Source organism: Corynebacterium sp. MSK071 (assembly GCF_030232125.1).
Lineage (GTDB): Bacteria > Actinomycetota > Actinomycetes > Mycobacteriales > Mycobacteriaceae > Corynebacterium > Corynebacterium kefirresidentii.
Map to the genome: position 1 here is coordinate 1 of NZ_JASPJA010000001.1, position 115,343 is coordinate 115,343.

General features: G+C 57.9%; 98 protein-coding genes, 1 tRNA gene and 1 pseudogene (1 of these 100 running past the window's edge). 53 read left to right on the forward strand and 47 right to left on the reverse strand.

The features are described 5' to 3' along the window. Positions 1-397 precede the first annotated feature (397 nt). A complete protein-coding gene (locus QP990_RS00005; RefSeq protein WP_084278933.1) occupies positions 398-1,408 on the reverse strand; it encodes a pseudouridine synthase in 1,011 nt (336 codons plus the stop codon). Between QP990_RS00005 and QP990_RS00010 the strand changes: the two genes are divergently transcribed. From QP990_RS00010 to QP990_RS00025, 4 genes are all read left to right on the forward strand, one after another. Then, positions 1,389-1,532 (forward strand): hypothetical protein, encoded by a 144-nt coding sequence (locus tag QP990_RS00010; RefSeq protein ID WP_023020120.1) that lies wholly within the window; start codon positions 1,389-1,391, stop codon positions 1,530-1,532. The two genes, QP990_RS00005 and QP990_RS00010, sit on opposite strands and share 20 nt — an antisense overlap. A 41-nt stretch (positions 1,533-1,573) precedes the next feature. Further along, the gene (locus tag QP990_RS00015; protein WP_023020119.1) at positions 1,574-2,473 is read left to right on the forward strand and encodes a universal stress protein; all 900 of its coding nucleotides are present in this window, start codon (positions 1,574-1,576) and stop codon (positions 2,471-2,473) included. Positions 2,474-2,592: 119 nt separating this feature from the next. Continuing rightward, on the forward strand, positions 2,593-2,841 hold the full coding sequence (locus QP990_RS00020) for a GlsB/YeaQ/YmgE family stress response membrane protein (protein WP_005325340.1): 249 nt from the start codon (positions 2,593-2,595) through the stop codon (positions 2,839-2,841). A gap of 78 nt (positions 2,842-2,919) precedes the next feature. Then, entirely contained in the window at positions 2,920-3,528 is a 609-nt protein-coding gene (locus tag QP990_RS00025; RefSeq protein ID WP_023020118.1) for a TetR/AcrR family transcriptional regulator, read from the forward strand. On the opposite strand, the gene yidC is transcribed toward QP990_RS00025, so the two are convergent. Then, positions 3,485-4,429 carry a membrane protein insertase YidC gene (gene yidC, locus QP990_RS00030; RefSeq protein WP_023020117.1) on the reverse strand — a complete coding sequence of 315 codons (945 nt, stop codon included), beginning with the start codon at positions 4,427-4,429 and terminating at the stop codon, positions 3,485-3,487. The genes QP990_RS00025 and yidC overlap by 44 nt on opposite strands. Positions 4,430-4,462: 33 nt before the next feature. Here yidC and QP990_RS00035 point away from each other — a divergent pair, with 33 nt between their 5' ends. Next, complete coding sequence (locus tag QP990_RS00035; protein ID WP_023031188.1) at positions 4,463-5,125, forward strand: class E sortase; 663 nt, start codon at positions 4,463-4,465, stop codon at positions 5,123-5,125. After that, entirely contained in the window at positions 5,125-5,277 is a 153-nt protein-coding gene (locus QP990_RS00040; protein WP_023020115.1) for a hypothetical protein, read from the forward strand. The genes QP990_RS00035 and QP990_RS00040 overlap by 1 nt, the downstream gene beginning before the upstream one ends. Here QP990_RS00040 and QP990_RS00045 read toward each other — a convergent pair. Further along, positions 5,274-5,810, reverse strand: coding sequence for a DUF2020 domain-containing protein (locus QP990_RS00045; protein ID WP_034655585.1), 537 nt, complete (start codon positions 5,808-5,810; stop codon positions 5,274-5,276). The two genes, QP990_RS00040 and QP990_RS00045, sit on opposite strands and share 4 nt — an antisense overlap. On the opposite strand from QP990_RS00045, the gene QP990_RS00050 reads away from it, so the two are divergent. After that, positions 5,809-6,972 (forward strand): sensor histidine kinase, encoded by a 1,164-nt coding sequence (locus QP990_RS00050; RefSeq protein ID WP_284797936.1) that lies wholly within the window; start codon positions 5,809-5,811, stop codon positions 6,970-6,972. The genes QP990_RS00045 and QP990_RS00050 overlap by 2 nt on opposite strands. A 37-nt stretch (positions 6,973-7,009) precedes the next feature. Continuing rightward, positions 7,010-7,648 (forward strand): response regulator transcription factor, encoded by a 639-nt coding sequence (locus QP990_RS00055; RefSeq protein WP_023020112.1) that lies wholly within the window; start codon positions 7,010-7,012, stop codon positions 7,646-7,648. Here QP990_RS00055 and QP990_RS00060 read toward each other — a convergent pair. Both QP990_RS00060 and QP990_RS00065 read right to left on the reverse strand, forming a co-directional pair. Next, the gene (locus tag QP990_RS00060) at positions 7,645-7,956 is read right to left on the reverse strand and encodes an Lsr2 family protein (protein ID WP_023020111.1); all 312 of its coding nucleotides are present in this window, start codon (positions 7,954-7,956) and stop codon (positions 7,645-7,647) included. The genes QP990_RS00055 and QP990_RS00060 overlap by 4 nt on opposite strands. 187 nt (positions 7,957-8,143) lie before the next feature. Then, complete coding sequence (locus QP990_RS00065; protein WP_023020110.1) at positions 8,144-8,776, reverse strand: DUF6474 family protein; 633 nt, start codon at positions 8,774-8,776, stop codon at positions 8,144-8,146. A 69-nt stretch (positions 8,777-8,845) separates the two neighbouring features. On the opposite strand from QP990_RS00065, the gene QP990_RS00070 reads away from it, so the two are divergent. Then, positions 8,846-10,279, forward strand: coding sequence for a TM0106 family RecB-like putative nuclease (locus tag QP990_RS00070; RefSeq protein ID WP_023020109.1), 1,434 nt, complete (start codon positions 8,846-8,848; stop codon positions 10,277-10,279). On the opposite strand, the gene QP990_RS00075 is transcribed toward QP990_RS00070, so the two are convergent. Continuing rightward, on the reverse strand, positions 10,266-11,564 hold the full coding sequence (locus QP990_RS00075) for a copper oxidase (protein ID WP_284797937.1): 1,299 nt from the start codon (positions 11,562-11,564) through the stop codon (positions 10,266-10,268). The two genes, QP990_RS00070 and QP990_RS00075, sit on opposite strands and share 14 nt — an antisense overlap. A 10-nt stretch (positions 11,565-11,574) precedes the next feature. Beyond that, positions 11,575-12,726 (reverse strand): MFS transporter, encoded by a 1,152-nt coding sequence (locus QP990_RS00080; protein WP_023020107.1) that lies wholly within the window; start codon positions 12,724-12,726, stop codon positions 11,575-11,577. 71 nt (positions 12,727-12,797) lie between these two features. Here QP990_RS00080 and QP990_RS00085 point away from each other — a divergent pair, with 71 nt between their 5' ends. Beyond that, a complete protein-coding gene (locus QP990_RS00085; protein WP_023020106.1) occupies positions 12,798-13,652 on the forward strand; it encodes a LysR family transcriptional regulator in 855 nt (284 codons plus the stop codon). A gap of 43 nt (positions 13,653-13,695) precedes the next feature. On the opposite strand, the gene QP990_RS00090 is transcribed toward QP990_RS00085, so the two are convergent. After that, positions 13,696-14,298 (reverse strand): superoxide dismutase, encoded by a 603-nt coding sequence (locus QP990_RS00090; RefSeq protein ID WP_005325362.1) that lies wholly within the window; start codon positions 14,296-14,298, stop codon positions 13,696-13,698. 164 nt (positions 14,299-14,462) lie between these two features. On the opposite strand from QP990_RS00090, the gene msrA reads away from it, so the two are divergent. After that, entirely contained in the window at positions 14,463-15,110 is a 648-nt protein-coding gene (msrA, locus tag QP990_RS00095; protein WP_023020105.1) for a peptide-methionine (S)-S-oxide reductase MsrA, read from the forward strand. Here msrA and QP990_RS00100 read toward each other — a convergent pair. Beyond that, the gene (locus QP990_RS00100) at positions 15,107-16,849 is read right to left on the reverse strand and encodes an alpha/beta-hydrolase family protein (RefSeq protein ID WP_023020104.1); all 1,743 of its coding nucleotides are present in this window, start codon (positions 16,847-16,849) and stop codon (positions 15,107-15,109) included. The two genes, msrA and QP990_RS00100, sit on opposite strands and share 4 nt — an antisense overlap. Before the next feature lie 87 nt (positions 16,850-16,936). Here QP990_RS00100 and QP990_RS00105 point away from each other — a divergent pair, with 87 nt between their 5' ends. From QP990_RS00105 to QP990_RS00115, 3 genes are read left to right on the forward strand one after another with little or no spacing between them, the layout of a single operon-like run. Beyond that, complete coding sequence (locus QP990_RS00105; RefSeq protein ID WP_023027783.1) at positions 16,937-17,884, forward strand: L-lactate dehydrogenase; 948 nt, start codon at positions 16,937-16,939, stop codon at positions 17,882-17,884. Next, a complete protein-coding gene (locus QP990_RS00110; protein WP_023020102.1) occupies positions 17,884-18,588 on the forward strand; it encodes a glycerophosphodiester phosphodiesterase family protein in 705 nt (234 codons plus the stop codon). Before QP990_RS00105 ends, QP990_RS00110 begins: the two co-directional genes overlap by 1 nt. A gap of 20 nt (positions 18,589-18,608) precedes the next feature. Next, complete coding sequence (locus tag QP990_RS00115; protein WP_023020101.1) at positions 18,609-19,529, forward strand: DUF5926 family protein; 921 nt, start codon at positions 18,609-18,611, stop codon at positions 19,527-19,529. Between the two features lie 49 nt (positions 19,530-19,578). Here QP990_RS00115 and QP990_RS00120 read toward each other — a convergent pair whose 3' ends face one another. The 3 genes from QP990_RS00120 to QP990_RS00130 all read right to left on the reverse strand — a co-directional run bounded on the left by QP990_RS00120 (position 19,579) and on the right by QP990_RS00130 (position 22,718). Continuing rightward, on the reverse strand, positions 19,579-20,823 hold the full coding sequence (locus tag QP990_RS00120; protein WP_023020100.1) for an LCP family protein: 1,245 nt from the start codon (positions 20,821-20,823) through the stop codon (positions 19,579-19,581). Positions 20,824-20,886: 63 nt separating this feature from the next. After that, entirely contained in the window at positions 20,887-21,585 is a 699-nt protein-coding gene (locus tag QP990_RS00125; protein WP_023020099.1) for a CPBP family intramembrane glutamic endopeptidase, read from the reverse strand. Then, positions 21,582-22,718, reverse strand: coding sequence for an amidase (locus tag QP990_RS00130; protein ID WP_023020098.1), 1,137 nt, complete (start codon positions 22,716-22,718; stop codon positions 21,582-21,584). The genes QP990_RS00125 and QP990_RS00130 overlap by 4 nt, the downstream gene beginning before the upstream one ends. A gap of 33 nt (positions 22,719-22,751) precedes the next feature. On the opposite strand from QP990_RS00130, the gene pheA reads away from it, so the two are divergent. Next, positions 22,752-23,648 carry a prephenate dehydratase gene (pheA, locus tag QP990_RS00135; protein ID WP_023020097.1) on the forward strand — a complete coding sequence of 299 codons (897 nt, stop codon included), beginning with the start codon at positions 22,752-22,754 and terminating at the stop codon, positions 23,646-23,648. A gap of 9 nt (positions 23,649-23,657) precedes the next feature. Beyond that, a complete protein-coding gene (locus QP990_RS00140) occupies positions 23,658-24,311 on the forward strand; it encodes a histidine phosphatase family protein (protein WP_023020096.1) in 654 nt (217 codons plus the stop codon). Here QP990_RS00140 and QP990_RS00145 read toward each other — a convergent pair. Genes QP990_RS00145 through QP990_RS00155 form a run of 3 tightly spaced genes read right to left on the reverse strand, consistent with a single transcriptional unit; the run spans position 24,308 to position 26,514 of the window. After that, the gene (locus tag QP990_RS00145; RefSeq protein ID WP_023020095.1) at positions 24,308-24,655 is read right to left on the reverse strand and encodes a metallopeptidase family protein; all 348 of its coding nucleotides are present in this window, start codon (positions 24,653-24,655) and stop codon (positions 24,308-24,310) included. The genes QP990_RS00140 and QP990_RS00145 overlap by 4 nt on opposite strands. After that, entirely contained in the window at positions 24,655-25,728 is a 1,074-nt protein-coding gene (locus tag QP990_RS00150) for a septum formation family protein (RefSeq protein WP_023020094.1), read from the reverse strand. The genes QP990_RS00145 and QP990_RS00150 overlap by 1 nt, the downstream gene beginning before the upstream one ends. A 36-nt stretch (positions 25,729-25,764) precedes the next feature. After that, complete coding sequence (locus QP990_RS00155) at positions 25,765-26,514, reverse strand: GntR family transcriptional regulator (protein WP_023020093.1); 750 nt, start codon at positions 26,512-26,514, stop codon at positions 25,765-25,767. 65 nt (positions 26,515-26,579) lie between these two features. Between QP990_RS00155 and serS the strand changes: the two genes are divergently transcribed. The 6 genes from serS to QP990_RS00185 all read left to right on the forward strand — a co-directional run bounded on the left by serS (position 26,580) and on the right by QP990_RS00185 (position 34,664). Then, positions 26,580-27,836 carry a serine--tRNA ligase gene (gene serS, locus QP990_RS00160; RefSeq protein WP_023020092.1) on the forward strand — a complete coding sequence of 419 codons (1,257 nt, stop codon included), beginning with the start codon at positions 26,580-26,582 and terminating at the stop codon, positions 27,834-27,836. 101 nt (positions 27,837-27,937) lie between these two features. Beyond that, positions 27,938-29,473 carry a 1-acyl-sn-glycerol-3-phosphate acyltransferase gene (locus QP990_RS00165; protein WP_232212563.1) on the forward strand — a complete coding sequence of 512 codons (1,536 nt, stop codon included), beginning with the start codon at positions 27,938-27,940 and terminating at the stop codon, positions 29,471-29,473. 296 nt (positions 29,474-29,769) lie between these two features. After that, complete coding sequence (locus tag QP990_RS00170) at positions 29,770-31,494, forward strand: glycerol-3-phosphate dehydrogenase/oxidase (RefSeq protein WP_034655573.1); 1,725 nt, start codon at positions 29,770-29,772, stop codon at positions 31,492-31,494. Between the two features lie 3 nt (positions 31,495-31,497). Then, positions 31,498-32,235 carry an MIP/aquaporin family protein gene (locus QP990_RS00175; RefSeq protein WP_023020089.1) on the forward strand — a complete coding sequence of 246 codons (738 nt, stop codon included), beginning with the start codon at positions 31,498-31,500 and terminating at the stop codon, positions 32,233-32,235. Between the two features lie 28 nt (positions 32,236-32,263). After that, positions 32,264-33,811, forward strand: coding sequence for a glycerol kinase GlpK (glpK, locus tag QP990_RS00180; protein ID WP_023020088.1), 1,548 nt, complete (start codon positions 32,264-32,266; stop codon positions 33,809-33,811). A 22-nt stretch (positions 33,812-33,833) separates the two neighbouring features. Beyond that, a complete protein-coding gene (locus QP990_RS00185; protein ID WP_023020087.1) occupies positions 33,834-34,664 on the forward strand; it encodes a Cof-type HAD-IIB family hydrolase in 831 nt (276 codons plus the stop codon). Here QP990_RS00185 and QP990_RS00190 read toward each other — a convergent pair. After that, positions 34,661-36,559, reverse strand: coding sequence for an N-acetylmuramoyl-L-alanine amidase (locus tag QP990_RS00190; RefSeq protein WP_023020086.1), 1,899 nt, complete (start codon positions 36,557-36,559; stop codon positions 34,661-34,663). The genes QP990_RS00185 and QP990_RS00190 overlap by 4 nt on opposite strands. A gap of 146 nt (positions 36,560-36,705) precedes the next feature. Here QP990_RS00190 and glf point away from each other — a divergent pair, with 146 nt between their 5' ends. The 3 genes from glf to QP990_RS00205 all read left to right on the forward strand — a co-directional run bounded on the left by glf (position 36,706) and on the right by QP990_RS00205 (position 38,789). Beyond that, positions 36,706-37,902 (forward strand): UDP-galactopyranose mutase, encoded by a 1,197-nt coding sequence (glf, locus tag QP990_RS00195; RefSeq protein WP_023020085.1) that lies wholly within the window; start codon positions 36,706-36,708, stop codon positions 37,900-37,902. A gap of 33 nt (positions 37,903-37,935) precedes the next feature. Further along, positions 37,936-38,136 (forward strand): hypothetical protein, encoded by a 201-nt coding sequence (locus tag QP990_RS00200; protein ID WP_023020084.1) that lies wholly within the window; start codon positions 37,936-37,938, stop codon positions 38,134-38,136. A 65-nt stretch (positions 38,137-38,201) separates the two neighbouring features. After that, entirely contained in the window at positions 38,202-38,789 is a 588-nt protein-coding gene (locus tag QP990_RS00205; protein ID WP_023020083.1) for a three-helix bundle dimerization domain-containing protein, read from the forward strand. Here QP990_RS00205 and QP990_RS00210 read toward each other — a convergent pair. After that, complete coding sequence (locus tag QP990_RS00210; RefSeq protein WP_023020082.1) at positions 38,786-40,048, reverse strand: hypothetical protein; 1,263 nt, start codon at positions 40,046-40,048, stop codon at positions 38,786-38,788. The genes QP990_RS00205 and QP990_RS00210 overlap by 4 nt on opposite strands. Positions 40,049-40,154: 106 nt before the next feature. Here QP990_RS00210 and QP990_RS00215 point away from each other — a divergent pair, with 106 nt between their 5' ends. The 5 genes from QP990_RS00215 to QP990_RS00235 all read left to right on the forward strand — a co-directional run bounded on the left by QP990_RS00215 (position 40,155) and on the right by QP990_RS00235 (position 46,484). Continuing rightward, positions 40,155-42,107 (forward strand): glycosyltransferase, encoded by a 1,953-nt coding sequence (locus QP990_RS00215; protein WP_023020081.1) that lies wholly within the window; start codon positions 40,155-40,157, stop codon positions 42,105-42,107. Continuing rightward, positions 42,097-42,612, forward strand: a complete 516-nt coding sequence (locus tag QP990_RS00220) for a phosphatase PAP2 family protein (protein WP_023020080.1) — start codon at positions 42,097-42,099, stop codon at positions 42,610-42,612. Before QP990_RS00215 ends, QP990_RS00220 begins: the two co-directional genes overlap by 11 nt. Beyond that, complete coding sequence (locus QP990_RS00225) at positions 42,605-43,585, forward strand: decaprenyl-phosphate phosphoribosyltransferase (RefSeq protein WP_023020079.1); 981 nt, start codon at positions 42,605-42,607, stop codon at positions 43,583-43,585. Before QP990_RS00220 ends, QP990_RS00225 begins: the two co-directional genes overlap by 8 nt. Before the next feature lie 53 nt (positions 43,586-43,638). After that, on the forward strand, positions 43,639-45,333 hold the full coding sequence (locus tag QP990_RS00230; RefSeq protein WP_023020078.1) for a hypothetical protein: 1,695 nt from the start codon (positions 43,639-43,641) through the stop codon (positions 45,331-45,333). 137 nt (positions 45,334-45,470) lie between these two features. Next, positions 45,471-46,484 (forward strand): alpha/beta hydrolase family protein, encoded by a 1,014-nt coding sequence (locus tag QP990_RS00235; RefSeq protein ID WP_023020077.1) that lies wholly within the window; start codon positions 45,471-45,473, stop codon positions 46,482-46,484. 329 nt (positions 46,485-46,813) lie between these two features. Here the strand turns inward: QP990_RS00235 and QP990_RS00240 are convergent. Beyond that, a pseudogene (locus QP990_RS00240) lies at positions 46,814-48,006 on the reverse strand (IS1249 family transposase). 858 nt (positions 48,007-48,864) lie between these two features. On the opposite strand from QP990_RS00240, the gene QP990_RS00245 reads away from it, so the two are divergent. From QP990_RS00245 to QP990_RS00255, 3 genes are all read left to right on the forward strand, one after another. Continuing rightward, positions 48,865-49,674, forward strand: coding sequence for a GDSL-type esterase/lipase family protein (locus QP990_RS00245; RefSeq protein ID WP_198010439.1), 810 nt, complete (start codon positions 48,865-48,867; stop codon positions 49,672-49,674). A 378-nt stretch (positions 49,675-50,052) separates the two neighbouring features. Beyond that, complete coding sequence (locus QP990_RS00250; protein ID WP_023020073.1) at positions 50,053-53,322, forward strand: cytochrome P450; 3,270 nt, start codon at positions 50,053-50,055, stop codon at positions 53,320-53,322. 38 nt (positions 53,323-53,360) lie between these two features. After that, a complete protein-coding gene (locus QP990_RS00255; protein WP_023020072.1) occupies positions 53,361-55,046 on the forward strand; it encodes an AMP-binding protein in 1,686 nt (561 codons plus the stop codon). Positions 55,047-55,149: 103 nt separating this feature from the next. On the opposite strand, the gene QP990_RS00260 is transcribed toward QP990_RS00255, so the two are convergent. From QP990_RS00260 to QP990_RS00275, 5 genes are all read right to left on the reverse strand, one after another. Further along, positions 55,150-55,305: an IS3 family transposase gene (locus tag QP990_RS00260; RefSeq protein ID WP_023020071.1), complete on the reverse strand. Its 156-nt coding sequence runs from the start codon at positions 55,303-55,305 to the stop codon at positions 55,150-55,152. Positions 55,306-56,696: 1,391 nt separating this feature from the next. Beyond that, positions 56,697-57,755, reverse strand: a complete 1,059-nt coding sequence (locus QP990_RS12290) for an SGNH/GDSL hydrolase family protein (RefSeq protein ID WP_084278981.1) — start codon at positions 57,753-57,755, stop codon at positions 56,697-56,699. Beyond that, positions 57,638-58,438: a GDSL-type esterase/lipase family protein gene (locus QP990_RS00265; RefSeq protein ID WP_232212561.1), complete on the reverse strand. Its 801-nt coding sequence runs from the start codon at positions 58,436-58,438 to the stop codon at positions 57,638-57,640. Before QP990_RS00265 ends, QP990_RS12290 begins: the two co-directional genes overlap by 118 nt. 48 nt (positions 58,439-58,486) lie before the next feature. Next, on the reverse strand, positions 58,487-59,317 hold the full coding sequence (locus tag QP990_RS00270; protein WP_198010438.1) for a GDSL-type esterase/lipase family protein: 831 nt from the start codon (positions 59,315-59,317) through the stop codon (positions 58,487-58,489). Between the two features lie 812 nt (positions 59,318-60,129). Further along, the gene (locus QP990_RS00275; protein WP_023020065.1) at positions 60,130-60,441 is read right to left on the reverse strand and encodes a hypothetical protein; all 312 of its coding nucleotides are present in this window, start codon (positions 60,439-60,441) and stop codon (positions 60,130-60,132) included. Between the two features lie 342 nt (positions 60,442-60,783). Between QP990_RS00275 and QP990_RS00280 the strand changes: the two genes are divergently transcribed. The 7 genes from QP990_RS00280 (at position 60,784) to QP990_RS00310 (ending at position 73,724) form a co-directional block, all read left to right on the forward strand. Continuing rightward, the gene (locus QP990_RS00280; RefSeq protein WP_023020064.1) at positions 60,784-62,184 is read left to right on the forward strand and encodes an NAD-dependent succinate-semialdehyde dehydrogenase; all 1,401 of its coding nucleotides are present in this window, start codon (positions 60,784-60,786) and stop codon (positions 62,182-62,184) included. Positions 62,185-62,321: 137 nt separating this feature from the next. After that, positions 62,322-64,268, forward strand: a complete 1,947-nt coding sequence (locus QP990_RS00285) for an alpha/beta hydrolase-fold protein (protein WP_023027781.1) — start codon at positions 62,322-62,324, stop codon at positions 64,266-64,268. A 2-nt stretch (positions 64,269-64,270) separates the two neighbouring features. After that, positions 64,271-64,702, forward strand: a complete 432-nt coding sequence (locus QP990_RS00290; protein ID WP_023020062.1) for a hypothetical protein — start codon at positions 64,271-64,273, stop codon at positions 64,700-64,702. A gap of 22 nt (positions 64,703-64,724) precedes the next feature. Further along, positions 64,725-65,639, forward strand: a complete 915-nt coding sequence (locus QP990_RS00295; RefSeq protein ID WP_023020061.1) for a cutinase family protein — start codon at positions 64,725-64,727, stop codon at positions 65,637-65,639. Positions 65,640-65,698: 59 nt separating this feature from the next. Next, entirely contained in the window at positions 65,699-67,411 is a 1,713-nt protein-coding gene (locus QP990_RS00300; RefSeq protein WP_023020060.1) for an AMP-binding protein, read from the forward strand. Between the two features lie 78 nt (positions 67,412-67,489). Beyond that, on the forward strand, positions 67,490-72,193 hold the full coding sequence (locus tag QP990_RS00305; RefSeq protein ID WP_284797949.1) for a type I polyketide synthase: 4,704 nt from the start codon (positions 67,490-67,492) through the stop codon (positions 72,191-72,193). Then, positions 72,168-73,724 carry an acyl-CoA carboxylase subunit beta gene (locus QP990_RS00310; protein ID WP_023020058.1) on the forward strand — a complete coding sequence of 519 codons (1,557 nt, stop codon included), beginning with the start codon at positions 72,168-72,170 and terminating at the stop codon, positions 73,722-73,724. Before QP990_RS00305 ends, QP990_RS00310 begins: the two co-directional genes overlap by 26 nt. Positions 73,725-73,920: 196 nt before the next feature. Here QP990_RS00310 and QP990_RS00315 read toward each other — a convergent pair whose 3' ends face one another. The 5 genes from QP990_RS00315 to trmB are packed head-to-tail and all read right to left on the reverse strand — an operon-like array spanning position 73,921 to position 78,800. Then, positions 73,921-74,250 carry a DUF3054 domain-containing protein gene (locus tag QP990_RS00315; RefSeq protein ID WP_023020056.1) on the reverse strand — a complete coding sequence of 110 codons (330 nt, stop codon included), beginning with the start codon at positions 74,248-74,250 and terminating at the stop codon, positions 73,921-73,923. Beyond that, positions 74,247-75,263 (reverse strand): YbhN family protein, encoded by a 1,017-nt coding sequence (locus QP990_RS00320; protein WP_023020055.1) that lies wholly within the window; start codon positions 75,261-75,263, stop codon positions 74,247-74,249. Before QP990_RS00320 ends, QP990_RS00315 begins: the two co-directional genes overlap by 4 nt. Beyond that, positions 75,264-77,417, reverse strand: coding sequence for an MMPL family transporter (locus QP990_RS00325; RefSeq protein WP_023020054.1), 2,154 nt, complete (start codon positions 77,415-77,417; stop codon positions 75,264-75,266). It abuts the gene before it with no gap. A gap of 12 nt (positions 77,418-77,429) precedes the next feature. After that, positions 77,430-78,023: an NYN domain-containing protein gene (locus QP990_RS00330; RefSeq protein ID WP_023020053.1), complete on the reverse strand. Its 594-nt coding sequence runs from the start codon at positions 78,021-78,023 to the stop codon at positions 77,430-77,432. After that, positions 78,024-78,800 carry a tRNA (guanosine(46)-N7)-methyltransferase TrmB gene (trmB, locus tag QP990_RS00335; RefSeq protein ID WP_023020052.1) on the reverse strand — a complete coding sequence of 259 codons (777 nt, stop codon included), beginning with the start codon at positions 78,798-78,800 and terminating at the stop codon, positions 78,024-78,026. It lies immediately after the preceding gene. Positions 78,801-79,147: 347 nt separating this feature from the next. Between trmB and QP990_RS00340 the strand changes: the two genes are divergently transcribed. After that, on the forward strand, positions 79,148-80,971 hold the full coding sequence (locus tag QP990_RS00340) for a phosphoenolpyruvate carboxykinase (GTP) (RefSeq protein ID WP_023020051.1): 1,824 nt from the start codon (positions 79,148-79,150) through the stop codon (positions 80,969-80,971). 44 nt (positions 80,972-81,015) lie between these two features. On the opposite strand, the gene QP990_RS00345 is transcribed toward QP990_RS00340, so the two are convergent. Further along, positions 81,016-81,759 (reverse strand): class I SAM-dependent methyltransferase, encoded by a 744-nt coding sequence (locus tag QP990_RS00345; protein ID WP_023020050.1) that lies wholly within the window; start codon positions 81,757-81,759, stop codon positions 81,016-81,018. A gap of 24 nt (positions 81,760-81,783) precedes the next feature. Between QP990_RS00345 and QP990_RS00350 the strand changes: the two genes are divergently transcribed. After that, on the forward strand, positions 81,784-82,893 hold the full coding sequence (locus tag QP990_RS00350; protein WP_023020049.1) for a glycosyltransferase family 4 protein: 1,110 nt from the start codon (positions 81,784-81,786) through the stop codon (positions 82,891-82,893). On the opposite strand, the gene QP990_RS00355 is transcribed toward QP990_RS00350, so the two are convergent. After that, positions 82,808-84,226, reverse strand: coding sequence for a hypothetical protein (locus QP990_RS00355; protein WP_239208209.1), 1,419 nt, complete (start codon positions 84,224-84,226; stop codon positions 82,808-82,810). The genes QP990_RS00350 and QP990_RS00355 overlap by 86 nt on opposite strands. Beyond that, a complete protein-coding gene (locus QP990_RS00360; protein ID WP_023020047.1) occupies positions 84,216-85,373 on the reverse strand; it encodes a DUF3068 domain-containing protein in 1,158 nt (385 codons plus the stop codon). The genes QP990_RS00355 and QP990_RS00360 overlap by 11 nt, the downstream gene beginning before the upstream one ends. 9 nt (positions 85,374-85,382) lie before the next feature. Between QP990_RS00360 and QP990_RS00365 the strand changes: the two genes are divergently transcribed. Continuing rightward, a complete protein-coding gene (locus QP990_RS00365; protein WP_051138308.1) occupies positions 85,383-86,543 on the forward strand; it encodes an acyltransferase in 1,161 nt (386 codons plus the stop codon). On the opposite strand, the gene QP990_RS00370 is transcribed toward QP990_RS00365, so the two are convergent. The 3 genes from QP990_RS00370 to QP990_RS00380 are packed head-to-tail and all read right to left on the reverse strand — an operon-like array spanning position 86,464 to position 90,261. Further along, on the reverse strand, positions 86,464-89,532 hold the full coding sequence (locus QP990_RS00370; RefSeq protein WP_239208210.1) for an alpha-(1->3)-arabinofuranosyltransferase family protein: 3,069 nt from the start codon (positions 89,530-89,532) through the stop codon (positions 86,464-86,466). The two genes, QP990_RS00365 and QP990_RS00370, sit on opposite strands and share 80 nt — an antisense overlap. 2 nt (positions 89,533-89,534) lie before the next feature. Beyond that, complete coding sequence (locus tag QP990_RS00375) at positions 89,535-89,732, reverse strand: DUF2613 domain-containing protein (protein ID WP_005325448.1); 198 nt, start codon at positions 89,730-89,732, stop codon at positions 89,535-89,537. A gap of 22 nt (positions 89,733-89,754) precedes the next feature. Beyond that, positions 89,755-90,261, reverse strand: coding sequence for a universal stress protein (locus QP990_RS00380; RefSeq protein ID WP_034655562.1), 507 nt, complete (start codon positions 90,259-90,261; stop codon positions 89,755-89,757). Positions 90,262-90,319: 58 nt separating this feature from the next. On the opposite strand from QP990_RS00380, the gene QP990_RS00385 reads away from it, so the two are divergent. The 3 genes from QP990_RS00385 to QP990_RS00395 are packed head-to-tail and all read left to right on the forward strand — an operon-like array spanning position 90,320 to position 93,516. Further along, positions 90,320-91,480, forward strand: coding sequence for a glycoside hydrolase family 3 N-terminal domain-containing protein (locus QP990_RS00385; protein WP_034656046.1), 1,161 nt, complete (start codon positions 90,320-90,322; stop codon positions 91,478-91,480). A 34-nt stretch (positions 91,481-91,514) separates the two neighbouring features. Further along, positions 91,515-93,203, forward strand: a complete 1,689-nt coding sequence (locus tag QP990_RS00390) for a VanW family protein (protein ID WP_239208211.1) — start codon at positions 91,515-91,517, stop codon at positions 93,201-93,203. 13 nt (positions 93,204-93,216) lie between these two features. Continuing rightward, complete coding sequence (locus QP990_RS00395) at positions 93,217-93,516, forward strand: hypothetical protein (RefSeq protein WP_023020041.1); 300 nt, start codon at positions 93,217-93,219, stop codon at positions 93,514-93,516. Positions 93,517-93,538: 22 nt separating this feature from the next. Here the strand turns inward: QP990_RS00395 and QP990_RS00400 are convergent. Further along, positions 93,539-93,612, reverse strand: a tRNA-Gly gene (locus QP990_RS00400). Between the two features lie 65 nt (positions 93,613-93,677). Here QP990_RS00400 and dcd point away from each other — a divergent pair. Both dcd and QP990_RS00410 read left to right on the forward strand, forming a co-directional pair. Beyond that, complete coding sequence (gene dcd / locus QP990_RS00405; protein WP_034656041.1) at positions 93,678-94,241, forward strand: dCTP deaminase; 564 nt, start codon at positions 93,678-93,680, stop codon at positions 94,239-94,241. A 42-nt stretch (positions 94,242-94,283) separates the two neighbouring features. Then, positions 94,284-95,612, forward strand: coding sequence for a UDP-glucose/GDP-mannose dehydrogenase family protein (locus tag QP990_RS00410; RefSeq protein ID WP_034655559.1), 1,329 nt, complete (start codon positions 94,284-94,286; stop codon positions 95,610-95,612). Positions 95,613-95,677: 65 nt separating this feature from the next. Here the strand turns inward: QP990_RS00410 and QP990_RS00415 are convergent, their stop codons facing one another. The 9 genes from QP990_RS00415 to QP990_RS00455 form a co-directional block, all read right to left on the reverse strand. After that, the gene (locus tag QP990_RS00415; protein WP_156900709.1) at positions 95,678-96,841 is read right to left on the reverse strand and encodes a YibE/F family protein; all 1,164 of its coding nucleotides are present in this window, start codon (positions 96,839-96,841) and stop codon (positions 95,678-95,680) included. A gap of 149 nt (positions 96,842-96,990) precedes the next feature. Beyond that, positions 96,991-98,220, reverse strand: a complete 1,230-nt coding sequence (locus tag QP990_RS00420) for a pyridoxal phosphate-dependent aminotransferase (RefSeq protein ID WP_023020037.1) — start codon at positions 98,218-98,220, stop codon at positions 96,991-96,993. Positions 98,221-98,275: 55 nt separating this feature from the next. Next, complete coding sequence (locus tag QP990_RS00425; RefSeq protein WP_034656035.1) at positions 98,276-98,878, reverse strand: DUF1707 domain-containing protein; 603 nt, start codon at positions 98,876-98,878, stop codon at positions 98,276-98,278. Positions 98,879-98,974: 96 nt separating this feature from the next. After that, positions 98,975-100,249: a cation:proton antiporter gene (locus QP990_RS00430; protein ID WP_023020035.1), complete on the reverse strand. Its 1,275-nt coding sequence runs from the start codon at positions 100,247-100,249 to the stop codon at positions 98,975-98,977. Between the two features lie 34 nt (positions 100,250-100,283). Further along, positions 100,284-103,067: a (Fe-S)-binding protein gene (locus tag QP990_RS00435; protein WP_239227008.1), complete on the reverse strand. Its 2,784-nt coding sequence runs from the start codon at positions 103,065-103,067 to the stop codon at positions 100,284-100,286. 106 nt (positions 103,068-103,173) lie between these two features. Continuing rightward, a complete protein-coding gene (locus QP990_RS00440) occupies positions 103,174-104,073 on the reverse strand; it encodes an oxygenase MpaB family protein (RefSeq protein WP_200288563.1) in 900 nt (299 codons plus the stop codon). Next, entirely contained in the window at positions 104,073-104,879 is an 807-nt protein-coding gene (locus QP990_RS00445; protein ID WP_200288564.1) for an NAD(P)-binding protein, read from the reverse strand. Before QP990_RS00445 ends, QP990_RS00440 begins: the two co-directional genes overlap by 1 nt. A gap of 166 nt (positions 104,880-105,045) precedes the next feature. Next, entirely contained in the window at positions 105,046-106,632 is a 1,587-nt protein-coding gene (locus QP990_RS00450; protein WP_284797956.1) for a succinic semialdehyde dehydrogenase, read from the reverse strand. Between the two features lie 78 nt (positions 106,633-106,710). Next, the gene (locus tag QP990_RS00455; RefSeq protein ID WP_200288566.1) at positions 106,711-107,787 is read right to left on the reverse strand and encodes an oxygenase MpaB family protein; all 1,077 of its coding nucleotides are present in this window, start codon (positions 107,785-107,787) and stop codon (positions 106,711-106,713) included. 409 nt (positions 107,788-108,196) lie between these two features. Here QP990_RS00455 and QP990_RS00460 point away from each other — a divergent pair, with 409 nt between their 5' ends. From QP990_RS00460 to QP990_RS00470, 3 genes are read left to right on the forward strand one after another with little or no spacing between them, the layout of a single operon-like run. Continuing rightward, on the forward strand, positions 108,197-108,775 hold the full coding sequence (locus QP990_RS00460) for a DUF6230 family protein (RefSeq protein WP_200288567.1): 579 nt from the start codon (positions 108,197-108,199) through the stop codon (positions 108,773-108,775). Continuing rightward, positions 108,765-109,532, forward strand: coding sequence for a DUF6114 domain-containing protein (locus tag QP990_RS00465; RefSeq protein WP_200288568.1), 768 nt, complete (start codon positions 108,765-108,767; stop codon positions 109,530-109,532). The genes QP990_RS00460 and QP990_RS00465 overlap by 11 nt, the downstream gene beginning before the upstream one ends. 59 nt (positions 109,533-109,591) lie before the next feature. Then, positions 109,592-110,158: a hypothetical protein gene (locus QP990_RS00470; RefSeq protein WP_238801341.1), complete on the forward strand. Its 567-nt coding sequence runs from the start codon at positions 109,592-109,594 to the stop codon at positions 110,156-110,158. Positions 110,159-110,176: 18 nt separating this feature from the next. Here the strand turns inward: QP990_RS00470 and QP990_RS00475 are convergent, their stop codons facing one another. The 3 genes from QP990_RS00475 to QP990_RS00485 form a co-directional block, all read right to left on the reverse strand. Next, the gene (locus QP990_RS00475; protein WP_284698435.1) at positions 110,177-112,114 is read right to left on the reverse strand and encodes an ABC transporter ATP-binding protein; all 1,938 of its coding nucleotides are present in this window, start codon (positions 112,112-112,114) and stop codon (positions 110,177-110,179) included. Continuing rightward, positions 112,114-113,856 (reverse strand): ABC transporter ATP-binding protein, encoded by a 1,743-nt coding sequence (locus QP990_RS00480; RefSeq protein WP_239208688.1) that lies wholly within the window; start codon positions 113,854-113,856, stop codon positions 112,114-112,116. The genes QP990_RS00475 and QP990_RS00480 overlap by 1 nt, the downstream gene beginning before the upstream one ends. 85 nt (positions 113,857-113,941) lie before the next feature. Beyond that, a complete protein-coding gene (locus QP990_RS00485; RefSeq protein WP_239208686.1) occupies positions 113,942-114,361 on the reverse strand; it encodes a methylenetetrahydrofolate--tRNA-(uracil-5-)-methyltransferase in 420 nt (139 codons plus the stop codon). Between the two features lie 173 nt (positions 114,362-114,534). Between QP990_RS00485 and QP990_RS00490 the strand changes: the two genes are divergently transcribed. Beyond that, positions 114,535-115,320: a phosphoadenylyl-sulfate reductase gene (locus QP990_RS00490; RefSeq protein ID WP_200288572.1), complete on the forward strand. Its 786-nt coding sequence runs from the start codon at positions 114,535-114,537 to the stop codon at positions 115,318-115,320. Next, positions 115,320-115,343, forward strand: the start of a protein-coding gene (cysD, locus tag QP990_RS00495; RefSeq protein WP_086588811.1) for a sulfate adenylyltransferase subunit CysD. The gene runs 876 nt beyond the window's last position; only the first 24 of its 900 coding nucleotides appear in the window; its start codon is at positions 115,320-115,322; its stop codon lies off the right edge, out of view. Before QP990_RS00490 ends, cysD begins: the two co-directional genes overlap by 1 nt.

Consider the following 115,343-nt stretch of genomic DNA (forward strand, 5'->3'; position numbering starts at 1 on the left):
CTAAGCCTGCACACGCTGATGGTACTGCAACCGGGAGGTTGTGGGAGAGTAAGTCACCGCCGACACCAAACAACAAACACAACAAAATACAACAAAGAAGAAGAGGACGGTATACCACCGCCCTCTTCTTTTTGCGTTTTACCAGCCCTCCCGGCCGGTGGAAGGCCTCATCTGCAAAGCCAAGAGTACGGCTGAAGGCTATGGAGGGGAGAGTCTGGGCGGACTCACATCTTGTCACCGGCCCACAACGTGGCAAGGGTGCCCCGAGCTGTCTATGCAGTCTCGGGCTATTGAGCTATTTTTACTACCACCACACTGCCTATCCTGTAGCAGCCATCGGTTTCAACATAGGCCATCGAGAAGCCGCTAGCACGAGGCTCGGCGTACCGGGCTTGTGCTACTGAAAATCGATGAGACGGTGTGTGTATAGCGGCAGGGCGGACTCAAACTCGCGCGGCTTTTCACTCAGGGGATCAGTAAATTCGATGCGCGTGGCCGTTAGGTGCATGGGGATACGCATATCCTCTGCTTCTTCGGGAAAGATTTCTGGATAGACTGGGTCACCCAGGATAGGTACGCCTGCTTGCCACATATGGAGACGCAATTGATGGGTCTTACCCGTGGTGGGGTTTAATGAGTAAATTCCTAATTCTGGCAGGTGGCCGTGTAGTTTTTCATAAGGGGCATTGTCTATGCGGTCGACTGAAGCGAGGGTAGTGAACGCATTAGGGGGACCGTCGCCAATTCGGCCCTGGATTTCGCCGGGGGTCTTGGTGAGGTGCGAGGACCATTGGAGGGGCGTCGGAAAGCGCCGGTATTTGGCGATCGCTTGATAGGTTTTTGCGACTTTCTTTTCAGCGAAAAGGGTTTGGTAGGCACCGCGCACCTCACGGTGTTTGGTAAATAGCAAGATTCCGGATGTAAGTCTGTCTAGACGGTGTGCTGGTGCTAGTTCGCTATTTCCGGTCATTCGCCGCAGCTGGACTGTAGCGGTCTGTACGATATGTCGCGCCCGTGGCATGGTGGCCATGAACGGTGGCTTATCGGCGATGAGAATGTGTTCATCTTCATAGAGAACGGGGATGTCATAAGGCACCGGTATCTCGGGTGCCGGCATGCGGTAGAAAAAGACGTCCTCATCTTGGCGCAAGACGGATTCCGGTCGGAGCTGGGTTTGGTCGCGTAGGACCACCTCGCCGGAGTCAAAGCGCGCTTGGAGCGCGGCGGCGTCATCGTGAGGATGCCGGTGGCGTTGTGCCGAGATTACTGCACTAAGAAAATCCCAGGCGGTTATGTTTGCCTCAGGGGTGCGCACGCGGGTTGGGTTTAGGCCGTCTTTAATCGGTAAAGGCGTGAAACCTTTTCTGCGATGTACTAAGGTTTTGTCCATGGATTTTAACTCTCTCATTGAACCGGTTGTTGCCTTTTTCTCTGAAGGTATCGGCGCCGTAATTCGCACCGTCTTGGAATTTGTTTACACCGTTATGTTCCCGTCGAATTCTGAGGCCGCAACCATCAACCCTCAAGCCTAATCCGTACTACAATTAAGGTATAACCACGGAAAGGACACATCATGGCCAAGGAAGACATTGTAGTCGTTGCCGTTGACGGTTCGGAAGCATCCAAGAATGCAGTCCGCTGGGCCGCAAATACGGCTATGAAGCGCGAGATTCCTCTTCGAATTGCATCGAGCTACACCATGCCGCAGTTCTTGTACGCAGAGGGCATGGTTCCGCCGAAGGAACTTTTCGATGACTTGCAGGCCGAGACGCTGGAAAAGATCGAAGAGGCTCGCGCTATCGCTCATGAGGTTGCCCCAGAGCTGAAGATTGGTCATACGGTGGCTGAGGGCTCCCCGATCGATATGCTGCTGGAAATGTCGCATGATGTCACCATGATCGTCATGGGTTCCCGCGGCATGGGTGGCTTGTCTGGCATGGTGATGGGCTCTGTCTCCGCTTCGGTTGTCTCCCACGCTTCTTGCCCAGTGGTTGTCGTTCGCGAAGATAATCACGTTACGGAATCCACCAAGTACGGTCCTGTTGTGGTCGGTGTGGATGGCTCTGAGGTCTCGCAGAAGGCCACTGCTTATGCATTCCGTGAGGCGCAGGCTCGTGGCGCCGCTTTGATTGCGGTTCACACCTGGATGGATATGCAGGTACAGGCTTCCTTGGCTGGTCTTTCGGCCGCCCAGTCTGAGTGGGCTGATATCGAGAAGGAGCAGAGCGAGCTGTTGGCTGAAAACCTCAAGGAGCCGCGCGAGGAGTACCCAGACGTAGAGGTCAAGCAGCTTATCACCCGGGATCGTCCAGTGAGCGCTTTGACCGAAGCCGCAGAAGGTGCGCAGCTTCTGGTTGTGGGCTCCCATGGCCGCGGCGGCTTTAAGGGTATGCTCTTGGGCTCGACCTCTCGCGCATTGCTGCAGTCTGCACCATGCCCGATGATGGTTGTTCGCCCGGATGAGGACAACTAAAAGCTACTGCGTATAAGGTGCTCCGCCCATGTAGGCGGAGCACCTTTGTTGTTGCGTACCCCCCTAGGGCCGGTTCGCTCGTGTACGTTGGAGTGTACCCGTTAATTTAGGAGGATTGCATGAATTTGGGTTTGGGGCTTTTTAGCTCGATTGTTATCGGTATTATTGCTGGCTGGCTGGCAGAAAAGATTATGAAGCGCGACCATGGCTTGTTGACCAACCTTATTGTTGGTGTGCTGGGCGGCATTATCGGCGGAATGATTATCCACTTCCTGAACATTGAGGAAGGCGGATGGATCTTCTCCTTGATTGCTGCTACCGGTGGTGCTTGTATCCTGTTGTGGATCGTGGGGCTCATTAAGAAGTAGCCCGAATCTAATTCGCGTACAAACCGGTTTGTCTATAAGGTATAGATGAACCGGCTTTGTCGTTTTAGAGAGGAAACCATGGCAGAAAAGAAGTCGCGTCGTAATCGGCCCAGCCCGCGTAGTCGGCTGCTGGAATCGGCGACCAAGCTCTTTACTACCGAGGGCATTCGTGTCATCGGAATTGACCGTATCCTGCGTGAGGCGGATGTAGCTAAGGCTTCTTTGTACTCCTTATTTGGTTCCAAGGATGCGCTCGTAATCGCCTATGTGGAAGCTTTGGACGAGAAGTTCCGCCAGGATTGGGAGCAGCGCACTGCGGAGATGACGGATCCGGATCAAAAGATCCTGGCCTTTTTTGATAAAGCGATTGAGGAAGAACCCAAGCAGGATTTCCGCGGATCCCACTTTTTGAATGCGGCCGGAGAATACCCGCGACCAGAAACTGAAGCTGAGCACGGGATCGTGGCCGCATGTATTGAGCACCGTAACTGGGTGCACTCTACCTTGACGGCATTGTTGACTGAGCGCAATGGGTACCCATCCTCTTCGCAGGCGAGCCAGCTTTTGATCTTCTTGGATGGTGGTCGCGCCGGCGCTCGGCTCACCAAGGAGATTGGGCCGCTGCAGACGGCTCGCGAACTGGCTACTCAGATGCTTTCTGCTCCCCCTGCTGATTATTCGATTTAAGGTACTTTCGTGCCTCCATACGTAGCCGGTTGACCCGCTTCTTCTCTTCCTTGGAGAGGGCGGGTTCTTTTTCGCGCTTGCGCCAGCGGCGAATGCTGTCTCGGCGCATAGTATGAACGTCCTCAGTAAGTGGGTAGTCGCGGTGCAAAATGATCTCAAACATGGCGGTTTGGATCAGCGTGAAGAGATACGCGCAGCCCCAGTAGAGAATGATTGCTACCGGGATTGGTCCGGTTTGGGCCAAGTGCCATAGGAAGAATGGGATGACTAAGAGCAAAAAGCCCATGATGATGAAGACGCGACGGTTGACCTTTTGATCAAACTGAGTGGTGCGGAAGCTGCGCACCAGAGAAATAACAGAATTAGCCATGGTAAAGGTAATAGCGGCTATCAAGATGGGGTTGATGAGGTCGCCGTGTTCGCGGGCGAAATCCGTCAACGGGGCGCCGTAGAAGGTAGTTTGGCGGAAGGCCGACACATCGGAGGCATTCAGCATTCCCACGGTGGTGGAGCCGCGCTCGATATTAGACATGCGCAGGAGCACCTGGTAGAGGCCGATGAAGGCCGGGATCATGATGAGTGGGGGAAAACAGCCCGCTGCAGGGTTATAGTTGTAGCTCTTCATGAGGTTCTTTTCCTCTTGCATGAGCTCCACCATTTCCTCGGTAGTGGTGGCGTTGTTCATCTGCTTTTTGATGCGGTTGTTTTCTGGGCGGATGAGTGCGCCGATACGGGCGGAACGTACGGAAATCCAGTTCAGGGGGACAACGACGCCACGCACGGTGATAACGAGCAGAATGATCGAGATCAGCCAAGCCGTGGATTCACTGACGAAGCTGCTGACGATCCAGTGCCAGAATTTCATGATTCCAGAAACCGGGTACATGAAGACTTCGTACATACTTAACCTTTCATGGGCAGTATGGTCTAAGGCATGACTAAAGTTCTTGGGGAACTCATGCTAACCATTGGCGTGGTTCTTTTACTCTTTGCATTCTATGAAGCCTATTGGACAAATGTAGAATCCGGGCAGTTGCAAGAAGAGGCGAGTGCCGATCTTGAAGAGCAATGGAGGAACCCACGCCAGAAGATGGAGCCGGAATTGGGCGAGGCATTCGCCCAGCTCTACATTCCCACCTTTGGTTCTGACTATCACTTCGCCATCATTGAGGGCACCAATGAAGATGATCTGCTCCGCGGTCCTGGTCGCTACGTAGATTCCCAGATGCCGGGGGAGATGGGAAACTTTGCCGTTGCCGGCCACCGCGTGGGCAAGGGGGCTCCCTTTAATGATCTAGGCAAGCTGGAGACCTGCGATGACATCGTGGTGGAGACGCAAACGGAGCGAATCACCTATCGCGTACTGCCCATTGATGGAGAGCAGGTGGATTGCTTTAACGGAATACCGCCGGAGTATTCCCACGTGGTTGGCCGGCATATTACAACGCCTGGCGATGTCTCAGTGACCAACCCAGTACCAGAGTCTGACGCCGCGCCGAATCGCGAGATCCTTACCCTGACCACGTGCCACCCGCAATTTTCCAATGCGGAGCGCATGATTGTGCACGCTATGGAAGTAGAAAAAGAGGAGAAATAATGTATCGCGCTTTATGGAATTTTTTGCCGGGGCCGACACCGGTGAAAGTCATCTTGGCCATCGCCATTGCGGTGGGAGTTTTCTTCCTGCTGATGGAGGTTGTATTCCCGTGGCTGTCGCCAATGATGCCGTATAACGATGTCGCGGTCTAAAGGCCTAAGTTCGCAATCGCCTCGTGGGCGATCTGCTCTGATTTAACCGTTTGTTGCTGGTTGCTCCAGACCAGCACCGCGTGCGTGTCCTTCTGCACGGCGTATACGGCGTGTTCATCGACCACGCCCCGGCCGCCTTCCCAACCGTCAAAAGAGGCGGGTTCGGTGGCGTCGATAGGTGCGGCCCAATCCACTGCGGCGCGAGCGTCTTCGGCCGTGGGCATATCCCGCACGATGACGGTGGCTTGTGGATCGTCCTGATAAGACCAGAATACGCAGGCTGGGGTGGGAAAGCGCGTGTCGATGCCCTGTTTGGTCAGGCGCTGGCCATTGGTTTTTTCTAGCCAGCCGGGGCCGATATAGGGGCAATCGCTCCAGTCATTGACCTCCGCGGTCTGAGAGACGTTAACCTCGGGTGCTTGCGATGATTCTGGGGTTACCGGGGTGTTTGGCGCAGGGGCGGGCGTGGATGAATCGCAGCCGGCGATCCCAAAAGCGGCTAGGGTGAAAAGGGGAAGTAGGCTTTTGCGCATGAACTCCACAATAGACCGGGATACCGATGCACTCCGCACCGGCATCCATATCCTCACCGCTGGCCTGCTGGTGGTCGGCATTTTCACCTCGGCGCGGATGCCGCTTTCCCAAGCGATTATTAACCTGCTGCTCTTGGTGGGTTTTGCGGCGGTATATTTCGCGGGCTCGGTGTACGGGGAGAACTGGGTTAGGCCGGTGCGCTACCTATGGCTATGCATCCTATCGGTGCTGTGGATAGCGGACCTTTCTGTGGCTCCAGCGGCAATCTATTTGGTCTTCGCGATGTTCTTCCTGTACCTCACGGTGCTGGATATGGCGGCGGGCATAGTCTGCGTTATTGGAGCCTCAATCATCACCGTGGCGGTGCAGATACCGCAGGGGCTGACCTTTGGCGGGGTGATGGGACCGGCAGTTTCGGCGCTGGTGACGATAGCGATTACCTACGCTTTCCGTACGCTGTCACGGATGAATAAGGAGCTGATAGAAACTCGTTCGCAGCTAGCGGCCACGGAGCGCGATGCTGGCATGGTGGCCGAGCGTCAGCGCATTGCGCACGAGATTCATGACACCCTTGCCCAAGGGCTGTCTTCTATTCAAATGCTTTTGCATTCGGCGGACCGCGATTTGGATAAGCAGGACGTGGACAAGGCGCGAGAGCGCATCGAATTGGCCCGAAGGACGGCCGCGGATAATCTACACGAGGCTCGGGCGATGATTGCGGCCTTGCAGCCGCCAACGCTCAATGAGGCTTCCCTTGAGGCGGCGTTGACCCGCATGGCGGAGAACTTTGGTGCTACTGGAGACATCCACGTAGAGGTGGAATCCGAAGGTGAAGTACAACAGTTGCCCATGAAGGTAGAGGCGGCGTTATTGCGGATTGCGCAGGGGGCTGTGGGGAACGTCGTCAAGCATGCAGGGGCGAGCCGCGCCCGGATTACGGTGACCTATGAGGGCGATGAGGTGCGCCTGGACGTGGTGGATAATGGCAAGGGCTTTGATCCGGCCGCGGTGGAGAGTACCCCTGCAGGGCTGGGACATATTGGGCTGGCCGCAATCAGGCGCCGCGCGCAGGAGCTAGGCGGGGAGGTCATTATTGAATCCGCGCCGGGGGAGGGCACTGCTGTGTCAGCTAGTATGCCCTTAAACAGCCGAGTAGATTAAACTTTTGGTTGACAATGACATCGATAGGAGGAATGTCGTGATTCGGGTCCTATTAGCAGATGACCACGAAATCGTCCGGCTAGGCTTGCGCTCCGTGCTGGAGGGCGCAGAAGATATCGACGTCGTAGGGGAGGTCGCTACGGCCGAAGCTGCGGTTTCGGCTGCGCAGGCGGGCGGCATCGATGTCATCTTGATGGACCTGCGCTTTGGCGCCGGCGTGGAAGGGACCCGCGTTATGGGTGGTGCGGAGGCTACCGCGCAGATTCGATCCGCCATGGCCACCCCGCCCAAGGTTCTGGTGGTCACTAACTATGACACCGATGCGGATATTCTCGGCGCGATTGAGGCCGGCGCCGTGGGCTATCTCCTCAAGGATGCACCACCGCAGGAGTTGCTCGCGGCGGTACGCTCGACTGCGGAGGGCGATTCGGCGCTTTCTCCTATCGTGGCCGATAGGCTAATGACTCGCGTACGCACGCCGCGTACTTCCCTTACACCGCGCGAGTTAGAAGTATTGCAGCTGGTGGCAGCCGGTGCTTCAAACCGCCAGATTGGACAAGATCTTATGTTGTCTGAGGCCACCGTGAAGTCCCACCTTGTGCACATTTATGACAAGTTGGGTGTGCGTTCGCGCACCTCCGCCGTGGCGGCTGCGCGCGAGCAGGGCGTGCTCTAGTTGGCAGCGTTGTAGGCCTCGATGACGTCCTGCGGGATCTTGCCCCGGTGCGCCACTGGCAGCCCTTGGGTGCGTGCCCATGCGCGGATCTGACTCGGATTGGCGCGCTGTGCATTGATGTCCGGGGCAACGCGGGCGGCATCCACGTAGGGGGCGAGAAGATTATGGAAGCGACGCGCGTTATCCGTGGAGAGATCGATAAGGTAGTTTTGACCGTTCACGCTGAAGTGAATGACTTCTAGCTGGTCTTCGGGAATTAGGGTGTGGTCCAAGTCGTCGTAAAATTGGGTCACTTCACGGCGGGACATTTTGCCTCCAATTTTCTAAATGCACACCAAGCAAAGAGAGCATTAATGGTGTTTCAGGGATAGGGCGATTAGAAGATTATCCGCATCTTTTTCTGGCTGAAAAGACTTTCCCCGAAAAATTCCGGAACTTTATGGAAAATAAATATATGCCACCACCGCCCCCTATTCGGTGGTGGCATAAATGATTTTACTGGGCCAGACGCTGCTGGATTTCCGCAGTAATGGAGTCAATCTCCGAGCTAATGGTCTTGTGTGCGCGGCGGCGCTGCTGCTTAGTCATAAACTCAGCATTGTCGATGGCGGAGTCTACTTCCTGGAGGCGGTCGCGCACATCGCGCTTGAATCCGGCCGGGATATCCGTGTTATCGAGGGAATTGCGGATACCTGCGGTGCGGGCCTTGAGCGGGGCACCGTAGCCGGAAAAGGAAGCCATCTGGTCTGAAGTTACGCCGGCTTTGGCGGCCTTTCGCTTTTCGCCTTCGGTTTTCAAGCCTACGTAGCCGCGGTAGAGAAGTGGCAGCAGCAGGGGAGCGGCGGTGCGCAGTGCACCGGCGTAGCGCTTGACGTTATCGGAATTAAAACGGCCGGCCTTGAGCTTGGCCAGTTCATTCTTGGCCATCTTCTCCTCGTGCTTGCGGCGCTTCTTTAGCCCCTTTTCCTCAGACTTGATGAGGTGCTTTTCCTGCTTGGCCAGGAGCTTTTGCTGGCGACGGCGGTCTTTAGACTGGGCCTTTACCTCTGCCTTAGCGCGGGTCTTGGCAGCCTTTGCCTGTGCGCGTGCTTCTTGGCGGGCCTTTTTAATTTTCTTCAGAATGCTCATTTAATTTCCCTCACGTTTGATCGAGTCTGGATTCAACTTTACCTTGCCATTCTATTAAGCTCACCCGGTGTGGAGGATGTGGTTGTTGCTTCGGACCTTGTGGGATGCCGTTACCGCTTAGTGCAGCGGCGTGCGCACCCCGAGATGCCGCGTACCCATGCCTCGATTGCCCGGGCGGAGCGCCACGCCGCCGCCGTGGAGGCGGTCATGCAGATGCTTCCGCGCAGGGGTTCCGGTCGTTTCCGCCGCATCGATTTAGAAGGCGATGAGTGGGAGCGCTCCATGCGCACCCTTGAGGCTGTGGTTTCCGGATATACGCACATCACCAATGCGGTCTTTGCTACCGAGGAGTGGATGGTGCACGTGGATGTGCTGCTGCGTGAGGGCGATAAATACACCCCGATCATCGTCTCCAATCATCGTGTGGCCCGCAAGAATGACACGAAGACGACGCTGGCGGTGCCCACCCACAGGTTGGGGCTGAGCGAGCCGCTCGAAGCCCCGTATAAGCTGCGCCACCATGCGGTGGATGGCTACCGCTTAGCTTTTGCCGCTCGTGCTTTGCAGGATCTAGGGCTTGATTCGGGCCGGGGCGGAGCCATTGGACAGGATCGCACGCGAGCATTTTTTACTGACACGGCCAGGTTTGATCTGGAACGCGCGTGGAATCAGCCGCTGCCTACTGCGCCGGTACGGGTTAAAGAGTGCGCTAGCTGCCGCTTCTGGTCTTTGTGTGAACCAGAGTTGGTGGCGGCGGATGATATTTCGCTCTTTTTATCCGGCGACCGCGCTAAGCCTTACCGCGAGCGAGGTATTACTTCCGTGCAGGCGCTTATCGACGCCGACCTGGGCGAACCCTCCCGCCTTGCAGCCGCCTGGCGCGCCGGGGAAGTATTGTTGCGCCGCGGTGACGTGAACGTTCCGCGGGCGGACGTGGAAGTAGACGTGGATATGGAAGCCTACCTGGACCAGGGCGCGTATCTATGGGGAGCGTGGTACGACGGCGAGTATGTCCCTTTCGTGACCTGGGAGCCGTTAGGAGGGCGCGCCGAGGCGGAAAATTTTGCGGCCTTCTGGCGCTGGCTGATGGATCTGCGGGCGCAGGCGCATGCGCAGGGTAAAACCTTTGCTGCTTATTGCTACTCTGCCCATGGCGAGAATCACTGGATGCGTATGTCCGCGCGGCGTTTCCACGAGGTGGATGAGCGGGAGGTAGAAGAGTTCATCTCCTCGCCCGAGTGGGTGGATATGTTTGCCCACGTTAAAAGATCCTTCGCCGGCCCCTTTGGCCTGGGCCTGAAGGTTGTTGCGCCTGAGGCTGGGTTTACGTGGCCAGAAGAGGATTTCGACGGCGAAGAATCCGTGAATGCGCGGCGCGAGGCGCTAGCCGGGGACCTCGTGGCGCGGCAGCGTTTGCTGGACTATAACTCCGGCGATGTACAGGCCACCCGCGCGGTACGCGAGTGGATGGATGCCGGAGCACCGGGGGTTAAAGCGCTGTAAATAGGGCGTACACGACCGCGAGGATCGCTATGCCCATATATACCTGGTTCCATTCAGGTCCCGGCTTGGGATCTGGGCCCTCCGCCTTTTTCATTAAGACCTGTTTCTGGGCTTTGACCGCTCGGGCGATGAGCACGGGGTAGACAGCCAGAGAAAGGATGCACAGAAGGGAGGCGGCCACCTTGAGCAGGGAAACATCGGTACCGATCCAGATGAGTAGCCCGCCATTGACGAATGTGGCACGCAATAAGCCGAGTTTGTCTAGCTGCTGTAGGCCCGCTCGGACGGCAGAGGGGCCGCCACCCATGGTGGTGGGCAAGAGGTAACTCATGACGCCGATGAGGAGCTGACCGGCAAACCCCACCAGCAAGGCGAGGGAAGGCAGTGCCGGTTCAGGGGTGAAAAAGTGCTGGACGGTGTAATACGCCAAAGACAGCACCAGCCATAACGAGGCCATAAGGACGGAGACCGAGGCGAAAGTAATGCGATCGCGCGGGTCTTTAGCCACTGTGAGCACGTTGTCGAGCCACTGCTGCAGACTCAGTACCCAACCGCAGCAGTACATGATTAGGCCCAACTGGGGGAATCCGAGGAAGGCCCCAATGATGGTGGCGGCCACGCCGACGGCGAGCAGGGCAAAGGAGGAACGCATGTGGCGATTGATACCTTGGGTGCGCCAAATGGAGGGGAAAAGGATGGTGAGGGAGCCGGCCGCTGCCAAGCCGATGAAACCGCCGATATTGGCGGCGATATGGGCGAGCAGCAGCGTAGGGTGGCCGGGGTGGACCGCTAGCAGTGCGCCAAACATGGCGCCTACCGGCAGGCAGAGGGCGGAAAGTGCATAGGCGCCCACCACCGGCCGGAAGCGCTTTTCTTTGGCGCCGCGCCATTGCCGGAAGAGCGATGCCGCATGCCAAAGCATCATGAGAGTAATGAGCGTGGCTCCCACCTGGGTGACTATCCAGTGATAGGACCAGAATTCCATAAGGACTTGGCCGAGTAGCGTGATGATGATGCCGGCATTGAGGCCATAGATGCGACCCAATTGGGTGGGCCGGGCGGAATCGGGGAGGCGCTGTTGGGTGAATTTTTCCGTCAGGTGCTGTGACCAGACCATGATGCTATTGCTCACTAGTCCGAGGGTGAACAGGTGAATGAGCACCCATCGGTAGTTCGGCACCAGGGTATGCGTGGCACCCACGAGGATGAAGACCATCATCCACAGAGATACGGGCCGAGAGGCCCTTCGGTGCCACGTCCGCGCCGACCACTTATTCTCAGGCATAAAACCGATATTAGTCGGATTTAATCCTGGTCCAAGTCAGTGCGCTAAGGCTAAGGGCCACCGCGGTGAAGAAGGCAATGAAGAGGGGCCAAGAAAGGGCGTCGAAAAGCATGCCTGCACACGCTCCCACCACAGAAGAGCCGAAATAATAGCAGAATACGTACATCGAGGACGCCTCCGCACGGTCATGGGTGGCAATCTGGCCTACCCACCCGGAGGCAGTGGAGTGGACGGCGAAAAAGCCCACGGTAAAGGCGATCATGCCCAGGAGCGTCATGGGAAGGTTACCGGCGCATAATGCGATGCCAAGGGTAAAAAGTGCGGCTGAAGCACAGAGGGTTTTCCCATGCCCGATCCGTGCCACGAGAGAGCCCGCCCGCGCAGAGGACCACGTGCCGGAAAGATAGAAGAGGAAGGCCAAACCGGCGAGTGAAGGGGCCAACCCAAAATCATCGATGAGCCGGAAGGTCAGGAAGTTGTACATGGAGACAAATGTGCCCATAGAGAGGAACGCGGTGAGAAAGAGCAATGCCAAATCCCGGTTAGCCCAGTGGCCGAAAAGCGCCCGACTTTCGCTGGTGAGATGGATGGATTTCGGCCGGAAATTGCGTTGCGCGGGAAGCAGGAGCCACGACGTGATGGCAAAGGCGAGCGAAACTAGCGCCGAACCAAAAAGGGCCCAGCGCCACGTGGAAATCTCTACCAGCCCGGTAGGAATGAGACGGCCGGTAAGGCCGCCGACGGAGGTGCCTGCAATGTAGAGCCCCATGGCGCGCGGCAGCGCTTTATCATCGAGTTCTTCAGAAAGCCATGCCATCGCGGTAGCAGGTGCACCGGAGAGGAGAGCGCCCTGCAGGCCGCGCAGCAAAATAAGATGCCATCCTTCGGCAGCGAGCGGCACAATGAGCCCCACGCTGGTGGCGGAAACGGCCGAAATAAGCAGGATACGGCCGCGGCCGAAGCGTTCGGAGAGGATGGAAGCGGGGACGACGCACAGGGCCAGCGCGCCCGTAGCGGCCGATACGGTCATGGCCGCCTCGGTGGAGGAAAGACCCATGTTTTGTACCAGCGTGGGAAGAATAGCTTGGGTGGAATAAAGGCTGGAGAAGATGGCCAAGCCCACTAGGAGCATGGCTACCGTTGCACGCCGCGTTCTAGTCATGTCATTTAGCCTGCCTTGTGGCACTGCATGTGTAAAATGTGGAAAATTACAAAAAGCGATGCGGAGCATGCATGAATGTTGAAGATATCCGCGGCTTCCTCGCCGTGGTGGATTACGGTCGGGTTGGCGCTGCGGCCGATGAGCTGGGGATTTCCCAATCTGCACTGACCCGCCGCGTACAGCGCGTAGAAGCAAGCCTCGGTGCCCGTCTTTTTGAGCGCACTGGGCACACCCTGCATGTAAACTCGCGCGGAACCGTCTTCGCTGCGACAGGACGGGAAATGCTCCGCGCCTATGAGTCAGGCCGGGACGATGTAGCCCGCCTCATGGACCCCGAACGAGGTACCGTGCGCCTTGATTTCATGCACTCGCTCGGCACCTGGCTGGTTCCGGATCTGATCAAAAGTTATCGCGAGCTGCACCCCCACGTGGATATTCGCCTGCACCAAGGGGCGGCGCAAGAGCTGGTGAGCAGAGTAGAAAATGGCGAATCCGACCTCGCGCTGGTAGGCCCGCGGCCGAATGCCGCATTGGGCTGGCACCAGATAAAGGTGCAGCGCCTAGGTCTTGCGGTACCGGAAGGCCACTGGGCAGCACACCGGCAAGAGGTAGATCTTGCGGAATGTGCGGCCGAGCCGTTCATCGGCATGCTTCCCGGCTATGGCACGCGCATGCTCCTTGATGCCCTGGCGGAAGATGCCGGCTTTAGTCCCCACCTTGTTTTCGAATCGATGGAGCTTACCACCGTTGCGGGGCTGGTAGCGGCCGGCCTTGGGGTGGCGCTCTTGCCGCTGGATGATCCTTATCTACAGGTGGGAAGCCTAGTTCCCCTTACGCCGCCGGCGTACCGCGAACTCGGTTTGGTGTGGCGCGCCGGGGACGATGCGCCTCCGGTGCAGCAATTCCGGGAGTTTATCCGGGCATAGAAAAGGCCGCCCCAGAGGGGGCGGCCTGTGTAACTAAAAGGAGTTACTTGGTGGCTGCAGCGAAGCGCTCAGCAACGTCATCCCAGTTGAAGACGTTCCATACGGCCTTTACGTAATCAGCCTTAACGTTCTTGTACTGCAGGTAGAAAGCGTGCTCCCACATATCCAGCATCAGCAGCGGGGTGAAGTTGATGGAGGTATTACCCTGCTGGTCAGTCAGCTGCTCGATGATCAGGCGGCCAGCAATGTGGTCGTAGCCCAGAACTGCCCAGCCAGAGCCCTGCAGGGAGGTAGCGGCAGCGGAGAAGTGAGCCTTGAACTTCTCAAAGGAGCCGAAGTCGCGGTTGATAGCTTCTGCCAGCTCGCCGGTTGGCTCGCCGCCACCATTCGGGGATAGGTTCTTCCAGAAGATGGAGTGGTTGGTGTGGCCACCCAGGTTAAATGCCAAGTTCTTGGACAGGGCACGGATACGATCCGGGTTAGCCTCGCCGTTGCGCTCTTCCTCGAGCGCCTCGAGTGCAGCGTTAGCGCCAGCAACGTAGGTTGCGTGGTGCTTATCGTGGTGGAGCTCCATGATCTCTGCGGAGATGTGTGGCTCCAGTGCGTCGAATGCGTATGGGAGGTCAGGAAGTTCGTAAACAGCCATTAATTTAATCCTTTCTTCGGGTACGTGTCCCGATGATAGGCACGGTTGAAAGATTTCGCCATGATTAATTCGAATTGTGGAACCAGCGCGAAAATTAACTGGCTGTGGAATAGCTTTTCGCAGTACAACGTTGGGAAGAAGGAATAAGGAAGGAGCTATGCCTCATGTGGATGTTTAAACCAGAGCCCAAGCTCGTTGCCGCAGACCAAGCCCTGTCAGGGCGAGCCGAACCGATTCTGGCCCCTGCCCCGCATGCTGTTTTAGGAACGCCGATTACCGGACCGTGGAAAGAAGGGCAGCGCTCCATCCTCATTGCACTGGGATGTTTCTGGGGTGCGGAGAAGATGTTCTGGGAGACAGAAGGAGTGGAGTCCACCTCGGTGGGCTATGCGGGTGGCACTACCCCGAATCCTACGTATTACGAGGTATGCCGCGGACTGACCAACCATGCCGAGGTGGTTCAGGTGGTTTATGACCCGCAACGCATCAGCCTGCGTGATCTTGTGGTGCAGGCCCTTGAGGCGCATGATCCCACCCAGGGCTTCCGTCAGGGCAATGATGTAGGCACGCAATATCGCTCTGCCTTCTATCCACGCACGGAGGATGAGCGGGCAGAAATCCAGGACATCGTGGATTCCTATGCAAACAAGCTCAAGGAATTCGGATTCGGAGATACCACCACGGAGGTTAAACTTCTCTCCGATACAGATTCCGGGGAGTACTACCTAGCTGAGGACGAGCATCAGCAGTATTTACATAAGGTGCCCAATGGATACTGCCCGCACCACAGCACCGGGGTGAAGTGCGATTAAGCGTCGCGCCGGATGAAGCGGGCAATCTTCTTAGCCAACTTTGGGGTGAGCGATTGGCGCGATTGGGATCCTAAAACCTCGTCCCAATACCAGAGCATTTCCTCAAAATAGTTGTGTCCGTGCCCGCCGGGGACGTTGAGGGAATTGATTTGGTCCAAGCCAATTTGCCACCAGGTAATAAATGGCACCCAGTGCAGCTGCCGGAAGGTATCCGCGTGCAGGGCCTCCGGCTGCGGTTCATGGATCCATGTGGGCCTGCGCACAAGGAGATTCAGGTCCCACCACACGATGGCGTCGGAAGCGTGTTGGGCAATGAGCATGCGGGGCCGGCGCCAGGTATGGGCGAAGTCGTTGCCAAAGGCGTCGTGCAGCGTGTGGTCCGGGGCCGCTGCGTAGCGCACATGTTTACCGCCATCGATAACGGGCAGACGTTCCAAAGAGCCAATGTCTCGGCGCAAACGCTGGGTAAAATGCGTCATGCGTGGAGGGCCGGAAAAGACGGCGCCATTGCAGGCAGAAAGTAGGTCCTCCACATTATGGTAGTTATCCATAATGGCGTAGGCTCCAAGCGATTCACCTGCAAAATAGAGCCGAGGGCGGTTTTCCTCCGGTAGCTTATCTATTTCTTCTTGTATCACCCGAATCAATTCGCGGGCTGCCTGCTTCGGGGCGTTTTTATCTACAAGGTAAGCAAAGACCGAAGGCAGATAGGAATATTGCATGGTGACGGTGACGCAATCACCGCCGGTTAAAAACTCATAGGAGCACGCGCCCCAATTATTTATCCATCCCGAACCCGCAGGCATCTGGATAACAATAGTTTCGCGCCTTAGGGCACCAGTGCGCTCGAGTTCGGCGCGAACTTTCTCTGCGGATTGCCGGAAGGAACGCCCCGGAATGTATCCGGCATAGATGCGGATGGGCTCTTTCGCATTGATTCCCGTTGCCATGCGGATATCGCGGGCGCGGGGGCCATTAGAAACAAAGCGGCGCCCCTGCTGCCCCAGCGCCGACCACGGCTCGAGCGACCACGGGCTACCGGACCGCTCCGGCTCCCAAGGCATGGAGGTGCCGGGGAAAATTTGCTTATTGATTCTTTGCGCTTGGTGCGAAAGTGAGCGCAACCAGCGCCGAAAAACCACGCGATCAGAAAGGGCAAAGGCCGTTAGGCTCAGTCCTGCGGTAACAACCGGCCAAGCGATAAGCGCCGGAACCCAGCGTCCCAACTGGCGCGATAATTTAGTAACGGCCAGCTGTGTGGCTTCCCCGATAAGCAGTAGTGTGCCATAGCCTGCGGTGCCAGCGGCCAAGCCGATCGCCGCCGTAACGGGCCCGCGCACGAGCTGTTTATTTACTAACTCCGCCTGCTTTTTCTGGTTGCGCAACGAAAGTACGGCATTAAAGGCGGTGCCGGCGCCGATAGCAAGGTGCAGGATCTGTCGATGTTGTGGCCCCAGGCGGTCCTGGGGGCGCTTACCAATGCTGTTGAGTAGGAAGCTTGTCGAAGCCGCCCCCAAATGTCCGATGCCCTGGCCAATGGCTACATTGGCGGCAGTCACCCACCACGGGCGAGGGAGGAGAGAGGGTGAAATTGCTGCCCACGTGGCTAATTCCGCACCCAAAATTCCAGCCGACATATTGGGCGGTAAGGTTTGCCGGCTGGTCATACGGACGATGGGCGTGAGATCCGCGGCTACGCCAAGAGCGATTAGTGCAGCGCGGCGGAGAGCGCGTTTCATAATGCCCGATTGTCCCAGATTTCGGTGGGAATTTCAGGGTGAGATCTAGCCCGTGCAAAACCCCCCAAAAAGTTGCACAATGGGGTCATGGCAAATCATGTAGGAAACAAGGTAGTTCTCATCGGCGCCGGCGACGTGGGAGTCGCCTACGCCTTCGCTCTCATCAACCAAAGCATCGTTGACCACCTGGCAATCATCGACATCGATGAAAAGAAGCTAGAGGGCAACGTCATGGACCTCAATCACGGCGTTGTTTGGGCCCCCACCCGCACTCGCGTCACCAAGGGCACCTACGCCGATTGCGCAGACGCCGATATGGTTGTCATCTGCGCCGGTGCCGCACAGAAGCCGGGCGAAACCCGCCTCGACCTGGTGGGCAAAAACGTCAAGATCATGAACAGCATCGTCTCCGATGTCATGGCCAATGACTTTGACGGCATCTTCCTTGTCGCCTCCAACCCAGTGGACATCCTGACCTACGCCGTATGGAAGGCCTCCGGCCTGGACCACAAGCGAGTCATCGGCTCCGGCACCGTGCTGGACTCCGCTCGCTTCCGCTACATGTTGGGTGAGCTAGAAGGCGTTGCCCCGAAGTCCGTTCACGCCTACATCGTGGGCGAGCACGGCGATTCCGAGCTGCCGGCCGTCTCTACTGCCAATATCGCTGGTGTTCCGTTGTCCAAGAAGTTCGACACGGATCCGGAGTACGCTGAGCGCATCGAGAAGATCTTCGAAGATACCCGCGATGCTGCCTACTCCATCATTGATGCCAAGGGTTCTACCTCTTTCGGCATCGGCATGGGCCTAGCCCGCATTACCGCCGCCGTCATCCAGAACCAGGACGTGGCTCTGCCAGTGTCTGCGTATCTGCAGGGCGAGTACGGCGTAGAAGATCTCTACATCGGCACTGCCGCCATTATCAATCGTTCCGGCATCGTGCGCGCGATTGAGCTGCAGCTCAATGAGCACGAAAAGGAGCGTTTCGATGCTTCTGCGAAGACCCTGAATGACATCAAGGAAGAGTTCTTCGGCTAGTGAAGATTGTCGCCCACAGGGGATACTCCGGAAAATATCCAGAGCTATCCCCTCTAGCTTTTGAGAAGGCTTTAGATTTGCCAATTCATGGCGTCGAGTGCGATGTGCGCTTGACGCGCGATGGAAAGGTAGTGGTCCAACACGATCCCACGTTGGACCGCACTGCGGGGCGCCCCGGCCGCATTTCCAAGCTGGACTGGGAAGAATTGCGCGGCGTGGACATCGGTTCGGGCCAACGCATGATGCTTCTCGATGAACTCTTGGAGCTACTCGAGGGCAAACCGCACCACCTATACATCGAGACCAAGCACCCCTCCGGGCAGGGCGACATCCTGGAGGAGCAAACGGTGCTGCGCCTGCGTTATGCAGGGCTTTTCGACGATCCCCGGATCCACATCATTTCCTTTTCCCACCATGCCATTCGGCGGATGCAAAACTTGGCGCCGCATATGGACCGGATTTATCTCCGCCGCGATTGGGAACGCCACGTCAACCGGCCCGATGTGATGTTGTCCAAGCCCACCGCTCTGGGCGTATCCTTGCTGCGTGCGAAGCTACAGCCAGCAATTATCGGTGCCCAGGGATTGCCTACTTACCTGTGGACCGTAGATAAGCCGGAGGATATGAAGTGGGCGTGGGCCAATGGGGTGGATATGCTCGCTACCAACCAACCCGAAGTGGCCCTGCATGCCATTGAGCTCTAGTAACCAGGTATCTTGGAAGCATGGCCAAGAAGAAAAAGAACAAGGAACAGCTGCCTGATGGCATGTCCCGCCGCCAGGCAAAGCTCGCCGCCCGCGCCAAGGAGCGCGCTGCCCTAGAAAAGGATCCCCGCCCCTACGGTGGACTTGCTGCAGAGGCCAGCCTGGTCGCCATGCAGGAGTTCGTCCCCTCCGCTTTTGCCAAGCTTGAGGTCAAGGGCTGCGACAAGAACGTATATGTAGCCACCGTCTTGCCGGGTGCTTCTGCTGCGCTAATTCGTGATGCCGAATTTGGCGGCGATGCCTTCGTGGGCTTGCAGGTACAGTCGCATACCCATAACCCGGGCCGCGACCTCGCCTTTGCCCTCAACTGGGTGAAGAATAATGAGCCTGGCGCCACCCTGGAATCCACTGCGGCTGATGGCTCGGAGCCGAAGCTGGAAGAGCTTATCGACGCCTCCGCAGCCCTCGACGTGCAGGTGCACCAAGACTTCGAATGGTGGATCCCGGAGGGTGCACAGGTCACCCCGCAGATTGCGCAGTCCCTACGCGCAGCTAATGATTCCGTCATCGAATCCCACGAAGTGGGCGAGAACATCACCGGCGCTGCTTTCTGGGCAAATGCCGGCGGTGGCAAGGCCCATATTCGTTGGGTCCGCCCGAGTGACGATGAATCCGCATTCTTGAATGCGCTGGCACGCGTAGCCGCCCGCGGTGAGCTGAACCTCGGTGAAGATACCAAGTTTGCCGGTGTCTTCCGCACCCACGGCCTTATTGCCCCAGTCTTTGACTTGGATCCAGAGGTTGACCACGCTTCCTATGAGGACCACCTCACCCGCGTGGATAAGGCCCTGGAGGAGGAAATTTCTAATGATGCTCAGCTCAGCGCCGATGAGCGCAAGCAGCTCGAAAACATCAAGTCTCGCCAGGTGACCTTGCGTTAAAGACATAAAAAATGGCACCTCCTGTGGCGGAGGTGCCATTTTTTGATCCCTATTTGAGGGAATCCCACAACCCAGAGGCTGCTTCCTCGTCCCAGAGGACTACGTTGCCTACCTCGGTGTCTTGGAACCCACCGATGGGGACGGTTTCTGTTTCCACACCGGAGCCCATGGCAAGCGCCACGCGGGCAAGATGCCAGACGTGGTCACCGTTGCCCACGATGAACGAGGAAGCGGTGTGGTTGACCAAGGAGTAGGCGCGGAATGGGTTGATAATGGTGGCAGGAGAAGCCACCTTATCCAGCAAAGCGGAGAAGAATTCGCGCTGGCGCTGCACGCGGTCTAGGTCACCCATGGCAGTAGCACGGGTGCGCACGTAGCCCAAGGCATCGCGTCCCTTGAGCTTTTGGCAGCCGTCTTGGAGATCGATGCCGGCGAGCGGGTCATTGATGGGTTCTTTCACGCACACGTCCACACCGCCGACAGAATCGACCACATTGGCCAGGCCACCCATGCCGATTTCGGCATAGTGGTCGATGTGCAGACCGGTTGTCCCTTCAACGGTTTGGGCGAGTAGCTGCGGTCCACCGTAGGTAAAGGCGGCATTGATTTTGTCCATGCCAAAACCGGGGACCTCTACGTAGCTATCGCGCGGAATGGACACGAGCTTGGCCTTGCCGGTGCGGGGAATGTGCAGCAGCATGATGGTATCGGTACGGCCTTCACCTACATCGCCGCCGGTGCCCAGTTCGGCCTGCTGTTCCTCGCTGAGGCCCTGACGAGAATCGGAACCGACGAGCAACCAATTGGTGCCGGCGGTATTAGACACTTGGTCTTCTGGAAGCGCTTCGACACGGGTGAGGCGAGCATCGGTCCAAAACATGAAGACGAGGTTGAATACCAAGAGGACAACAAGCGCCATACCAATACAACCGAGGGCGCGCTTGGCCGGATTGACCTTCTTGCGGCGGCTATGCGGGCGCTGGCGGGGCGCAGGTCGGGGTTCGGTCCGACGGGGTGGGCGTTGCTGCGCTCGGTATTGACTCGGGTAGCGGCTCGGCGTTGGGGGTGGGGTGCGGCGCGGTGGCTGTTGCTGCCGCTGTGGCTGCGGAGCGCGGAAGGATTGCTGTTCCGGTTCGACGCGCCGCGGCGTCGGGCGGGCGGAGGAACGGCGTCGAATGGGGCGGCCGTATCGATCCTTGAGGGGACGCCCATCGGCCCCAAGGACGAATTCAGTGGAGGAACCGTCGCCGGCGCGGCGGGCCTCCCTATGCGGATCTCGTCCTGATTCAGTCATGCGCTATACCTTACAAGGTGCGGGGAGTTTCGCCCGCTTCGCGACGTCCCCCTAAGGGCATTTTCACAGGAAGGAATAACCCACGAAAGCGACGGCGTCGATAAGAAAATGCGCTATGACTAACGGCCATACTCGCCCCGTGCGGTGGTAGTAGTAGCCATAAACGAACCCCATGATGATATTGCCACATCCAGCAGAAACTCCTTGGTAGAGGTGGTAAGAACCGCGCAAGACAGAGCTCGCGGCAAGTATTGTCAGCAGGGACCAACGGGCCTGGCGCAAGCGCGTCATAAACCACATCACCACCACGGTTTCCTCCGCAAAGGCATTAGCCGCTGCCTTAAAAAGGGAAACGGGAATGTGCACCCAAGCATTGGCAAAATCGCCGGGGATAACCTCTTTGCTCCACCCGAAGTGGACTGACGTGAAATATAGGGCGAGTCCCGGAATTCCAATAAGTGCGGCAAGCCCTGCCCCCTCCAGCCAGTCGCGGGCGCGGTAGGCGCGCGGGAAAATATGGTCCTTAGCCAGCAGGAAGAGCGCTAAGGCACCATAGGAGCAGAGTACAGCGGCCGAGCACAGCTGCAGGCCCATATCCACCCAGGCTAAAGAGGACTGGCTGGAGTTGAGCGTGACCGATTGCTCATTGAGCCGCTGCGGTGAGGCGAAGGAATTGATGAGGTTCAACACCGCCCGCACCCCGGAAATACCAAAGGTGAGGGTGAGGACGATGAGCAGTTCGGCGCGTAGAGACTTGGTCATGGGTGCAGGATGTGGGCGAGGCCGAGCAGGGAGGCGTCGGAAAGCGTAATGCCCCCTAGGTGTACTCCCACCGGTGGGTGATTGGGAATGGTCCACGGCACGGAAATGGCGGGAAGTTGGGCCATATTAAACAGCGAACCCCACGGGGACCACTGGGTCTGGGCTGCGAAATTCTCCTCATGGGACAGAGACAGGAAATATCCGGTGCGCGGTGGATCCGTGGTCAGCATCGGGGTGAGGATGGCATCTACGCCCCACTCTTGGGCCAGTAGGTCCGGCAGCTGCCGAACGTGTGCCCGCGCCGCGGCCACCTCAGCAGAGCTGACGCGCCGCCCCTGCTGGGCAATCCACTCGGCGTAGCCTTCTGCTGGGTGAAGCTCCGCTAGGCGGGAGGTAAAAATATTCCGGAAATGCGCAAAGGTAGCCCGAGCCTGAGGGTAGGGGGAAATGGGCACTACCTGAAAGCCGGCTGCCTGTAGGCGCTGGGCGGCCTCGCGGGCGGCGCGGAGGTGGTGCGCAGCGACGCTGGCATCGCAGAACAACGGCTCCAGTAGCAGACCGATGCGGGCGCGCGGGGTGATCATGCGGTGCCCATGCAAAAACGCATTATCTGCCACGGTCCGGGTAATAAAGCCCTGCACGCCCAGCTCCGCACCCGCCGGTTTGAAACCCACGACGCCGCAGGCCGCGGCCGGCACGCGGATGGATCCGCCGCCATCGCTGGCGTGGGCTGCTCGCAGCAATCCTCGTCTGACTTGCACCGCCGCGCCACCCGAAGAACCACCCGGGGTGCAGCCGGGGTAGAGGGGATTATCGGGGTGGGGCAGGCCCACCGGTTCCGTATCTACACGCAGGCCAAGTTCCGGAGCGGAGGACTTGCCGATGATGCGCGCACCCTGCTTTTCCAAGCCCTCTATGAAGGAATCGCTACGCTCAGGGTAGTAGGTACGATCGATGTTTCCCAAGGTAGTGGGCATGCCGCGGACATCGCAGAGATCCTTAGCGGACAGGACCCAGCCGCTTAGCCGGCCGTAGGCGGAAGGCTTGCGGTCCAGATCCACGTAGGTAAAACCATGCTCCTCTGGGGCAAGGCCGCGCAGGTCCGCGCGGAGCTGTTCTACGGAAAAGTCCATGGGGCACCAGTCTAGTGGGCTAAGGTGACGAGCATGACTACCACCATCGCCTTCCTTGGACCGGCCGGAACGTTTACGGAAGCGGCCGTGCACAAGTTTGCCGCGCATATGCCGGAAGTAGAGACCATGCCGGTTGGCTCTCCATCGGAAGCGGTGGCCGCGGTGCGCGCCGAGCAGGCCGAGTATGCCTGCGTAGCTATTGAAAATTCCGTCGATGGCGCGGTAACCACCACCTTTGATGCCCTTGTAGAGGGAGAACCGGTGCAGATTTACCGCGAGGTGGATATCCCCGTGGCCTTTAGCATCATGACCCGGCCGGATGCGGAGGATATTAAACGGCTCAGTACCCACCCGGTGGCTTTCCAACAAATCCGCGGGTGGGTAAAAGAACACCTGCCGGAGGTTGAGTTCGTGCCGGCTAGCTCCAATGCGGCTGCGGCCGAGGCTGTGGCCCGTGGGGACGCTGATGCCGCGGCGGCGCCAGCGCGTGCGGCCGAGATCTTTGGCTTGGAGACCATCGCCCAGGGGGTGGCGGATATAAAGGGCGCGGCAACACGGTTTGTTTTGGTGGGGCGCCCGGGAAAACCAACCGCGCGTACCGGACAGGATCGCACGAGTGTTATCTTCACCCTGCCTAATGAGCCGGGCAGCCTGGTGGGGGCACTGCAGGACTTTGCGCACCGTGGGGTGGACCTTTCCCGGATCGAGTCGCGTCCTAAGCGGGAGGCCTTTGGGGAATACCGTTTCTATGTAGACCTCATTGGGCATATTGAAGACCAACCGGTGGCAGAGGCGCTCCGGGCATTGTGGTTGCGGGCGCAGAACGTGCTCTTCCTTGGTTCTTGGCCGGCGGCAACCCCCGCAGGCAGGCCGCCGCGCGATCTTGCCGCGGCGGATGAATGGGTAGCGCGGGCACGCAGGGGCCAATAATCTAGAGGCATGCCCGGAAGAATCATCCTGCTGCGCCATGGTCAGACCTATTCCAATATTTCTCGTCTTCTTGATACCCGCCCGCCTGGGGCCGAGCTTACTGAGCACGGGCGCGACCAAGCCACGGAGGTTGGCCGTGAGCTAGCGCAGTTGGTGGGCGAGCGCGAGGTGGAATTTAAATGTTCCATTGCCCTGCGCGCTCAGCAGACTGCGATGCTGGCGGCACGCGCCTTTGAACAAGAGCGCGGTATGCCCGAGTTTTCTCAGCGTGTGGACGTGATCTCCGGAGTGCACGAGATTTCTGCCGGCGATTGGGAAATGGACGGCAGCGAGGATGCCCACCGTTCGCACATGGTGGCCCTGCGCGGCTGGTGCGATGGCGAGCAGGACGCCGGCATGGAAGGCGGCGAGACCCTGGAGGATGTGCTGGCGCGCTACCAGCCGGTGCTGGAGGGCATTGCAGGCCAGCTTGCCGACGACCACGATGTCATCCTTGTCAGCCACGGCGCGGCCATCCGCGTGGTCACCAAGCATGCCACGGGGGTTGATGCCGACTTTGCCTATACCGGCTATCTGCCCAATTGCCGCTTCATGGTGATGGAGCCCTGCGGCAAGGATTTTGGGCAGTGGGCATTGACCCGTTGGGCAGATACGGAGCTCTAACCCCAGCCTAGGCGGTGCAGCTCCTCTTCCTCGAGGCCAAAATAGTGGCCGAGCTCGTGAAATACCGTCACCTTGACCTGCTCTGCTAGGTCTTCCTCGCTGCCGGACCAGCGCTGCAGCGTCTTCCGGTAAATGAAGATCGCATCGGGCAAGAAACCGGTGTGGTCGAAGGTGCGGCGGGGCAGTGCCACGCCTTCATAGAGCCCGAGCAGCATCGGGTTATCGGGGTTTTCATCTTCGACCAAGATGACGAGGTTGCGCATGCGACGTACAAATTCCTCGGGGACCTGATCCAGCGCCTCGTTGACCATTTCATCGAAGCGCTCTTCCGAAACCTCCACCATTAGGGTGCTGGGGCTGGTGCAGGGGCGGCGGATTCGGGCGCTGGCTTATTGTCCTTATCCTCGCGCAGCGGATTGCGCTCAGGTCGCTCCTCCGGCGGCTTGCCATCGATAGTCAGGGCCTGACGGCCACCGGTAGCGGAACCGGTGATGGCAGAGAAGCCGCCGCCTGCGCGGGCATGCACGAGGAAGCAATTGACGGACTTGGTGCCACCATTCCATGAGGCCTCGGTGATAGAACCCCAGAACGGTTGCAGCGTGGATTGATAGAGCTGTTCTTCGCCGCCGAGGTAGTCCTCGGTAGCGGCGGTGCAGGTATCGGAAAGGAATTTGTCCATATCCTTGCCATCCGGGTAGCCATCAGGGAACTGCTTGCCCACATCAATGACGGATACGGTTTCCATCTGGTGCGGCTTAGCGCATTCAACGACGTGTGGAACCTGCTTGTCATCGATGGCCAAGCATTCGCCCGGCTTGGTGAGGTTGGCCTGCTCGGAGGCTTCTACGTTGCCGTGATTAAGCTGCGGTACGCCGTGGTCATCGGTGGTTTGCAGGCCACAGAGTAGGGTGCGGTCGCCGCGATCCCAGGCAGACTGCGGCGGGAGAATGGATGCTACGTCGTACTTGCCGTTGGGATCCCACTTGCCGTGCAGGTAGTTCACGGTGGCGGATTCGCACAGCTCATCGCGCAATTGGTGTTGGCGGGTAAGTGCCGGGCGAGTAGCATCTGGTCCGAATTCGCTGGTGGGGTACACACTTAAGTCTTCGGTCTTGGAGACCTCGAAGCGGTGCTGTTCGGAACAAGGTACTTCCTTGAACCCTGTGGCGGAGCCATCTTTCGCGATATCCCACGTCAAGCAGGCACCAGCGGCCGCGGCGGTGAAAGGTTCCGGTTTAGGGGCAGCGGTTTCTGAATTATCCCCGCTATCGTGCTGCTGGGCAGCGGTGGTCTCATCGCTGCCCGATTTCTGGGAGCTGATAACGCCGTAGATGCCCATGAAAACGGCCGCCGCGATTGCCGCAATCAAGACAATCTGGACGGCCACAGCGGAACGCCACGCAGGTGATTTCTTCATAAGGCCCCTAATCTTACCTTTTAACCTGGATGCTGGCTAGAGACTGTTCTCCCTAGCCACCCGGGTAGTCAGGCGATAGCGGTCGGTGCGATAAACTGAGGAGCACCACTCCACCGGCCTATCGCCCGAGCGGGAGTAGCGCACAATGTGGAGCAGCGGGGTGCCCACGGGGACGTCGAGAAGCGGGGCAGTGTCCGCATCGGCCGATATTGCAGAGACCGTCTGATCCGCATCGGTGATGGGGACATCAAAGACAGAATCGAGGATGGCGTAGACCGAGTTGTAGATGTCATTTTCCAAAAGGCTGGGCGCGAACGTGGAGTTATACCAGCCATCGTCGATGGAGTACGGTTCGCCATCGCCCAAGCGCAGGCGGCGCAGGTGAATATGTTCGGCGTTAGCGGGCGTATCAAAAAAGATGGCGGCATCCTCTGGGGCGCTACTGCGGCCGCTAGTAAGGATTTTAGAAGAGGCGGTGACGTCTTGGGCGCCCATCTCATCTGAAAATGAGGCCAGGTGGAGCCGGGAGACTAGGGGATTGGGGGCCACGAAGGTGCCCTTACCGCGGATGCGGCGCAATTTTCCGGCCGCGACGAGATCACCGATGGCGCGGCGTACTGTGATACGTGACACCCCGTAGGTCTCTTCAAGGAGCCTTTCGCCGGGGAGGGTATCGCCGGGTTTGAGGGTCGTGCGGCACAATTCTTCGAGGATATCGTGCAATTGGGCGTGTTTTGGAACGGGGCCGTCCGTAATAGTGCGGGCGGGGAGCTGAACGGCGGACATAACTCCATGGTAATTCGCTGGTTATTACCACCGCAAGGTGTTGTCAATACGCTAAACTTACATTCGTGATTGATCTCAAGCTACTCCGCGAAAACCCTGACGTTGTCCGTGCTTCCCAGGTGAATCGAGGTGAGGATCCCTCCCTCGTAGACCAGCTCTTGGAAGCTGATGAGCAGCGCCGTGCTGCTATTCAAAAGGCCGACGAACTGCGCTCCGAGCAGAAGGCTTTTGGCAAGAAGATCGGCCAGGCCTCCCCGGAAGAGCGCCCGGCTTTGCTAGAGGGCTCCAATGAGCTGAAGGCCAAGGTCAAGGAAGCGGAAGAGGCACAGTCTGCCGCTGAGGCCAAGGTGGAAGAGCTGCAGTACAAGCTGGATAACGTGGTTGAAGGCGCCCCAGCCGGCGGCGAAGATGACTTCGTGGTGATGGAAGAGGTCGGCCAGATTCCTGAGTTCGACTTCGAACCGAAAGATCACCTTGAGCTGGGCGAGTCCCTGGGCCTTATCGATGTCAAGCGTGGCGCTAAGGTAGGTGGAGCTCGCTTCTACTACCTCACTGGTGACGGTGCCTTCCTCCAGTTGGGAATGCTTATGCTTGCAGCACAGAAGGCGCGCGAAGCTGGTTTCAAGCTAATGATTCCGCCAGTTCTAGTTCGCCCAGACATTATGTCCGGCACCGGGTTCCTGGGACAGCACTCCGATGAGGTGTACTACCTCCCAGCCGATGATATGTACCTAGTCGGTACCTCTGAGGTGGCCCTTGCCGGCTACCACAAGGATGAGATTATCGACCTTTCTAACGGTCCGCTGCAGTACGCTGGCTGGTCCTCCTGCTTCCGCCGCGAGGCCGGCTCCCACGGTAAGGACACTCGCGGCATCCTGCGCGTCCACCAATTCGACAAGCTGGAGATGTTCGTTTACTGCAAGCCTGAAGATGCGGAGGAAATGCACCAGCGCCTTCTATCCATGGAAAAGGACATGCTTGAAGCCATGGAGCTGCCCTACCGCACCATCGACATTGCCGGTGGCGATCTCGGTTCTTCGGCGGCCCGCAAGTTCGACAATGAGGCTTGGGTTCCTACCCAAGGCACCTACCGCGAGCTGACTTCCACCTCGAACTGCACCACCTTCCAGGCTCGCCGCCTGTCCACCCGTTACCGTGACGAGAATGGCAAGACCCAGACCGCAGCTACCTTGAACGGCACCCTGGCGACTACTCGCTGGCTAGTTGCTATCTTGGAAAACCACCAGCAGGCCGACGGCTCTGTCGTTGTCCCTGAGGCCCTGCGCCCCTTCGTGGGCAAGGATGTCCTCACCCCGCAGTAAGTCCGCCGTCGTCCTGGAGAGTTATGAACGCTGCGACGAATTTCCTGTATCGCCAGATCACTCACATTGGTAGGGGGGTGACTCTGGCGCAGGGATTAAAAATGCGCCTTTCGGGTGAAGAAAATATCCCCGATGAAGGCGGCGCGGTGTTGGTCTGTAACCACACCGGCTACATGGACTTCCTCTTCGGGGCCTTTTTGGCTTACCGCAAAAAGCGCCTCGTGCGCTTCTTGGCAAAGGCTGGCATCTTTAAAGCCCCACTAGCGGGTCCCTTGCTCAAGGCCATGCACCATGTGCCAGTTGATCGCATCGATGGCAATGCCTCAATGCGGCAGGCGGTTCGGCTCGCTAAAGAGGGCGAACTTGTCGGGGTGTTTTCTGAAGGCACGATTTCCCGCAGCTTCGAAATCCGCAGCATGAAAAGTGGTGCCTCCCGTATCGCCTATGAGGCTGGGGTGCCGGTAATCCCGCAGGTCATCTTCGGCTCCCAGCGCCTGTGGACCAAGGGGCATAAAAAGAATCTGGGACGGACGAAGACTCCAGTCTTTATCACTGCCCTAGAACCGTACTATCCCACTGGTGATGCGGAAGCCGATACCGCGGAGATTAGGCGCCGAATGCAAGAGGCTTTGGAAGGGCTATGGGAACAGTACGAAGCTGAATTTGGCCCCATGCCAGCGGGCGATTATTGGGTGCCCGCCCGCAAGGGCGGCGGCGCTCCCACCCTCGAAGAAGCGGAGGAGCGGGATGCTGAAGTAGAAACTGAGCGCCACCGCGTACGCCGGCTACGTGATGATCTGGTGGGGCTTAAAGAACGCGTATCCGTCACCACGGTTGACCTAGTGCGCAACCGCATGGCCGCCGCCAAGGGGGATGAAGAGGATGCGCCCAAGACTAAGGCGCGCACCGCCCCAGAGACTTTGGATTGGATCAAAGCCAATCTGAACGCCGTGGTGGAAGAGGCAACACGTGGTTTGGATGAAGGCCGCGATAAGGTCGCGGATGTTATGGCGCAACTGAAATCTGATGTGGCGCAAACCCAGGCTTCCATTACCGCCAGCAGCAAAGAGATTTGGGCCGGTTCTAAAGCTGAGCAGGGCCTTTTGGCAGCAGCTACCCAATCCCGGCTTATCGTCTCGCGCCTGCCGCACCGCATGAAGGCTCAATTCTCCTCCATCCCGCGTGTGGTGGTAGCGCACAGTAGTGCGCTGAATTGGGAGGATGGGGCACTGACCCCGCGGTTGCGCAAGGCTTTTGCGGATATCTACCCGGCGGCCGAAGTTCTCATAGTGGTATCGCCCGCGGGCGATGTGGATGTCCCGCAAGCCGTGTGGACCATTGTCATTGATGAGGATGTTGCACAGCCACGCCTCGATGCTGCAGCAATGTCCGTTACTGCCGCCAGTGCGGCACAAGGCGTGGAGCGCATCCTAGAGGATCTGCAGGATGAGCCGGAAGAGACTCTAGTCTTTGCAAATGAGCCGGGGGATGAGGACTTCCTTGAGTGGATGCCGGTGGTGGCTTTGGAAACTGCCCCGATAGAGGTGGTTAAGGGTGCTCAAGCGGTAACCTACTCGGCAGAAAAGGCCGGAATGTCAGAGGTACTCGAGGCGATGGCACGTTTAGCGAAGAAATAGCGACAGTTTTTCGTCCGCTTTACACCCCCGCGAGGGGGTGGTTTTCTTTTTGGAAGTCTAAGTATTTTAAGGAAACTGACTGCTTACGGGCCTGAAACTTACGTGTGAGTAACCACATGTGTAACTCAAGTCGGTGGCCCCTAACATATATTTTAGGAGATGAAGTCTCTGTAGCCCCGGTGCGATACTTTCCACCGAACCCATAATTACCTGCTTTTAGCTGTGCTTATGCCATCTCATTCACGGACCAATGGCCCAGGCACATGCAAGCACCAAGGAAGGAGATGCGGTCAGTAATGATCCAGCAAAGCAATCAATCCTTTAACCCTGAATACTTTGAAAATCTATGGAACGGGTACGCAGATGAGGACTACGACGTAGTCATTATTGGTGGCGGTTCCGTAGGCGCCGGTGCGGCAGCGGATGCCGCCACCCGCGGTCTGAAGACCGCCGTCATTGAGGCACGCGACTTCGCCGCAGGTACCTCTTCCCGCTCCTCCAAGATGTTCCACGGTGGCCTGCGCTACCTGGCAATGTTTGACTTCCGCCTCGTGGCAGAGTCCCTCAAGGAGCGCGAGCTCAACATGTCTACCCTGGCACCTCACCTGGTGAAGCCGTTGAAGTTCATCTTCCCGCTGACCCACCATGTATGGGAGCGCGTCATGATGTTCGGTGGATTTACGCTCTATGACCTCATGGGCGGATCGAAGAGCGTGCCAATGCAGAAGCACTTGACCCGTAAGGGCGTGCTGAAGGTGACCCCGGGCCTGAAGGATGATGCCATTGTGGGCGGCGTGCGCTACTACGACACCCTCGTGGATGACGCCCGCCATACCATGACCGTGCTGCGTACCGCCGCCGAGTATGGTGCCGATGTACGTACCAATACCGAGGTCATTGGCTTTGACAAGGACCGCGGCGGCCGCATCGTAGGCGCGAAGGTTCGCGATACCGCCACCGGCCGCGAGACCACCGTGCGCGGCAAGGTCTTTATCAATGCCACCGGTGTGTGGAATGACAAGATTCAAGAGATGGCCGGCGTGGAGGGCAAGTTCACCGTGCACGCCTCGAAGGGCGTGCACATCGTCGTACCGAAGGATGCGCTCGATGCAGAGGCAGCCCTGTGCTTCGTCACCGAAAAGTCCGTCCTCTTCGTTATCCCGTGGGGCGAGTACTGGATTATCGGTACCACCGATACCGATTGGGAAAAGGGTCTCTCCTTGCCAGATCCGGCACCAACCAAGTCCGATATTGACTACATTCTGGACCAGGTAAACCAGCGCGTACGCCGCCAGATCACCCGCGATGACATCGTGGGTGTCTACTCCGGCCTGCGCCCGCTGCTGTCCGGCAAGTCCGATTCCACCACCAACCTTTCCCGCAACCACGCCGTCGCACGCGTGGCCCCAGGCATGGTCTCTGTCGCCGGCGGTAAGTACACCACGTACCGCGTCATCGGTAAGGATGCCGTGGACCTGGCGGTGAAGGAACTGGGTACCAAGGTCCCAGAGTCCATCACCGAGCAAACCCCGATCCTGGGTGCCGCTGGCTACCATGCTCTAGCTAACCAAGTCCCATCTCTGGCCCGTCGCTACAACCTGAGCGAGAAGTTCATTGAGCACCTGCTCGGCCGCTATGGCTCTTTGCTGGGCGAGGTCCTAGCGCCAGCTACTGAGGACGCCTCCCTGCTCGAGCCAGTGCCAGGTGCAGAGTCCTACCTGTGGGCCGAGGTCCGCTACGCCGTCACCCACGAGGGTGCATTGCACTTGGAGGACATCCTGTCCCGCCGTCTGCGTATCGCCATCGAGTTTGGTGACCGCGGCGTAAATGCCGCCCCGGCCGTTGCTGATTTTGTAGCACCGCTGCTGGGCTGGAGCGACGCCGACAAGGAGCGCGAGGTATCCCAATTCAAGGCCCACACCCAGGCCGAACTTGAAGCAGAAGCTGCGGTAACTGACCGTGAGGCCAATGACATTTTGGTACGCGCAGGATCCGCCCGACCCACCCAAAACGAGGTATAAGTTATGACCGGATTTGATGCATTCCTGTGGGAGTTTATCGGCACTGCGTTGCTGCTCCTTCTAGGAAACGGCGTATGTGCGCTGGTAAACCTGCGCACCTCTGGCGCGCGCGGCTCCGATTGGGTCGTTATCGCCCTGGGTTGGGGTATGGGTGTCTTCGTCGGTGCCAGTGTGGCCGATCCCACGGGCGGGCACCTTAACCCCGCCGTCACCGTAATGTTGGCCGTCAACGGCTCGCTCGAGTGGTCTCTGGTGCCGTACTACTTCCTGGGCCAGATCCTCGGCGCTATCCTCGGTGCCATCCTGGCATGGGCTGCCTTCAAGCAGCTTTTCGACGCCAATAATTACGACGACGCCGGAAACGTCACCGGCGCCAATAAGGACACGAACGGTATCTTCTTTACCAAGCCGGCACATCCTAAGAACGGCTGGAATGCGGTGACGGAGTTCATCGCCACCTGCGTGCTGTTGATGTTCATTGCCTTCGGCCCCACCGGCGGCGAGCTTGGCCCAATGAGCTACTTTGCCGTTGCTTTCGTTGTGGTGGCGATCGGCCTGTCCCTGGGTACCCCTACGGGTTATGCCATCAATCCGGTCCGTGATCTGGGCCCGCGAATTGCTTATGCATTCATCTTGCCCATCCAGGACAAAGGCAGCGCGAACTGGGGCTATGCTTGGGTCCCCATCGTGGCCCCATTGGTCGCGGCCGTAGCCGTTGGCCTGTTGTCCGTTGCGCTCTAATTCCATCTTCGTATAGGAGACTAGACACATGACTAACAAGAAATACGTCGCCGCTATCGACCAGGGAACTACGTCGACGCGCTGCATTATCTTTAACCACGATGGCGAGCAGGTTGCCGTTGGTCAGCTCGAACACGAGCAGATCTTTCCCGAAAAGGGCTGGGTAGAACACGACCCGGAAGAAATCTGGAGCAATACCCGTCGCGCCGTCGGTGAGGCTCTTGCCAATGGCGATATCACTGTGGAAGACATTGACTCGGTAGGTATCACCAATCAGCGAGAGACCACCGTGGTGTGGGATAAGCACACCGGCAAGCCGGTCTACAACGCTATTGTCTGGCAAGATACCCGCACTACCGCCATCTGTAAGGAGCTCTCGGGAGAGGAAGGCCCGGAAAAGTGGCGCCGCCGCACCGGTCTTTTCATTAACTCCTACCCGGCCGGCCCGAAGGTGAAGTGGATCCTCGATAACGTCGAGGGCGCACGCGAGCGCGCCGAGGCCGGCGATCTGCTCTTCGGCACCATTGACAGCTGGCTATTGTGGAACCTCACCGGCGGAGCCGAGGGCGATGCTGGCCGTGAGGCTCTGCACGCTACCGACGTCACCAACGCCTCCCGCACCCTGCTCATGGACATCGAAAAGCTGGAGTGGGATGAGGAACTGTGCAAGGAAATGGGCATCCCAATGTCCATGCTGCCGGAGATTCGCCCATCCCTCGGTGATTTCCGTACCGTGCGTGAGCGCGGTTCGCTCTCCGGTGTTCCTATCCGCGCCATCCTGGGTGACCAGCAGTCTGCGATGTTTGGCCAAGGATGCTTCCGGGCCGGCTCTGCAAAGAATACCTACGGAACCGGACTGTTCCTCCTGCTGAACACGGGCACCACCCCGAAGTTCTCTGAGAATGGCCTACTGACCACCGTGTGCTTCCAGCGTGAGGGCGAACGCCCTGTCTACGCGTTGGAGGGCTCCGTATCCATGGGCGGTTCCCTAGTGCAGTGGCTGCGCGATAACCTGCAGATTATCCCGAATGCTGCATCCATCGAGAACCTGGCGCGGGAAGTTAAAGACAACGGCGGCGTCTACATCGTGCCTGCCTTCTCTGGCCTCTTCGCTCCGTACTGGCGCCCGGATGCTCGTGGCGTCATCGTGGGTCTAACCCGCTTTGCCAACCGTAAGCACCTGGCCCGCGCCGTGCTCGAGTCCACTGCATACCAGACCCGAGACGTGGCCGATGCGATGGTGGCAGACTCCGGTGTGGAGATCACCGAGCTGCGCGTGGACGGCGGCATGACCATGAACGAACTTCTGATGCAGTTCCAAGCGGACATGCTCGGCGTGGAGGTACACCGTCCGAAGAATATCGAGACCACCGCGACCGGCGCGGCCTTCGCGGCAGGTTTGGACAATGGCTTCTGGGATGACCTGAGCGTTTTGGGTAGCCAGACAGGAGACATGAAGGTGTTTAAGCCGAAGCGCGAGAAGGAAGAGGTAGAGGCTCTCTACCGCGACTGGAAGCGCGCTATTAAGCGTTCCTTGGACTGGGAAGATAACGAGGACGAGGATCTGGACTTCTAAGTCCTGAAGTAAACTCGCGGGTATGGAGAATTTCCCTGCCCGCGCTCCTCGCCTCATCGCGAGCGATATTGACGGCACCCTGCTGGACCGCAACCACCGTGTCCCGCGTCGCAATCGTGACGCTGTGGCGCGGGCGGTCCAACAGGGTGCCTATTTTGCGCTTTCCACTGGCCGGCCGTTCCGGTGGATAGCGCCCGTGTTGGAGCAGCTTCCCGTCCGCCCGGTGTGTGTGACTTCGAATGGGGCGGTGCTCTACGATTCCGCGGAGGACCGCGTGATGTCCGCCCACGAGCTTTCACCCGCAGCGTTGGCAGAAGTGGTGGATGTGGCCCAGACGGTGTTGGGTACCGTGGGCTTTGGAGCGGAGCGGGCAGGAGGCTCGCTTGGCGACGCCGTCGAGGACCTCTTCGTAGTCGAACGCCACTACTCCGAAAACGCCCTCTTTGAAGGCTTCGGGGTGGTCAGCATGGGCGAGCTTGTGGGGCAGCCTGCCGTGAAATTTCTTATCCGCAATACGGACTACTCCGCTCCGAAGCTGTATGAGCTCATCGCGCCCCATATCGATCCGGAGCTCGCGCACCTGACGTATTCCATGCAGGAAGGGATTCTGGAGGTTGCCGCGCCCAATGTGACTAAGCGCCGCGGGGTGGAATGGTTGGCTGAGCACACCGGCGTCGCCCAGCAGGAGACGATCGCATTTGGGGATATGCCCAACGATATTGAGATGCTGCGCTGGGCTGGCTGCGGTGTGGCCATGGAAAACGCCCACCCAGAGGTTAAGGCGGCCGCGGATGCGGTCACCGTTGCTAACCACCAGGCGGGCGTGGCAAAGGTGCTAGAGCGCTGGTTCTAGTCGGTGAAGATGTCTACCTTTTCCGTTTCGGTGTTGTAGACAATCTCGCCGCCCTGGAATTTCACGCGGATTTCCTTGCCATTCTTCTCCTCATTGGACGTGGGCAGGCCGAGCTTGGAGGCATTATCGCCCTCGGACCACTTTTTGGCAATCTCACCGGTGAGAGCCTTGGTACCGGACTCCTTAGAGGAGAGCACCACGCCATTCTGGAAGAGCTGGTAGAGGATCTTGCCGCCATCGGTCGTATCCGGGCCGCCAACTGCCAGGCCCAGCACCGGGCCGAAAGCGTTGAGGACGGAGGTCCAGGACTCCTTGAGGCCTTCGTTATTCGAAACCTGTACGACCTTATTGACAATCTCCGGAATATCGCCGGTGGTCAGGTTGCCCGCCACCTTTTGATCGGTATCAGGCTTCTGCAGGCGGTCATTGGCGATGAGCACGCCGAAGACTGCGGCAGCGATTCCAGCGAGGGCGGAGATAGTCGAGACCGGTACCTCGACGTCGCCTAGCGAGGAGGTGATGTCCCCACCCACCTGCTGCGGGCTCTTGGGGGCATTGGGCTGAGGAGCCTTCTGCCAATTCAGATCCGTACTGTTCTTACCGGACTTAATGGCATCCGCTTTGCGCTTGGTGTTCTTACGGATTTCGTCCCAGTGGCGCATGGTGTACTGACCCGGGCAGGCGGTGTTGTGGAAATCATTGTGACCCGCGAATGCCGGCACGGTGGCCATGGTCCCAGCCGGGAACTTGGAGCCGTAGAAGCCGCCGGAGTACAAGCTAGCCTTGCCCATTGGATCGATGTTAGAGATTGCTGCTTTCCAGCCCGCAATCTCGGCCACGGAGTTGAGCATCTCGCGGGAAGGCTCGGTTTCCTCGTAGTTGCCAATCATGGAAATGCCCCAGTTATTGGCATTGAAGCCGCCTACGTGGGCACCCTGTACAGCCTTGTCCAAACCGCCATAGCGGCCCTCATAGATGGTGCCGAACTTATCTACCAGCACGTTGTAGCCGATATCGCACCAGCCCAGGGTCTGTGCATGGTATTCATAAGCGCCGCGAACCTGTGCCGCTGCCTGCGCGCGGGTGTAGTTATTGGTACCCGCGGTGTGGTGCAGGGTCATAGCTTTCAAGCCATCGTCGTAGGTCGGCTGCTGGCAGCGTTTGGACTCGTCGGCGCCCCAGCCAGCGCGGGAGACAACCTTGGGCATACCCGCGGTTTCCGCGGTGGGTTCGATAGCTTCGCCGGCTTGGGCATTGCCGTCGATAAACACGGCGTCGAGATCCGCAACCTGGGTGCGCTCATCGGCCACGGGGGAGATTTCGCCGACGTTGTAGGCAAGCGGTGCCGGGCGATGTGCATCAGCGCCCTTAGCGGCTTTGTCCAGGAGGGAGTCTTCCTTCTTGTCCAGGTTGGATCCGGTCACGAGGTCAACGTTGGCCATAGAGACCTGAACATCGTTGGTATCGCCTACGAAGATGAGCTCGGTGCCGTTCTTGCCCTCGGAGTAGTTCATCGCATCCATGGGCAACCACTCGCTCCAGGAGCCATCCTGCTGCTTGGAGCGCACGAAGGAGTTGATATCGCGCTTGCCCTCCCACGTGACGGCGAACATGTTGAAGGTTTCGTCGCGGTGGAATTGCTTGACCGCGCGGCGGCCTTCGCCGTCGCCCTGCGCGGCTACGGCGGGGTCATCGACGACGATGGATTCGCCATCGCTGAAGCTGGTGGAGGCGTTTTTGACCTCAATGGGGCCGCTATTGTTGGAGTCCTGGGTCTTAAGTACCTGCTGGCCGCCGAATGCGGCGGTCACGGCGAGCGCGATAGAGGTGACTGCCGCAATGACCGGGGTGGACCACTTGGACCTGTTGGGTACTAGTCGACGTCGTTGTTGCACTGTTATCTCCCTGGGGTTGTGCAGCTGTTAAAACGGTTGCCAAAAGTTAAGAATTGATTGTGATGGTACGTTTGTGACTTCTGTGAAACCTGTTGCGACACGCCGTTGCGCCGTGTCGGTTGCCGAAGTGCAATAAACTGGGGGCCATGACTTCTTATGACCTCATCGTTGTTGGCTCTGGATTTTTTGGCCTCACGGTTGCCGAGCGCGCCGCTAGTCAGCTGGATAAGAAGGTGCTCATTGTGGAGCGCCGCAACCACCTCGGCGGCAATGCCTACTCCGAGGCTGAACCCACCACCGGAATCGAGGTGCACAAGTACGGTGCGCACCTCTTCCACACCTCTAATAAGCGCGTGTGGGACTACTGCAATAAGTTCACCGATTTCACCGATTACCAGCACCGCGTCTTTGCTATGCACGATGGCACCGCCTACCAATTCCCGATGGGCCTGGGTCTTATTAACCAGTTCTTCGGCCGCTACTACTCCCCGGATGAGGCCCGCCAGCTCATTAAGGATCAGGCCGGCGAGTTCTCACCGGAAGAAGCGCAAAACCTAGAGGAAAAGGCCATCTCCCTTATCGGTCGCCCGCTGTATGAGGCCTTTATTCGCGATTACACCGCTAAGCAGTGGCAGACGGACCCGAAGGAGCTGCCGGCCGCGAATATCACCCGTCTGCCGGTGCGCTATACCTTCAACAATCGCTACTTCAATGACACCTATGAGGGTCTGCCCGTTGACGGCTACGCGGCATGGCTAGAAAACATGGCTGACCACGACAATATTGAGGTCCGTTTGGATACCGATTGGTTCGAGGTTCGTGAGGAGCTGCGCGCTGAGTCTCCGGATGCGCCCGTGGTCTACACGGGCCCATTGGACCGCTACTTTGATTTTGCCGAGGGCGAGCTGGGCTGGCGCACCCTCGACTTTGATCTGGAGGTGCTGGACACCGGCGATTTCCAGGGCACGCCCGTGATGAACTACAACGATGCGGACGTGGACTACACCCGCATCCATGAATTCCGCCACTTCCACCCGGAGCGTAAGGATAAGTATCCGAAGGACAAGACGGTCATCATGAAGGAGTACTCGCGCTTCGCCGATAAAGGCGATGAGCCGTATTACCCGATTAATACTCCGGAAGACCGCACTAAGCTGGAGGCCTATCGCAAGCTCGCCGCCCAGGAGTCGAAGGACAATAGGGTTCTTTTTGGCGGCCGCTTGGGCACCTACCAGTACCTGGATATGCACATGGCTATCGGTTCTGCGCTGTCCATGTTTGATAATAAGCTCGCGCCATTCTGGAACGAGGGCAAGGCTATCGAACAGGAGCGTGGCCACTAAACTTGATCACCTCTACAGGAAGGAGGTGACGGTATGGCTGATCGCCGCATGTGGAAAATGTCGCCGGAGCGGCTGCAAGAGCATCTAAAACTGCGTAGCCGTGCATCGCGCATTCCCGATAAAAAGAAGGAACAGTCCAAGAAGGCCTGCCGGAACTCCCGGCGGGCCTTCCCGCATTTTCGGCGCAGAAAACTATTGGGTTTAACCCAACCGTTTGACTTAACCCACCGTTAACCTGTAAAGTTAACGTCAGGTTAACACGTAGCAAACGGGACAATAACCCGAGAAAGGGGATAACAATGAACCAGTTTGAAACCCTGCGTCAGGATCTGCACGAAAACTACGGCCATGAGTACACGGCCGCAGAAATCGATGCCAAGCTCGATGAGGTTATTGCCAAGCACACCAAGAAGGCGGAGCTCGAAGAATTCGTGCCGCTATTGGTGGAGCGTGAGGTGCGTGAATACTTCGGCGCTCACCGCCTTCACGTCCGCTTTGCCGCCGGTACCAATAATGCGTTGGCTCAAGCCGCGGCGGAACTGACCCGCAAGCACGCCGGCGAGGCCCTCTATGTGGATACCGCCGTTGCCCACCCGGAAAACGAGGCAGAAGGCCACCTCGCCCACGTTATGAACGAGCGCGGTATGGGTGAGGCTCCAAATAAGTACCTCGATGAGGTACGGACGGTAGCGATGCCGGATTATATCGTGTTCCTAGGCCGTGAGGTCGAACGCGATGAGGCAGGTAAAGACATCAAAATCTGGGATATTCCTACCGCGGATACCGTAGAGCAGGCGCGCGAATTGGCCGATGACCTCGAAGCCCGCGTGCTCTACATGCTCAATAAGCTGGGCATTGATCCGGTCACTGAGCCGGTTAACGCCTAAAAGCGATACGGGTTCGGTAGCTGGGAGGAGACATTGTTGTTGGCCACCCAGAAGCCCGCAAACCTATAGGGCATATAGTGCGTGCCCATGCCGGGGCGCCATTCCGGCGTGCCCAAGAGCGGGGGAGTCTGGCGGTCGCGCTGTGGATATAGCCTTTCTGGCAGCGCGCCCACCATGGGGTGGTAGTCCTCGAGGATGCGAGCGAAGGCGGAGTCGAAGTCTTCCCGCGACAGATCCTGGGACAGCTCATTAATGCGCTGCGTTATCTGGCGGAGGCTGGCGTTGTCGGGTTGACGGGAGAGGGCCGTTTGGGCGTCGTTAAGCAGCCATTGCGTCTCGCCGGCGCGTACCGCAGTATCGCCATCGCAGAATTTTTCCAGGGAATCTATCTGCGCTGCGGCCGTATGGATCTGCTTGAGCGCCTTATAGGACTCCTTGATGGAGGCGGCATGCGAGGAAAAGTCCTGGACGTGTTCTAAGGCCTTGAGCGTCGGCCGCGCATCGGTGTACTGATTGACTAGGAAACGCCACTGGGCCTTGAGGGAATCGCCCGCCAAGGGGGATTGCAGGGCATTAATGCGCGCCTCCGTGCGCTCGATGAGCTCCTCGGCGCTATCGCGAACTCCCGCAATATAGTCAAAGCGCTTGCGCAGGCGGGCGCGGCGGGTGAGCAAGTAAGTAATGAGCCCCACCGCAGCGAGGACCACGATCACTGACGTGGTGGCAATGAACATAGACCACGTGGGCGCCTCCTGCGCAGATTGCCGGCGCACGGTCGGATCCGCGACGGCGCGCGTGGCCAAGATCATGCCGACGGTATAGTCATCGTCCTCCAGCGCCGGCCGCATCTGATCCAGGATGCCGTCCACGCGGCCGGCGTTATAAATCTTGATGTCTCGGCACACTTGGGCGCCACAGCGCACGGCCATGCTATTGGGTTCAAAGCCTACGGCGATAACGAGTACATTCTTCTGCAGCTCACCGTTGCTGATGAATTGTGGGTGCTCGCGCGCCAAGTCATGCAACAGGGTGCGGGAAAAATCCTCGCCCGAATTCGGATACGTGGCGTAGACAACCTCGTGCACGGAATCTGGAAGGTGCATGGACTGCGCTTGTGATTTCACGGCCTCTTCGTCCGAAGAGCTTAGAATCTGGGCGTGGTCCAAAAAATCCACCGCGGGCTTGTCCTCCGCGAGGGCGGCGGGTGCGCTAGCTGCAGCAAAAAGACCTACTACTGCCGCGCAAGGAACCCATCTCATGATGTTCCATCTTACGGGCTCCGCGTGTAAACCGTAGTACTTATGCAAAAGCAACTACGCTAAATCGCTGACTACTGTTTATACCGTTTGGAGAATCGAAGTTATCGTGACTGCCAACAACACCCAGGCCCATGAGCCCCTGCAGCGCATTCTGCTGCCTAAGCGCGGCGAGCCCTTTGATGTGCGGATGCTCTACCTCATCGAGGCCGAGCAAAACCGCGAACGCCTCAGCTGGTTTAACCGCACGTCCGTAACCATCCCGGCCGGCGAGGAAGCCTCTTTTGAAACCTACTTCAACGCCTTCCCGGCCTCCTATTGGCGCCGCTGGTCCCAGCTGCGCTCCGTTATCCTCAGCCTGGACATTGAGGGCCAGGCAAATATTTCCCTCTACCGCTCCAAGCAGGATGGCCAGCGCATTTCCGTGGCCAACCACCTGGTAAGCACCGGCCACCATGAGTTCGAGCTGCCACTCAAAAACTTCGAAGACGGCGGCTGGCTGTGGTTCGATATCACCGCCGAGCAGGACACCACGCTTGCCGACGCCGCCTGGTGCTCCCCCCACGCCCCCGGCCCGCAGGTGCTGCCGGACGGCACCGAGCAGCCGGCCCAAGACAAGCGCGTGGCGGTAGGCATTCCCACTTTCAACCGCCCGACCGATGCCGTAGCAGCCCTTAAGGCATTGGCCGAGGACCCAGTAGTCGATGAGATCATCGACTTCGTCCTCATGCCGGACCAAGGCAACCAGCACCCTGCCGATGAGCCAGGCTATGACGAGGCAGTCGCTCACTTTGGTGAGCGCTTCCGCGAGTTCCGCCAGGGCAACCTAGGCGGCTCCGGTGGCTACTCCCGCATTATGTACGAGGCGCTGGGAAATACCGATTCGCCCTTCATCCTTTATATGGACGATGACATCGCCATCGAACCGGATTCCGTGCTGCGCGCGGTGCAAGCGGCCCGTTACGCTGCCAAGCCGATTATCGTCGGTGGCCAAATGCTTAACCTGCAGGAGCGCTCCCAGCTGCGCACTACCGGCGAGCGCGTCAACCGTGCCGATTTCATGTGGGGTGCGGCACCGCACGCCGTCTACGACCACGACTTTGCCAAGTACCCGCTGCGCGCCATCGGTACCCGCGAAACTCACCTAGATCCCAAGAAGTACGATTCCCGCGCGCTGCACCGCCGCGTTGACGTGGAGTACAACGGCTGGTGGATGTGCCTCTTCCCGCGCATTGTGGCAGAAACCAACGGCCAGCCGCTGCCGCTCTTTATCAAGTGGGACGATACCGAGTATTCCCTGCGCGCGGCGCGCAATGGCTTCCCCACGGTGACCTGGCCAGGTGCCGCCATCTGGCACATGGCTTGGGCCGATAAGGATGATGCCATTGACTGGCAGGCCTATTTCCACCTGCGCAACCGCCTCATCGTTGCCGCGATGTACCACGAGGGACCGGCCAAGGGCATTACCAAGTCCATCTTCAAGTCCACCCTCAAGCACACCATGTGCATGGAATACTCCACCATGGCCATCCAGATTGAAGCTATGCGCGACTTCCTAGCGGGGCCGGACCATCTCTTTGACATCCTGGAGTCCTCGCTGCCGCGCATCGCGGAAATCCGCAAGAACTATTCCGATGCTGTCATTTTGGAATCCGCAGATGAGCTGCCCTCTCCCACCGGCGCGCCGGGTGTGCCTACGCGCAATATCGGCGGCCGCCTAGCCAAGATTAAGAAGATCCCGTGGGCCATCAAGGGCCTCAAGCACCTCGTGAGCAAGGAAGACGCTGCGCACCACGAGGCGCCTCAGCTTAACCTCACTCCGGACGAGGCCCGGTGGTTTACCCTTTCCCGCGTGGACTCTGCCACCGTCTCTACCGCAGGTGGCACCGGTGTGGCCTTCCGTAAGCGCGACCGCGACTTGGCCAAAGACCTCGTATCGCAGACCCGCGAGCTACTGAAGGAGATCGAGGAAAACTTCGATGACCTGCGCACTGAATACCGTGCGGCGCAGCCGGAGCTGACCTCGCGCGAGTCCTGGAAGAAGGTCTTTGATGCCCAATAAACTTTCCGTAGCAGAATCGCGCGTCCTCGAATCCATCCAGGGTGCGGCCTTTGACGTGCCCGGCGTGCTTCCCACCGCCCGCGGGCTGAGCCACTGGGGCGAGCATGCCCTGGGCTGGATGGGCAGCGCTGCGGTAGGGGCGGGCGTCGACAAGCGCCGCCGCGAGGGCTGGATCCGGGTGGGCGCTGCTGCTTTTCTCGCGCACGCCGCTAGCGTGGTGCTCAAGCGCATCGTGCGCCGCAAGCGCCCCGATTATCCGTACGTGCGCGTGGGGGTAAAGACTCCCTCCAAGCTATCTTTTCCCAGTTCGCACGCGACCTCGACTACTGCATTCCTGGTGGCGGCGAGCCGCCTTACCGGCTGCAAGGCGCCGCTTCTCGGCGTGCCAGTCATGATGGCATCGCGTATGGTCCTCGGAGTGCACTACCCAACAGATACGGCAGTGGGTGCGGCCATCGGCGCTGCTACCGCAGAGGTCGTGATGAAAGGAATGAAGCATGAGTGATGATGGAAACCAGCACTTTTTCCATTCGGAACCGCACACCTCTGGCGTAGATACCGGCCGCAAGCGCAAGCCGCCGAAGAATCTTGTCGATGGCATGATTAAGGCCCTGCGTCCCAAGCAGTGGGTCAAAAACGTCCTCGTGCTGGCGGCCCCCGCCGCGGCCGGCGCCGATGCCCTATTTCACGGCCGCGTGCTTGTCGATGTCCTCTTGGCCTTCGTCGTCTTCTGCCTCGGCGCTTCCTCCATCTACTTGATCAATGATGCGAAGGACTGGCGCGAGGATCAGGAGCATCCGACCAAACGCTTCCGCCCGATTGCCTCCGGCGTGCTGCCCATCAAGCTCGCCTATGTCATGGCCGTGGTGCTCATCTGCTTGTCCATCGGGCTATCCTTCCTTGCTACCGCTGGCCCGCAGCTGGCAATTGTGATGGCGATTTATATCGCGTTGCAATTGGGCTATTGCTTCGGTTGGAAGCACATGCCGGTGATTGATATCGCCCTGGTTTCCTCCGGCTTCATGCTGCGCACCATGGCCGGTGGCGTGGCTGCAGGCATCGAGCTTTCGCAGTGGTTCCTGCTGGTGGCGGCCTTTGGCTCGCTATTTATGGCCTCAGGCAAGCGCTACTCGGAGATCCTTCTTGTGGAGCAAACCGGCGCGAAAATCCGCAAGTCCCTGGAAGGTTATACGCCTACCTACCTGCGCTTCGTGTGGACGCTAGCCGCCACCGCGGTGGTTATCTGCTACACCCTCTGGGGCTTCGAGCTTGCTAACGATGCCCAGACCGGTGGCGTGTGGTACCAAGTCTCCATGGTGCCGTTTACCATCGCCATCTTGCGCTATGCGGCCGATGTGGACCGCGGCCAGGGTGGCGCTCCGGATGAGATTGCACTGGAGGACCGCACTTTGCAGGTTCTCGCTTTGGCTTGGCTCGCTTGCATCGCCATGGCGGTGTATATCATGCCGTTGTTCTAGACACAGCTGAATCGATATAGAAATTTTCCTCGGGGCTGATAAACTTTCTTCCCGTGCTTAACACCGACCACAAGAGTATCGCCCGCTGGAGTACCCCGGCGGTCGTTCTTGTGATCGGTGTTTTATCTTTGTGGGGCGGTTTTGCGCGCCGCTGGATTTCCGATGACGGACTCATTGTCCTGCGAACCGTGCGCAACCTCGAAGCCGGAAATGGGCCCGTGTTCAATATGGGCGAACGCGTAGAGGCCAATACCTCCACGCTGTGGCAGTACCTCATTTTCCTGGTGCGCTGGGTGACCCACGCAAACCTAGAAGGCATCGCCATTTACTTGGGGCTCATCCTGGCGGTAGTAGCAATGGTGGTCGGTACGGGGGCGTCGGCAAGCATTCGCTCTGGCGCTGTTCTTCCGGCCGGTGCGCTGGTGTATCTGGCCCTTCCGCCGGCCAGGGACTTCTTCACCTCGGGACTGGAGTGGGGCCTCTGCATTTTCTATCTAGCTGTGCTCTGGTCGCTATTGCTGCGTTGGTCGCGGCCGGCCCGCCATTCCAATAGCAATAGCGACGCCTACTGGCTAGCTTTCTGGGCCGGATTGTCTTGGCTGGTGCGCCCAGAGCTCGCCCTGTACGGCGGTCTGGTGGGAATCATTCTCCTCGTGTCTCATCGATCGTGGAAAGTTATCGCTGTCGCGGTGCCGTTGCCGCTGGCTTATGAGGTCTTCCGCATGGGCTACTACGGCCTGCTGACCCCACACACGGCTGTGGCTAAGTCCGCGGCTGACTCCGAATGGGGCAAGGGGTTTACCTACCTGGCGGATTTTGCCGGCCCATACTGGCTCTTCCTGCCGCTTATCGTGCTCGCCGTGGCAGGTCTATGGAAGGCAAACCTGCGCCCCACCGCGGTGTGCTCTACTGCCACCGCTATTTATCTCTTTGAAGGCGCTGCGCTCATTCACACGCTCTACGTGCTGCGCGTGGGTGGAGATTTCATGCATGGTCGCATGCTTTTGCTCCCACTTTTTGCGGCACTGCTTCCCATTTTTGTGGTGAGCGTTCGAGCATGGATAGCCTCCGTGTTCTGTGCGGTATGGGCGCTAGTTATCGTTCTGCGCGGACATCCGGTGGACCGCAGCATCTACGAGGGCGAGATCTCCATCGTGGATGAGCGCGATTTCTGGACCAACGCGACCCAGCGTGAGGATCCTCCCATGCGGGCCGAAGAATTCCTCGGCGCCAAGTTTATGGAGGACTACCAAGAGGGCATCGACGAGCTGGAGGCTGGCGACGCCATGACCTTCCGCTATATCAAGGGGGAAGATAGGTTCTCGTGGACGGCGGCCCCCGCAGATCCCTCGCGCACCGACCCACCGACCGTTTACCTGCTCAATTTGGGCCTTTCTTCCATGAATGCACCGCTGGATATTCGCGTGCTGGACAATATTGGACTCAGCAATCCTTTGGCGGCGCGCCAGCCACGCATCGTGGGTGGACGCATTGGGCACGACAAGAGCTTGGATATGTCATGGCAGGTGGCAGACTCTGCCGTCGATATTGACGAGGTTCCGGCGTGGATTGATAAGTACGAGGTTGCCAAGGCTCGCGCCGCTCTTGCCGACGCCGATTTTCAGAAACTCTTCGCCACCTACAGGGATCCTTTAACTTGGGACCGTTTCTGGAAAAATATTAAATTCTCCCTGACAGACGGGCGGACCCTAGCCTTCTCCTCGGATCCCTCGGACTACCTGCACTAATTCCTTCAAATGCAGACTTTAGGGCCAACCTAAGTTACACTAACCTGTGACATTGTTATCGATCCGTGACGTTAACGATATACGGGGTTCGGACGATAAAGCTTAGTGACAATCACCGAGTAGTTTGGAGGAGAAAGATGACTGCTTCCATCAAGGGTCGCGTCCTTTCAGTCATCATGGCAGTTGCCGTAGCTTTGGGCTTGGCCGTCGTGGCGGGCTCCCAGCCGGCCGAGGCAGCCAACCGCGACTGGCTGCGCCGTGACGCCACTGGTACGTGTGAGTGGGACAAGGTTGCCTGGTGGGTCCAGCGCTGTGACGTTTGGTCCCAGGCCATGGGCCGCACCATCCCGGTACAGATTCAGCCCGCAAAGCGCGGCGGCAATGCTGCCCTCTATTTGCTTGATGGTCTCCGTGCCACCGATCGCACCAACGCGTGGGTAAACGACGTCAATGCTGCAAGGACCTACGAGCCGCACAACATTACCTTGGCTATGCCGGTTGGCGGTGCCGCTTCCTTCTATGCTGATTGGCAGGGGCCTGCGACCTACGATCTATCAAACCCCGTTAATTATAAATGGGAGACGTTTCTGACCAGCGAACTCCCAGGCTATCTGGAGCGAAACTTCGGCGTTGCACGTAACAATAACTCTATTGCGGGTTTGTCGATGGGCGCTGGTGCCGCGCTAACCCTGGCAGCGAAGCACCCGAATCAATTCCGGCAAGCGCTGTCTTTTTCCGGTTTCTTGACTACCACTGTTCCGGGGGCACAGACGTTCATGCGTCTGGCTATGTTGGATGCTGGTGGCTTCAATATCAATGCAATGTACGGATCGCTGTTTAATCCGAAGCGTTTCCAAAACGATCCGCTGTTGCTGATCCCTCAATTGCGTAACACTAATCTATATATTTCTTCGGCCTCTGGTATTCCTGGTCCTGGGGACAGCCATTATCTGCCAGAGCATCAAGCCGCTGGGGCAGCCTTAGAGGTCGGGTCTAACGTGACTACTCACGTGTGGGAAGGTGCTGCGCGGCTGCAAGGTCTAAATCCGACTGTAAGCTACCCAGCCCAAGGCCTGCACAACTGGGAACAATTTGGTTATCAGCTTAATCGCTCTAAACCTCAAGTTCTGAACGTGATGAACGCGTGGTAGCGCAGTAGTTCATTTACTAGAGTTGGTTGTTTGAACAGTGTCCTTATAACTAAAGGCCGACAGCTAGAGTTGAAGATCGCAGTACAATCATGGTCTCGCTATATTGAATTGGTATGAATCTGAATGGCCCTACGGGGGTCGCCTCTTGCCACATCTGATTGAGTGGACACGGGTGTGGTTCTACGCGACTAGTCCGATTTTGTTTGCGGTCATAGCCATCAAATTGATGGAGCAGTAATAGCACCACGAGTTCCGCCGTTTCGCCTTGTAGCGTGCGTACCAGATAAAAATTTCCTGTGGGATACGAGATGTTTTGAGGAGAACTTGGCTTAAGGGTCAAAATGTGTGTCTGGTTCGGCGTGTCGCTGGGATTGGATTTGGCCTTTTTGGATGCCGATTGAGTGGGTGTACTCGGTGTCGATACCGTTGTCGTAGAGGGCTGGTCGTCCTGTTTCGTGGTCGGCTTGGTTCTCTGTGTGGGTCAGGATGGATACTTTGGCGAGTTGGTCCTGGCCCCAGTGGGACTGCTTGGCGATGCGTAGTGGCTCGTCGGGCAGTTCTGCTTTTAGATAGAGCCGCCACTCGAGCATTCGGCGTTGGCGTTCTCCGCGTCGTCCGCGGTTTGTTCTCGCTAGTAATTTCAACTGGGGGTTGATTCCGCCTTCGAGACTATTGGTGGTGGCTTATATTCGTGAGTATCAACGACTCCTTCAGGCGGGGTGAGGTAGACAAGCAGCAGGTCGCTACGCCAGGCTGTTGTAGGCCTTGCGCACGTTTGCATGGGCCAACGTATGCGTTCAATGGACTGTTTGGGGTCTTTGACGAGGGTCTTTTCCTCTAACCAGGTGCGGTAGACCGAGGCGAATCCATTCAGTTGTGCGCCCCATTGGCTGGCTTAGTCGATAGTGGTAATGCGTGTGAGTTTGGGTGCCAGTTGGTAGATGGGGCGCCCAGCATCAGTACGTGGACGTGAGGTGGTATAGCGGCGTATCACACGCTGAGCATGCACCAGGCAGCGTTGGATGACAGTGGTAGGCCAGCACTGTTTGATGGCGCTAGCAGCTCCTTGCTCGCCGTCAATGACGGCGATTGAAGGCGCTGATATTCGTTCCAATAACTGTGTGTAGGCATGGGTGGTTTCGCGCTTGCACCAGTGGCAGGCAATGACGTGGTCTAGGGTGCCGGCCACGATTAAGCATCTGCTGGCGGTGTAGGTGCCGTCGATAAAGACTTGGTCATAGATCCGCCCGGTATGACCGACGATGAGGTCGAGAACATCTACAAGCCAGCACCAGCTAAAGCGTCGTTTCGTTGTTGAAGCACGGACACCATTTTGTGTAGCCAAAGCTTCCAGTGAAGTTGTGGAGATGCAATGTTCGATGAACTGGCTCAATGCGGCAGCTTTGGTGACATCTGGTCGGCTTTTATTGACTGAAACTCCGCAGGCCTTACACCGCCTTCGGGTAGTTCCTTTGCATTTGGTATCGCCGCCGCAGTGGCAACGTGGTCGATCCTTTGGCATTGGGCCACCAGACCACCGCCTACTACCACGGGTTGGCTACCACATCGTGGATTTCGCATCTGAAGCTCAGATATACGCCCGCGAAGCATATATCCTGCGAAACCCTACAGGTCAGAATCTAAAAATACCTGATCTTAGGCATGCATTGTGACCCTCAACCCCCGTTTTATTCGAACAGCGTAAAGAGAGCGTCAAGGGAATTTTGGTATCAGTGGTAAAGCGCACTAGCAGTCAGTTAGCGCGTGTAGGTGCCATTCCGGTGCATTGAACGAAAAACGGCCCTACTAAGGAGCAGTGCACCGCCAAAGCGATATTCCAATGTGTCAACTCGAATGCATGCTTACAAACTAGACACGCCTTCTGCTCAAAAGACGGAGGAATGTCCGAACGCTGGTCAAGCATTTATGGTTTGCATGTAGTGGAATCCGCGCAAATATAGTGCTCTAATGCGAGGAGATTTAGCAAGTAATGGGGACACATTGGATACAGCGCAGAAAGGGATTTCTAAAAAAGTTACAAGCTATACAGAATATCCCTGAGGAACTTTGAGATGACGTGTAACATTTTAACGAAAGCTGAAGAACTATAAATAGTGCCACTGTGGTACTTTCAAGGATTAGCCAGTCAATTTTAACCTTGAGAAGAGGACCAATGAAGATACGAAAAATTTGCGGTGTAATAGTCGCGCTCGCCATCGGGGTATCAGGGGTGCCAATTGCACAGGCAGCCCCTTCTTTACCATCGTTACCTCAACAAGCGCCGACGCTTCCCCCGTTGCCGCAAATGCCACCGCTTCCCCCGTTGCCGCAAATGCCACCGCTTCCAGCGGCACCAATAAACCTCCAACCAAAGCCTCAAGTGAACCAAAACGTTCGGGAAACCTATCTGAGCTTTGGCGACTCCGTAGCGGCCAACCCTACAGCACTAGACGTGGCGGTATACAAGACTAAAAAGAACGTCCCGAATCTTGAGTGGCCAACCATTCGCAATGGCTCCTGCGCACAGGATCCTAACAACTTTGCAGTTCAGGCTGCGAAGCGTACTGGCCTGCGCCTAGAGGACTATTCTTGTCCGGGAGCGACTGCATACGTCGAACCGCACGGAAATGATGCAATCCCACATGACACAGTTCGTCAGCAGGTTGAGCGAGCAATAGCGGATCGTAAGCTCGATGCGAATACGCGGCTGGTGACTATCAGTGCTGGAGTTAACGACACTTACCAGCCAAATAACTTGCCATCAATGACTACACAGCCCCAACGAATGGCTCGTTACGATGCGGCAATGACAGGTGCTATTAACCGTGTGAAAAGCGTCGCCCCCAACGCAAAAGTAATTCTTCTGGGAATCCCAGATGAAACAGATGGGCACAATCATACGTGTGGCTCCAATCTTCTAGGGGTTACCAGTCACTGGTATTTCCCACTTGTGGCCTATTACCAAGATGAAGTGCGAGAACAGCAACGATTGGCCGCTCTGCATACGGGAAGTGAGTTTCTGGATATGGTCGCCGAGATTTCCGTTCAAAGTGGCAAGAATGGGTGCTCTAATGATCCTGGACGTTATGGTGCCTCGATCTTTGACGATTCACCGCATAAGTTGGCCGGGCATCTCACTGATGCCGGGCACGGATATTATGGTAGGCGTATTGCCGAAACTTATCGCTAAGGCATCCAAATGGGTCAACAGGCAGGTGATGGAAATAGCCACTAATTCCTGTCTATGACTTTTACTAGAAGAGACGGCAATTTCGTCATTGACACAGAAAGAACGACGATATGACTCCTGAGTTTGTATTCACACTGGTCCAGAACTATCCGCTCACGACGCCGCTGGTTCATCTAACCGGTACATTGCGTTTAGACAATTTCTTGGACAGAACCTTGAATGCATGGCCGAGCATTCAACAAGTACTTCAATTATTCTAGAAGTACGCCTTCAAGAGCCATTTAACGTAGCTGTACAAATTCCTATCTGTAAGTCCAACAAGGACTTCAATCCGAGACGTATTACTGCGATGTGAATTCAAAGAAGGAGCTAATCTAGATGACTGGCACTATCACCAACGCCTCGAAAAATGACAATAACTCAACTTGTTTGGCGGAATTGCCAGGACCCAAGGTTTACCCGTTTGTCGGAACTGCATATTCGGTTGACCCTAATAACATTGTACAATCCGCAACTAAGCTTGCTAAAGAACATGGGCGATTTTATCGACAGGTAATCCCTGGGACAGAGCCTTTCTATGTAGTGAGCTCCTTCGCACTGGTGGATGAACTATCGGATGAATCCCGATTCCATAAATTAGTCCACCCTGCTCTGCAAGTAGTGCGTAATTTTGCGGGGAATGGACTGTTTACTTCTGAATATGATGATCCGGAGTGGGGCAAAGCCCACCGTATTCTCATGCCGGCGTTCAACCCGTTAGCGTTGCGGAGTATGTATGGTCAAATGACGGACATTGCGGACCAGTTAATGCTTAAGTGGTCCAGAAATTCTTCAGGAGCGGCAGTTGACGTTGCTAATGATTTCACTCGTTTGACTCTCGATACGATCGCGCTATGCTCGTTCAGCTATCGGTTTAACTCGTTTTACACCGAAGGTTTCCACCCGTTTGTCAATGCAATGGCAAGAGGCCTACATCATGCAGGCCGAAAGGCTCACGCACTTGAAATTCAAAAAAAGCTTGACTTTATTGGTCAACACCGATTCCAGGGGGACATTAAAACCATGGAAAATACGGTGGATGAGTTGATTTCAGAGCGGCGTCGGAATCCCAGCGCTGAGGGTGATGAAGATGTTCTCGACGTGATGATGAATGCTGAAGATCCGTCGACTGGTGAAAAGCTAAGCGATGAGAACCTTCGTTATCAGCTCATTACTTTTCTGATTGCAGGCCACGAGACTACCTCAGGACTTCTAAGTTTTGTGGTGTATGAGTTAATCAAGAATCCGGAAGTCCTTCAGAAAGCTCGAAAATTAACAGACAAGGTTTTGAATGGCCGCTTTCCTAAGTATGAAGATCTTAAAAATCTGGGATACATAGACCAGATCTTACGTGAAGGCTTGCGACTATACCCGACGGCACCAGCATATGCTGTGACACCTTATGAAACCACCACAATCGGCGAAAATGGAGGAACGGCTGGCGACCCTGTAACTGTTAATCCAGGCGACACTCTTCTTGTCCTTTTGGGACACATGCATCGTGATCCGGCTGTGTGGGATAGTCCTGAGGAATTTAGACCGGAGAGGTTTGAATTTGAGAGTGCAAAGAAAATTCCGCACAACGCCTGGAAGCCGTTTGGCAACGGCGAGCGATCCTGCTTAGGCCGTGCATTCGCCATGCAGGAAGCGACAATGGTTCTTGCTTTAATTATCCAACACTTCGATCTTGAATTCGCTGATCCTTCATACGAACTTACCATGTTGGATGGACTCACTTCGAAACCGAAAGATCTATTGGTCAACATCGCTCCGCGAGAAAAGTTCCCGTACCGGGGTCGAGGCGGGGAGTCTGAGACCGAAGCAGGTGGGTCGATTTCCGGCGAGGAAAAGTTTGACAAGGTTGCGGTTGCCGAGCCAAACGGGCATAAGCTGCGGCTATTCGTCGGATCCAATGCTGGGACTTCTCGGAATCATGCGAAAAAACTGGAAGCGTTCGCTAATTCGCAAGGTTTTGAAACGGAGGTGGCTGACCTCGATGATGCAGTTGATGACCTGCACTCTGGAGACGTAGTAATAATTGCTACCAGCTCTTATGAGGGATTGCCGCCGGAGAATGCGAAGTCTTTTTTCAAGTGGCTGACCACTGGGGACTGTCCTGACTTAGGTGAAGTAAGCTTTGCCGTAATTGGTAGTGGTAATTCCGAATGGGCGGAAACGTTCCAACGCGTGCCGTCAGTCATCGATCAGGCTATGGAAGCGGCGGGGGCTAACCGGCTCGTCGATAGGGGAGCTGTAGATGTTCGCGGAGACTACCTCTCGGATTTCGCGGACTGGGAAAAGCAGCTTTGGCAGGCTATTGGAGATCATCTTTCGGTAGAAATTGACAGCCAAGACGAAGCGAATTCTGTTCATATCCAGTACATGAGCGAAGGTCGAGCAGATGCCTTGTCGACCGATTCGGAGAGCGAATTTTTTGAGGCCGTAGTTCAAAGAGTTGTCAGGCTTTCAACCGCCGCAGATGGACCGATCAATGATAAGTACCGGGTGGATATAGAGCTACCTCAAGAAGTTAAGTATTCTACAGGTGACTATCTTGAAGTACTACCGCGAAATCCAGAGGTTTCAGTAAATCGAGTTTTGGATCGATTTAGACTGTCAAGCGAGGCCCGCATAAAGCTGAACGGCAAATCTACGATTCTTCCAGTCGGCCAAGTGATGACTCTTACTGAACTGCTTACTAACTACGTTGAGCTTGCAACTCCAGTTAGTAAACAGCACATCGGCATCCTACAACGCAACTGTGTGTGCCCCCCGGAAAAGAAGGAATTGGAAATGCTCCTTGAACCGGCCACTTATGCTCAGTTGTTGAAGAATAGGACCTCATTGATAGACCTCCTTGAGAAGTATTCATCAATTGATTTGAGCTTTGAAGAGTATTTGTCCCTCCTTGAGCCACTGAAGCCCCGCCGCTACTCTATTTCCTCCTCCTCGTTGGCGTCTACGAATCGGGTGTCCCTTACCTTCTCTAGGCTAGAGTCTCCAGCTTGGTCTGGAAGTGGAGTTTTTTCCGGTGTTGCCTCTAACTATCTAGCTGGACTAAAACCAGGGGCAAAGGTTTGCGTTTCCGTTGTTGGTGGAAACCCCCACTTCCGCGCCGATGAGGTAGACAAACCAGTGGTGATGATCGGTGCGGGTACAGGGATCGCACCTTTGAGGGCGTTCATCGAGGAACGCGCGATTGAATCACGGAATAGTACGCGTGCTGTGGAACCTGTACTACTCTTTTTCGGATGCCACGGACCAGATTCGGATTACTTGTATCGTGAAGAATTGGAAGTCTGGGAGAAAGACGGTCTAGTCGACGTTAGGACAGCCTTTTCTAGGCATCCAGAAATGAATTCTTCCCAAAATGAGGTGAAGTACGTCCAAGACAAAGTATACGAGAATCGTCACGAGGTAATGGACTATATTTCCAGGGGCGCGAGGGTCCTAGTTTGCGGAGATGCGACCAAGGTTGCGCCCTCGGTGCGTGAAGTCATGCGAGCGATTGTTGGGGAACATCTCAACCTAGATGAAAGCGCTGCCGCCGCTGCAGTTGGAAAGATGGAACGAGAATCGTTTACCTATGTCACTGATGCATTTTCATAAAATTGCAACTAAGTCATTTAAGCCGTGAAAGGAAAATAATGTCAAAATATACACTGCAACCGAACACTCAGCATGGTGTTCCTAGGAAGGAAGTTGTTCGTCAGTTCCTTTACTTTCTTAACGTCATTCGGAAAAACAATATCTTTGAGTTCGGTTCGGCACGGGAAGTAAGGTCCGACTTTGAGACTATTCGACGGTTTGGGACGTTGGAGAGTGGCGCATTGGCGAATACCGCACGCCGTCATCCTGAACGTCTGGGCCTAGTTGATGATGACGGCGAGCTAACGTTTGGTGAGTGCTTCGAGCAAGTGACTCGACTAGCAACCGGACTTCTCAAAAACGGGGTGGAGGACGGAAGCAATGTAGCCGTCATGGCGCTAAACGGGCGTGCAGCAATATTCCCGCTTTGCGCACGTCAGATGGCCGGCTACCATATTTTTATGATTAACGCCAATAGCTCTGGCCCCCAGATCGAGCGCGTGCTTGAGTTCCATGAAGTTAAAACACTCGTCGTGGACCAATGCTTCTATGAAAGGCTTACTGAGACTACTAAGAAGACCTGTCAGATCATTATTGGTCACGTGGAGGATAGCTCCTCCCTCCCTGAGGGTGTCCTTACTATGGAGGGAGTCATAGAAGCCGGCAGTCCTAATTTGAACCTCCTGCCCAAAAAGCCTACGAAGTCTCAGCATGTCGTGATGACCTCGGGTACCACAGGAATGCCGAAGGGAGTTGTACGCCGCCAGCTTAAGTCGCCTCAGGGTATTGGACCGATTTTGGGCGCTATCCCATGGCGCCGAGATATGTCTGTCCTTCTTACAGGCGTACTATTTCACTTCTACGGCTGGGGTAATATGCTGTTGTGCTTATTTACCGGTTCGACGATCATTACTCAACGCAATTTCGATTCAGCGAAAGCACTTGAACAAGTGGAACGGTATGGTGTGGATGCGTGGATCAGCTCCGCCTCTCGGCTTCGCGGGATGATAGGTTATTTGGATAAGAACGGTATTGACCGCGTGCCTGGCCTTGAGTTTGTAACGTCCTCGGGTAGCCCCCTCACCCCTTACGAGGTGCAAAAAGTAAATCAAAAGTTCGGCCCCATTTTCCACAATTGCTACGGTTCCACTGAAACTTCTGGTCTTGCGATTTCGGCAGCCGAAGACTTGGCGGCAGACCCAACGTTGACTGGTACTATTCACCCAGGCTCAATGATTGAGATACGAAACGATGACGGTCAAGTGGTTCCCGACGGCGAAGTAGGGGAGATTTTCGCCGGTGCCTACGACATGTTTGCCGGATATACCGATCCATCAATTGATATTAAAACTCAAAATGGGCTACTGCGTATGGGTGATCGCGGCTATAAGAAGGGAAATAAGCTATACGTGGGCGGGCGTGCGGACGACCTAGTAATTACGCAGTATGGTGAGAAGATTTTCCCTTCTGAGCTAGAGGACTTACTGATCCGAGACAGTCGTGTCGCAGAGGTACATGTACACGGCGTTCAAGATCCTGACTTTGGCCAGGCTCTCCGTGCCTACATCATTCGGGAAGACGGCGTGAATTCGGAGGAGCTTACAGAAGATGAAGTTCGCCGGCTAGTCCGCGAGGGCTTGTCCGACGCGCACACTCCTCGCGACGTGTTTTTCGTTACTGATCTTCCTCGCAACCCAATGGGTAAGGTTATACGCCCTGAGCTTCCTGGCAAGTCGACAGCCTAGAGAGTTCAATTCGTCTGTGTAGGATGAGATTTTTCTAAGCCTATTCTCCCCTCTGCTTGCCTTCTGATATGAACTGGTCCCCAAAAGTTGGGCTGGTTTAATTCTAGGTGGTTAAACGTTCAAGGGCTTGATTCCGATAGTGCATCGGGGTCAGGCCCTTTAGTCGTGGTTGGATGGGTTCGGTTTTGTACCACTGGATGTAATCTTCGATAGCATGGGTGAGTTCCTCGACGTTGCTAAAATCTTCTCCGTGGTACATCTCGGTTTTAAGTGTCCGAAAGGTTGACCATTACTGCGTTGTCGTCACAGTTGGCTTTACGCGACACTGACTGAACACCGCCGTTGTCGTGAATCAAAGTACGCCAGGTCGACTGCTGGTATTGGAAGCCTTGGTATAGGTGTGCATCACCCACCCAGGCTTCGGCGCACAAGCCGCAATCGCTTTTGTCAATGAATTTGGCGATAAACTCTATCGACGGTGATGGCGACACGGTGTGAGCGACAATACAGCGGTCGAAGAGATCCATTACCGGTGACAAATACACTTTGCGGCCTGCAACCCTAAACTCGGCAACCGCACGCTTTGAAGGCCTTTCACAAGACATAGCTTGCCATGGAGCAAGACTCGACCAAACAAAACAAGGACTGGATCAACGCGAACACCAACATGTTGAGCTGCAGCCTAGTAACCATAACTCGGGCCGCCAATTCTCCCGCTGCGCCACTGACAACGAACTACGTGCGCGAATACAACTGCTCCCCACTAGAGTAGGTAATTGATTTCTCAGGCGAAGTAATGGGGAGCAGTACAATACGGAAAGGCTGGGGGCTTCAGTTGGGAATACTTCTGAATGCCCGGGTGGTGGAAAATTATATAGTGGGGTCACTCTACATCCAGCTAAAACTACGAGCAATCTAGCAAGTTGCTCAAATTTTTCGAGATGCCGCCAAGATTAACCAGAGCGACTAAACTACACTTCTTCAACATAACTGAGTGGGGACCGTTCCTCGACGGGGGATTCGGTGGATTTCTCTTTCGACTGCTATCCACTGGTTGTTAAATTGAACAATTCATTGCTTAAAGGGGTATTTTTGACCCCGTACTCATATCACTATATGAGAAAGCCTAGAACGCTTGGGGCTAAGCATCAATCAACGCCGATGCAAGCTGCTACTCTGAAAAGCCCTGAAATGCCCGCATCCCCAAACGTTCTATCTTCTTTGCTTTGTGACGAAGTAGGCTGCCGTTTTTGAGAAGAACTCCCTTTTCATGTTTAGCTTAGCTACTTCTTTACGGGGTACGTCAAGTTTGGCGTGCTTGTCAATATCCAGGTCTCGCTAACTTGGCTGTCCATCGCTAGAGGAGGACCTCTGAGACCCGAGTTGGTTGATTGGTGTAGACTTCGTGAAGCTAGGCACCGTAAAATCCTTTCTCGCCTGGCTACACGAATGCCGCGGCCGCATTAACGCGTTTTGTAAACAGTCACCGCAACCAAAGGTCTCCGGCAGACGCATGAACGACCAGATAACCGCGCTCGGTGTTTACAATCTGAGGAAATCACGAGCCTCCGAACTACCTAAGGCTCGAATTGCTCGACTGTCTAGGCCAGTAGCCACTGAAATTTTCAACTGCTCCGCTCGGGCAGGAGGTTAGCGAACCTTGCGGGCGATTTCTTGTGCCATGTGTTGTTGGCCTAATGCGGTGGGATGAGCGATTAGATTGCCCTCGGGAAGCCCGTGGAAGTTGGAGTTTCGTTGATGCGGCGGTTTGCACCAACCTTCATCGTCATTTGGGGGGCTGATGTAAGTCGTGTGTGACTCCAAAGCTGCCTGTTTAAGCGTATAGTTCACCTTAGTGAGAAAGCTTTCAATGTATCGTCGATCGCTTAGGGAGAGAAAGCCACTTTCTGGGCACGTGTGCTCTGGGGTCGCGGCTGTGTAGTAACCTGTGAAGAATATTTGGGCTGCCGGTGCGCGTCTCTTTACATCGTTGGCTATATCGATCAGTCGCTGTTTAAGATTCCTGCCAGTGAAATCGGGGTTGTAGATACTTCCATCTGTTACAGGCTCGGCGAGGGGCGCGCACTCGGGTAGTCCGGGAATTTGAACGTGGGGTGCGCAACTAGCAAAAAGGGCGGCTAGGCCTGCGTCGTTTCCCCCGAGACTAATGGTGACTATTTTTGTGTCGGGGGTGAGATGTTGCTTCTGAGGACTTGGAGCGGTGAGAGGCAGAGCGTGATGTTGAGGGTTGTCATATTGGTAGGTAAACGCCCAAGCGCAGGTGGCATCGTCGAGCTGGAGGTTGAGGAGCTCAGCTAGTCGGTGGGGGTAGTTGTCTCGGTCCCTGACGCAGGCCGGGGTGCTCCCCGGAGCAGGCCGTGTGATTGTGCCCGTGGAGGCGTAGGAGTCCCCGAGTGCTACGTATTTGTCTCCTGGTCGGAGGGCTTGAGCGGAGGGTGCTAGGGCCGTGGTTGTAAGTATTGCGGTTAAAAGTGCGGCAGTGATTCTTTGGGCGTGCAAGAGTCTATCCAATGTACTAGGGAAGAAAAGCCTAGGCCTTTGATTGTTTACTCGGAACTGGCGGCATGGGGCTATTTTGCAATGTTTCGCCCAATGAAACGGCCATATTCGTGTGTGCCGTGGGCATTGAGGTGGAAAGGCAGGTTTCCTGGTGCTGGTGGCATGATGTCGACGAGATTTACCCACCATCGGTCTGGGGAGCAGGCGTCGTGTCCTTGGGACATCGGCCATGCGTCGAGGAAGGTAGCGTTGTTTTGTTGCGTGACTTCACGGAGTGTGTTTTGGAGGCGCTGTTCGGTGCCAGCGGTATTACCGGCTGGGATGGGTAGTGGGTTTGATGACCCCAAGCCACTGTTGTAGCAGGACATGTTATTGAAAGATACATGTGGGTAGCCGACAACAGTGACTTTAGCATTTGGAGCATGGCGATGTGCTACGTTAATGGCGTTACGCAGACCGCTTCGGATTGCGCGTTCCGAAGCAGCAACATCAGACCCGTATGGGTATGTATCGTTGGCGCCTGCGACAATGACTACGTTTTTGGTCTGTGGGTTGAGATCGCCGCGTTGTGCGGCAGTTCGAAGCGTGTCTTCAATGTGTATACCGCCAGTTGCGAAAGAGGCGCCTGCGCATTGGTACTGATCCACGTGGGCGCCCCCAGAAGCGATGGCTATTTCATTGGCAATGGAGCCGTCGGTGACGCAGCCTACTCCGGTATTTGTCTTGACTTTGGCTTTATTTTGCAAGAAATCGGTGAGCGTTGGGTTTGCTACCACGCTGTCTCCGGTGAGGACAGTGTTGCCTGCTACTGCGGCTGTTGCAGTGATATTTCCGGCCATGAGAGCTGCGGCTGCGATGGAAGTTGCAACCATTTTAGTGTGGAGTCGCATTCTTAGGTTCTTCCTGGGATTGTCGTCTGGTTAACGCTTTTGAAGTTCGCTGGTGATGATTCTGGCCATTCCGTCGTGTCCGATATCTGTCGGGTGCATAGGCATGACGGAAGGTGCCGCTTGAGTTTTCAACGCTACAGTCCAACGCTGAGTGGCGTCAGGTTGGCAAGTGTCGTGGGTCTTGGCCTGGTCATAGAGGTTGATGAAGTTGGCTCCTAAAGCTTGTGCTGCGCGTCCGATTTCACGGTTGAATTCGGCTTCCGCATTAGTAGCACCTGGGAAGGAGATAGGCACAACTCTGATGCCATCGTTAATCGCGCACAGCGTGTCATTTACAGTCATTGGCAGGTAGTTGACCATAGTGATCCGCGCTTTGGGGGCAACTCGGCGGATTTTGCCGAACTCTAAGCCAAGCAGCGCTCGATAGTTGGATCCTTTAGGAATGTTTGGGAGGGTGGAGTTGGCTAGGGCATCTATGTGAGTGTCTGGCTGAAGGCCCCCATACATGAAAACGACTTCTTTAGTGTTGAGTCCGATATTGCCGGTACGAATAGCGTCATTTACGTAGGCGTCGACCGAGTAGCTGGTCCCGTTACAGGAATAATCTGCGAGGGTGTAATGGAAGTTATCGGCGGTTTGATGCGCCCAGTTCCGTTTGTCATTAAAGCAGGGGTGGAATTGGATGTAGGGCTTGTAGGGGCTTGTAGATGCGCGGCTACCAGGTGCTCCGCCGTTGGCGGTAATAGAATCACCGAAGGTAACCATTTCCTGCCCTTGGCTTGCGTTGGCAGTTTGGGCGAGGGAGAAACTCGCGGTGAGGGCGATGAAGCCGGCAGCTATCCTGTTTTTTATATTTTTCATGGTCTTAGGGATCGGGAACAATAGGAGTGTGTGAGGTTTGCTCATCACCCCGACAAACGTAGTGCTTATACAGAGAATATCCAACTCTGAGGGGCAGTAATTCCTGTTATGGGGGGTGAAAATTGGTAGCCGTGTGAGCTTAGAGGCTCTTGAATCCGAGTCTGTGAAAGTATCATTTTTCCGTTTGTGACAAGTGCGAGTTTCCCGGCCTAAGTGTTTTGAAACAGTAACGCGTGAATAGGCGCTGATGCACCGGTGTATATTTAACTAGCAGAGGGAATAGGTAGGGAATAGGTGCAACGGGAGTGCGCGAACGCTATGAAATACTGCAACGTCGCGTATAGAAAACCGGTTTTCCGCTGACTTGCAACCGTCGTCCGAAACGATGGCCGTACGGCCACTGACAGCCAGTCAGAGGAGGGGGAATTAAAGAGCGGCTCAAACGCATCGCATTGGGGAGGAGATCGACAGGGAAGACTGTCCGAATGGTGCCTCCCCTCGAAAACGCGATTGTCTAACGACTTGATCCAGTTCGACATGTAGTAGAGTTTTGGAAAAGAAAACTGGTTAAAGTCGACAATCTTCTACGTCCATGCTGTACTAACCGATTGCTTCGCTTTTCATAAGATCTGAAAGAACCTATGGCCTAGCAATAGGCGCCCAACCTGTAGCACGCCAATCAAGAGGACGTTTTCCCTAAAACTAGATGATAAAAGATTGCGGGTGGGAGGCGCATGCCTAAACTAGTGCCGTGCTGCAGGAGCTTTCAATATCACTAGCATGTGGTAAGGTGCCGAGTGTTAAATGGGGGGTTAACCGCCCAAAACACTGCCTAGTGCGCTGAGATCCAGTTCGGAAGACTGAAAGTCGTTCAGTAGCTCGGAAGAGCCAGTCTCGTTGAGGAAATTCGAGGAACCCAAGTCGCCGAAAGAGGAACCGCCAACCTCAAGGTTAACCTCTTCTGGGTAAGTCGGAGACGACATTGGTGGAAGCTCCGGGAGGTTTACTTCCGGCAAAGATATGTTCGGGAGCTTAATTTCTGGGAAGTTTCCTCCAGAAATGTGAACTAGAAGGTCTTTAATGGGACCAGAAACGATTTCGTTGATTTGAAGCAGTACGGCCATAGCCATTCCTTCAATCGTGGGGATAGTACTGGGTGGTACGTTCACAGGTGTTACAAAAGGGTGCAACAGTTACGTCTCATATGTTTTTGCGTCAGTACAGGTTCCGAGAAGCTACGTGGGCTGCTTCTTAGTGGCATTCAAGCCGGACATAGGTGTTGGATCTGGATGGGGGGCATTGGCCTGTCGCTTGGCATCAAATAATCATTAAATAAACGATCCTTAAATTATTCGTTTACTGGGGTTTCGGGGAGTTGTAAATCCTGCGTAACTAGCCCAATCTAGAGCCGAGTTCGTCGCTCCATAAGCTTGCGTGGGTTGTGATCCGCGACTATACAGGGGCCCATGTTCGCTATTGAGAATCCAAGCACAGGCAAGAGTGAAGACAAGTTTGAACGCATCGATGATTCGCAGCGCGATGACATCCTAGACCGTTCCACCGCGGCCTACGATGCATGGCGTAGTACTCGCATCGAGGAGCGTGCCGCGGTTTTGTCCCGCGCTGCAGACCTTTATGAAGAGCGCATCGATGAGTTGGCAGACCACATCGGTCGTGAAATGGGCAAGCTGACCCGTTGGGCGAAGGCTGAAGTGCAGATTGTTGCCGATATCTATCGCTACTATGCCGAGCATGCGCACGAGCTGCTCGCAGATGAGTACCTGCCGGCTCAGAACGCGCACAAGACCGTGGTACGCAAGGAGCCGATTGGCCCATTGTTGGGCATTATGCCGTGGAACTTCCCGTACTACCAGGTAGCCCGCTTCGCAGCTCCTAACCTGCTGCTGGGTAACACCATCGTGCTCAAGCACGCTTCCATCTGTCCGCTGTCTTCCCAGGCATGTCAGGACATCTTGGAAGAAGCTGGTCTGCCGAAGGATGCGTATATTAACATTTATGCTTCCGGTTCCCAGATGGATGCTTTTGTAGCGGATAAGCGCATCAAGGGCGTTTCTTTGACCGGCTCCGAGGGTGCAGGCTCTGCCGTTGCTAAGACCGCTGGTGAAAATTACAAGAAGTCCGTGCTGGAGCTGGGTGGCAATGACCCATTCCTGGTTATCGATGATGAAAATCTGGAGTGGGTACTGGATCAGTTCAACCTGATTCGCATGTACAACACCGGCCAGGCCTGCAATGCACCGAAGCGCCTTATCGTTCTTGAGGACTTCTACGATCGCACCGTTGAGTACCTCGAAAAGAAGATCGGGGACATGAAGGTCGGCACTTATGATGACGAGAATGCCGACATTGGTCCGCTGTCTTCCATCGGCGCCCGCGATGAGATTGTGGAGCGCCTCGAAAAGGCTGCGGCCAACGGCGACGCCAAGATTCGCGTAGGCGGCAAGAAGATCGATCGCGAGGGCGCCTACATGGAGCCTGCCCTGCTTACCGACGTCGACCCATCCGCCGACGTAGGCTGCAACGAGATCTTCGGCCCAGTGGCGATTGTGTACAAGGCCAAGGACGTCGAAGAGGCCATCGAGATTGCCAATAACTCTGAGTACGGTCTGTCTAGCTCCGTGTGGGGCACTGACTTGGATGCTGCGTTTGAAGTAGCCAACCAGCTCAACGATGGCATGACGTTTGTTAACGAGGCGTCGGTAACCGCAGCAGGCCTGCCATTCGGCGGCGTGAATCGCTCCGGCTATGGCCGCGAGTTGGCGCGCTGGGGCGTAGGCGAGTTCGTCAACGAGCACCTGTACCGCGTGAGCGGACAGGATAATCCGGGTAATTCCCCGGCAATGTAGCGGCGTGTCTGTCTAGCGTAAGTCTCAAGTTCAACTTAAACTTGAGTACACGATAGACAGCTCACGCCGTAGGCATCGGTCCGGGGGAGGGGAACCCTCGGAAAGGTACCGCGGCAAATCTTCAAGGACGTTTACCTATGCGCAAAAGCACTTCCCCGAGCAAGGCTCGCAAGGGCCTTGCTGTGGCCGCAGTACCTACCGCCATCGCCGTGGGTTTGGCCCTGCTGCCAAACGCCACCGCACAATCTTCTGTAGGCGATCTCTCTTCCGCAATCGGCGGCGATTCCAGCCTGTCCGATCATTTCGCACCCAAGGATCCACCTGCCCGCACCCCGCTGAACACCGAGTACCCGGATGTTAAGGGTCTGCCGGAGGGCGTGAAGATCAACCGCGTAGAGTACCTAACCAACCGCCACTTGATGGTCTACATCAAGTCCGCGGCGATGCCGGATAAAGAGCAGAAGGTGCAAATCCAGCTCGCCCGTGACTGGTACTCCCACCCAGAAAAGAAGTTCCCAGAGGTATGGGCGCTGGATGGCCTGCGTGCTCGTGATGATGAGTCCGGCTGGACCATTGAAACCAATATTTTGAACCAGTACGCCGACCGCAACGTCAACCTGATCATGCCGGTAGGCGGCGAGTCTTCCTTCTACTCGGACTGGGAGCAAGCAGACCGCGGTAAGCACTATATGTGGGAGACCTTCCTGACCAAGGAATTGATCCCGATCCTGGACAATGAGTACCGCTCCAACCACAAGCGCGCGGTAACCGGCCTGTCCATGGGCGGTACTGCCGCGATGAACCTGGCTGAGCGCAACCCGCACCTGTTTAGCTTCGTGGGTTCTTTCTCCGGCTACCTCGATACCACTACGCGTGGCATGCCGGAAGCCATCATGGCTTCGCAGCGCGATGCCGGCGGTTATGATTCCCGCAAGATGTGGGGCCAGCCGGGCTCCCAAAACTGGATCGACCATGATCCAAAGCTGGGCATTGAAAACCTGAAGGACATGAAGGTATATGTCTCCGCAGGTTCGGGCAAGGATGACTTTGGCAACGCCAACTCCGTGGCTAAGGGCCAGGCAAACCTCGCTGGCATGGGCTTGGAGGTCATCTCCCGTATGTCCACCCAGACCTATGTTGATTATGCGAAGCGCGCCAAGATTGACCCTGTGGTTAAGTTCCGCCCATCCGGCGTGCACAGCTGGGAATACTGGCAGTTTGAGATGCAGCAGGCATGGCCATACATCGCGGATGCATTGCAGATGGACAAGGCCGACCGCGGTGCGGACTGTGAGGCAATCGGAGCCATCGCTAAGGAGACCAAGAGCGGCGTTATTGGCTCTTGCTTGAATAATGAGTACGACGTCGCCAAGAAGGGCAAGGCCCAGGACTTCGAGTCTGGCACCGCTTACTGGTCCCCAGACACCGGTGCGCATGCCCTCTTCGGCCGCATTGGTGCTCGCTACGCCGAAATCGGCGGACCAACCTCCTGGCTTGGCTTCCCGAAGACCGGCGAGTCCAAGACGCCAGATGGCAAGGGCCGCTTCGTGCACTTTGAGCACGGCTCCATCTACTGGTCCCCGGAGACTGGCGCTTGGGAGATTACCGGCGATATGTTCCAGGCTTGGGGCAAGAATGGCTACGAAAAGGGCGACCTGAAGTACCCGACCGGCTCGGTAAAGAAGGTCGGTGAGGGCTACATGCAGGAATTCCAGGACGGAATCCTTACCCGTAACCCGGATGGCTCCAACCAGGTAGTACACGGTGCTATCGGCGCCAAATACAAGGACATGGGCGGCGCGGAGTCTGCGCTCGGCTTCCCGACGTCCGGAGAGAACGCCGTCAATGGCGGCTTCTTCCAGACCTTTGAAAAGGGCAGCATCTACTGGTCCCCGAAGACTGGTGCGCACTACATTCTGAAGAGCAAGATTATGGACCGCTGGGGCCAGGCTGGCTGGGAGCAGGGCGAGTTCGGCTGGCCTACCTCTGACTACTCCGAGATTGCCGCTGGTGGCTTGAGCCAGGAATTCCAGCACGGCAAGATCAGCGAGGTTCTGGGCCAGGTTCGGACCGAGAAGAAGTAGTCATGCGCAAGCTAGTAGTAGTGGGCGCGGCGCTGTGCTTGACCCTTGCGGGGTGCGGTTCTGCCACGGTGGATAGCGAGCCTTCGCAAGAGACCGAGGTCGCGCCCCTCGAGCGGGAGTCGGAGGCCCCTACCTCTGCGGAAGAGACATCCTCTAAGTCGCAGGAAGACCGCGGTGCGCGTGAGATCTCTGAAATTCCCACCGCCGAGCTGCCGGAATCGGAAGCAAAGTACCTAGGCAGGCTAAAAAACGCCGGCGTCAACGTTGATGGCGTAGAAGATCAGCTCCTCGGCGCGGGCAAAGCAGCCTGTGATGAGAATGATGTCACCCTCTCTGCGGTCGCCGGCCAGCTTGTTGAGCAACAGCGCACCACGATGGGCTTTGAAGAGCTTTCTAAGCTGATTACGGATTCCGCACGTACAGGGATTTGCTAGGTTCACCTGGTACAACTAATCCATGAGAAAAACCATTACCGTTGTCGCAGTCCTCGTCGTTTTAGCTGTTATCGGCGTGGGCGCGTCGCGTTACCTCAATAGTGGAACGGATGACTCCCCAGCTCCGCATTCCACGGAGCAGGCTGCGCCACCGCCGCAGCAGCCCGAGTGGTGCCCGCGCGTGGAGTTCATTTCCGCCCCGGGTACGTGGGAATCTGCGGCTGACGACGATCCCCTTAATCCTTCTGCCAATCCGCGCTCGTTCATGCTGTCTATTACGAAGCCATTGCAGGAGGCCTACGGGGAGGACGTGAAGGTATGGACCCTTCCTTATACCGCGCAGTTTAAAAACATCAATGCACAGCATGAAATGAGCTACGACGATTCCCGCAATGAGGGAACCGCCAAGATGAATGATGAGCTGCGCAGTGTGCATGAGAGCTGCCCGGCAACCAAATTCATTGTGAGTGGCTTTTCTCAGGGGGCGGTCATTGCAGGTGACGTTGCCGATGAGATCGGTGGCGGCCAGGGTGCAGTGCCGGCGGAAAGCATTGCAGGTGTGGCCCTTATTGCAGATGGTCGCCGCCAAAATGGCGTTGGCCAAAACCCAGGCCGCAAGGTCGGCGGCGTGGGTGCGGAAATTGCCCTCCAGCCGGTATCCGGTTTAGTTCAGCCCATCGTTCCGGGTGCGTCCATGCGTGGTGCGCGCCCGAATGGGTTCGGTAGCTTGGCGGATCGGACCTTCCAGATTTGTGCGCCCAATGATTCAGTCTGTGATGCCCCGCCAAACGTGTCTAATGCGCTGGAGCGCGCGCAGGGTTTGATTGCCGCGAATGGCGTCCATGCGCAGTACGCCTCCAATAGTGGTGTCATTGATGGCACGACGGCTAACCAGTGGGTAGTGGGCTGGGCCCGACAGCTTATCGACGCCGCGTAACAGCAATTCCCCACCCTCCGATAGTTTTATTAAAGAAACCATTCACTTAAGGAGATTCCATGGATCTGAAAGCGCAGATGGGGCAATTCCTAGCGCCCGAGTTCAGTTTGGCCCAGCTGGCAGAAAGGCTCTACCAGGCGGAGACTGACCCAGACCGTGTGGTTATGCGCCAGTGGATCTACGGTGAGGAAGAAACCTGCCGGGAGCTTAGCCGCGCGCAGGTCAATAAACGCATCAAGGTGGTGGCGGCGCGACTGCAGCAGGTAGCAGATCCGGGCACCCGCGTTGCCATCTTGGCTGGTAATTCACCGGAATACGTCTTTGGCTTCTTGGGTGCACTGTACGCGGGTATGGTGCCGATTCCGCTTTATGACCCCAATGAACCGGGCCACGCGGACCACCTGGAGGCGGTATTCGGTGATTGCGAACCGCCTATCGTGGTGACGAATCGTGTTTCTGCCGCCGCTGTGCGTAAGTACTTCTCTGCCCAGCGTGAGCGCCCGCGGATTATTTCCCTCGACGCTCTTCCTGATTCCTTGGCTGGTTCTTGGACACCCGTGGAGGGAAGCGCGGAGGACACCGCTTTCCTGCAGTACACGTCTGGGTCCACTCGGACCCCGGCCGGCGTGGAGCTCACCAACCGAGCGATTATCACCAATGTTGCGCAGATCTTCCAAGCACTGCAATTGCAGATGCCGGCTCGCATCGTCTCCTGGCTGCCAATGCACCACGATATGGGCATCATTTTGGCCGTACTCGTTACCATTTTGGGCTTGGACTTCGAGATGATGACCCCACGCGATTTCATCCAACACCCAGACCGCTGGATCCGGCGTTTGACCGCCCGGGAGCAAGCTACGTACTCCGCTATCCCCAACTTTGCGCTGGAACTGGCCGCGCGCCATGCCAAGGACGCTGATTTCTCGCACGTAGCAGGCATCATTATCGGCTCCGAGCCAGTAACGGAGGCAGCCGTGGATTCCTTCTTGAATGCCTTCAGTGTGGATCGTTCCGTGCTGCGCCCGTCCTATGGTCTTGCAGAAGCGGCGCTTATTGTATCTACCCCGCAAACCGACAAGCGCCCAGTCATCTCCCACTTCAATCGTGCCGAACTGGCCGCGGGACGCGCCATCATCGAGGATAAGTCCGACGCGACTGTGGCCTATGCGTCCAATGGGCAGTGCGTGCCGCATCAGCACCTTGCCATCGTGGACCCGGAAACGCGCGCTGAGGTCAAGGACGGCGTAATCGGTGAAATCTGGGTGCATGGTCCCAATATGGCTACCGGCTACCTCAATCGGCCTGAGGAAACCGCCGTGACCTTCCGCAATACCTTGGGTGAGCGCCAGCAGGACGGCCTGCCAGAAGACGATTACTGGATGGCAACCGGTGACCTAGCCGCCATCGTGGATGGTGAGCTTTATATCACTGGCCGCCTGAAGGACCTCATCGTCATCGCTGGGCGCAATCACTATCCGCAGGATATTGAAAGCACCGTACAAGCAGCGTCCACGCAGGTGCGACCGGACTCCGTTGCCGCCTTCTCTGTGGAAGGCAAGGATTCTGAATCTCTCGTATTGTTGGTTGAGCGCGCCGATGATGCGCAGCCGGCCGGCGATGCAGAGGCGTCCGCAGTCATCCGCACCGCCGTCACCTCGCATCATGGAATTACGCCAGATGACATCGTGTGGAAGGCCCCAGGGGAAATCAACCGTACTTCTTCCGGCAAGATTGCGCGCCGTGTAGCTAAGAAGAACTATGTAGGGATCTGATTTATCGCTAACAAAGTGACAAAATATAGCGATATACCCTCTTGCCATTTAATAACTTCTCGTAATGAAAGACCTTTTATGACCATCGAGCAACTGCGAGCATGGCTGCGTGACTGGGTCGCCCAGGCCACCGGTGTTTCCCCAGAAGAGATCCTAGATTCCAAGCCCCTGGAAAACTATGGTCTTTCTTCGCGGGATGCTGTAGTGCTATCTGGCGAACTGGAAAATCTACTCGGTACCCGCCTCGATGCCACCGTGGCATACGAGTACCCAACCATCGAATTGCTGGCAAATCGCCTGTTGAACGCTCCAGCGCCTCAGCCTGAGGCGCACTCTCCTCGCATAGCGCATGGAGCCGATGTCGCGGTTATTGGTCTTTCGGGCCGCTTCCCGGGTGCAGAAAATGCCCAGGAATTCTGGTCCATGCTGGCCGAATCCCGCGCCGGAACAGGTCCACTGCCGGTAGGACGTTGGTCCGAGTACTTGGCGGACCCTGTAATGAGCGAGAAGATCGCCCAGCAAAATACCGATGGTGGCTATATCGAGGATATTGCTTCCTTCGACGCTGAATTCTTTGGTCTTTCTCCACTCGAAGCCGCCAATATGGACCCCCAGCAGCGCATCCTGTTGGAGCTGGTGTGGGAAGCGCTAGAAGACGCTGGTGTTCCTGCCAACGAGCTGCGCGGCACGCAGACTGGTGTGTACATGGGCTCGACCAATAATGACTATGGCATGCTCATCGCCGCCGATTCTGCCGAGATGCATCCTTATGCGCTGACCGGTATTTCTTCGGCTGTGGTGGCCAATCGCATTTCCTATGCCCTAGATTTCCGCGGCCCTTCCATCAATGTGGATACGGCCTGCTCCTCCTCCCTCGTAGCCGTCAATCAGGCGGTGAAGGACTTGCGCACGGGAAGCGCGGACGTGGCGCTGGCCGGTGGCATAAATATCCTCGCCGCTCCCCACGCGTCGACGGCGTTTTCTGAATTGGGCGTTACCTCTCCGACGAGTGCCATTCACGCTTTTTCTGACGACGCCGATGGCATCGTGCGCGCCGATGCCGCTGGTGTCCTCGTCCTCAAGCGTTTGGAGGACGCGGAGGCGGACGGCGACGATATCTTGGCTGTCATTAAAGGCTCGGCCGTCAACTCCGATGGGCACTCCAATGGCTTGACCGCCCCGAATCCGGAGGCACAGGAGGATGTTCTCCGCCGAGCTTATGCCGATGCGGGCGTGAATCCGCAGGACGTGGACTATATCGAGGCTCACGGCACCGGCACCATCTTGGGTGATCCGATCGAAGCTTCCGCTTTGGGGCGGGTGCTCGGCGCCGGTCGTGGCGCGGATGCGCCGATTTTGCTGGGATCTGCCAAAACCAATATCGGCCACTCCGAATCCGCTGCGGGCGTGGTGGGCCTTATCAAGGTCATCCAGGCCATGCGCAATGATGTGATTCCGGCGAATATCAATTACTCGGCGCCGAACCGTTATATCGATTTCGAAGCAGAACGCCTGCAAGTAGTCGAGGACCCGCGCGAGTGGCCCGAATACTCCGGCCGCAAGGTCGCTGGCGTATCCGGTTTTGGCTTTGGTGGCACCAATGCGCACGTCGTGCTCACCGATTACCGCGGCACCCCGGCCGAGCGCGAGCCGCAGCTTTCCACCGACACGGTCGCGTTGCCGGTCTCTGGCCTCTTGCCATCGCGCCGGGCACGCGCTGCGGCCCTGTTGGCGGACTTCATTGAGGCGGAAAAGCCCGCGCTTGTCGACGTCGCCCGTACCGTCGCCCGCCGCAATCACTCCCGCTCTCGCGCCGTCGTGGTGGCTAGCTCCGCCGAGGAAGCAGTCAAGCGCCTGCGCCAGGTGGCCGAGGGCAAGGTTTCCGTGGGAATTGCCGCTGCGGATTCCCCGCAGGTGCCGGGTCCGGTATTTGTGTACTCCGGATTTGGCTCTCAGCACCGCAAGATGGCCAAGGACATGATTGCGCTCTCGCCACAGTTCAAGGCCCGCTTGGAAGAGCTAGATAAAATCGTGGACTTTGAGTCCGGGTGGTCCATCATGGACATTGTCAACGATGATGCGCAAACATATGACACCGAGACTGCTCAGGTAGCCATTACTGCTATCCAGATTGCAGTGACGGACTTGCTGGCCTCCTTTGGTGTGCGCCCTGCCGGTGTGATGGGCATGTCCATGGGCGAGATCGCAGCGGCCTATGCCGCGGGCGGTATTTCCGCCGAGGACGCTATGGTAATCGCCTGCCACCGCGCGCGGTTGATGGGTGAAGGTGAGGCGTCGCTAAGCGATGCCGAACAAGGAGCCATGGCCGTAGTTGAGCTCTCTGCCGAGGATATTGCCGCGCTTGATGGAAACATCGAGCCTGCCGTGTACACCGGTCCAGGTATGACCACCGTGGGCGGCCCGCGCCAAGAGGTGCTGGACTTGGTGGAAAAGCTCGATGGCGAAGGCAAATTCGCCCGCGCTCTCAATGTGAAGGCGGCCGGGCACACTTCGGCCGTAGACCCCATCCTGGGAGAGTTGCATGCTGCCATCGCAGGTATGGAAGCCAAGCCGCTGCACACCCCGCTATTTTCCTCCGTCGATAAGGGCACGGTCTATCGTCCTGGAACCACCGTGCATGATGAGGATTACTGGCTGCGCATGACCCGCCACTCGGTCTACCTGCAGGATGCCACCGAGGCAGCCTTCGCTGCCGGGCACAACCAGCTGGTAGAAATCTCGCCAAACCCGGTTGCGCTCATGGGGCTCATGTCCACCGCCTTTGCGGTAGGCAAGGCCGATGCGCAACTGCTGTATGCCCTAAAGCGCAAGGTAGATCCCACCGAGTCTCTCCTCGACTTGCTCAGCAAGCTCTATGTCGCCGGCATGCCGGTGGACTTCGGTGCGGTCTTTGGCTCTGGCGCACGCGTAGAGGCTCCCTATACCCAGTTCAACCGCCAGCGCTTCTGGACCAATGCCCGTCCATCGGCTGGCGTTTCTGGCCTGCCGGGCGCACGCGTTAACCTGCCCGAGGGCAAGGTTGCTTTCTCCACCAATGCGGACCAAGCGCCATCCGCCCTGGCCATCGTCGAGGCTGCGGCCGAGGCCGTCAAGCCAGGAGCACGCATCATCGCCACCGAGGAACACGCCGATTTGCCACCGCACGGCGAGGTCACCACGGTGGTAAATCAGTCCATCGGCGGTATGTCCGTGGCTGTCTACGCTGTTCGTGGTGCACAGACAGAGCCGGTGGCGGAAGGCTTTGCCTCCGCTTTGGATTTGGGGGCGGCGCCTATTCCAGGCGTGGCTGAGGTGCCCGAAAGCGCGCCTGCAGCGACGGAAGAAGTCGATGCCGTGCGCTGGGATCCCACGGAGGAAACCGTGGAGGACCGTCTCGCGCTCATCGTTTCTGAGTCCATGGGCTATGACGTCTCTGACCTGCCGCGAGAGCTGCCGCTCATTGACCTGGGCCTGGATTCCCTGATGGGTATGCGCATTAAGAATCGCGTGGAAAATGACTTCCAGATTCCGCCGCTGCAGGTGCAGGCGCTGCGCGACGCCTCCCTGGCGGACGTCATTGCCATGGTGGAAGAGGCCGTAGCCGGCGGTAACGTAGATACCAGCGAGATTGCTTCCGAGGACACTCCTGCGCCAGAAGAAGATGAGCCGGGCCAGGGCGTGGGTGTTGCCCCGCGCGATGCCTCCGAGCGCATGGTCTTTGGCACGTGGGCTACCTTTACCGGCAAGGCCGCGGCGGGAGTGACCTCTGCACTGCCCAAGATAAGCGACGAGGTTGCTAGCAACATTGCCGAGCGCCTTACCGAACGTGCAGGCATCGAAGTCACTACCCAGCAGGTCCACGAGGCTGAGTCCTTGGAGAGCCTGGCTGACTTGGTCCGTGAGGGACTAGAGACCGAGGTAGAGGGCAATATCCGCGTGCTGCGCGAGGCCGACGGCCCCGCTGTATTCATGTTCCACCCAGCCGGTGGCACCACGGTGGTCTACCAGCCACTGACCCGCCGCCTGCCCGAGGATGTGGCAGTCTACGGAGTCGAGCGCATCGAGGGTTCGCTAGAGGAGCGAGCCAAGGTATATGTCGAGGACATCCTGCACTACGCTCGTGGCCGCAAGGTCGTGCTCGGCGGTTGGTCCTTCGGCGGCGCGCTGGCCTATGAGGTGGCCTACCAGCTGCATCAGCGCACCCAGCGCGGCCAGGATTCGGCGGACGTGGCGTTCATCGCGCTGCTGGATACCACTCAGCCGTCGAACCCGGCTCCGGATACGCCGGAAGAAACCCGTGCCCGGTGGGAGCGCTACGCGGCCTTTGCCAAGAAAACCTACGGACTGGACTTCGAGCCGCCGTACGAGATGCTGGAGACCATGGGCGAGGATGCGCTCATGACCATGTTGGCGGAGTTCCTCGCTACTACCGACGCCTCCGAGCACGGCCTAGCCGCAGGCGTGCTAGAGCACCAGCGTGCCTCTTTCGTGGATAACCAGATTCTGGCCAAGATTGACTTCCACCGCTGGGCCGATGTGACCGTGCCGGTTCTGCTTTTCCGCTCCGAGCGCATGCATGACGGTGCGATTGAGCTGGAGCCGCGCTACGCTGAGATTGACCCCGACGGAGGTTGGGGAGTTATCGTTAAGGATCTAGAAATTGTGCAGCTGCAAGGCGATCACCTTGCAGTACCGGACGAGCCGGCCATCGGCATCGTGGGCAAGCATATGAACGAATGGATCGAGGAGAAGGTACGTGGCGGCCAAGCAGACAACCGCTGAGAAACTCGCTGATCTGCGTGAGCGTCTGGATAAGGCGCAGGACCCAGGAAGTGAGCGCTCGCGCAAGCGCCGCGACGAGGCTGGACGCACCACGCCTCGCCAGCGCATCAATGAACTGCTAGATGAGAGTTCCTTCGTCGAGACTGGTTCTCTGGGTAAGACCCCTGGTGACCCTGAGGCCATCTATTCTGATGGCGTGGTCACCGGCTATGGCCGCATCTCCGGCCGCCCAGTGTGCATCTACGCTCACGATAAGACCGTCTACGGTGGATCTGTCGGCGTGACCTTTGGCAAGAAGGTTACCGAGGTCATGGATATGGCCATCAAGATTGGCTGCCCTGTCATTGGCATTCAGGATTCCGGCGGCGCCCGTATCCAGGATGCGGTGACCTCGCTGGCCATGTACTCCGAGATCGCCCGCCGCCAGCTGCCGCTGTCCGGCCGCAGCCCGCAGATTTCCATCATGATGGGTAAATCCGCCGGTGGCGCTGTCTATGCCCCTGTGACTACGGACTTTGTGATTGCCGTGGACCAGGAAGCGGAAATGTATGTCACTGGCCCCAACGTGATTCGTGAGGTCACCGGTGAGGACATTACCTCCGCCGAGCTGGGTGGAGCTCGCCAGCAGGAGCTCAACGGCAACGTTTCGGCCGTCGTTCCCTCTGAGGAAGACGCCTTCGACATGGTGCGCGATCTCTTGGACCACCTGCCGCTAACGTGCTTTGATGAGGCCCCGGAATTCGCCGCGCCTTCCGACGCCGACGTGGCCGAAGACGAAGACCTCAACTCCTTCATGCCGGATGACACCAATGCCGGCTACGACATGATGGATTTGTTGACCCAATTGGGCGATGACGAGGACATCATTGAAATTCAAGAGAACTTTGCGCCCAATATGATCACCGCCTTTGGGCGCATCGATGGCAAGACGGTGGGATTTGTAGCCAATAATCCCATGCACCTTGCAGGCTGCATTGATGCGGACGCCGCCGATAAGGGCGCACGTTTTATCCGCATCTGCGATGCCTACAACATTCCGTTGGTCTTCGTGGTGGATACTCCGGGCTACCTACCAGGCGTAGAGCAAGAAAAGGTCGGCCTTATCCACCGCGGCGCCAAGTTTGCTTTCGCCGTGGTAGAAGCCACCGTGCCCAAGGTTTCGCTCATCGTGCGCAAGGCCTATGGCGGTGCTTATGCCGTGATGGGGTCGAAGAACCTGACCGGTGATATCAACTTGGCGTGGCCAACCGCACAGATCGCCGTTATGGGTGCCGCAGCCGCCGTGGTGATGATCGCCGGTAAGCAGCTAGACGCCGCCGAGACCCCTGAGCAGCGCGAGATGACCAAGAAGATGTTCATGGACTTCTACGATGAGACCATGACCGCTCCCTATGTTGCGGCTGAGCGCGGCTATTTAGACGCCATGGTTCAGCCGAGTCAATCCCGGTTGGCTCTCCGCCAAGCGCTGCGGCAGCTGGCAACGAAGCAGGAAAGCGACCTGCCGAAGAAGCACACCATTGCCCCGATGTAACGTCATGTGCTTGGATTAGCGATAGGAATATAAAGTCCCAATCCTAGTCAAGGAGTTATTTATGATTCTATCTAGCGCTGTGGATCTCATCAGCGAGATCATTGGTTTCGTAGCCGATATTCTCAATCAAGCAGGCGTACCGGTAAGCTCCAAGTAAAACGAGCAAAAAATAAGGAGGGTTCAACCCTCCTTATTTTTATTTGCGGGCGAAAAGCCGCCAGCCGAAGAAGAATAGCGCGGACATAACGGTTGCCACGATGAGGAAGCTCCAGTGCGGTAGCCGACCATTGACCAGCATCCACAGGGCCATGCCGCCCACGATGGTGCTTAGCCAGACGACGCCGCCTTCCTTCCACTTGCCCTGCACCTTGACGGCCAGGATGATAGCCCAGCCGATGAGCGCGCCGATGGCCCATGGCCAGAAAGCATCAACCCAGGTGGAAAAACTTAGTCCGCCGTGGGCGAGACGGGCGGCCACAGCAAAGAGCATCAAGGCGATGATATCGATGACGGGGGCGATTCTCATGCGTTTTCCTTTCGATTCAAGGCGGCGTAAGTAATGCCCTTGCGAGCATAGTGCCAGAAGTAGATTACCCAGCCAATGATGGTGATAAGGGCAAAGGAAATCAGACGATAAATGATTGCCGCGCCGGTTGCATCTACCGCGGTCATACCGGTGGCAACCAGGGTGGCGATAATGGCGGCTTCCACCGTACCGAGGCCGGCCGGCGTGACCTGAGCAGAGCCAGCCAGCTTAGCGGTGAGATAAGCCAGTGCTACACCGGCCATCGTCGTGGTGTCCTCTCCCGCGTGCAGGGCGGGCAGGTGGCCGGTCACGGCCCACACACAGCCCCACAGCGAGACCATATCGATGAGGCGGTTGGCCAGGGAGTAAAAGGAAACCCAGGCGAATTGGCGGCGGGTGAGGTGAACCTCTTCTAGATTCTTTACCTGGTCCACGATGGCTTCGCGCTTGGAGCCCTTAACGAGTTTCTGGCGGTTGAGCCAGCGAATGATGGTGTCTGGGTGATTGGTCAGCCAGAAAAGGCCGCCGGAAAGCGCCAGCATGAGCACCAGGGTGCCAATGAGGGACCACAATGCCATGTCAGCATTGAGGAAGAGCACGCCGCCCAAGCCGATGAGTACGAGCCACATGGTGGAAATGGCCGAAGACAGCACGAAGAACCACCCACAGAGCATGACGGAAGCACCCCACGTGCGCTGCACGTAGAAGGTGAGGATGGCGGAAAATGCCGGGCCCGCTGGAAGCGTGGTAGACCAAGCATTAGCCGCCAGCGTGAGGGCGGCCGTCTCTGAGGCTGGTACGTGTACGCCCCCGGCGCGAATGAGCAGGCGCATAACCTCGCCCATGGCAAGGACTGCCACGATTGAGGCGATGACCACCAGTGCTACCGCAGCCGGGTCAGAATGAGACAGCCGCGAGAAGCCTTCGCGCAGGAAGTCCAACTCATCGCGGAAGACATAAATCAGGATAAGCAGGACGATGAGCGAGACGATAAGCCGCAGCCAGTTCTTCACTTATTTATCTCCTTCGAGGCGTTGTTTGAGCTCAGAGAAGGGAACAGTCTTGCCGCGGTGTCTAGCGCCACCAGTCAAAGCAGTAGTGGCGTGGCGCAGCCAGCTAGGTGCCCACCAGTTATCCTCGCGCAGCAGGTGCATGACGGCGGGGACAAGGAGCATGCGGACAATGGTGGCGTCGATAAGCAGGGCAAAAATCATGCCATAAGCGATGTATTTCATCATCACGATATCGGAGAAGCCGAAAGCGCCACAGACCACGATCATGATGAGCGCCGCCGCAGTGATGATCCCACCCGTATGCGCGGTGCCGGCCGCAATGGCCTCATCGGTGGTGGAACCACGCCGTCGTGCCTCCACCATGCGGGAGACCAAGAAGACCTCATAGTCGGTGGACAGGCCGTAAACAATGGCGATGATAAGCACCAAAATGGGGCTCATGAGCGGGCCAGGGGTGAAGTTGAGGGCGCCCGAGCCAAGGCCAGCGACGAACATCAGGGTCAAAATGCCCAGCGTTGCCCCCAAGGTCAAAAGCGTCATCACGATCGCCTTGAGCGGGAGCACGAAGGAACCGAAGACCAACGCCATGAGCAGGAACGTGGCTAGCACCACGTAGAGTGCCATCCACGGCAGCTTATGGAAGAGCGCATCAAGGGATTCCACTTCCATGGCAGGCGTGCCTCCCACGTACAGGTTCACGCCCTCGGGTGCCTTTACTTGTTCCAGTTCGTGGACAATCTTCGCGTAATCATCGCGGTCTTTAATGCCGGCGGAAAGAACTGTCGTGCCGTCCTTGGTGGCTGTTGTCGGCGCCATGGGCTCGGTGAGGCCATTGAGGCCACGGACTTGCATGACGACGTCGACAAGCTGCTGGTTAGACGCATTTTCCACGACGAGCTTTACCGGCTCCGTGCGGAAGGTAGGGAATTCCTCATTGAACCTATCCTGCGCCACACGGGTTTCCTGGTTGGGCGGTAAGTAAGACTCGTTGATGCCGCCGAAGGTGATACTCATGATGGGCAGGGTAAGTGCGATAAGCAGGCCGCACACGGCGATGGTCAACCCGCGGGCATGGCGCATTGCCCAAAGCGGCAGCTTGTACCACCAGGTGTCTTCGATGGTGCGCGCCGTCCGAGAGGTGCGGCGCACAGACCAGGTATCGATCTTGGGGCCGAGCATGCCAAAAATTGAGGGCAGGACGGTGACCGAAAGCAGCGCTGCTAGACCCACGGCGGAAATGGAGCCATAAGCCACGGACTTCAGGAAGGCTTGCGGGAAGAGAAAGAGCCCCGAAAGTGCGACGGCGACCATGGCTGCCGAGAAAACCACCGTTTGGCCGGCAGTCGCGGTGGTGGTAGCAACGGCCTCCTCGGTGGAGCGACCCTTATCCAGCTCTTCGCGGAAGCGCGAGACCATAAAGAGACCGTAATCGATGGCTAGGCCGAGGCCCAGCAGCGTGACAACGGCCTGAGCAAAGACATTGACCTGGGAAAATCCCGCCAAGATGGACAGGATTCCCAAAGACCCCAGGATGGAGAGGCCGCCGACGATGAGCGGCATGCAGGCCGCAACGACGGAGCCAAAAACCACCAGCAGGAGGATGCCCACCAAAGGAAGCGCGGCCTTTTCGGCGCGGGAGATATCGTGGGACATGCCATTATCTAGGGCATCAGCAACTGCGGTAGCGCCCGCGATTTCCACTGGGGCGGAGGTATCCGTAAGCGCGCCTTGGATGGTGCGGAAATCCTTGAGTGTTTGCTCATCATCGCCTTTAAGACCGATGGCGGCGAAAGCTAGGGAGTGATCGTCATTGACTAGGTTGGGGTTCTTCGTATCGAAGTAGCTGGTCACCGAATCAATCTGCTCGGGATACTCTGCTTTCAGCTGCGCCAAGTGCTGCTTGGCGGCGTCGAAGTTCTCATCGGGGGAGTGGAAGAGCAAGATGACATCGCCGGAGTTATCGCGGCCGAATGTTTCCTCCTCGATCTGGGCCGCGCTTGTCGACGCCGCATTGGGATCCTCCCAGCCCTCTTGGCTCATGCGATCTTCGAGCTGCAAGCCAAAGCCCACGAAGAGCGCAAGGATGGCAGCGACAACGATGGCGGGGATAAGCCGGCGGTGCGCATAGGAAAAACGTCCCCATTTCTCAAACATTGGGGCAGCCTCCTAGCGGTTATTAAGCAGGGCCGCCAAGGGACGGAATGGCTGCAGCCATGCACCACCCTCGGGCAGGTTATCCAGATTCACGCGCGGTAGCGGTTCGCGGAATACGCCCTCGATGTCTTCTAGATCCACAAAATTGATATCCGCGTGGCCGACGGCCCAAGCGGCGTGCTCGTGGAATCCCAGGACCGTAACCGGAATCCCCGCGGCGATGAGCTCCTCCAAAGGCTCTTGGAAGTTTTGGCCATCGGCGGAGGCGACAATGACACCGGCCAGATCCGCACGAAGATTGTCGATGTGGTCGAGCATATCCGGATCTACGTCATCGTCTTCGTGGATCTTGGGCTTGGCAAAAACACCGAAACCCACGTTGCGGATGGCTTCTACCCATGGGCGAATGACATCTGCGCCGCCGGGGGTCACATTAGTAAAGACATCGGCGCGCGGTTCAGCATCAACGTCTTGAGCAAGATGTACCAGCCAGCGACCGATGGCGTCGAAGCGCGGGCGGTGTGCGGCGGTAGGCCGACCGCCCAGCAGGGAGCCTAGGCCCATGTCCATATTGGGTGCATCCCAGACAAGCAGATAGGTGCTCATTTATTTCTTCTCCCAGAGATACTCCGTAATCACGTGTTCTTTATCTAGGCCCTTGCCCTCAAACTTGGTGATGACCTGACGATCTACCAGCTGCGGGCACTCCGGCCATGGCCAGCCCTTGTAATCCAGGCTTGGTTCTACTTCAACTAGTTCATCGATCCACTCGGCATATCCGGCGTGGTCGGTAGCGACGTGCAGCACACCGCCCTTCTTTAACCGGGAGGCAAAAAGATTTAGGGTGCCCGACTGAATAATGCGGCGCTTGTGATGGCGCGCCTTTGGCCACGGATCCGGGAAGAAGACGCGGATTCCGTCGAGGGATTCCGGTTCAAACATGCGCATCAAGACTTCGATGCCATCGCCGCGGATCATGCGGATATTTTCGATACCCTCACGCTCAATCTGGCCGAGCAGCTTGGCAAGGCCTGGTTTGTAGAGCTCGACGGCGATGATGTTGGTATCGGCTTCTTTCGGTGCCATGGCAGCGGTGGAGGTGCCGGTACCGGAACCGATTTCCACGATCGTCTTGGCGCCGCTGCGGCCGAACCAGGAAGCGAGATCAATGACCTCGTCTTCCAGCACGCGTCCGAGCTCCGGCCAGCGCTTTTCAAAAAGTTCATGCTGGTTTTCGGTCAGCGTGCCGCGGCGGAAAGTGACGTTGCCTAGGCGCGGGTAGTCAAGCTCGTTGTGGAAAACGGCGTTGAAGTCGGTTTGTGGCGGGCGGCCAAGGGGCATTTCCCCAGCGCGGGTGTTTTGAGAATTATCTGTGCTATTCATTGCGGCCTATTTTCCCCTGCTTAGCCCCGCCAAGCAATACGCCGCGCCGAGGGATACATGTGGCGATGACATCCCGGATATAACCAGTGGGCCCAGTTGGGGGTGGTAGAAGATCGTTTCGAGGCGGAAAAGTGGGACAATGAACCCCCGGAAAGGGGGAGTGGAAAAGGCGATTTTTAACACATTACCTTCGTATGCGCTTGGTGAAGTTCTGGTTAACGTGGTGGATATAACCGGTGTGGCAAGTTCTGCGCAAATTATTCGGGCGAGCACGTTAATCTTGAGGTGGAAGGCACAGTTGGGGCTTTTCGCTCCAATTTTCACACCCACCCTCAGGAGAATTACTAATGACCGCCACTATCCCAGGGCTCGTCGGAGAGCTGCCGACTAAAAATGAAAAGCTTATCGGCTGGATTAGCGAAAATGTTGAGCTTTTCCAGCCGGACCAGGTGGTCTTTGTAGACGGCTCCCAGGACGAGGCTGACCGTTTGGCCGGCGAGCTGGTGGAAAAAGGCACGCTTATCAAGTTGAACGAGGAAAAGCGACCTAACTCCTACTTGGCTCGTTCCAACCCTTCCGACGTCGCACGTGTGGAATCCCGCACCTTCATCTGTACCGAGCACGAAGATGGCGCCGGCCCTACCAATAACTGGGCTCCGCCTGCGGCAATGAAGGAAGAGATGACGGAAGCTTTCCGTGGTTCCATGAAGGGTCGCACCATGTACGTGGTTCCCTTCTGTATGGGCCCGATTAGCGATCCGGAGCCGAAGTTGGGCGTGCAGCTGACTGACTCCGCCTATGTTGTGCTCTCCATGCGCATCATGACCCGTATGGGTGCTGAAGCCCTGGAGAAAATCGGTGCTGACGGCAACTTTGTCCACGCCCTGCACTCCGTGGGTGCCCCGCTGGAGCCGGGTGAGGAAGACGTGGCATGGCCATGCAATGACACCAAGTACATCACCCAGTTCCCTGAAACTAAGGAAATTTGGTCCTACGGTTCTGGCTACGGCGGCAACGCCATCCTGGCTAAGAAGTGCTACGCGCTGCGCATCGCTTCCGTTATGGCCAAGGAAGAGGGCTGGATGGCCGAGCACATGCTCATCTTGAAGCTGACCAACCCAGAAGGCAAGAAGTACCACGTTGCAGCCGCCTTCCCTTCGGCTTGTGGCAAGACCAACCTGGCCATGATTACCCCAACCATTCCGGGCTGGAAGGCTGAGGTCGTCGGCGATGACATTGCGTGGCTACACCTGCGCGAAGACGGTCTCTACGCCGTAAACCCGGAAAACGGCTTCTTCGGCGTGGCTCCTGGCACCAACTACGACTCCAACCCGATTGCCATGCGGACCATGGAGCCGGGTAACACCATTTTCACCAACGTTGCGCTTACCGACGACGGCGATGTCTGGTGGGAGGAGATGTCCAAGGAGACACCAGAGCACCTCATCGACTGGACCGGTCAGGACTGGACTCCGTCTTCCTCCACTAAGGCTGCGCACCCGAACTCTCGTTACTGCGTCCCGATTTCCCAGTGCCCGAGCGCCGCTCCGGAGTACGACGATTGGCAGGGCGTGAAGATCGACGCCATCCTCTTCGGCGGCCGCCGCAAGACCACCGTTCCGCTGGTAACCCAGGCCTTTGACTGGAACCACGGCACCATGATCGGTGCCCTGCTGGCTTCCGGCCAGACCGCTGCCGCAGAGGGCAGCGTCGGCACCCTGCGCCACGACCCGATGGCCATGCTTCCGTTCATGGGCTACAACGCCGGCGACTACCTGCAGCACTGGATTGACATGGGTGAAAAGGGCGGCGACCGCATGCCGTCTATCTTCCTAGTTAACTGGTTCCGCCGCGGCGACGACGGCCGCTTCCTGTGGCCGGGCTTCGGCGAGAACTCCCGAGTACTCAAGTGGATCATTGACCGCATCGAGGGCAATGTTGAGGCTGAGGAGACCGTCGTAGGCCACACCGCTCGCGCCGAGGACATCGACCTCGAGGGCATCGACTTTGATATCGAGGATGTGCGCGCTGCTCTCGCCGTCAACCCAGAGGACTGGGAAGGCGATATGCAGGATAACGCCAGCTATCTCAACTTCCTAGGCTCCCGCGTGCCATCTGAGGTGTGGGACCAGTTCCACGCTCTAAAGGAGCGCGTAGAGAACGCCTCTTAAGCTCTAAGTTCAATAGCACCCAGCGACAGCACTGTTGCTGGGTGCTATTTTTGCAGCACCAACGTCAGATTAGAAACCGCGAATTCCCGCACACCTGGCACGCGAGTTAGCCACCAAGCCCAGCTAGGGTGGTAACGGGGGAAGGCGAGTTTGAGCGCGCCGGTGCGCTGTGCCCAGTGGAGGCCGGCGGAACAGGGGACGTCGAAAAGCGAAGTGCCAAAGACATTCTTGGGCGGGTGACCGTGGCGGCGGGTGTAGCGATCGCGGGCAAACTCGCCGCCCACATAGTGCTCCCACAAGCCGGTCTCGTGGCCGCCAAAGGGGCCTAGCCACACCGTATAGCTCAGGATAGTCAGGCCACCCGGGCGGGTCACGCGCAGCATCTCCTCGCCCATATCCCAAGGATTGGGGATGTGCTCAGCCACGTTGGAGGAATAGACCACGTCAAAAGAGTCATCGGCAAAGGGAAGGTTGGTGCCGTCCCCGCGCACCGAGTTGCTCAAGTGGATGCCAGCCGCAGACATTTCGCCGGCATCTGGCTCTAGTCCCACATAGTGGGCCCCGCGCCGGGCAAAAGCATCCGCAAAATAGCCCGGTCCGCCGCCCACATCGAGTACCCTCGCCCCGGGAAGCTGCACGCCCAGGTCGCGGCCGAGGTTATCTACCAGTGCGGCCGTATCTTCCGCTAGCCCACCGTAGAAAATCTCGGGGTGCGTCTGCTCAAAGCGAAAGGAACGCAACAGCTGCAAGGAGCGACGCAGCGTGGCCATCTCACGGGTATGTCTCATAACCCACTAGGCTAATACCTCACAATGAAGATTCTTTTACTATGCTGGCGCGATTCCACCCACCCGCAAGGCGGGGGCTCGGAGCGTTACTTGGAGCGCGTGGGCGAATACCTCGCGGCGCAGGGCCACGAGGTGGTTTTTCGCACCTCCAAGCACATGAATGCCGCGCGCCGGGAGGTGCGCGACGGTGTGCGCTACAGCCGCGGCGGCGCCAAGTTTGGCGTATATCCACGCGCGTGGGCCGCGATGCTGGCCGGCCGTTTGGGGCTGGGTGACCTGCGCGGCGTGGATGCGGTAATCGATACCCAAAACGGCATTCCTTTCTTCGCCCGCTTGGTATCTGGGGCGCCGACGGTGCTGCTTACCCACCATTGCCATCGCGAGCAGTGGCCGGTGGCAGGTCCCCTCCTGGGCCGCCTCGGCTGGTTCCTTGAGTCCCGGGTGGCTCCGCGTGTGTATCGCGGGGCTCCTTATGTCACCGTTTCTGAGGCTTCCCGCGAGGATCTAGAGGCACTGGGAATTAAGGGTGCGCACATCATTGCCAATGGTCTGGACCCGGTTCCGGACCATGTGCCTTCCCTGGAACGAGAGGCCGACGTGCACTTGGTAACGCTCTCGCGCCTGGTGCCGCATAAGCAGATTGAGCATGCCATGGATACTGTGGCGCAGACCCCGGGCGCGGTCCTGGATGTCATAGGCTCCGGTTGGTGGGAGGCTAACCTGCGTGCCTATGCCGAGGAGCATGGTGTCAGCGATCGCGTGCGCTTTCGCGGTCAGGTAACCGAGGACTATAAGCATGCCTTGCTCGCCCGTGCCGATGCCCTGCTTATGCCCTCCCGCAAAGAGGGGTGGGGCTTGGCAGTAATGGAGGCAGCCCAACATGGGGTCCCCACTGTTGGCTATACGTTTGGCCTGCGTGACAGTGTTATTAACGGTGAGACCGGCATCCTGGTAGAGCGCGAGGAAGACTTCGTGGCGGCCACCAAGCAGCTGCTTGCTGACGCCCCCTTACGCCGCACCCTCGGCTCCAACGCGCGCGATTTTGCCGCTAGCTTCTCGTGGGAGAAGACCGGCGAGCAATTCGCGGAATTGCTGCAAGGGCTAGTAGCGGACAAGCCATCCACAACGCCGTAAACGCCCATGGAACCTGTGGCCGTGGTGCGTCCGTCTCCGCGGCTATAGCACCGTCTACGACAACGACGCCGACACCGATCCGGGCCAGCTGCTTCATATCGTGTACCTCCCACGCGCGCAGCGCCGCCCGATACTGCGGCGAAGCCTGATCCACCACGGTCCCGTCCACGCTCAATTCCCCGGATTCCACCATGGCCAGCGCCTTGGAATAGGGATCTACCGCCACACCGCCAGGCACCTCTACAAGGTTGGCGCGCTCTGGAAAGAAAGCCACCCGGCCGTCAATCTCGCGCACCAGCTGCTTATCTACCCCCGTATCCCGCGGCGTGAGCACCCCTAGCCGCCCCGGAACCGGAATCAGCTGCACGGCCGCGGCCACGGTGGCTAGTGCCGCCGGCAGGTTCGGCAGCGCACCCAGCGAGGCCACATAAAGCGGCAATGCCAGCATGGTCAGCTTTCCGCTATCGCGCAGTAGCGCCGCCCCTGGAACGTGATCGATGAACCACACCAACGCGCCGGGAACCAGCCAGAAAAACATCGCCCCGCCAAGACCAATAGCTGCCAGTATGCTCAGCCGAACGGGAACCCGCCACGCCCCGAGCAGGGCGATGATCGCCACGATGACACCGCATATCGCAAACCCGATGGCTGCTTGTGCATTCCAGATGCCGCCCAAGCGCAGCAGCGCGCCCCCGGTGCCGACGTGCTCTTCGGCTCGCGGGGCAAACGCAGCCACCGCCGCAGCGGTATCGCCGGGCGCAGCGGGATAGAACATGCCCGGAATGGCCCACGGCAAGCACAAGACCACGCCGCCAAGTGCTACCCGCTTGCGGCAGGTCACCGCCGCGGTCACCACGGCAAAGAGTCCACCCGTAGGGGTAAATGAAGCACCCCACATAGCCAGCCACGCCACCCAGCTGCGCTGTTTTCCTGCCCACGCGATGACCGGTAGCAGCCACGCGGCCACCGCAAGGGACCACTGACCCTGCAGGAGGCGCTCGATAACGAAAGGATTGGCCACCGCCACCCCCATCGCGCTCACCGCGGAGGCTGTGGAGCGCGCCCAGCGCGCCGCGGTGAGCGCGGAGGACGCGGCGGCGGCAAAAATGAGCACCCGCGCCGCCCACGCGCCGCCTACTACAGCCAAGAAGCCGTCTTGCGGGGCATTGCGGGCAGGCAAACTGCCGCCGCCGAAAGCCGAAGGGGAAAGCGCCGGATGGCCAAGCAGCGCCATATCGCGCCACAGGAACTCACCGGGCAGGGCGAAGGGCCAGCACACCGCGGCAACGAGGATGAAGCCCCAGGCGAGGAGTAAAAGACGCTTAGCCTTCACGGTGGCGGCGCATGTACATATAGGCAGCACAGAGCAATAGGCCGACGCCGATGGCTTTGCCCGCCCAGCCGACGACCATCAAGGCACGAATGGTGCGAATGACCGGACGCACCTCGTCGAGGCGCTCCGCGCGAGTGTCATCGGACCAGCGCATATCGGCAGCGAAGATGGAGCGATCCTCCGTATCGTTATTGGCCACCATGGTGCCGGCTTGCTGTTCGTCGGCAGCGAAGAAAATCTTGATATTTTCCCGCAGATCCACCATGGTGCCGGTGGTGGGTTCCACGGAGATATCCCGGCCGACGGTATAAAAAGGTTCCACCGTGACCCGGTCAGTGGGATCTAGGCCGAGGAGCTTGCGCGAGTCTTCGTCATAGAACCGCTTCGCCGGACCAGAGATGCGGAAGTCCTTAGCGGCCAGCTGCTTTTCGCCGCTGCCGGAATCGACCGCCTCGGTGGTGATGTTTCTGCGCATATCGGCCAGGGAAATGGGCTGAATATCGTGGTGGAAGGAATAGGTAGGGATACCATCTAGCTTTTCCGTAGTGGTGAAGTCCACCGCCGTGGAGGATTGTGAGGCCAGATCGAAAAAGGGATAGGAGCGCTGCTCGGTCCCGGAGGGGAAAAAGTAGTTGATGCCATCTCGTTCGAAATCTGTGCGGGCCATTCCCGTATCCACTGCCGGCAGGAGGAATTCCCATTTATCCTTAGGGGCAGCCACCGGGTAGGTGGATTCTCGGTTCAACACAGAGTGCTCGGTGATTTGGGCGAGCGGAGTCTCTCCGGCGAGCAGGCGCGATAAAGAATCAGAGTGAGCGAGCGCATCGTCTTCTGCCACCTCAGCGGTCGTGGTGTTGCGCTCGATGGTGAGCAGGTCATGGTGCAGGTAGCACCAGATGGGTGCCTTCTTTTCTTGGCACTGCGGATTCTTGCTATCGCCTGTGGCCTTGGCGCCGGCGATAAAGGCGGGCGCATCCATCCACACGCCGGCAGAGGGAGCGGTCACGGTGTTGATGTTTTGGTCGAAGGCGAGGGGCCGAGTCTGATTGTTATATAGCGGTGGCACCACAGTGCCCAGCACTAAGAAAATGACGGCGGCAATGACAACCCACGCCAGTGGCGAGCGTGGCCAAAGGTAGCGTTTCATTGCAGTAATATGTCCAATCAGTTTCAGGTCGATCCGGGGTTAGGAGCAAGCGTGCAGCCGCAGGCATCTGTGAAAAGCGTACCCCAGCATCTGCCGGAGCTAGACGGTCTACGCGCGGTCGCCTCCCTTGGAATCATTGTCACCCACGTGTCTTTTCAGACCGGAACTGGGTGGGGGTTTGCCGGGCGCTTCGATTTTTTCGTCGCCGTTTTCTTTGCACTCAGCGCGTTCCTCTTGTGGCGCCGCCGCGGCTTGCACAGCTTAGCCGGCTATGCGCGCTCGCGCGTGGCACGTCTGTTGCCGGCCTATTATGCCTGCGTGGTGGCGGTGATGCTCCTGCTTCCCGACGCCCACTCACTCACCCTCACCCAATTGCTGAGCAACCTGACTTCCACGCAAATTTATGTGGTCGACGGGTTGGCCCCAGGTCTTACCCATCTGTGGTCGCTGTGCGTGGAGTTCTTCTTTTATCTCTTCTTGCCTGTGCTGGTGTGGCTGCTTGGAACGCTGCCGCGGCGCTGGCGCATTGCCGCCATTATCTTGGCAGGAGTGCTCAGCTGGGCGTGGGGATTCGTGCCCTTTGTAGCCGATTACGCCAAGGACCAGGTCAACTCGCAGATCTGGCCGCCCGCGTATGCCTCGTGGTTTGCCGTGGGAATGCTGGCCGCCGAATTCGAAGAAGCCGGCATCAGTCGGCGAGTGCAGCGGGTACTGCGGCCGCGCTGGGCGTGGTGGCTTGCGGCGGCGGTGGTGCTGTGGGGTGCCAGTCGCGAGTGGTTTGGGCCGCAGGGGCTTATCCATCCCGAACCCGCGGAATTTTCCCGCCGGATCATGGCGGGAGCGGCCTTTGCCGCAGTCGTGGTGGTACCGGTGGCTCTAGCTCCGCGGGAGAAATCTTGGCTGACCAGCCCACTCATGCAGGCACTGGGTACATGGTCCTATTCCATCTTCTTGTGGCATGTGGCTATCTTGGGCCTGGCCTTTCCCCTTACCGGGGTGCCGCTTTTTAGCGGGAAACCCCTGGACTTTTGGGTCATTCTGGCCGTGACTGTGGTGGGCACCGTGGTGGTTTCGGCCGCTAGCTATACGCTCATCGAGCGTCCCGGCCGGGATCTTCTCCTCGGTCGGCGGCGAAAAGACAGGCCACGCCCGCGGCACACAAGCAGCTAGGCAAGAGCGAATCACCCGCATAGGAACCAGACGTCCACGGTGCGCGGGCGAGGATGGCTCCGGCCGCAGCGACTACGCCGGGGGCGAGATAGGCGCGCGGGATGGTGGTCCAGCGCACTACCAACCACGCAGCCACGGCCGCCACTGCCGCCGGCCAGCCGGTAAGGGCCAGTGCACCAAGTGCCACGGCGGCTGAGGCAGCGCCCCCACGCGGTGCGTGCCAGGCGGGCTGGGACGGGCGGCGCGCGGCCGCCAGGAGGCACAGGCCGAGCGTCAGCAATCCCAAGGAGCCTCCCAAGAGGAGGGTGGCGCGATAAACCGGCTGGGCGGTGAAGGACATATGGAAGTCGCCGGAACGGCCGGCCGGAATGACAAAAGCCTGGGTGGCGGCGTCGATCTCGCGCGGGGTGAGCTCTTCATTGTCCAAATACCCGCGCAGGCCCTTATTAAAGGCGCGTCCGGTGACCAAGAGGCGGTCTTCCTCGCTGGCTTTAATCGAGTATCCAGTGGGCTCCGAGGGCTCCGGCGGGCGCCAGCCCACCTCGCGAAGGCTCACCCACGGTCCAGTGGTGCGCACACGGTGCGTGCCGGGGCTCAGGGTGAGGGAATCGCCGGGGGAGTAGCGGTGGGCGTCGATAAGCACCGGCTTGGTGGAATCTACCTTTACCCGCATGGGGCGCGGCGCCGTGAAGTCGCGGATGAGCACACCGGTATCTTGCAGCATCTGCTGGAAGAAGAATTGGTGCACATCGGGGGAGGTATCCGGCACGGTCACTACGCGCTCGACCGGCTGGCCCTCTACCCCTAGTTCCGCGATGCCGGTGCGGTGAGACAGCTCCACGCGAATGGCCTCGGTATCGCCGCCGGGAACGCGTACCTCCTGTGAGCGGAAGGGCTGTAAGTCCACGTCTACTGCGGCGCTGCCGGAGCGCACCGTAACCGTGGTGGCGCTGGTGGCCATGAGCTTTAGGCGCGGTTGGGTGAAATGACCGCGCAGCTCAATCCACCCGGAGTCATCGCCCGGCGCGGGCCACCACGCGGTGGAATTTTCCCCATCCACCGCGGCCGTGGCGGACTTGTGCGGTTGGGCGCCACCGAAGGCCGTGGCATCGGCCGCAGAGGAAGAAACCGCCACGGAACCGCCGTGAGTCTCGACCTGGCTAAGAGGCCCCGCGGAGGGATAATCGCGCAGGCGGTTATTTACGTGGCTGGGGTCGTCTGAAGCCAGGGGCGCGGAGATGGGGCCGTCGAGGGTGCCGTAGTTGCGGTCCGTGAGCGTCGGGGTATCGGTGACGATATCGGCGTCGCGATCGACGAGCTGGCGGGTGGTGGGGCCATGGTGGGCGTCGAGAAGCGCCAAGGCTTCCCCGCCGCCGGCCACGCGGACTGGGTCTGTGGGCCCTAAGGACATGCCGGCGTGGTTGAGCAAGATGACATCGACCTCGCCGAAGCGGTGGACCTCGCCGCCAAATTTACTGGCTAGGGCCTCGTCCTCACCGGTGAAGAGATCGTGGCGCACCATGACCGCGCCGATGCCCAGGCGCTGAAGGGAGCGCACGCCGGTGGCTGGGTCCTCCTTCAGTGCGGCCATGACGCCGTCGAGCCCGCGGATGGCCTCTGGTGGCACGAGCGGAATGGCATCGCGCACGGCCCAAGGGACATCGAGCAGCGGCTGGGCCGGCTCATCGCGCGTCCACCCCCAGGTCTGCCGGGCAAAAGACGCCTCTGGGTAGATAAGGGTGCGGGTATCGGCGGCATGGGTATTGATAAAGTCCGTGGCCTCGTGCCAGTAGGAGGGAACCTCCTTATACGCCCCCAGTGGCAGCAAGCGCTGTGACCATGCCGGGGAGATGACCGCGATGCACAGCAGTAGCGTGAGCGCGCCTACCGTCTGCTTCTTGGTAGGCCGCAAGCTGTGCGGTAGCGGCAGGTGCGCGCAGGCGCGCGCGACGCCTAAAAGCAGCGGGATGCGCACCAGCGGATCGAATTTATGCAGGTTGCGCAGCGCGGCCAGCGGGCCATCGAGAGCATCGAGGTACCACCCCGCCTGGCAGCCCAGCACCGCGATGCCCACCACTAGGACAACGGCCCACACACGCGGCAGTTTGGTGAGCCCGTAGATGCCCACGGCCGCGATGCCCATGGTGACCAGCACGAAGAAGGATTCGGTAGCCAGTGCATTGCCCGCCACGCGCTCGGTATCTACAAACGGTGTCCAGCTCGTGGTCCCGCGCAGGATTTCTGGCAGGTTGAGCCAGCGCGTGGTCACGCGAGCGGATTCGATGAATTCCGTAAACGGCGGGGCGTAGCGGCCAAGTACGATAAGCGGGCCGATCCACCAGGCCGATACTGTTAGGCACCCTAGAAGCCAGGCCGCGCCGGGTTTGAATGCGCGGCGGTAGAGCACAATTACCGCGGCCGGGGTGCAGGCGGCGATGGTGGCGGTGGCATTGACCGCACCCATGAGCGCTACGGGGATGGTGGCTGCGGCGGCGTCGCGCCACGTGAGCTTGGCATTGAGGAAGGGCAGGATGACCCAGGGGGCGAGCATGACCGGCCAGGTCTCGGAAGAAATGGCGGTCAGGGTAGAAAGCGCGCGAGGGGAAAGCGCGTAGAGCATCGCCGCCACCCAGACCCACCCGCCGCGCAGGCCTACCTTGCAGGCGAGCTTATGAAAGCCGATGAAGCCAACGCTTAAGACCACCAGCCACCACAGGCGCTGGGCCAGCCAATCGGGCAGTGGCTGGGTTAAAACGAAGAAGGGCCCTTGGGGAAAAAGATAGCCATAGGCCTGATTTTGTAGTTGTCCCAGGGTAAAGGTATCCGTATAGGCGCTCAGTGCCCCGCGGAGAAAATGCAGCGGATTGGCGGCCAGATCATGCTTGGTATCGGCAGCTGTCAGCCCCCACGGCTGCACGAGGAGGATGAGCGCTAGGGCAAAGATCCCCAGCGGGTAGGGGCGGGCAAGCCGCCCGCGGAGGGTACGCACACCTAGTTGCGGGATCCGTACTCAGGGCCGCCCAAAACCGCATCGGAAGCAGAAACCGCATTGCCTTCTGGCACGGTATCGGTGCCGGAGAACTGCGCGATGCCGATGATGGTGATGACGCCGAGCGCGATGCCCACAACAGCGCTACCGATGGCGGGGCCAAGGGTGCGCTTGTTCAAAGAATCGGTTTCCAGAGCCATGGCTAAAAATACTAGCAGCTATTTAGAAGTATTCTGCCTCATCATCGTCCGCGTCTTCCTCGTTTTCCTGCGGCACGATAAAGACGGGAAGGCCGGCATTGCGCACAATCTGATCGGCGGTGGAGTTGGTCCACCAGGCGCGGAAACCTGTCAGGGCGCGGGTGCCGGTCACGATGACATCCACGTCCAGCTCGTGTGCTGCATCAATGATGGCGGAGGAAATAGTGGTGGCGGATTCCACCAAGTGGGCGCGGCCAGCCAAGCCCAGGCTTTCGGCTAGTTCGATGCCCTGGCGGCAGATTTTCAACGCTTCCTCGTAGGCCGGATCCTCTTCGACGCCGTCCGGGGAGACGGTGGACTGGTGCATTCCAGTGCGGCTGACGGCGCGGGCGGTCTGCCGGGCTACGGGTTCCCAAGCGGTGAGGATTTCCACCGTGGTGGGCCGCAGCAGCTGGGCCGCGTGCTCGAGGGCGCGGCCGGCTCGTTCGGTGCCATCGTAGGCAATTAGCATTGTCTCGCCGTTACTCATGTGGCTAGTCTACCCACCGTTTCAGACAGAAGGCGAGGAATATTGCACACTGGAAGGCATGAAAACTCCGCGCATTCTCGCCAGCCTTGCCCTCGTGACGGCCTTGGGCGCCTGCTCCACCTCCCCTCAGGAGGACGCCGAGAGTCAGGACTCCACAACCCCAGCGGCATCGAGCTCACCGGCCGCGACGCAAGAGACGCAAGAAGAGACTTCGCAGGAAGCAGCCCCGCAGCAGGACATCCGCGCCATGGCCGCCTCTGTGTTGATGCCCCCGGTCACCAATTACGACGATGCTAAGGCCAAACTGGATGCTGGCGTGGGCGGAATCTTTATTCCCAGCTGGGCGGATCCCAACCTGCTGCAGGAAGAGGGCCGCGATATTAATGCCCTGCGCCAAGAGGTAGGCCGCGACTTTGAAGTCTCCATCGATTTTGAAGGCGGGCGCGTGCAGCGTTTCTCAGAGATCTTGGGCGAGTATCCCGCACCGCAACAAATGGCAGCCGAGCGTTCCCCGCAAGAGGTGGAACAGCTGGCCCACGAGATTGGCACGAGCCTCAAGGCTCATGGCATCAACGTGGACTTTGCGCCGGTGCTCGACGTCGATGGCAATGGCCTAGAGGTGGTGGGCGATCGGTCCTTTTCCACCGACCCCGCACAGGCGGGTGAATACGGCGCCGCCTTTGCCCGCGGGTTGGATTCCGCTGGGGTCAAGGCCGTATTCAAGCATTTCCCGGGACACGGCCGTGCTTCTGGCGATACCCACCTGGCCGAGGCCGTTACCCCGCCGCTGGAAGAGCTGGAGGGACACGAGTTCATTCCTTTTAAAACCGCCCTCCCTCAAGCGCCGAATGCCGCGCTCATGATGGGCCACCTCGCCGTGCCCGGTTTGGGCGATGGCCAGACTCCTGCTTCTATGCTGCCGGAGGCTTATGGCTTGGCTCGCGAGACCCTGCAGTACGACGGCCCTATTTATACCGATGACATCGGTGGCATGAAGGCGATTGCGGATTCGCTCCCGCTTGCCGACGCCGTCGTGACCTCCCTCAATGCCGGTGCCGATATGCCCCTGTGGTCCACCGAGGGCGATATCAATGCGGTAATCGATGCCGTTGTCGGTGCCGTGGACGAGGGGCGCCTGCCGCGCGAGCGTCTCGAGGACGCGGCCCGCCATGTCAGCGTTCCACCGGCCGACGTTGCAGCCGAGGCCGCACAGGACTAGGAAAAATACCACTAAAACCGTTAACCTTTAAGGCGTGAAAAAGGCAGAAGGAAAAAACGGTGCTAAAGGCTGGCTCATCGCGCTCGGTGTATTTGTCGGCCTTGTCCTGATCGCGGGTATTGCTTATGCCTGGGATGTCGCGGCAAACCAGGACAAGATTCCGCGCGCCGTTTCCGTCAACGGCGTGGACATCTCCGCCATGGATCGCACTGCCGCCGTGGAGAAGCTCGAAGATGAGCTTGCGGGCGTAGAGACCGAACCCGTTTCCGTCACCTCCGGTGACCTTCACACAGAACTCGTCCCTTCCGAATCGGGCCTTGCCCTGGATAACCAGCGGGCCGTGGACAATATTAAGGAGCCTTCCCTCAACCCTTTCACCCGCCTGTATAGCTTCTTCCGTTCCACCCGGGATATTCCGGTAGAGACCAACGTAGATGAAGCCCAGCTGCAGCCTGCCTTGGAGCGGGTGAAGAAAAACCTTTCCACCGACCCTGTCGATGGCATGTTGGAGCTTAACAACGGCGAGCTCAAGGTCACCGACCCGAAGCTTGGCCAAACCGTGGATGCCGGCTCCTTGCACAACGCGGTCACAGAAAACTGGCTCGATTCCGAGGGCGTGGGCGTGGACCCAGAAGAGGTAGAACCGGCCATCAATGATGCGGCCATCGAGGCCATGCGCACCGGCGACGCCGCTAAGGCGCTGGATAATCCGATTACCTTGAAGGCTAAAAATAATGTCACGGCTACCCTGAATAAGCCGGAAATCTCCCAATTCACCAGCATTGAAAAGAAGGACGGCAAGCTCAAGCTCGCCGTGGATACCAACCGCGCGCAGGAGCTGTTGGCGGAGCGCTCTGAGGGCGCCGATGTGCCCGGTGTGAATGCCAAGATTTCCTTCAACGGCAACGACAAGCAGGTCACCCCGTCCGAAGATGGCGAAATCATCGACTGGGAGCCGACCATGAAGGACTTTGACAAGCGTGTGACCGGTGACGACCGCGAGTGGGACGCTACTTATAAGCCGGACCCTGCCGAGTTCACCACCGAAGACGCCAAGAAGGCGACCTTTAACGATACCGTTGGCGAGTTCACAACCGAGGGCTATTCCGCTGCCTCGGGCAAGAACATCGAGCTGGTGGCCCAAGAGGTCAACGGCGCTGTAGTCAACCCCGGCGAGACCTTCTCCCTCAATGGCTACACCGGCCCCCGCGGCACTGCCCAGGGCTATGTGGAATCCGGCATCATTATTGATGGCCACTCCGGTTCCGCCGTCGGCGGTGGCATCTCCCAATTCGCCACTACCTTGTACAACGCTGCCTACTTTGCGGGCATGGAAGATACCGCCCACACCCCGCACTCGTACTATATTTCGCGCTACCCCGCCGGCCGCGAGGCCACCGTTTACGAAGGCGCCATCGACCTGCAGTTCACCAATACCTTCAACACCCCGGTCCGCATTGAGACCGACTTCGGGGGCGGCAAGATTACCGTGCGTTTGAAGGGCACCAAGACCGTTGACGTTGAGTCTGTGAACAATGGCCGCTGGGCCAATACCGACCCACAGCCGATGTCTGTGCCAGGCAGCGACTGCTCGCCTTCCTCTGGTGCGCCAGGCTTTACGACGTCTGATACCCGCATCATCAAGGACCTCGGTGGCAAAGAGCTCTCCCGCGAGACCACCACCACGGTCTACGACCCGCAGCCCATCGTCCGCTGCGGCTAGTAGGCTCGGAGCCATGGAAGAGAGAACTCTGACAACGCTCATCTTTGGCAATGTGGTTATCGAATCGAACCTGCGCGGGGCAGAGCTGCGCGTTTACAGCGAAGATTGGCGCGGATATCAGCTCCGGACTGACCTTGGAGTGACGTTCCGTGCCCCGCTGGATAATATCCGTGGCACCGTGCCTCAGCGTGATATGGCCGAGCTTGTGGAGAGATTCTTGAAGCCGGCCGCCGCAGAACTAGAGGCGCACTATCCAGGCGGGGTAGAGCGGACACAAAAAGAACTTGCCCAGTGGTTAAGCGCCACAGACTAGCAAGAAAATTCCCCCCGAAAATTGGAGCCGACGACGGGAATCGAACCCGCGCTAGCAGCTTGGGAAGCTGCAGTTCTACCATTAAACTACGTCGGCACTGCGCGTTGATGCGCTCCGGCCTACTATACACCTTGGCCTTCGGCATGAGTAGAATTGGGGCCGTGCTTCTTTCAGATCGTGATATCCGTTCCGCCATCGACGCCGAAGAGTTGGGCATCGAGCCCTTCGACAGCGAGCTTATCCAGCCCTCCTCGGTAGACGTGCGCTTGGATAAATATTTCCGCGTATTCAATAACTCGCGGTATACGCATATTGACCCCAAAGAGGAAATGCCGGATCTCACCACCTTGGTGGAGGTAGAAGAAGATCAGTCCTTCATCCTGCACCCAGGCGAGTTCGTGCTCGGTGCTACGTTGGAAAAGTTCACCCTGCCTGCGAACTTGGCTGGCCGCTTGGAGGGCAAGTCTTCGCTCGGCCGCTTAGGATTGTTGACCCACTCCACCGCGGGCTTTATTGACCCAGGCTTTTCCGGTCACATTACGCTCGAGCTTTCTAATACCGCCAACCTACCCATTGCCTTGTGGCCGGGCATGAAGGTGGGGCAGCTGGCGATTTTCAAGATGACTTCAGCAGCTGAAAGCCCTTATGGCACGGGTTCGCTGGGGTCGAAGTACCAAGGCCAGCGTGGCCCGACGCCATCGAAGTCTTACCTGAATTTTCGATAGGCTTAAACCGGTATTCACATAAGGCCTTTAAGATAAGGCCTTATGCGTATGACTGTAATCGGCACCGGATACCTGGGTGCAACCCATGCTGCCTGCATGGCCGAGCTCGGCCATGAAGTACTAGGCGTGGACGTAGATGAAAATAAGATTTCCGCTCTCAAATCGGGCCAGGTTCCATTCTATGAACCGGGCTTGCCCGAGGTTCTGGAGCGCAATATCGAGGCCGGCCGCCTCGATTTCAGCACGGACTACGAAGAAGCAGCCGAGTTCGGCAACCTGCACTTTTTGGGCGTCGGTACTCCGCAGCGCCGTGGTTCCTATGCAGCGGATATGACCTACGTTAAGGCCGTTATTACGGACCTGGTGCCCAAACTCAAGGGCGATCACATCATCTTCGGTAAATCTACCGTCCCGGTCGGCACCGCCGCGGAGCTCCAAGAGCTAGCCAATGAGCTTGCCCCAGAAGGCACCACCGTGGAAATTGCCTGGAACCCGGAGTTCCTGCGCGAGGGCTATGCCGTCAAGGACACCATCACCCCAGACCGCATCGTGCTCGGCGTTGGTGAAACCAACAATGAAAGTCGAGCTGAAGAGGTCGCGCGTGAAGTCTATGCCCAGCCGCTCTCGCAAGACACCCCATTTATTGTCACGGACTGGCAGACCGCGGAGCTGGTCAAAGTCTCCGCTAACGCATTTCTAGCCACCAAGATTTCCTTTATCAACGCAGTCTCCGAAATCTGCGAGATTGCGGGCGCGGACGTGACCGCGCTTGCCGACGCCATTGGGCTCGACGAACGCATCGGCCGCAAGTTCTTAGGCGCCGGTCTCGGCTTTGGTGGCGGTTGCTTGCCCAAGGATATTCGCGCCTTCATGGCCCGCGCCGGCGAACTTGGCGCCGACCAGGCGCTGACCTTCCTGCGCGAGGTAGACGCTATCAATATGCGCCGCCGCGACCGCGTGGTAGACCTTGCCAAGGAAGCCTTCAATGGTTCTCTGCTTGGTCACCGCGTGACCGTGCTGGGCTGCGCGTTTAAGCCAAATTCCGATGACGTGCGCGATTCGCCCGCCCTTTCCGTGGCCGGTTCCTTGTCCTTGGCCGGTGCGGCAGTAACCGTCTATGACCCAGAGGGTATGGACAACGCCAAAAAGGTATTCCCCACCTTGGATTACGCCGCAGACACTGATGACGCCCTGAGCGAGGCCGAGCTGGTGATTTTGGCTACCGAGTGGAAGCAATTCAAGGAATTGGATCCGCAGCAAGCGGGCCAGCTCGTGGACAATAAACACATTATCGACGGCCGCAATGTGCTGCCTGTCGCGGATTGGCAGCAGGCAGGCTGGAAGGTTGAGGCCCTAGGCCGCACCCTCTAGGTTCTCAACTGCCTAGATACGAAAGGCTGAGCAGCGTCGATGCTGGCTCAGCCTTCCGCTTAGGCTTAAGCTTTTGTACGCTTTGGCACCGTGAAGGCCGCAATGGCCGTAGTGATGGGAACCGCGAGGGTCAATGCCATCGCGCCCACTCCAGAACGCAGCAGCTCAGTAGCGACGAGATCGCTGCTCAAAATCTGTCCGGCAGGGCGTTCTGCTGCGGTAATCAGCATGAGCAGCGGCAAGGTCGCGCCGGTATAGGTGAGAATCAGCGTATAGACCATGGAGGCAATATGGTCGCGGCCCACCTTCATTGCGGAGAGGAAAAGCTGTGTAGGGCGGGCATCAGGATCCGCTTCGTGGAGTTCGGTAATGGTGGATGCTTGGGCCACGGCGGCGTCGGCAAGGCTGCCCAAGGCGCCAACTACAAAGCCACACAAGAGCACGCCCACGATGGATACATCAGGCATATAAAGAAGTAGCTTGAGGTTGTCCTCAGAACTGTAGCCCTGCAACTGCGAACCATCGATAGTGGCCCATGCCAGCACCGCTGCGAGAATGAGAGCGGTGAGGGAACCACCCACCGCCGATGCCGATTTCCAATTCATGCCGTGGACGAGAGGAACGGCCAGCAGAATGATGGCAGAGCAGGCTACAAGGGCGGACCACAGGGGATTATGAGCGTCGATAAGAGCGGGGACGAGGAACGCAAAGATCACGCCTAGGCTGAGCGCTAAGCCGATAAGGGCGCGTACGCCATGCCACGCCGCAAAAGCGATAATGACGACGGCGACGATAACCGCCCACAGAGCTAGGCTTCCGGTGCGCTGATAATCAGCAAAAGCATAGGACACAGCGCCGGAAGGGTCATCTGCCTTAGAAAGAACAATCTTGTCGCCCGGTTTAAGCTGCGGATCGCCGGCATTGCCGTAGGTGACCAATTGGGTCATGCGTCCTTCGTCCTCGCCGGAGGTGATATTGACTAAGGCGCGGTCGCACTGCACTTCCTCAGACCCAGGAATGAGCGGCGGTTTATCAAAGGCCTGTCCAGTAAGTTCCGATTGGCACGCAGAGTGATCTGTCGTGTCGACCGTGCCCTCGACCTGTGGGTGGTTGAGGGCATAGGTTTGCTGAAAATCGGTGGAGGTGTGCTCGGAAGCTGGACTCTGAGGCCACAGCAATGCCATGCCCGCAATGGTGGCTATAAGCGCTGTGACGAGCACGCCGAGCAAGGCTAACCGCCATGGATGGTGAGCTAACGAAGTAGAGAGCCGACCCCATGAACTTCGAGTCGGCTGAGGCTTAGGTGCCGCAGAATGTCTTCCCATGCACCATATTGTTATGGATTATTACTATCATTAGCAACTGGCGGGGAAGAAAGCTACTGCTTATAGCTCACCAGGAAGTTGCCAAGGCGCTCAATGGCGTTTTCGATCTGGGATGCCCACGGCAGCGTGACTACGCGGAAGTGATCTGGGTTCGGCCAGTTGAAGCCGGTTCCCTGAACCATGAGGATCTTTTCCGCCTTCAAAATATCCAGCATGAGCTTGGCATCATCATGGATTTCATACACATTCGGATCCAGGCGCGGGAAGAGGTAGAGCGAGCCCATGGGTTTTACCGCGGAAACGCCGGGAATCTCATTGAGCTTCTCGTAGGCGATATTGCGCTGGCGTAAAAGACGCCCGCCGGTACCGGTGAGCTCAAAGATGGACTGCCGGCCACCCAGCGCCACCTGGATAGCGTGCTGCGCCGGTACGTTCGGGCACAGGCGAGTTCCGGCCAGAAGCTCAAGGCCTTCGATGAAGCCACGGGCGTGGTGCTTAGGGCCGGTAAGTACCATCCAGCCGGCGCGGTAGCCGCACACGCGGTAGGCCTTGGAGAGACCGTTAAATGTGATGGTGAGTAGGTCAGGGGCTAGGGAAGCGATGGAGATGTGCTGCGCGCCGTCATAAAGAATGCGGTCATAGATCTCATCGGCCAAGATGAGCAGGTTATGCTCGCGGGCGATGCTGACAATCTTCTGCAGTACTTCGCGCGAGTAGACCGCACCCGTTGGGTTATTCGGGTTAATGACCACGATGGCTTTGGTCTTATCCGTAATCTTGGACTCGATGTCCTCGATGGATGGATTCCAATCATCCTCCTCATCACACAGGTAATGCACTGGGGTGCCACCTGCCAGGGACGTAGCAGCGGTCCACAATGGATAATCCGGTGCCGGGATGAGAACCTCATCGCCGTTATTAAGCAGCGCTTGAGTGGTCATGCTGATGAGCTCGGAGACGCCATTGCCCAAGAAGACATCGTTGATATCGAAGGGTGGGAAATCCTCCAGCTCGTAGCGGGTAACGATGGATCGACGGGCAGGAATGATTCCTTTGGAGGTGGAATAGCCCTGGGAAGTAGGCAGGGCGGCGATCATATCGCGCATGATGACATCGGGTGCTTCGAAGCCGAAGACGGCCGGGTTACCGGTGTTGAGTTTCAAGATGGTGTGACCATCGAGCTCCATGCGTTCCGCTTCCGCAGAGACCTCGCCGCGGATGTCATACGCGACGCCCTTGAGTTTGTCGGATTGGTCAAAGATGCGGTGTTTGGGAGAAGTCATGGGAATATTGTGCCACGATTCACAGCTGCACAAAATGCTTCAACACCGGCGATGACTATTTTTTACTCCACTCGCTGAACTTCCGCTTGGCCAGATCCATGGCTTGGCCGGTAATTTCGCCAGCTTGCATACGGCGATCGGCCCACATCTTTTCCTCGATCATTTTTTGCTGCGCGCGCTCATGCGCCGTGAGAGCGCGAATCTCGCGCAGCTGCTGCCGCTCAACCTGGCGCACGGATGGGGCGTGCCACGAGGAGGGGCCGACCTTGGCGACGTAGAGCATGATCCACAGGATAGGGATGAGTGCGGCTGCCGTGACGCCACCTAACAGTAGCCATGGGTTGCTCATGGTAGCGCTCAAGAAGATCAGCGTGGGGCTTGCTACTGCAAGCACCACAGAGCCGGAGAGAGCAGTCGCAAACTTCGGTTTCTTGCCTGCATTATGGGCGCGCGTGACTTCTCCCCGAGAATAGATCTTGACCTCGTGGGAACCACGCGCCGGAATGTCTTGGAAGACGGGCACGAGGTCTTGGTGGGTGCTGGCGCGCATGACATCGTCCGAGCGGTCCTCGAACTCCTCCATGGTTAACCGGCCTTCACCCACGGCGCGGGCGAGGTCATTGATGGCATCGTTGCGCTCGGAATCGGACAGGCGCAGAGTCCGATTGACAGGGGAAGAACCAAAGTTATTACTCACGTTTTCCAGTCTAGGAAAATTCTGCCCTTCCAGGGACGTGCTCTCAGCGAACGCAGCCTATAGTTCCTTGGATTCAGCGTCAGGGGTCTTCTCGTCCTTCTTTTCTTGCTGGTTTCCGCCCACCAGGCTGGCCAAGAATGGGAAGATGGCGACGGTAAGCGCTCCACCGGAGACGAAGATCGAGGCATTCTCGGCCTCCATGATTCCGGAATTGACCGCCAGGGACGTTACCGCCACGATGATTGGCAGACCGGTAGCGGAATACAAACCTACTTGGAGGCGCTCGCGGAAGGTTTCAATATCAGATCCGGTATGCCCAACATTTTCGCGCAAGAAGACGGGCAGGCCACGCGTCACTAAGATGAGAGCCGGAATGCCCAGTACCTTCCACGGATTATGAGCGATGGTATCCCAGCTAATGCTCATGCCAGAGACCACAAAGAAGACCGGAATAAGCATCGAATAAAACACCACATCGAGGCGGTGTTCTAGGCGGCGGTGGAATTCATCCGGGATAATACGGTTCAAAATGATGCCGGCAGCAAAAGCACCGAGCACAATATCGAGTTCAAAGACTGCGGTAACGGCCATAAGAATGGCCAGAATAAGGATGATAAGACGCAGAATCGTTTGGTTGGTTGAGCCCGCACCAGAGATAAAAGCGGTCTTTACCCAAGGGATCGTTGATGCGATAGCCGCCGGCATGATGGCGACGGCAACGGCGATGATGATGAAGAACAACAAAATGATCATCGTCGTCAGCGTGGAACGAGTACCCAGCAATAGTGCCATTGCGGTAATGGGGGCGACCTCACCAATGGCACCGTGAATCATCACAGAGTTGCCCACCTTGGTGCCCAGAATGCGGTCCTGCTTCAGCATCGGCGTGAGCGTGCCCAGCGCCGTTGAGGTCAGTGCCAAGGCGACCACGATGGCTCCTGGCACGTTATCTACTAGGAAGTAGGCGCCCACTCCACAGGCGAGGGCACAGATTGCCCAAGTGGATAACGCCGTTCCGGCTTCCTTTGTTTTGAGGGTGGAGATTTGAATTTCAAAGCCCGCGAGGAGAAATAACGCTCCCACGCCGAGCTCCTTGAGCATCTCGATGCCTTCGTCCTCGGCGGCTAGTTCAAGCACCGAAGGGCCAATAATCATGCCGAAAATCAGCAAGAGGGCTACCGATGGAAGACGGTGGCCCAACATATAGGAGACCAGCGGCGCCAGCAGGGCCGCGGCCATGATCCAAGCGAAGGAGACGAGGGAGTGTGTATTTTCGGTCGCGCCTGCTGCTAGCAGTAGGGCATCGGTGGGGAGTCCCGCATTAAAATGCATGGACTACAGCGTACGCACCCATGCCCCTGCGCGCCTACTCAGATTCAGGCGGCTGTGGCGCGCTTTCCGACGCCGGCGGTGCCGGAGCTGCAGGCGGAGCCGGCGGCGCAGCTTGTGTGGGCTTCGGGGCTGCAGGTGGCGTCGGTGCCGACGGAGCAGAAGGTGCACTTGGTGCAGGCGCAGCCGGTGCGCTTGGAGCTGCCGGTGCCGCGGGTGCGTTCGGCGGTGTTGGAGCGGCTGGTGCTTTCGGTGCAGGTGCTGCTGGGGCACTCGGTGGGGTAGGCGCGGTCGGTGCTGCGGGAGTTGCCGGTGCTTGGGGAGCTTGCGGTGCAGCTGGCGTTGTCGGTGCTGATGGAGCAGAAGGTGCACTTGGTGCAGGCGCAGCAGGTGCCGCGGGCGCTGCGGGTGCGTTCGGCGGCGTTGGAGCGCTTGGTGGTGTTGGAGCGGCTGGTGCTTGTGGTGCAGGTGCTGCCGGGACACTCGGTGGGGTAGGCGCGGTCGGTGCTGCGGGAGCTGCCGGTGCTTGGGGAGTTTGCGGTGCAGCTGGAGGCGTTGGCGCTGATGGAGTAGAAGGTGCACTTGGCGCAGGCGCAGCCGGTGCCGCAGGGGCGGCGGGCGCGCTTGGTGCCGCGGGTGCGCTGGGAGCTGCCGGGGCCGAGGCGGAGGGGGCGGGAGCGTTAGGAGCGTCGGAAGTGGGGGCGTCGGCAAGCGGGGCATCATTGGTGCCGGTGGACTTCTGGTGGCGCACCGGAGTGGCAAGGAAGGCCTTGGGGTGGGGCTCAGGCAGGGTGCCGGTCTTGTCGAGGGAAATGGAATTGCGCAGCATAACTGCCACGTCATTGACCTTGGTGGTGGGGGCAGAATCCTGCGCCAAGGACTTCACGCCGCCGGTCATCATGACATTACAGAAGGGGCAGCCGGTGGCAATTTCTTCCGCGCCGGTTTCCAAAGCCTGTTCGGTGCGGAAGTCATTGATGCGGGTGCCAAGCTTTTCTTCCATGAACATGCGGGCACCGCCGGCGCCACAGCAGAAGGCCTCGTCGCGGTTCTTGTCCATCTCGCGCAGTTCCACGCCGGTGGCCTCGAGCAGCTCGCGTGGGGGATCGAAGACCTTGTTGTGGCGGCCGAGGAAGCAAGGGTCGTGGTAGGTAATCGGCTTGCGGTTTTCCGGCGTACGCGGCACCGGCTTGAGCAGGCTTTCGCGTACCAGGCGGTTGAGCAGCTGGGTGTGGTGGAAGACGTCGAAATGCCCGTCAAAGTCTGGGTACTCGTTGCGGATGGTGTTAAAGCAGTGCGGGCAAGTGGTGATGATCTTGCGCTGGCCCTCCGGTACGCCGTCGAAGGCGTTGTTGAGGGTCTCCACGTTTTGCTGCGCCATCATCTGGAAAAGGAACTCGTTGCCAGCGCGGCGGGCAGGATCGCCCGTACAGGTCTCGCCGGTGGAGAGGACACCAAACTTCACGCCCGCGGTATGCAGCAGGTCTACGACCGCACGGGTGGTGCGGCGGCCGTCGTCATCATAGGCGCCGGCGCAGCCCACCCAGAGCAGGTATTCCATATCGGAGAAATCGGCCTCGTCCTCACCGATGATGGGCACGTCGATGCCATCGGCGCGGGCCTCATCGATCCAGGCGCGGCGCTCAGAATTATTCCGGCCCCACGGGTTGCCCTTGTTTTCCATGTTCTTGAATAGGCCGGTGAGCTCAGATGGGAAGTCAGATTCAGCGAGCACCTTGAAGCGGCGCAGGTCTGCGATGTGGTCGATGTGCTCAATATCGGTAGGACACTGATCCACGCACGCACCACAGTTGGTACAAGACCACAGCACATCATCATCGATAACGCCGGCCATGGACAGTACATCCAAGCCCTCGTGCGGGTTGTAGTTATCCAGCGCTCCCTGGCGCAGGTCCATCATGAGCTTTTTGGGGCTCAGTGGCTTCTCGGTATTCCAGGCTGGGCATAGCTCCTGGCAGCGACCACACTCGGTACATGAAGTGGAATCCAGCAGCATCTTCCAGCTGCCTGGTGTGATGTCCTCTTCCAAATCCGGGGTGGGCAAGGACTGCAGTGCCTTTTCACCGGTGGCATTGCGTTGGAAGAAAATATTGAAAAAGCTGGTGAAGCGGTGCCACATGACGCCCCACTGGAAATTGCGGGAGATAAAGACGATAAACAGCATGCCGGACAGCAGCTTGAACAGGGCGAAGAAGCTCACCAGGGCCGGTGACTCGGGGAAGAGCTTGGCCAAGTGGATACTCAAGAAATCCGCCCAGGCGGAACCGCCGCCGTAGGTGGCGATCTTGGTGGACTTCACCAAGATCATGCCGAGGCCCTCGGAAAAGACGATGAACTCTACCCAGCGTGCGGAGGCGGTCTGGGAGTTGAAGAAGCGGCTGCCACGCTCGGTATCGCCGAGCTTGAGGCGCACACCGATGAGGAAGCCAATGCCGAGCACCGTCGCGATGCCCAAGACTTCTTCCACAAAGTGGTAGACCGGCCAGTGGCTGAGCCACGGCCAGCCCTTATTCGGTGCGAAGGTTTGGATATAGGCCTCGAACCACACCAGGATGCCGAAAAGGAAGCCCACCATCACCAGCCAGTGGGCGGCATTGACCAGAGGTTTTCCCTTGAAATGGGAGTGGCCAAAGACCTCTGCCAGCACGCGCCCGACGCGCTTTACGGGGCTGTTGGTGCGCTCTAGTTGGGTTGGTCCGCCCGAGCGGATGAACTTAATGAGCGCGCCTATGCGGGCGAAAAAGTATAGCCACACCGGAATCGATGTGGCTATAGCGATCCAACCGGACACGGTTGTCATTCGTGCTCCTTCACTACTGATGCTCCACGTTGTTATCTACCTTAAGGCCTCAAGGCGCAATCATGGGAGTCAGTATTCAGTAACTATGAGTGAAGGGATAAAGGCCTTAGTAGTGGAAGCCGCCTTCAGCTTCCGCCTTCTCAAAGGCGCGGGTAGCAATAGGAACCATGCGTGCCTTACGCGGGAGGATGGAGAAGACGCCACGGACGGCGCGGGAGAAGATCTTGAGCTTGCGCTCATCCTTCTTGGTCCACTCCCAGCCAATCTTGTTGCGCAGCTTGTCTGGAATCATGCCGATTGCAACCCACAACAGCAGGCGGGATGCGTAAGGTGCAACGGGCTTCCACAGCCAGTTGGGCACCTTGGGATCTGGGGTGTCGAGGGTAAGGCCGTTGATGATGCGGGAGCGCTCGATGGTCTCGCTGATATCGAGGTTTTCGATCATGTTGTCCACGTACTCTTCAAATTCAGCGTACGTCTTGGGCGCATCGTCGGGCTCTGCAACCCCGTAGAAGGTGTACCAGGTACGGGTCTCCTGGAAGAGCTGCTCGCGCTCCTCTGGGGTCAGAGGATCCATGAAGTTGCCGGCCAGCTGGTACGGCATAGCAGCGAAGGTGGCGTGTGCCCAGTAGTAAACATCCGGGTTCAGCGGGTGGTAGCGGCTTCCATCTGGGTGGGTGCCCTTGATGTCCTTGTGGAAGTCACGAATCATGACGCCAACTTCTGGGCCTTCGTAGATCGTGCGGATGATCGGGAAGGCGGAGCGAACCAAGCGCGCAACCTCGTTATCGAAAACGTTGGAGTGCTGCACTAGAGACCGGCTGATGTCACGCTGGGCAATCTGCAAAAGACCAGCAGACAGTGCGACGAATGCGGAGCGCCAGTCACCAAAGCGCTGCCACAGGATGGAATCCGGACCCAGCTCAGGCAGGTTATCGGTGTTGTTATCTGCAGTCTGGGTGTGCTTGTCGTTTACAGTGCTTTCAGGATTGCTCAGAGTAGTCATTACGCCTCCTTAAGGGCAGTAGCGGACTTTTGATGTTTCTGGCGTTCGGACGAGGCGGACTCAGGGGCGTAGTTGGATGCTCGCTTGAAATCATGGGCCGGTGCATCGAACCCTGCGAGCACTTCGCGGATTCCGCGTACAGTGCCGGGCTGAACCAACCATTTATCGTGCTTGACGGTTAGTTCGCCTGGTCCACGAATTTCGAGCTGGCGGACGTAGCGGCGGCAGTGATCGGCGCGGGCTTCGATGACAGCTAGTGGGCGACGCTTGAGGTAAGAGTCGCGCGGGGTGGGGCCGTCAACAAAGAGGGCATTAGGCAGCCCAAATACCTCTACACCGTGGTGGAGGTACATGTCATCGACGCTGGCCTTTGACCGTCCCGGTACGGAAATCCACGGGGATTCCTCGCCGGTGGCGCGAATCAACACATCGAAAGCTTGGGTTTCCTGACCGGAATCACCGAGGTAGGAGATTTCCCATTTGCCTTCTGCTCGGTCGAACTCGGCACCAGTAACGGCGGTGGAACCGCGGAACTCGGCGCCACTGGCAGCAACAGCCTCTTCAAGGTGGCGTATTACAGAAGCTGGCGAGCCATCAGTTTTGGTGAGACGGAGGTACGGGGTACGGAAGTGGTACTTCCGGGAAACCTCAGTGGCTTCAGCGGAATTGAAGTGACCGCCGATGTGTGGTTCTTGTTCAAAAAGAACGGTGTCGAATCCAGAGAATGCGCATTCAGAAGCTGCGGCGCATCCGGCTACTCCGGCACCAACCACTGCGACAGTCGGTCGGCGGTATGGCTTGAACATACTGTTCCTTTCGAGTTTCACAGGGCGCTTACTGGCCGCTGTGTGTTGTGCAATTTATGCATTCAGCAGAACACATTTCTGAGTATGTTGTGATCGTACACACATACCCTTTGAATGTGAAGTGAGTTACTGAATTTAAAAGGTGGCTGCTTATGCTGCGCAGTACTCAGGGGAGGAAGCGCAAGGCCTTTCCTAAGCGCAATGCGGAGCTCAGCAAAGTGCCGTAGTACTTATTGGGAAGCCAGCTTGGCCCGCGCATCGGCATGATCCTTTGCGAGGAGATATTCTTCGCTTCTGTATATTTGGTCAGACCCTCGTGGCCATGACGGCGGCCAACACCGGACTCCTTGACGCCACCCAACGGGGTGGAAATCGAGGCCCATGTGGAGGCGTAGCCGTCATTGATGGTCACGCTGCCTGCATCGATTTTCTCAGCGATGCCCTGCGCGGTCTCGGGTTGGCCGAATACAGAGGAGTTCAGGCCGTAGGGCAATTTATTTGCCTGCTCGATGGCCTCTTCGACATCGCGCACGCGTTGCACGTACACCACAGGGCTAAAGACCTCTTGCTCTGCAAGCTCGGCGCCTTCACCCAAATCAGTGAGAACCGTGGGTTCAAAGTGATAGGGGCCAATATCCGGGCGGGGCTTGCCGCCAGTAATAACGGTGGCACCCTTATCCACCGCATCGTCGACAAAGTGCTGCACCACATCTAATTGGTTTTGGCCGATGAGTGAACCCATCGTGTAGTCCCAGTTCAAACCGGAACCAAGTTTGATGGACTCGGTTGCCCGGCGGAATGCGTTAATGAATTGATCGAAGATGGCATCGGGTACGTAGATGCGTTCAATCGACACGCACAGCTGGCCCGAATTGGAAAAGCAAGCGGTAGCGATGGTGTCAATATGCTTGTCGATGTCCGCATCCGGCGCGATGATCATAGGGTTCTTGCCGCCCAGTTCTGCGGAATATCCAACGAGGCGCTCGCCTACAGTGGTACCCAAAATCTTGCCGGTCTTGGTGGAACCGGTAAACATCAGGTAATCGCAGCGTTCGGAGATAGCGGAGCCGACGACTCGACCGGAGCCGGTAACGATCTGCAGCAAATCCTTCGGCAGTCCTGCTTCCCTCAAGAGGTAGAGGGAAATCAGGTTAGAAAACGGGGTGGATCCATCGGGCTTGGCCACAACGCCATTGCCGGCAAGTAGTGCCGCAACGGCATCGGAAATGCCCAGTGCTAATGGGTAGTTCCATGGGCTGATTTGCCCCACAACACCCTTAGGAACTCGCTGCAAGTGAGTTTTGGTGATGAGCGGAAATGCGCCCGGCTGCTTCTGAGTGGCCAGTAGCTTTGGCGCATTATTTGAGTAATAACGCGCGTTATTTAGTACATCGAGTACCTCATCAAAGGCGGCCGTGCGGTCCTTGCCGGTTTCCAATTGGATGAAGTCCGCCAACAGCTCGCGGTGTTTAGCCACGAGGTGGTGGAAGCGCTTCATTACCTTTACGCGCTGCTTAACGTCGGTATCGGCCCAGGCCTTTTGGGTCTGACGCGAACGGCGGAAAGCCTCATCTACGTCTTCTTCGGAACCTACTCCAACCCAGCCTAATTCTTCTTCAAATAAGGGGGAGTGGACCGCTTTGCGTTCGCCTTTATCCAGCGAGCCGGTGGAGTAGTTAGTGGTGAGATGTTGTAGCTCAGTTAGTAATTGCTGTGGCAAGGGCCGTTCTTGTAGACGGCGTGGTAAAGACATGTAATGCACGCTCCAGAAAGATCAATGAAAAGGTTCGTGAGCTAAAAAGCTCACGAACAATTGGGAAGCCGGTGTGTTTTAGAACGGGCAGCCGGCTGCACGGCGTGCGGCTACTGCATCATCGGAATCCGGCTTGTCGGTAGATTCCGCGGTGGCAGCAGAGTCCTTAGCCTGGGCGGCGTTGTAGCCTTGGATCTTCTTCGGCTCCTTGTACTTGCCCTCGATCATGCCGTTCTTGATCATCAAGGAACGACCCGGCTCCATGTAGCGCTTGTCCTCAGGGAGGTGGTCCATGATGAAGCGAACGGACTTAGCGATGCGGTCGAAGCGCTTCTGGTCGCGCTTGGTCCACTTCAGATCCAGGATGTCGCGGTACTTCTGCGGCAGGGTAGCCACAGTCAACCAGATGGCGCTGCGCATAATGGGCTTCCAGATAACCTTCCATACTGCCTCTGGAACGCCTTCCGGAGCTTTGACCGGCTCTACGCGTGCGGTGCGCAGTGCGAAGTCAACGGTCTGGTTGCGCTCGAGCACGGTGTCTGCCATGTCATCCATGTACTTGATCAAGTCATCGTAGTTATCGATGACCGGACGCTCAGACATGCCGTACTTATCCCACCAAGTCACGCCCTCGCGAACGATTTGGTCGCGCTCTTCCTTGGTGAACGGGGTACCGAAGAGTTCCTGGGCGTAGATAACGCGGTAGACGAAGGTAGCGTGTGCCCAGTAGTAAGTCTCCGGGTTCAGGGAGTGGTAACGCTCGCCATTTTGCAGCGTGCCCTTAATGGTGACGTGGTAGTCGCGGATGCGCTCACCGATGTCCCCATCATCGTAGATGGACTCAATAATCTGCGGCGTAGAGCGCTGCAGGCGAGCGAAAGGCTCGTCGAAGAACTTCGAGTGGTCCAAAAGGGATTGACCAATCGCTGGGTGCATATTCTGCAAAATGCCGGTGTAGCCGCGCAATAGCTGCAGGCGGTTATCCGAGCCCCACTTCCACAACAGGGAATCCGGGCCCAAAGGAGCGCGGCGCAGCTCGCGCTTTTCTTCCTTCTTGTCCTGAGCGTTTACTTCTTCCGCACCGGACTGAGTGGAATCAATGTGGGTATTTTCTTCGTTTGCCTGTGCATTTTCGGGTTTCAGTGAGTTGGACAATTCGACCCTCCGTAGTCGATAAAATCTGATGGTTGTGAAGCGTAACACACACCGGTGCACACTTATTACATGGAGCACAAATTTGGGGGTACAGTGTTGTGTGCTGCAGGTTTAGTGGGGGATTGGAAGTTGACAATGGCAGGAGTGCGATAATCTTCTTTAAACACATGATCTGGGCTACACCGTTGCGGGCGTATTTAATTGCACCCCTTTTTGTGTGACGTGTCTCAGGTAGTGCTAACGTGTGTTCAAGCTCATTTTATCAGTGGATTGCGTAAGTCTATTTCTCATCGTGGGCTTGTATATCTCTTGCCGCGGTAAAGAGTGGGCTGAAAATTCACCGTAGACGGGGGACGCCGCTAAAACAGGCAGCTACCCCGCCTTTTCAATTCCACAGAAAGGTTCCTTCATGGGCAGGATTAGTATTCCAAAGTTTGCAACCGCACTGGCTGCCGGGCTTGCAGCTTTTGGTGTAACAGGTTTTGCGGTAGCCCAAGGTGGCTTGACCGCTAATATCGCACTTTCAGGAACCTTCTTTAAGGTGAACATGAGCCACCTAGAGGGCGAAGGATTGTCGATCTTCGTTGATAGGGACAAGATGGGAGAAGAAACCATCCCCGCCGCGCGCTTGAAGTTTGAGCACGCCGTGGCTTCCAATTTGTGCCTGTCCGCCAATCTTCCTGATGTCCCAGGCATTGGCGAGACCACCTTCGCCCTCCGTGCGAATGGTGATGACAGTGTGGAGGTAGAGAATCTCTTGGTTGGTGCTACCGATATTAAGGGTCAGCTGGATCTGACGAATGCCAACGTGGGTGTTGACGCCAGCCAGGTTAATGACAAGGCAGATCCAGGTTCGTGGGGATTGTACGCGCAGAAGGTGACCCTGAGCGCGGACGATATTCGTACGACCTCGGTGGGAGCAGAAAGGCTCGCTGCCTCTGGTGTGAATGTGACGGTGAAGAGGGGAAGCAACAACAATGGCTGCTAAGTCTTCTGATGATGAGACTTTGCGCATGCCTGCGGTGAACGAAACCGGTGCCGATAACGGCGAAGCTGCACGCAGCGCCCAAGATTCCACCCATGAGCCGGCCGAGAAAACCGCTGGCGAGGCCGCCACTGGCACTGATCACGCTAGTGCTGCGGAGACGAAGGCCGACGACACCGCTAAGGCTGGCGCTGAAGCCACGGCCGCGGCGGAAAGCGATGGAGACAACGCATCGCAGTCGGTAGCGGATGCGGTTAAAAGCGCTGGTGAATCGCAGGACTCCGCAGCGAATAACAAAAATGACAAAGCCGTAACCCGAGTGGCTCCTAAAGAGAGCTGGTGGAAGCGGTTTAAACACTGGCGTAAGCGTCGTCCGTTCGCGGGTGGATTGTTGCTTATCTTGTCCGGCATCGCCATCGCAGCGCCGGCCTATATTACTGTGCGCATTTCTGATCTGTTGGTCATGATTTCCACGGTGTCGGGCGTTTCGACGCTCCTTATTGGTGCGGCACTTATCATGTTCGGCCTTGGAGCTTGGTTTCGGCAGGAGACCTCGTCTTACCTGGGTGTTTTAGCCATCTTGGTGGCGATCATCGCGCTTCCCACCACGAACCTGGGCGGCTTCGTGATCGGCAGCCTTTTGGGCATTATCGGTGGTGCGCTCTCATTTGCTTGGCAGCCACAGGATCGCCAGAAGTCTCCAAAGAAGCACAAGAAGAAGAAAAAATCCCAGGCCAAAGAGCTGGCGGGTTCAGTATGAAGCTATTCAGGCTGAGCTCACTACCGCGTCGTCGCTCCGCTCGTGTGGTAAAAGGTAGTGTGCTCGCAGTGCTCTGCGCTTTTACCGCGGTGTGTGCGGTGAACCAACCTGAGGAAACCCGTGCGCAGGAAGGCTTGGCCTTAGCGCAATCTGAACTCAGCACGGTGACTGCTGATAATGTCACCCTGACTGGAAACGTAAGCGCCTCGCTTATTACTGTGCCTACCGCACAGGGTGAACAACGAGCACTGAAACTCGTAGGTGACAAGTTGGCCGCGCGAAACCTCGCGTTGACCCTGCCCGCGGCTGTGGGGCAAGGCAAGCTAACCACTGGTGACGTGGAAACCACCGTCACGGACGGGCCGGTCACCGTCCTGACCACTGGACTACAGACAACGCCCGCGGTGGTGGATCACCCCACCATTCCGGTAAACGTCGATTTATCCAACGGCGATCTCAACGCGGTGCTTGATCAATTGGGCGTTCCCGACCCGCACGTGGTGCCCGATGCTCCTATCCCCAACGTTTTGATGGAGCACATTTCGCTACAAGATGTCACCATGGAGCTGGTCAACCTGCAGGGCGCTAATTTGCACGCCCCGCAGGTCCAGCTCAACGTGCAGTAACCACGCTGCAGCTTCCCTTTAAGCCTTATTGAACTGCGATTGGTGCAGGCACCAATAGGCGCCCTGGGTTTCAAGGAGATCATCGTGCGAGCCCTGTTCGACGATGGTGCCGTTTTCCATGACGAGGATGAGATCGGCATCGCGAATAGTAGACAAGCGGTGGGCGATGACGAAGGAGGTGCGATCTGCGCGCAGTGCGTTCATCGCTTCTTGGACGAGTACCTCAGTGCGGGTATCGACCGAAGAGGTGGCTTCGTCGAGAATGAGCAGCGCGGGCTGGGCCAAAAACGCGCGGGCAATGGTGATGAGCTGGCGCTCGCCGGCCGAGATGGCGCCGCCGTCTTGATCGATAATGGTGTCGTAGCCCTCGGGCAGCGCGTGGACGAAGCGGTCCACATAAGTCGCTTTAGCTGCGGCGATGACTTCCTCATCCGTCGCGTCCAAGCGGCCGTAGCGAATGTTGTCCATGATCGACCCTTTGAAAAGCACGGCGTCCTGGAGCACCATGCCCACCTGGGAGCGCAGCGTCTGGCGGGGCATGCGGGCGATATCGTGCCCGTCAATGAGAATCTGACCGCCGTCTAATTCATAAAAGCGCATCAGCAGGTTGACCAAGGTTGTTTTGCCGGCTCCGGTGGGGCCGACAATGGCCGCGGTCTGGCCGGGCTCCACGCGCAGGTTGAGGCCGGTGATGAGTTCTTTATCCTCCGAGTAGGAGAAATCAACGTCTTGGAACTCAACGAGTCCGCGAGCGCGGCCGGGGAGGTCCTCGTCGGTGGTGTCGGGGGATTGTTCTTCGGCGTCGAGAAGCTCAAAGACGCGTTCGGCCGAGGCCACGCCGGATTGGACCTGCTGCATCATGCCACCAAGCTGGCCCAGCGGCTGGTTGAACTCGCGAGAATACTGGATGAAAGCAGTGGCTGCGCCCAAAGTCATGTGGCCATTAGCCACGCGCAGGCCACCCAAGACCGCGATGGCAACGTAGGACAGATAGGACAGGAACTGCATGATTGGCATCATGCTGCCGGAGAGGAATTGTGCTTTTGCCGCGGAGCGGTAAAGCTCTTCGTTGCGCTTATCAAATTCCTCCGTCATAGCTTCTGTGCGGCCGAAGACGATGGCAAGGTCATGGCCGGAGAAGGATTCTTCTACCTGGCCATTGAGCTGGCCGGTAGAGCGCCATTGCGTTTTGAATTGGCGCTGTGAGCGGCCGCCGATGACCCCGATGACTAGGGCGGTAAGCGGCAGAGCTAGGAGAGCAACCAGCGCGAGCTGCCAAGAAACGCTAAACATCATGATGGTGATGCCGATGACCAACAGAGCGTCATAAAACAGCTGCGAGAGTGCTTGCTGCAGTGCCTGCTGCACGTTGTCGATGTCATTGGTGGTGCGTGAGAGGATATCGCCGCGCTGCTGGGAATCAAAGTAATTCAACGGCAGCGCATTAATCTTGGCCTCTACCCGCTCACGCAGGTCAAATACGGTATCCATGCTCACCTTGTTGAGAATGGCGCCCTGCCACCATTGGAAGCCGGAAGAGACGATGTACATCGCGATTACGGTGATGATGAGCGTGCCCAAGCGGTTAAAGTTAATGCCTTCGCCAGGGATGAAATCCATGGCGGAAGCCATGTCCGCGAAGCGGTCCTGTCCTTGAGCGCGCATGCCATCGATGGCTTGTTGGGCGGTTATATCGGTGGGAAGGTTACGGGAAATAACTCCGGCGAAGATGACGTCCATGGCCTTGCCCATGATTTTTGGAGCCACAACGGCTAAGAAAATGCAGACAACATTCATAGCTGCCACGGCCCATAGGCTGCGCTTAAATGGAGCAAGCAAGGAAAAGAGGCGTTTGATGGAGGGCCAAAAATTCTTGGCTTGGCGGGGTGCAGATTCCCCCATGACGTCAGGAGCGTTATCCGTGGGCTCGGCGGTGGAGGCGGTATTTTCAGCCATTAGTTCTCGCCTCCTGCAGCAGCGGCGGTTTCTTGGGAATCAACAATTTCTTGGTACACCGCGCAGCGATCGAGAAGTTCTTCGTGCGTGCCACGGTCAACAATGCGTCCGGCATCGAGTACCAGGATTTGGTCGGCATAGCGGATAGAGGCCACGCGCTGGGCGACGATTATGCTGGTCACCGGTTGCTCACGCTGTGCGAAGGAAGCCTGCATTGCGGCGCGCACCTTGGCATCGGTAGCCACATCAAGGGCAGAGAAGGAATCGTCGAAGAGATAGACCAGCGGGCGGGCGACCAGCATGCGCGCGATGGATAGGCGTTGGCGTTGGCCGCCGGAGACATTGGTGCCACCTTGAGCGATAGGCATGTCTAGGTCCTCCACGAAATCAGCCTGGGCTACGCGCAGCGCCTCCCAGAGCTCCTCATCGGTAGCTTCTGGGCGACCAAGACGCAGGTTGGAGGCCACCGTGCCGCTAAATAGGTAGGCCTTTTGTGGAACGATGGACACGCGCTGGACGATGTCCTGGCGGGCCAGGGAGGTGGTAGGGGTGGCGTCGATAAGCACTTGGCCCTCGGTTGGGACATAAAGGCGCGGGATAAGGGAAATGAGGGTGGTCTTGCCCGCGCCGGTCGAACCGATGATGGCCGTCGTGGTGCCGGGCTGGGCGGTAAAGGAAATATCCTCTAGCACCGGTGCCTCTGCGCCGCTATAAGAAAAGCTGACATTGCGGAATTCCACTGTGCCGGCGGACGTCGCCGGTGTTGTGGTGGACTCCGGTGGGGTAATGGACGGCTCATGGTTGAGAACCTCAGTGATGCGGCGGGCGCAAATGATAGCGCGCGGAAGCATCATAGCCATGAATGTTCCCATCATTACCGCAGCGAGAATCTGCAGTAAGTACTGCAAGAATGCGGTTAGCGAGCCGACATTGACTAGGCCGTCATCCACGCGGTGACCGCCAAACCACAGCACCGCGCCCGTGGCCACGTTGAGGATCACCGTAATGAGCGGAAACATCACCACGAAAAGCCGGCCGATGTTCAAGGATAGGCGGGTAATGTTCTTATTTTCCTCGGTGAAGCGCTCGGTTTCATAAGCCTCACGCACGAAGGCGCGCACCACGCGAATGCCGGTAATTTGCTCGCGCAGCGTGCCATTGATGGCGTCCAGCTTGTCTTGCATGGAGCGAAAGAGTGGCATGAGGCGGGCAATGATGACGGAAATCGTGCCGAGCAATACCGCCACGGACACCCACACCAGCCAGGACAGCCCGGCGTCTTCGCGCACGGCCATGATGATGCCGCCGATGGACATGATGGGTGCGGTCACCATGAAGTTCAGCATCATCATGTAGACCATTTGCACCTGTTGGACGTCATTGGTGCCGCGGGTAATAAGCGTAGGTGTGCCAAAACGGCTCATGTCCTCAGTGGACAGGGAATTAACGTGGCGAAAGACTTGGCTGCGCACATCCCGGCCCACCCCCATAGCGGTGCGACTGCCGCACCAAACTGCGCCGATGGCGGTGATGACTTGGGCAAAGGCTACGGCCAGCATGATGCCGCCGGTGCGCCAGATGAAGTCCACATCGCCCTGAGACACACCTTCATCAATGATCTTGGCATTTAGCGATGGGAGGTACAGCGTGGCGGCCGTGGATAGAGCCTGAAACACTAGAACCGCTATGACATATGGTGCATACGGCGCGGACCGTGTCCAAAGGATGCGAAGCAAATCCATAAACTTGCGACTCTTTCATACTGAAGCTATCTAGCTGTGCAAGTTTATATCTGCTTTGCGCGGCGGCGCTAGGGCTGGGCGGGGCTTAAATTCCCACATGCGCCAGCTGCGCGCGGGTGATGACGCTGTGCCAATCCTCGAAGTTTTCGAGGGGAGCGCACAGCCCTTCCCAAGTGGTAACGGCGATGCCCCGGGCCTTGAGCTCTAGCAGGAGCAGTTCGCGGTCGCCAGAAGAGGCCAGGCGGTGGATCTCGTTATGGGTGATATCGCCGTCGGCGCCTACATGCACGTTTCCTATCAGGCGGAGCCGGGGAGTGGTGCCGGGGCCGCAGTGGGATCCTGAGACGGCGTCGGCAAGCACGCCTGCGAGGCCGGCAAAGCGTCGAAGTAGACCGAATGGTGCGGTACGTTGAGTAATGAGGTCCACACACATGCCAGCGCTGATAAGCTTTTCGGCGGTGGATAGGGCGGCCGGTCCTTCCCCGATGATGGCTATACGCTGCATGGAAGTGCCTCCTTGTGTGGGGCGTGGACACCCCGCAATAGACTGTCTTGTCTGTAAATCTAGTCCGCTTGGTACGGATTGGAAACTTTTTATTCGCAGCTCCCGCCAAGCTCAGCGGCTTTTCGCGCATAATCTCCTGCACCGCCTTGGGGTTTTGCCTAATGTGTGACGGCATGAACCCAACAACGAACCTGCTGGACGGTGGCAAGAACTACCGTGACCCCAGCATCTCCCCGGAAGGCACGCGGGATACCGCGCCGCTGGACGCCGAGGTAGCCGCGCGCAACCAGCAATTGGTAGACCAGTGGGCGGATAAGCTGCACGATGCCTCTGCCGAAACCATCACCGAATGGGCCGCCGAGCACGCTCCCGGCCGCCTTGCGGTGACCATGTCCATGGAAAATACGGTCTTGGCCGAGCTCGCCCACCGCGCCGGGCTCGATGCGGATCTGCTTTTCATCGATACTGGCTGGCACTTCCCGGAAACCCTCCAGGTGGCCGATGAGGTAGAAAAGCGCTACCGGGACCTGCCCCTAGTGCGGGTGCTGCCGCTATTGAGCCCAGAAGAACAAGACGAGGTCTACGGCCCGCGCCTGTATGCCCGCGATACCGCGGCCTATAACCGCATGCGCAAGGTGGAACCGCTAAATATGGCGATGGACCCGTATGCCGGCTGGGTTACCGGCCTGCGCCGCGCCGATTCCGAGCACCGCGCCACCGCCCCGGCGCTGAGCTTGGATCGCACCGGACGATTGAAGATATCGCCCATCATCACCTGGGATTTAGACGATACGGACCGCTATATCGAGGACAACGACCTCATCATCCACCCACTCACCCTGCAGGGATACCGCTCCATCGGCTGCGCCCCGCTGACCTTCCCAGTTGGCGAAGGCGAAGATGCCCGATCCGGGCGCGTATTTGCAGACGGCAAGACAGAATGCGGGTTACACGAATAATGAGCACACTTTCCCCACACCTC

Coding starts and splice junctions, on each gene's coding strand:
- QP990_RS00170 (WP_034655573.1), top strand. CDS start 29,770: ATGATCCAGCAAAGCAATCAATCCTTTAACCCTGAATACTTTGAAAAT.
- QP990_RS00410 (WP_034655559.1), top strand. CDS start 94,284: ATGCGTATGACTGTAATCGGCACCGGATACCTGGGTGCAACCCATGCT.
- QP990_RS00075 (WP_284797937.1), bottom strand. CDS start 11,564: ATGCCTGAGAATAAGTGGTCGGCGCGGACGTGGCACCGAAGGGCCTCT.
- QP990_RS00200 (WP_023020084.1), top strand. CDS start 37,936: ATGGCTGATCGCCGCATGTGGAAAATGTCGCCGGAGCGGCTGCAAGAG.
- QP990_RS00395 (WP_023020041.1), top strand. CDS start 93,217: ATGGAAGAGAGAACTCTGACAACGCTCATCTTTGGCAATGTGGTTATC.
- QP990_RS00315 (WP_023020056.1), bottom strand. CDS start 74,250: ATGAGAATCGCCCCCGTCATCGATATCATCGCCTTGATGCTCTTTGCT.
- QP990_RS00005 (WP_084278933.1), bottom strand. CDS start 1,408: ATGAGAGAGTTAAAATCCATGGACAAAACCTTAGTACATCGCAGAAAA.
- QP990_RS00285 (WP_023027781.1), top strand. CDS start 62,322: ATGCGCAAAAGCACTTCCCCGAGCAAGGCTCGCAAGGGCCTTGCTGTG.
- QP990_RS00115 (WP_023020101.1), top strand. CDS start 18,609: ATGGCCAAGAAGAAAAAGAACAAGGAACAGCTGCCTGATGGCATGTCC.
- QP990_RS00120 (WP_023020100.1), bottom strand. CDS start 20,823: ATGACTGAATCAGGACGAGATCCGCATAGGGAGGCCCGCCGCGCCGGC.
- QP990_RS00185 (WP_023020087.1), top strand. CDS start 33,834: ATGGAGAATTTCCCTGCCCGCGCTCCTCGCCTCATCGCGAGCGATATT.
- QP990_RS00105 (WP_023027783.1), top strand. CDS start 16,937: ATGGCAAATCATGTAGGAAACAAGGTAGTTCTCATCGGCGCCGGCGAC.
- QP990_RS00260 (WP_023020071.1), bottom strand. CDS start 55,305: ATGTACCACGGAGAAGATTTTAGCAACGTCGAGGAACTCACCCATGCT.
- QP990_RS00485 (WP_239208686.1), bottom strand. CDS start 114,361: ATGCAGCGTATAGCCATCATCGGGGAAGGACCGGCCGCCCTATCCACC.
- QP990_RS00010 (WP_023020120.1), top strand. CDS start 1,389: ATGGATTTTAACTCTCTCATTGAACCGGTTGTTGCCTTTTTCTCTGAA.
- glf (WP_023020085.1), top strand. CDS start 36,706: ATGACTTCTTATGACCTCATCGTTGTTGGCTCTGGATTTTTTGGCCTC.
- QP990_RS00450 (WP_284797956.1), bottom strand. CDS start 106,632: ATGTCTTTACCACGCCGTCTACAAGAACGGCCCTTGCCACAGCAATTA.
- QP990_RS00475 (WP_284698435.1), bottom strand. CDS start 112,114: ATGGCTGAAAATACCGCCTCCACCGCCGAGCCCACGGATAACGCTCCT.
- yidC (WP_023020117.1), bottom strand. CDS start 4,429: ATGTACGAAGTCTTCATGTACCCGGTTTCTGGAATCATGAAATTCTGG.
- QP990_RS00480 (WP_239208688.1), bottom strand. CDS start 113,856: ATGGATTTGCTTCGCATCCTTTGGACACGGTCCGCGCCGTATGCACCA.
- QP990_RS00100 (WP_023020104.1), bottom strand. CDS start 16,849: ATGAAACGCGCTCTCCGCCGCGCTGCACTAATCGCTCTTGGCGTAGCC.
- QP990_RS00305 (WP_284797949.1), top strand. CDS start 67,490: ATGACCATCGAGCAACTGCGAGCATGGCTGCGTGACTGGGTCGCCCAG.
- QP990_RS00345 (WP_023020050.1), bottom strand. CDS start 81,759: ATGAGACATACCCGTGAGATGGCCACGCTGCGTCGCTCCTTGCAGCTG.
- QP990_RS00270 (WP_198010438.1), bottom strand. CDS start 59,317: ATGAAAAATATAAAAAACAGGATAGCTGCCGGCTTCATCGCCCTCACC.
- QP990_RS00280 (WP_023020064.1), top strand. CDS start 60,784: ATGTTCGCTATTGAGAATCCAAGCACAGGCAAGAGTGAAGACAAGTTT.
- QP990_RS00445 (WP_200288564.1), bottom strand. CDS start 104,879: ATGTTCAAGCCATACCGCCGACCGACTGTCGCAGTGGTTGGTGCCGGA.
- QP990_RS00155 (WP_023020093.1), bottom strand. CDS start 26,514: ATGTCCGCCGTTCAGCTCCCCGCCCGCACTATTACGGACGGCCCCGTT.
- QP990_RS00385 (WP_034656046.1), top strand. CDS start 90,320: ATGAAAACTCCGCGCATTCTCGCCAGCCTTGCCCTCGTGACGGCCTTG.
- QP990_RS00380 (WP_034655562.1), bottom strand. CDS start 90,261: ATGAGTAACGGCGAGACAATGCTAATTGCCTACGATGGCACCGAACGA.
- QP990_RS00080 (WP_023020107.1), bottom strand. CDS start 12,726: ATGACTAGAACGCGGCGTGCAACGGTAGCCATGCTCCTAGTGGGCTTG.
- QP990_RS00295 (WP_023020061.1), top strand. CDS start 64,725: ATGAGAAAAACCATTACCGTTGTCGCAGTCCTCGTCGTTTTAGCTGTT.
- QP990_RS00090 (WP_005325362.1), bottom strand. CDS start 14,298: ATGGCTGTTTACGAACTTCCTGACCTCCCATACGCATTCGACGCACTG.
- QP990_RS00015 (WP_023020119.1), top strand. CDS start 1,574: ATGGCCAAGGAAGACATTGTAGTCGTTGCCGTTGACGGTTCGGAAGCA.
- QP990_RS12290 (WP_084278981.1), bottom strand. CDS start 57,755: ATGGTGGGTAAATCTCGTCGACATCATGCCACCAGCACCAGGAAACCT.
- QP990_RS00205 (WP_023020083.1), top strand. CDS start 38,202: ATGAACCAGTTTGAAACCCTGCGTCAGGATCTGCACGAAAACTACGGC.
- QP990_RS00140 (WP_023020096.1), top strand. CDS start 23,658: ATGCCCGGAAGAATCATCCTGCTGCGCCATGGTCAGACCTATTCCAAT.
- QP990_RS00375 (WP_005325448.1), bottom strand. CDS start 89,732: ATGGCTCTGGAAACCGATTCTTTGAACAAGCGCACCCTTGGCCCCGCC.
- QP990_RS00175 (WP_023020089.1), top strand. CDS start 31,498: ATGACCGGATTTGATGCATTCCTGTGGGAGTTTATCGGCACTGCGTTG.
- QP990_RS00125 (WP_023020099.1), bottom strand. CDS start 21,585: ATGACCAAGTCTCTACGCGCCGAACTGCTCATCGTCCTCACCCTCACC.
- QP990_RS00020 (WP_005325340.1), top strand. CDS start 2,593: ATGAATTTGGGTTTGGGGCTTTTTAGCTCGATTGTTATCGGTATTATT.
- QP990_RS00490 (WP_200288572.1), top strand. CDS start 114,535: ATGAACCCAACAACGAACCTGCTGGACGGTGGCAAGAACTACCGTGAC.
- QP990_RS00165 (WP_232212563.1), top strand. CDS start 27,938: ATGCGCCTTTCGGGTGAAGAAAATATCCCCGATGAAGGCGGCGCGGTG.
- QP990_RS00440 (WP_200288563.1), bottom strand. CDS start 104,073: ATGACTACTCTGAGCAATCCTGAAAGCACTGTAAACGACAAGCACACC.
- QP990_RS00255 (WP_023020072.1), top strand. CDS start 53,361: ATGTCAAAATATACACTGCAACCGAACACTCAGCATGGTGTTCCTAGG.
- QP990_RS00025 (WP_023020118.1), top strand. CDS start 2,920: ATGGCAGAAAAGAAGTCGCGTCGTAATCGGCCCAGCCCGCGTAGTCGG.
- QP990_RS00150 (WP_023020094.1), bottom strand. CDS start 25,728: ATGAAGAAATCACCTGCGTGGCGTTCCGCTGTGGCCGTCCAGATTGTC.
- QP990_RS00430 (WP_023020035.1), bottom strand. CDS start 100,249: ATGCATTTTAATGCGGGACTCCCCACCGATGCCCTACTGCTAGCAGCA.
- QP990_RS00130 (WP_023020098.1), bottom strand. CDS start 22,718: ATGGACTTTTCCGTAGAACAGCTCCGCGCGGACCTGCGCGGCCTTGCC.
- QP990_RS00145 (WP_023020095.1), bottom strand. CDS start 24,655: ATGGTGGAGGTTTCGGAAGAGCGCTTCGATGAAATGGTCAACGAGGCG.
- QP990_RS00060 (WP_023020111.1), bottom strand. CDS start 7,956: ATGTCCCGCCGTGAAGTGACCCAATTTTACGACGACTTGGACCACACC.
- QP990_RS00325 (WP_023020054.1), bottom strand. CDS start 77,417: ATGTTTGAGAAATGGGGACGTTTTTCCTATGCGCACCGCCGGCTTATC.
- QP990_RS00435 (WP_239227008.1), bottom strand. CDS start 103,067: ATGACAACCGTGTCCGGTTGGATCGCTATAGCCACATCGATTCCGGTG.
- QP990_RS00275 (WP_023020065.1), bottom strand. CDS start 60,441: ATGGCCGTACTGCTTCAAATCAACGAAATCGTTTCTGGTCCCATTAAA.
- QP990_RS00300 (WP_023020060.1), top strand. CDS start 65,699: ATGGATCTGAAAGCGCAGATGGGGCAATTCCTAGCGCCCGAGTTCAGT.
- pheA (WP_023020097.1), top strand. CDS start 22,752: ATGACTACCACCATCGCCTTCCTTGGACCGGCCGGAACGTTTACGGAA.
- QP990_RS00460 (WP_200288567.1), top strand. CDS start 108,197: ATGGGCAGGATTAGTATTCCAAAGTTTGCAACCGCACTGGCTGCCGGG.
- QP990_RS00235 (WP_023020077.1), top strand. CDS start 45,471: ATGACTGCTTCCATCAAGGGTCGCGTCCTTTCAGTCATCATGGCAGTT.
- QP990_RS00265 (WP_232212561.1), bottom strand. CDS start 58,438: ATGGTTGCAACTTCCATCGCAGCCGCAGCTCTCATGGCCGGAAATATC.
- QP990_RS00465 (WP_200288568.1), top strand. CDS start 108,765: ATGGCTGCTAAGTCTTCTGATGATGAGACTTTGCGCATGCCTGCGGTG.
- QP990_RS00225 (WP_023020079.1), top strand. CDS start 42,605: ATGAGTGATGATGGAAACCAGCACTTTTTCCATTCGGAACCGCACACC.
- glpK (WP_023020088.1), top strand. CDS start 32,264: ATGACTAACAAGAAATACGTCGCCGCTATCGACCAGGGAACTACGTCG.
- QP990_RS00365 (WP_051138308.1), top strand. CDS start 85,383: ATGTCCAATCAGTTTCAGGTCGATCCGGGGTTAGGAGCAAGCGTGCAG.
- QP990_RS00220 (WP_023020080.1), top strand. CDS start 42,097: ATGCCCAATAAACTTTCCGTAGCAGAATCGCGCGTCCTCGAATCCATC.
- QP990_RS00340 (WP_023020051.1), top strand. CDS start 79,148: ATGACCGCCACTATCCCAGGGCTCGTCGGAGAGCTGCCGACTAAAAAT.
- QP990_RS00350 (WP_023020049.1), top strand. CDS start 81,784: ATGAAGATTCTTTTACTATGCTGGCGCGATTCCACCCACCCGCAAGGC.
- trmB (WP_023020052.1), bottom strand. CDS start 78,800: ATGAATAGCACAGATAATTCTCAAAACACCCGCGCTGGGGAAATGCCC.
- QP990_RS00250 (WP_023020073.1), top strand. CDS start 50,053: ATGACTGGCACTATCACCAACGCCTCGAAAAATGACAATAACTCAACT.
- QP990_RS00065 (WP_023020110.1), bottom strand. CDS start 8,776: ATGAGCATTCTGAAGAAAATTAAAAAGGCCCGCCAAGAAGCACGCGCA.
- QP990_RS00330 (WP_023020053.1), bottom strand. CDS start 78,023: ATGAGCACCTATCTGCTTGTCTGGGATGCACCCAATATGGACATGGGC.
- QP990_RS00085 (WP_023020106.1), top strand. CDS start 12,798: ATGAATGTTGAAGATATCCGCGGCTTCCTCGCCGTGGTGGATTACGGT.
- QP990_RS00420 (WP_023020037.1), bottom strand. CDS start 98,220: ATGACTTCTCCCAAACACCGCATCTTTGACCAATCCGACAAACTCAAG.
- QP990_RS00290 (WP_023020062.1), top strand. CDS start 64,271: ATGCGCAAGCTAGTAGTAGTGGGCGCGGCGCTGTGCTTGACCCTTGCG.
- QP990_RS00050 (WP_284797936.1), top strand. CDS start 5,809: ATGAACTCCACAATAGACCGGGATACCGATGCACTCCGCACCGGCATC.
- QP990_RS00210 (WP_023020082.1), bottom strand. CDS start 40,048: ATGAGATGGGTTCCTTGCGCGGCAGTAGTAGGTCTTTTTGCTGCAGCT.
- QP990_RS00040 (WP_023020115.1), top strand. CDS start 5,125: ATGTATCGCGCTTTATGGAATTTTTTGCCGGGGCCGACACCGGTGAAA.
- QP990_RS00035 (WP_023031188.1), top strand. CDS start 4,463: ATGACTAAAGTTCTTGGGGAACTCATGCTAACCATTGGCGTGGTTCTT.
- QP990_RS00360 (WP_023020047.1), bottom strand. CDS start 85,373: ATGAAACGCTACCTTTGGCCACGCTCGCCACTGGCGTGGGTTGTCATT.
- msrA (WP_023020105.1), top strand. CDS start 14,463: ATGTGGATGTTTAAACCAGAGCCCAAGCTCGTTGCCGCAGACCAAGCC.
- QP990_RS00045 (WP_034655585.1), bottom strand. CDS start 5,810: ATGCGCAAAAGCCTACTTCCCCTTTTCACCCTAGCCGCTTTTGGGATC.